Source organism: Thalassovita taeanensis (assembly GCF_900110775.1).
Taxonomy (GTDB): Bacteria; Pseudomonadota; Alphaproteobacteria; order Rhodobacterales; family Rhodobacteraceae; genus Litorimicrobium; species Litorimicrobium taeanense.
In genome coordinates this window covers 1-115,343 of the sequence record NZ_FOEP01000005.1, presented here as the reverse complement: position 1 = coordinate 115,343, position 115,343 = coordinate 1, and the positions used below count along the sequence as shown (strand labels likewise).

At 61.0% G+C, this 115,343-nt stretch carries 102 protein-coding genes (1 of these 102 running past the window's edge); 40 read left to right on the top strand and 62 right to left on the bottom strand.

Annotation, left to right across the window (positions count from 1 at the left end; all coding sequences use genetic code 11):
- On the top strand, window positions 1-855 hold the 3' portion of the coding sequence (locus BSF79_RS09035; protein WP_090269572.1) for a methionine adenosyltransferase domain-containing protein. The gene continues 273 nt to the left of window position 1, outside the view; only the last 855 of its 1,128 coding nucleotides appear in the window; its start codon lies beyond the left edge, outside the window; it ends in the stop codon at window positions 853-855.
- Between the two features lie 24 nt (window positions 856-879).
- Here BSF79_RS09035 and BSF79_RS09030 read toward each other — a convergent pair whose 3' ends face one another.
- The 10 genes from BSF79_RS09030 to glpD form a co-directional block, all read right to left on the bottom strand.
- Complete coding sequence (locus BSF79_RS09030) at window positions 880-1,347, bottom strand: hypothetical protein (RefSeq protein WP_090269571.1); 468 nt, start codon at window positions 1,345-1,347, stop codon at window positions 880-882.
- Complete coding sequence (locus BSF79_RS09025) at window positions 1,337-1,612, bottom strand: DUF5132 domain-containing protein (protein WP_175545293.1); 276 nt, start codon at window positions 1,610-1,612, stop codon at window positions 1,337-1,339. Before BSF79_RS09025 ends, BSF79_RS09030 begins: the two co-directional genes overlap by 11 nt.
- A 421-nt stretch (window positions 1,613-2,033) precedes the next feature.
- Window positions 2,034-2,543 carry an alkylphosphonate utilization protein gene (locus BSF79_RS09020; RefSeq protein WP_245776366.1) on the bottom strand — a complete coding sequence of 170 codons (510 nt, stop codon included), beginning with the start codon at window positions 2,541-2,543 and terminating at the stop codon, window positions 2,034-2,036.
- Window positions 2,544-2,666: 123 nt separating this feature from the next.
- The gene (locus BSF79_RS09015) at window positions 2,667-3,503 is read right to left on the bottom strand and encodes an alkaline phosphatase family protein (RefSeq protein ID WP_090269568.1); all 837 of its coding nucleotides are present in this window, start codon (window positions 3,501-3,503) and stop codon (window positions 2,667-2,669) included.
- A 103-nt stretch (window positions 3,504-3,606) separates the two neighbouring features.
- On the bottom strand, window positions 3,607-5,244 hold the full coding sequence (locus tag BSF79_RS09010; protein WP_090269567.1) for an ABC transporter ATP-binding protein: 1,638 nt from the start codon (window positions 5,242-5,244) through the stop codon (window positions 3,607-3,609).
- On the bottom strand, window positions 5,237-6,055 hold the full coding sequence (locus BSF79_RS09005; protein ID WP_090269566.1) for an ABC transporter permease: 819 nt from the start codon (window positions 6,053-6,055) through the stop codon (window positions 5,237-5,239). The genes BSF79_RS09010 and BSF79_RS09005 overlap by 8 nt, the downstream gene beginning before the upstream one ends.
- Window positions 6,052-7,008, bottom strand: coding sequence for an ABC transporter permease (locus tag BSF79_RS09000; protein WP_090269565.1), 957 nt, complete (start codon window positions 7,006-7,008; stop codon window positions 6,052-6,054). Before BSF79_RS09000 ends, BSF79_RS09005 begins: the two co-directional genes overlap by 4 nt.
- 13 nt (window positions 7,009-7,021) lie before the next feature.
- Window positions 7,022-8,608 (bottom strand): ABC transporter substrate-binding protein, encoded by a 1,587-nt coding sequence (locus tag BSF79_RS08995; RefSeq protein ID WP_090269564.1) that lies wholly within the window; start codon window positions 8,606-8,608, stop codon window positions 7,022-7,024.
- 492 nt (window positions 8,609-9,100) lie between these two features.
- Window positions 9,101-10,591, bottom strand: coding sequence for a glycerol kinase GlpK (gene glpK / locus BSF79_RS08985; protein ID WP_090269562.1), 1,491 nt, complete (start codon window positions 10,589-10,591; stop codon window positions 9,101-9,103).
- A 48-nt stretch (window positions 10,592-10,639) separates the two neighbouring features.
- Window positions 10,640-12,196, bottom strand: a complete 1,557-nt coding sequence (gene glpD / locus BSF79_RS08980; RefSeq protein ID WP_090269561.1) for a glycerol-3-phosphate dehydrogenase — start codon at window positions 12,194-12,196, stop codon at window positions 10,640-10,642.
- 222 nt (window positions 12,197-12,418) lie between these two features.
- On the opposite strand from glpD, the gene BSF79_RS08975 reads away from it, so the two are divergent.
- Genes BSF79_RS08975 through BSF79_RS08960 form a run of 4 tightly spaced genes read left to right on the top strand, consistent with a single transcriptional unit; the run spans window position 12,419 to window position 16,396 of the window.
- Window positions 12,419-13,849 (top strand): circularly permuted type 2 ATP-grasp protein, encoded by a 1,431-nt coding sequence (locus BSF79_RS08975; protein WP_090269560.1) that lies wholly within the window; start codon window positions 12,419-12,421, stop codon window positions 13,847-13,849.
- A gap of 6 nt (window positions 13,850-13,855) precedes the next feature.
- A complete protein-coding gene (locus BSF79_RS08970; RefSeq protein ID WP_090269559.1) occupies window positions 13,856-14,797 on the top strand; it encodes an alpha-E domain-containing protein in 942 nt (313 codons plus the stop codon).
- 5 nt (window positions 14,798-14,802) lie between these two features.
- Window positions 14,803-15,618 carry a transglutaminase family protein gene (locus BSF79_RS08965; protein ID WP_090269558.1) on the top strand — a complete coding sequence of 272 codons (816 nt, stop codon included), beginning with the start codon at window positions 14,803-14,805 and terminating at the stop codon, window positions 15,616-15,618.
- Window positions 15,619-15,649: 31 nt separating this feature from the next.
- Window positions 15,650-16,396: a proteasome-type protease gene (locus BSF79_RS08960; protein ID WP_090269557.1), complete on the top strand. Its 747-nt coding sequence runs from the start codon at window positions 15,650-15,652 to the stop codon at window positions 16,394-16,396.
- Between the two features lie 23 nt (window positions 16,397-16,419).
- On the opposite strand, the gene BSF79_RS08955 is transcribed toward BSF79_RS08960, so the two are convergent.
- The 5 genes from BSF79_RS08955 to BSF79_RS08935 all read right to left on the bottom strand — a co-directional run bounded on the left by BSF79_RS08955 (window position 16,420) and on the right by BSF79_RS08935 (window position 20,952).
- On the bottom strand, window positions 16,420-17,109 hold the full coding sequence (locus BSF79_RS08955; protein WP_090269556.1) for an ABC transporter ATP-binding protein: 690 nt from the start codon (window positions 17,107-17,109) through the stop codon (window positions 16,420-16,422).
- Window positions 17,106-17,861 (bottom strand): ABC transporter ATP-binding protein, encoded by a 756-nt coding sequence (locus tag BSF79_RS08950; RefSeq protein WP_090269555.1) that lies wholly within the window; start codon window positions 17,859-17,861, stop codon window positions 17,106-17,108. The genes BSF79_RS08955 and BSF79_RS08950 overlap by 4 nt, the downstream gene beginning before the upstream one ends.
- Window positions 17,854-18,837, bottom strand: a complete 984-nt coding sequence (locus BSF79_RS08945) for a branched-chain amino acid ABC transporter permease (protein WP_090269554.1) — start codon at window positions 18,835-18,837, stop codon at window positions 17,854-17,856. The genes BSF79_RS08950 and BSF79_RS08945 overlap by 8 nt, the downstream gene beginning before the upstream one ends.
- Entirely contained in the window at window positions 18,834-19,754 is a 921-nt protein-coding gene (locus tag BSF79_RS08940) for a branched-chain amino acid ABC transporter permease (protein ID WP_090269553.1), read from the bottom strand. The genes BSF79_RS08945 and BSF79_RS08940 overlap by 4 nt, the downstream gene beginning before the upstream one ends.
- A 64-nt stretch (window positions 19,755-19,818) precedes the next feature.
- The gene (locus tag BSF79_RS08935; RefSeq protein ID WP_217650054.1) at window positions 19,819-20,952 is read right to left on the bottom strand and encodes an ABC transporter substrate-binding protein; all 1,134 of its coding nucleotides are present in this window, start codon (window positions 20,950-20,952) and stop codon (window positions 19,819-19,821) included.
- A 397-nt stretch (window positions 20,953-21,349) separates the two neighbouring features.
- Here BSF79_RS08935 and BSF79_RS08930 point away from each other — a divergent pair, with 397 nt between their 5' ends.
- The 6 genes from BSF79_RS08930 (at window position 21,350) to BSF79_RS08905 (ending at window position 29,002) form a co-directional block, all read left to right on the top strand.
- Window positions 21,350-22,348 carry an efflux RND transporter periplasmic adaptor subunit gene (locus BSF79_RS08930; protein ID WP_090269551.1) on the top strand — a complete coding sequence of 333 codons (999 nt, stop codon included), beginning with the start codon at window positions 21,350-21,352 and terminating at the stop codon, window positions 22,346-22,348.
- Complete coding sequence (locus BSF79_RS08925) at window positions 22,341-25,547, top strand: efflux RND transporter permease subunit (protein ID WP_090269550.1); 3,207 nt, start codon at window positions 22,341-22,343, stop codon at window positions 25,545-25,547. The genes BSF79_RS08930 and BSF79_RS08925 overlap by 8 nt, the downstream gene beginning before the upstream one ends.
- 379 nt (window positions 25,548-25,926) lie before the next feature.
- Window positions 25,927-26,889: an Acg family FMN-binding oxidoreductase gene (locus BSF79_RS08920; protein WP_245776362.1), complete on the top strand. Its 963-nt coding sequence runs from the start codon at window positions 25,927-25,929 to the stop codon at window positions 26,887-26,889.
- A gap of 211 nt (window positions 26,890-27,100) precedes the next feature.
- Window positions 27,101-27,745 carry a DUF4386 domain-containing protein gene (locus tag BSF79_RS08915; RefSeq protein ID WP_090269549.1) on the top strand — a complete coding sequence of 215 codons (645 nt, stop codon included), beginning with the start codon at window positions 27,101-27,103 and terminating at the stop codon, window positions 27,743-27,745.
- Window positions 27,746-27,869: 124 nt separating this feature from the next.
- The gene (locus tag BSF79_RS08910; protein WP_090269548.1) at window positions 27,870-28,298 is read left to right on the top strand and encodes a VOC family protein; all 429 of its coding nucleotides are present in this window, start codon (window positions 27,870-27,872) and stop codon (window positions 28,296-28,298) included.
- A complete protein-coding gene (locus tag BSF79_RS08905; RefSeq protein WP_090269547.1) occupies window positions 28,292-29,002 on the top strand; it encodes a DUF1194 domain-containing protein in 711 nt (236 codons plus the stop codon). Before BSF79_RS08910 ends, BSF79_RS08905 begins: the two co-directional genes overlap by 7 nt.
- Before the next feature lie 3 nt (window positions 29,003-29,005).
- On the opposite strand, the gene BSF79_RS08900 is transcribed toward BSF79_RS08905, so the two are convergent.
- From BSF79_RS08900 to BSF79_RS08890, 3 genes are all read right to left on the bottom strand, one after another.
- The gene (locus BSF79_RS08900) at window positions 29,006-29,503 is read right to left on the bottom strand and encodes a MarR family winged helix-turn-helix transcriptional regulator (protein WP_090269546.1); all 498 of its coding nucleotides are present in this window, start codon (window positions 29,501-29,503) and stop codon (window positions 29,006-29,008) included.
- Between the two features lie 94 nt (window positions 29,504-29,597).
- Window positions 29,598-29,858 carry a succinate dehydrogenase assembly factor 2 gene (locus BSF79_RS08895; RefSeq protein WP_090269545.1) on the bottom strand — a complete coding sequence of 87 codons (261 nt, stop codon included), beginning with the start codon at window positions 29,856-29,858 and terminating at the stop codon, window positions 29,598-29,600.
- 5 nt (window positions 29,859-29,863) lie between these two features.
- Window positions 29,864-30,259, bottom strand: a complete 396-nt coding sequence (locus BSF79_RS08890) for a helix-turn-helix domain-containing protein (protein WP_090269544.1) — start codon at window positions 30,257-30,259, stop codon at window positions 29,864-29,866.
- Window positions 30,260-30,347: 88 nt separating this feature from the next.
- Between BSF79_RS08890 and BSF79_RS08885 the strand changes: the two genes are divergently transcribed.
- Both BSF79_RS08885 and BSF79_RS08880 read left to right on the top strand, forming a co-directional pair.
- The gene (locus BSF79_RS08885) at window positions 30,348-31,550 is read left to right on the top strand and encodes a pyridoxal phosphate-dependent aminotransferase (protein ID WP_090269543.1); all 1,203 of its coding nucleotides are present in this window, start codon (window positions 30,348-30,350) and stop codon (window positions 31,548-31,550) included.
- Between the two features lie 25 nt (window positions 31,551-31,575).
- A complete protein-coding gene (locus BSF79_RS08880) occupies window positions 31,576-32,007 on the top strand; it encodes a hypothetical protein (RefSeq protein ID WP_090269542.1) in 432 nt (143 codons plus the stop codon).
- Window positions 32,008-32,017: 10 nt separating this feature from the next.
- Here the strand turns inward: BSF79_RS08880 and BSF79_RS08875 are convergent, their stop codons facing one another.
- Together BSF79_RS08875 and ppk2 are read right to left on the bottom strand one after the other, a co-directional pair.
- Entirely contained in the window at window positions 32,018-33,391 is a 1,374-nt protein-coding gene (locus tag BSF79_RS08875) for an MATE family efflux transporter (RefSeq protein WP_090269541.1), read from the bottom strand.
- A gap of 193 nt (window positions 33,392-33,584) precedes the next feature.
- Window positions 33,585-34,613 carry a polyphosphate kinase 2 gene (gene ppk2 / locus BSF79_RS08870; RefSeq protein WP_090269540.1) on the bottom strand — a complete coding sequence of 343 codons (1,029 nt, stop codon included), beginning with the start codon at window positions 34,611-34,613 and terminating at the stop codon, window positions 33,585-33,587.
- A 186-nt stretch (window positions 34,614-34,799) separates the two neighbouring features.
- On the opposite strand from ppk2, the gene BSF79_RS08865 reads away from it, so the two are divergent.
- On the top strand, window positions 34,800-35,675 hold the full coding sequence (locus tag BSF79_RS08865; protein ID WP_090269539.1) for an alpha/beta fold hydrolase: 876 nt from the start codon (window positions 34,800-34,802) through the stop codon (window positions 35,673-35,675).
- 12 nt (window positions 35,676-35,687) lie between these two features.
- Here BSF79_RS08865 and BSF79_RS08860 read toward each other — a convergent pair whose 3' ends face one another.
- The gene (locus BSF79_RS08860) at window positions 35,688-36,371 is read right to left on the bottom strand and encodes a dimethylsulfonioproprionate lyase family protein (protein WP_090269538.1); all 684 of its coding nucleotides are present in this window, start codon (window positions 36,369-36,371) and stop codon (window positions 35,688-35,690) included.
- 179 nt (window positions 36,372-36,550) lie between these two features.
- Between BSF79_RS08860 and parE the strand changes: the two genes are divergently transcribed.
- From parE to BSF79_RS08845, 3 genes are all read left to right on the top strand, one after another.
- Window positions 36,551-38,509 carry a DNA topoisomerase IV subunit B gene (gene parE / locus BSF79_RS08855; protein ID WP_090269700.1) on the top strand — a complete coding sequence of 653 codons (1,959 nt, stop codon included), beginning with the start codon at window positions 36,551-36,553 and terminating at the stop codon, window positions 38,507-38,509.
- Window positions 38,506-39,318 (top strand): HEPN domain-containing protein, encoded by an 813-nt coding sequence (locus BSF79_RS08850; protein WP_139246409.1) that lies wholly within the window; start codon window positions 38,506-38,508, stop codon window positions 39,316-39,318. The genes parE and BSF79_RS08850 overlap by 4 nt, the downstream gene beginning before the upstream one ends.
- A 306-nt stretch (window positions 39,319-39,624) precedes the next feature.
- Window positions 39,625-40,308: a hypothetical protein gene (locus tag BSF79_RS08845; protein ID WP_245776361.1), complete on the top strand. Its 684-nt coding sequence runs from the start codon at window positions 39,625-39,627 to the stop codon at window positions 40,306-40,308.
- A gap of 4 nt (window positions 40,309-40,312) precedes the next feature.
- Here BSF79_RS08845 and BSF79_RS08840 read toward each other — a convergent pair whose 3' ends face one another.
- Window positions 40,313-40,717 (bottom strand): c-type cytochrome, encoded by a 405-nt coding sequence (locus BSF79_RS08840; RefSeq protein WP_090269536.1) that lies wholly within the window; start codon window positions 40,715-40,717, stop codon window positions 40,313-40,315.
- 35 nt (window positions 40,718-40,752) lie between these two features.
- Window positions 40,753-41,169, bottom strand: a complete 417-nt coding sequence (locus BSF79_RS08835) for a c-type cytochrome (RefSeq protein WP_090269698.1) — start codon at window positions 41,167-41,169, stop codon at window positions 40,753-40,755.
- A 229-nt stretch (window positions 41,170-41,398) separates the two neighbouring features.
- Between BSF79_RS08835 and BSF79_RS08830 the strand changes: the two genes are divergently transcribed.
- Window positions 41,399-41,842 (top strand): DMT family transporter, encoded by a 444-nt coding sequence (locus tag BSF79_RS08830; RefSeq protein WP_090269697.1) that lies wholly within the window; start codon window positions 41,399-41,401, stop codon window positions 41,840-41,842.
- On the opposite strand, the gene BSF79_RS08825 is transcribed toward BSF79_RS08830, so the two are convergent.
- The 4 genes from BSF79_RS08825 to proS all read right to left on the bottom strand — a co-directional run bounded on the left by BSF79_RS08825 (window position 41,843) and on the right by proS (window position 46,000).
- Window positions 41,843-42,526 carry an ABC transporter ATP-binding protein gene (locus tag BSF79_RS08825; RefSeq protein ID WP_090269535.1) on the bottom strand — a complete coding sequence of 228 codons (684 nt, stop codon included), beginning with the start codon at window positions 42,524-42,526 and terminating at the stop codon, window positions 41,843-41,845. It abuts the gene before it with no gap.
- A complete protein-coding gene (locus tag BSF79_RS08820) occupies window positions 42,519-43,808 on the bottom strand; it encodes a lipoprotein-releasing ABC transporter permease subunit (protein WP_090269534.1) in 1,290 nt (429 codons plus the stop codon). The genes BSF79_RS08825 and BSF79_RS08820 overlap by 8 nt, the downstream gene beginning before the upstream one ends.
- A 53-nt stretch (window positions 43,809-43,861) precedes the next feature.
- Window positions 43,862-44,362 (bottom strand): DUF2937 family protein, encoded by a 501-nt coding sequence (locus tag BSF79_RS08815; protein ID WP_090269533.1) that lies wholly within the window; start codon window positions 44,360-44,362, stop codon window positions 43,862-43,864.
- A 300-nt stretch (window positions 44,363-44,662) separates the two neighbouring features.
- Complete coding sequence (proS, locus tag BSF79_RS08810; RefSeq protein WP_090269532.1) at window positions 44,663-46,000, bottom strand: proline--tRNA ligase; 1,338 nt, start codon at window positions 45,998-46,000, stop codon at window positions 44,663-44,665.
- A 173-nt stretch (window positions 46,001-46,173) separates the two neighbouring features.
- Here proS and BSF79_RS08805 point away from each other — a divergent pair, with 173 nt between their 5' ends.
- From BSF79_RS08805 to BSF79_RS08790, 4 genes are read left to right on the top strand one after another with little or no spacing between them, the layout of a single operon-like run.
- Window positions 46,174-47,241: an AI-2E family transporter gene (locus BSF79_RS08805; protein WP_090269531.1), complete on the top strand. Its 1,068-nt coding sequence runs from the start codon at window positions 46,174-46,176 to the stop codon at window positions 47,239-47,241.
- The gene (locus BSF79_RS08800) at window positions 47,241-47,942 is read left to right on the top strand and encodes an HdaA/DnaA family protein (RefSeq protein ID WP_090269696.1); all 702 of its coding nucleotides are present in this window, start codon (window positions 47,241-47,243) and stop codon (window positions 47,940-47,942) included. The genes BSF79_RS08805 and BSF79_RS08800 overlap by 1 nt, the downstream gene beginning before the upstream one ends.
- Window positions 47,943-47,991: 49 nt before the next feature.
- Window positions 47,992-50,166 (top strand): RNA degradosome polyphosphate kinase, encoded by a 2,175-nt coding sequence (locus tag BSF79_RS08795; protein ID WP_090269530.1) that lies wholly within the window; start codon window positions 47,992-47,994, stop codon window positions 50,164-50,166.
- Window positions 50,167-50,218: 52 nt separating this feature from the next.
- Window positions 50,219-51,763, top strand: coding sequence for a Ppx/GppA family phosphatase (locus tag BSF79_RS08790; RefSeq protein WP_090269529.1), 1,545 nt, complete (start codon window positions 50,219-50,221; stop codon window positions 51,761-51,763).
- Here the strand turns inward: BSF79_RS08790 and BSF79_RS08785 are convergent, their stop codons facing one another.
- The 5 genes from BSF79_RS08785 to BSF79_RS08765 all read right to left on the bottom strand — a co-directional run bounded on the left by BSF79_RS08785 (window position 51,764) and on the right by BSF79_RS08765 (window position 55,078).
- The gene (locus tag BSF79_RS08785) at window positions 51,764-52,138 is read right to left on the bottom strand and encodes a hypothetical protein (RefSeq protein WP_090269528.1); all 375 of its coding nucleotides are present in this window, start codon (window positions 52,136-52,138) and stop codon (window positions 51,764-51,766) included.
- Window positions 52,139-52,200: 62 nt separating this feature from the next.
- Complete coding sequence (locus BSF79_RS08780) at window positions 52,201-53,229, bottom strand: endonuclease/exonuclease/phosphatase family protein (RefSeq protein ID WP_090269527.1); 1,029 nt, start codon at window positions 53,227-53,229, stop codon at window positions 52,201-52,203.
- Window positions 53,229-53,912 (bottom strand): molecular chaperone DjiA, encoded by a 684-nt coding sequence (locus BSF79_RS08775; protein ID WP_139246408.1) that lies wholly within the window; start codon window positions 53,910-53,912, stop codon window positions 53,229-53,231. Before BSF79_RS08775 ends, BSF79_RS08780 begins: the two co-directional genes overlap by 1 nt.
- A gap of 63 nt (window positions 53,913-53,975) precedes the next feature.
- Window positions 53,976-54,464, bottom strand: coding sequence for a GNAT family N-acetyltransferase (locus BSF79_RS08770; RefSeq protein ID WP_090269526.1), 489 nt, complete (start codon window positions 54,462-54,464; stop codon window positions 53,976-53,978).
- Window positions 54,461-55,078 carry a VOC family protein gene (locus tag BSF79_RS08765; protein ID WP_090269525.1) on the bottom strand — a complete coding sequence of 206 codons (618 nt, stop codon included), beginning with the start codon at window positions 55,076-55,078 and terminating at the stop codon, window positions 54,461-54,463. Before BSF79_RS08765 ends, BSF79_RS08770 begins: the two co-directional genes overlap by 4 nt.
- 91 nt (window positions 55,079-55,169) lie before the next feature.
- Between BSF79_RS08765 and nhaA the strand changes: the two genes are divergently transcribed.
- On the top strand, window positions 55,170-56,354 hold the full coding sequence (gene nhaA / locus BSF79_RS08760) for a Na+/H+ antiporter NhaA (RefSeq protein WP_090269524.1): 1,185 nt from the start codon (window positions 55,170-55,172) through the stop codon (window positions 56,352-56,354).
- On the opposite strand, the gene BSF79_RS08755 is transcribed toward nhaA, so the two are convergent.
- The 3 genes from BSF79_RS08755 to BSF79_RS08745 all read right to left on the bottom strand — a co-directional run bounded on the left by BSF79_RS08755 (window position 56,291) and on the right by BSF79_RS08745 (window position 59,966).
- Window positions 56,291-56,788 (bottom strand): MAPEG family protein, encoded by a 498-nt coding sequence (locus BSF79_RS08755; RefSeq protein ID WP_245776360.1) that lies wholly within the window; start codon window positions 56,786-56,788, stop codon window positions 56,291-56,293. The genes nhaA and BSF79_RS08755 overlap by 64 nt on opposite strands.
- A gap of 81 nt (window positions 56,789-56,869) precedes the next feature.
- A complete protein-coding gene (scpA, locus tag BSF79_RS08750) occupies window positions 56,870-58,999 on the bottom strand; it encodes a methylmalonyl-CoA mutase (RefSeq protein WP_090269522.1) in 2,130 nt (709 codons plus the stop codon).
- On the bottom strand, window positions 58,971-59,966 hold the full coding sequence (locus BSF79_RS08745; protein ID WP_425443236.1) for a hypothetical protein: 996 nt from the start codon (window positions 59,964-59,966) through the stop codon (window positions 58,971-58,973). The genes scpA and BSF79_RS08745 overlap by 29 nt, the downstream gene beginning before the upstream one ends.
- Window positions 59,967-60,068: 102 nt before the next feature.
- Here BSF79_RS08745 and BSF79_RS08740 point away from each other — a divergent pair, with 102 nt between their 5' ends.
- Complete coding sequence (locus BSF79_RS08740) at window positions 60,069-60,515, top strand: DUF4174 domain-containing protein (protein WP_090269521.1); 447 nt, start codon at window positions 60,069-60,071, stop codon at window positions 60,513-60,515.
- Between the two features lie 78 nt (window positions 60,516-60,593).
- Here BSF79_RS08740 and BSF79_RS08735 read toward each other — a convergent pair whose 3' ends face one another.
- The 8 genes from BSF79_RS08735 to BSF79_RS08705 all read right to left on the bottom strand — a co-directional run bounded on the left by BSF79_RS08735 (window position 60,594) and on the right by BSF79_RS08705 (window position 66,997).
- Window positions 60,594-62,597, bottom strand: a complete 2,004-nt coding sequence (locus tag BSF79_RS08735) for an acetyl-CoA carboxylase biotin carboxylase subunit (RefSeq protein ID WP_090269694.1) — start codon at window positions 62,595-62,597, stop codon at window positions 60,594-60,596.
- Between the two features lie 125 nt (window positions 62,598-62,722).
- Entirely contained in the window at window positions 62,723-62,929 is a 207-nt protein-coding gene (locus BSF79_RS08730; protein ID WP_090269520.1) for a hypothetical protein, read from the bottom strand.
- A gap of 352 nt (window positions 62,930-63,281) precedes the next feature.
- Complete coding sequence (locus BSF79_RS08725) at window positions 63,282-63,629, bottom strand: hypothetical protein (RefSeq protein WP_090269519.1); 348 nt, start codon at window positions 63,627-63,629, stop codon at window positions 63,282-63,284.
- A gap of 81 nt (window positions 63,630-63,710) precedes the next feature.
- Entirely contained in the window at window positions 63,711-64,049 is a 339-nt protein-coding gene (locus BSF79_RS08720) for a hypothetical protein (protein ID WP_090269518.1), read from the bottom strand.
- Window positions 64,050-64,238: 189 nt separating this feature from the next.
- Window positions 64,239-64,382, bottom strand: a complete 144-nt coding sequence (locus BSF79_RS19745; RefSeq protein ID WP_175545291.1) for a hypothetical protein — start codon at window positions 64,380-64,382, stop codon at window positions 64,239-64,241.
- A gap of 214 nt (window positions 64,383-64,596) precedes the next feature.
- Window positions 64,597-65,004: a DUF6497 family protein gene (locus tag BSF79_RS08715; RefSeq protein ID WP_281248634.1), complete on the bottom strand. Its 408-nt coding sequence runs from the start codon at window positions 65,002-65,004 to the stop codon at window positions 64,597-64,599.
- Window positions 64,997-65,389, bottom strand: coding sequence for a hypothetical protein (locus BSF79_RS08710; protein WP_245776358.1), 393 nt, complete (start codon window positions 65,387-65,389; stop codon window positions 64,997-64,999). The genes BSF79_RS08715 and BSF79_RS08710 overlap by 8 nt, the downstream gene beginning before the upstream one ends.
- Before the next feature lie 75 nt (window positions 65,390-65,464).
- Window positions 65,465-66,997, bottom strand: coding sequence for an acyl-CoA carboxylase subunit beta (locus BSF79_RS08705; protein WP_090269516.1), 1,533 nt, complete (start codon window positions 66,995-66,997; stop codon window positions 65,465-65,467).
- A gap of 190 nt (window positions 66,998-67,187) precedes the next feature.
- Between BSF79_RS08705 and BSF79_RS08700 the strand changes: the two genes are divergently transcribed.
- The 3 genes from BSF79_RS08700 (at window position 67,188) to BSF79_RS08690 (ending at window position 70,684) form a co-directional block, all read left to right on the top strand.
- Window positions 67,188-68,402, top strand: coding sequence for a multidrug effflux MFS transporter (locus tag BSF79_RS08700; RefSeq protein WP_090269515.1), 1,215 nt, complete (start codon window positions 67,188-67,190; stop codon window positions 68,400-68,402).
- 72 nt (window positions 68,403-68,474) lie between these two features.
- Window positions 68,475-69,872, top strand: coding sequence for a helix-turn-helix domain-containing protein (locus BSF79_RS08695; protein WP_090269514.1), 1,398 nt, complete (start codon window positions 68,475-68,477; stop codon window positions 69,870-69,872).
- 2 nt (window positions 69,873-69,874) lie between these two features.
- Window positions 69,875-70,684 carry an alpha/beta hydrolase gene (locus BSF79_RS08690; protein ID WP_090269513.1) on the top strand — a complete coding sequence of 270 codons (810 nt, stop codon included), beginning with the start codon at window positions 69,875-69,877 and terminating at the stop codon, window positions 70,682-70,684.
- Here the strand turns inward: BSF79_RS08690 and BSF79_RS08685 are convergent.
- From BSF79_RS08685 to betI, 6 genes are all read right to left on the bottom strand, one after another.
- Window positions 70,669-70,905: an HP1242/YdcH family protein gene (locus tag BSF79_RS08685; protein WP_090269512.1), complete on the bottom strand. Its 237-nt coding sequence runs from the start codon at window positions 70,903-70,905 to the stop codon at window positions 70,669-70,671. The two genes, BSF79_RS08690 and BSF79_RS08685, sit on opposite strands and share 16 nt — an antisense overlap.
- 96 nt (window positions 70,906-71,001) lie before the next feature.
- Window positions 71,002-71,565, bottom strand: a complete 564-nt coding sequence (locus BSF79_RS08680) for a hemerythrin domain-containing protein (protein WP_090269511.1) — start codon at window positions 71,563-71,565, stop codon at window positions 71,002-71,004.
- Window positions 71,566-71,800: 235 nt separating this feature from the next.
- Entirely contained in the window at window positions 71,801-73,459 is a 1,659-nt protein-coding gene (gene betA, locus BSF79_RS08675; protein WP_090269510.1) for a choline dehydrogenase, read from the bottom strand.
- A gap of 110 nt (window positions 73,460-73,569) precedes the next feature.
- Window positions 73,570-75,030, bottom strand: a complete 1,461-nt coding sequence (gene betB, locus BSF79_RS08670; RefSeq protein WP_090269509.1) for a betaine-aldehyde dehydrogenase — start codon at window positions 75,028-75,030, stop codon at window positions 73,570-73,572.
- A gap of 37 nt (window positions 75,031-75,067) precedes the next feature.
- Window positions 75,068-76,576 carry a choline-sulfatase gene (gene betC, locus BSF79_RS08665; protein ID WP_090269508.1) on the bottom strand — a complete coding sequence of 503 codons (1,509 nt, stop codon included), beginning with the start codon at window positions 76,574-76,576 and terminating at the stop codon, window positions 75,068-75,070.
- On the bottom strand, window positions 76,573-77,157 hold the full coding sequence (gene betI / locus BSF79_RS08660) for a choline-binding transcriptional repressor BetI (RefSeq protein WP_090269507.1): 585 nt from the start codon (window positions 77,155-77,157) through the stop codon (window positions 76,573-76,575). Before betI ends, betC begins: the two co-directional genes overlap by 4 nt.
- Window positions 77,158-77,233: 76 nt before the next feature.
- Between betI and BSF79_RS08655 the strand changes: the two genes are divergently transcribed.
- From BSF79_RS08655 to choV, 4 genes are all read left to right on the top strand, one after another.
- The gene (locus BSF79_RS08655) at window positions 77,234-78,160 is read left to right on the top strand and encodes a choline ABC transporter substrate-binding protein (protein ID WP_090269506.1); all 927 of its coding nucleotides are present in this window, start codon (window positions 77,234-77,236) and stop codon (window positions 78,158-78,160) included.
- Window positions 78,161-78,267: 107 nt separating this feature from the next.
- Window positions 78,268-78,885 (top strand): LysE family translocator, encoded by a 618-nt coding sequence (locus BSF79_RS08650; RefSeq protein WP_090269505.1) that lies wholly within the window; start codon window positions 78,268-78,270, stop codon window positions 78,883-78,885.
- A gap of 7 nt (window positions 78,886-78,892) precedes the next feature.
- Window positions 78,893-79,726, top strand: coding sequence for a choline ABC transporter permease subunit (gene choW, locus BSF79_RS08645; RefSeq protein ID WP_090269504.1), 834 nt, complete (start codon window positions 78,893-78,895; stop codon window positions 79,724-79,726).
- The gene (gene choV, locus BSF79_RS08640; protein ID WP_090269503.1) at window positions 79,723-80,751 is read left to right on the top strand and encodes a choline ABC transporter ATP-binding protein; all 1,029 of its coding nucleotides are present in this window, start codon (window positions 79,723-79,725) and stop codon (window positions 80,749-80,751) included. The genes choW and choV overlap by 4 nt, the downstream gene beginning before the upstream one ends.
- Before the next feature lie 120 nt (window positions 80,752-80,871).
- On the opposite strand, the gene BSF79_RS08635 is transcribed toward choV, so the two are convergent.
- Window positions 80,872-81,777, bottom strand: coding sequence for a DMT family transporter (locus BSF79_RS08635; RefSeq protein WP_090269502.1), 906 nt, complete (start codon window positions 81,775-81,777; stop codon window positions 80,872-80,874).
- Window positions 81,778-81,820: 43 nt separating this feature from the next.
- Window positions 81,821-82,411: a LysE/ArgO family amino acid transporter gene (locus BSF79_RS08630; RefSeq protein ID WP_090269692.1), complete on the bottom strand. Its 591-nt coding sequence runs from the start codon at window positions 82,409-82,411 to the stop codon at window positions 81,821-81,823.
- An 88-nt stretch (window positions 82,412-82,499) separates the two neighbouring features.
- Here BSF79_RS08630 and BSF79_RS08625 point away from each other — a divergent pair, with 88 nt between their 5' ends.
- Window positions 82,500-83,381, top strand: coding sequence for a LysR family transcriptional regulator ArgP (locus BSF79_RS08625; protein ID WP_090269501.1), 882 nt, complete (start codon window positions 82,500-82,502; stop codon window positions 83,379-83,381).
- A 304-nt stretch (window positions 83,382-83,685) separates the two neighbouring features.
- Here the strand turns inward: BSF79_RS08625 and BSF79_RS08620 are convergent, their stop codons facing one another.
- The 11 genes from BSF79_RS08620 to BSF79_RS08570 form a co-directional block, all read right to left on the bottom strand.
- On the bottom strand, window positions 83,686-84,426 hold the full coding sequence (locus BSF79_RS08620) for a YebC/PmpR family DNA-binding transcriptional regulator (protein WP_090269500.1): 741 nt from the start codon (window positions 84,424-84,426) through the stop codon (window positions 83,686-83,688).
- An 89-nt stretch (window positions 84,427-84,515) separates the two neighbouring features.
- Complete coding sequence (locus BSF79_RS08615; protein WP_090269499.1) at window positions 84,516-86,294, bottom strand: SLC13 family permease; 1,779 nt, start codon at window positions 86,292-86,294, stop codon at window positions 84,516-84,518.
- A gap of 18 nt (window positions 86,295-86,312) precedes the next feature.
- Window positions 86,313-87,242 carry a DMT family transporter gene (locus BSF79_RS08610; RefSeq protein ID WP_090269498.1) on the bottom strand — a complete coding sequence of 310 codons (930 nt, stop codon included), beginning with the start codon at window positions 87,240-87,242 and terminating at the stop codon, window positions 86,313-86,315.
- Window positions 87,242-88,054: a TIGR00282 family metallophosphoesterase gene (locus BSF79_RS08605; RefSeq protein WP_090269497.1), complete on the bottom strand. Its 813-nt coding sequence runs from the start codon at window positions 88,052-88,054 to the stop codon at window positions 87,242-87,244. Before BSF79_RS08605 ends, BSF79_RS08610 begins: the two co-directional genes overlap by 1 nt.
- Before the next feature lie 125 nt (window positions 88,055-88,179).
- Window positions 88,180-88,656, bottom strand: coding sequence for an OsmC family protein (locus tag BSF79_RS08600; protein WP_090269691.1), 477 nt, complete (start codon window positions 88,654-88,656; stop codon window positions 88,180-88,182).
- Between the two features lie 532 nt (window positions 88,657-89,188).
- Entirely contained in the window at window positions 89,189-94,924 is a 5,736-nt protein-coding gene (locus BSF79_RS08595) for a carboxypeptidase regulatory-like domain-containing protein (RefSeq protein ID WP_139246406.1), read from the bottom strand.
- A 104-nt stretch (window positions 94,925-95,028) separates the two neighbouring features.
- A complete protein-coding gene (locus tag BSF79_RS08590; protein ID WP_245776357.1) occupies window positions 95,029-97,653 on the bottom strand; it encodes an NEW3 domain-containing protein in 2,625 nt (874 codons plus the stop codon).
- Window positions 97,654-97,718: 65 nt separating this feature from the next.
- Complete coding sequence (locus BSF79_RS08585; protein WP_090269494.1) at window positions 97,719-98,231, bottom strand: hypothetical protein; 513 nt, start codon at window positions 98,229-98,231, stop codon at window positions 97,719-97,721.
- An 879-nt stretch (window positions 98,232-99,110) separates the two neighbouring features.
- Window positions 99,111-104,276, bottom strand: a complete 5,166-nt coding sequence (locus BSF79_RS08580) for a GEVED domain-containing protein (RefSeq protein ID WP_175545290.1) — start codon at window positions 104,274-104,276, stop codon at window positions 99,111-99,113.
- 71 nt (window positions 104,277-104,347) lie between these two features.
- A complete protein-coding gene (locus BSF79_RS08575) occupies window positions 104,348-105,058 on the bottom strand; it encodes a lysozyme family protein (protein ID WP_139246405.1) in 711 nt (236 codons plus the stop codon).
- Window positions 105,059-105,386: 328 nt separating this feature from the next.
- The gene (locus BSF79_RS08570; protein ID WP_090269690.1) at window positions 105,387-105,992 is read right to left on the bottom strand and encodes a response regulator transcription factor; all 606 of its coding nucleotides are present in this window, start codon (window positions 105,990-105,992) and stop codon (window positions 105,387-105,389) included.
- Between the two features lie 325 nt (window positions 105,993-106,317).
- On the opposite strand from BSF79_RS08570, the gene BSF79_RS08565 reads away from it, so the two are divergent.
- From BSF79_RS08565 to BSF79_RS20060, 8 genes are all read left to right on the top strand, one after another.
- Entirely contained in the window at window positions 106,318-106,842 is a 525-nt protein-coding gene (locus BSF79_RS08565) for a putative pterin-binding protein (protein ID WP_245776356.1), read from the top strand.
- Between the two features lie 30 nt (window positions 106,843-106,872).
- Window positions 106,873-109,452: a hybrid sensor histidine kinase/response regulator gene (locus BSF79_RS08560; protein WP_139246404.1), complete on the top strand. Its 2,580-nt coding sequence runs from the start codon at window positions 106,873-106,875 to the stop codon at window positions 109,450-109,452.
- A 354-nt stretch (window positions 109,453-109,806) separates the two neighbouring features.
- Window positions 109,807-110,958 (top strand): acyl-CoA dehydrogenase family protein, encoded by a 1,152-nt coding sequence (locus tag BSF79_RS08555; protein ID WP_090269489.1) that lies wholly within the window; start codon window positions 109,807-109,809, stop codon window positions 110,956-110,958.
- A 54-nt stretch (window positions 110,959-111,012) separates the two neighbouring features.
- Window positions 111,013-112,173, top strand: coding sequence for an acyl-CoA dehydrogenase family protein (locus BSF79_RS08550; RefSeq protein WP_090269488.1), 1,161 nt, complete (start codon window positions 111,013-111,015; stop codon window positions 112,171-112,173).
- Window positions 112,174-112,184: 11 nt separating this feature from the next.
- Entirely contained in the window at window positions 112,185-112,994 is an 810-nt protein-coding gene (locus BSF79_RS08545; RefSeq protein WP_090269487.1) for a crotonase/enoyl-CoA hydratase family protein, read from the top strand.
- Between the two features lie 2 nt (window positions 112,995-112,996).
- Complete coding sequence (locus BSF79_RS08540) at window positions 112,997-114,157, top strand: acyl-CoA dehydrogenase family protein (protein WP_090269486.1); 1,161 nt, start codon at window positions 112,997-112,999, stop codon at window positions 114,155-114,157.
- Window positions 114,158-114,174: 17 nt separating this feature from the next.
- A complete protein-coding gene (locus BSF79_RS08535; RefSeq protein ID WP_139246403.1) occupies window positions 114,175-114,867 on the top strand; it encodes a TetR/AcrR family transcriptional regulator in 693 nt (230 codons plus the stop codon).
- A 174-nt stretch (window positions 114,868-115,041) separates the two neighbouring features.
- Window positions 115,042-115,343, top strand: a 302-nt coding sequence (locus tag BSF79_RS20060; RefSeq protein WP_245776355.1) for a transposase, incomplete at its 3' end; no start/stop codon positions are given.

The following is a 115,343-nucleotide window of genomic DNA, read 5'->3' as shown; positions in this document are numbered from 1 at the left end:
CTTGACCTCGCGACCGATGGCGGGGCCGCCGATGCGCGGCGCGGCCAGATGACCACGGCCTTCGGCTTTGCCTGCGACCACACCGAACAAGCGATACCCCTGCCGATCTGGGCTGCACACCGGCTGACCCGTGCGCTGGATGCCGCCCGGCAGGAACAGCGGCTCACATGGCTCTCGCCCGATGCGCAGGCGCAGGTCGCAGTGTCATTTCGCAACCGCATCCCCGTCGGCCTGCCCGGCCTCGCCTTCGCCTTCGGCACGACCGAAACGGTCAACCCCGCCACCATCGAAGCCGCCCTGCACAAAGAGGTCATCACCCCCGCCTTCGCAGGCGGGCCCATTGCCCCCGACCCCGCGACGCGGCTGGTCTGGCACGCCATCCCCGGTGTCGCCGGCCCCGAGGCGCACTCCGGCCAGACCGGGCGCAAAACCGCCGATGATACCTATGGCGGCTATTCCCGCCAAAGCTCTGCCGCCCTCAGCGGCAAAGGCCCCGCCCGGATCGACCGAACCGCGCAATACGCGGCCCGCCAGGCCGCCCGCCTTGTGTTGGCGGCAGGCCTCGCACGCGAATGCGAAGTGCAACTGTCCTACATTCTGGGCGACGAAGCCCCCGCCTCGATCGAGGTCGACACCTTCGGCACCGGCGCAGCCGCCGACGAACAGATTTCTCGCCGACTGGCCAGCGTGCTTGATTTCCGGGTCGGGGCAATTGCCGAACGCATGGGGCTGTGGACACGCCCCGCCGCGCAGGGCGGGCGCTTCTACCGCGATCTGGCAACCTACGGTCATATGGCCCGCGATGACATCGCCGCCCCGTGGGAAGACGTCACCTTGGCCTCTGCGCTGGCCTGACCAAAACGGGCCTGAAACCTGGCCCTATTTGCCGTTCTGCCGGTCCAGCATCGCCAGCGCCGCCATCACAAGGGTCGTCGCCGGGCCCGCAATCTGACCGCGCGCCACCTGTACCGCTGCCCCCATGAACAACAGCAGCGCAACGGTCGAATTCAGGTCCAGCGTGCCGTCGGTTGCGTTTTTCAGGTTCATATCCGCGCGCATCAGCCCAAACCGCGCCACCTGAGTGATCGGCGGCGGGGCGGGCTGCGGGCGGATCCGCGCAATCTCCTGCGCTCCGATCTCCTCAAAGACCGGTGCCGCAGGCCCGTCGAACTCAACGATCAAACTGCCCGTGGCCGGACGCGCCAGCACCCGGCGCACGGCGGGCACCGCGGCAATGCGATCCGCCAGCGCCTTCAGCGCGTCAGGCTCCAACGACATCGCAGGCCGCAGCCGCGCGCGCCCGTCGATGACATGCAATTCCTCAAGCGCAACCGGCTTAGTCGGCATCGGGCCTGGGCTCTGGCCCGGTCGCAGTGGCCGCCTCTTCGGTCTGCCGCGCGGCAACCTCGGACTGGAACTCGGCGGCAAGGTCTTCCATGTGCTCAAAGGCTTCAGCACCGGCCTTGCGGAACTCGTCCCAAGCCACCGCGCCGCTCTTGACCGCCGCGCGTGTCAACGGTCGCCCCGCCCGCGTCAGCGCCGCCGCCAATCCCGGCACCAGCACCAACGCGCCGACCGCGACAGCCGCACCAATCACATATTTCTTATCCATCTTCGTGTCCGCCGCCCTGTTTTCTGCGCCATTCATCATGACTCGTCAGCCTGTCAAACAGTGGCACGGATCGCCCTGCAGGTCGAGATACCGATCATTCCCCGGTATCCGCTGGCCCCTAACAGCCCGCGATCCGTCTCACCTGACGCCAGTATGATCCATCCCGCGCTCAGATCAACGCGGCATTGTTACACAAAGCCGCCGCCGCGAGGCGCCGAAAACGTTCAGGCCCGAACCATCCCCCGCCGCCCTCTGCTTGTCTTGCGCGTTGTCTTGCGCGGTGCGTACTTCAGATCGGTGACCGTCAGCCTGCCTTTGACACGACCCGTCGCTCCAAAAACGCAAAACGCCGCCGGAAACCATACGGCGGCGTATATGCATGTATTGTGCATAGGATGTGCACCCGGTGTGCAGCCCGTTGTCAGTTCTTTTTGACGTATTGCGTCAAAATCACGATCCGCTGACCCTCGACCCGGCCCTCGATATGCTCGGCGTTGTCATGCACCAGTGAAATATTGCGCACCGCCGTGCCGCGCTTGGCGGTAAAGCCCGCCCCTTTGACCGGCAAGTCCTTGATAAGCGTCACAGAATCTCCGGCCTCCAAGACTGCACCATTGGTGTCGCGGTGGATAACCTGCGGCTCATCGCGGATCCCTGCCTCGGCCCACTCCAGCGTCTCCGGCTCCAAATAAGCGATATCCAACAGGTCCTTAGCCCATGATGCATCCAATTTATGCAGCATCCGCCAAGCCAGCACCTGCACCCCGGCCTCCGGGCTCCAGATCGCATCGTTAAGACACTTCCAATGCGGCGCATCCTCGGCCCCGCCTTCCACGCCCGCCCGGCAGGTGTCGCACAGGTTTACCGTTTCATCACGGGGGGTTACGGCCAATGGCTGCGCCTCAGCAGCCCCACAGAACGCACAGGTCACAGACATTCAAGATCCCTCTCTCTTTGCCCTCGCTTATCGACCCCCAGCGCGCCCAAGTCCAGCCATTCCGCCCTGCGCCCCGCCCCGGCGCCAACCGCACCGTCAAGCCCATCAAACTATTGATCAGGAAAGGAAAACCTCACCCTTCATCGTCTCGGCAATCGGCGCCCCAAGCCGCGACAAAATCGTCGGCGCTAGTTGCAACTGATGCAAAACCTCCTCCGGCCCCGGCCCCTTGGCCTCGCCAAAATAATACAGCGCAAATTCCTGCTGCAACGCGCTACGTCCCCCATGGTGCCCGCGCTCGTCCTGCCCGTGATCCGCCGTCACAATAATCTCATACCCCATCGCCCGCCATTTATGGATGAACGGCGACAGCATCTCATCCATCATCGCGCAAGCGTGATCCATCTCCTGACTCTCGTGGTAAAACCGGTGCCCCATACTGTCCAAAGTGCAAGTATGCAGGATTCCGTAATCCAGATTATTCTTGACGCAAAGCCTTGTCAGCGTTGCAAAAAGATCCACATCCGAAGGCGTCATCTGATTGATCAACCCATAGCCGGTCATCGTATGAAACCGACCATGGTTGATGGTCTCGCTCTGCGGCTCATCATACTCGATATCCCGCACCAGATCGAACGGCGCACGGTTGAAAAACTCGGACCAGAAAGAATGCGTGACCGCTCCGGTCACCCCACCCGCCTTGCGCACTTGGCTGAAAATATCCGGCTGGCTCAGCCGAAACACATTCCCATTGCCGGTGCAGCCATGCTCTTGCGGCGTCACCCCAGTGTGGATCGAGGCATAGCAACTGGCCGATATCGAAGGCAAAACCGCCCGCATGGTCCAGGTCTGCGCCTCGCCACTGTCCACCCAGCCTTCCAAATTCCCGAACAACCGCCGCCAGTTGCGCAGCGGCACGCCGTCCAGAATAATCAGCAGAAGTTTACGCTTCATTTCGATCCACTCTCCGCATGGTCCAAACCGGTCAATATCCCCGCCAAACCATTCACATTTCCCAAATATCCCCGCCGGAGGCTCCCGCGCTCCACGCGCCCGATCAGTTCCCGGCGCTCTCCATTTTGCGCGTGGCGATCACCTTTTCCAACCACCCCAACTGCATCTCGGGGACCGAAGACAACAAAAGGTCAGTATAGTCGTCGAACGGTGGCGCCAGCACTTCGGATTTCGGCCCATAGCGCACCACTTCGCCGCGATACATCACCGCGATACTGTCCGCGATCGCACGCACCGTCGCCAGATCATGGGTGATGAACAGATACGCCACATCCTCGACCTTTTGCAGGTTCAGCAACAGCTTCAGGATGCCATCCGCCACCAGCGGATCCAGCGCCGAGGTCACCTCGTCGCAAATGATCAGCTTCGGTTTGGCGGCCAGTGCTCGGGCGATGCAAACACGCTGCTTCTGTCCGCCAGACAGCTCGGCAGGATAGCGGTCGATGAACGCTTCTCCCATCTCGATCTCATCCAGCAATTCAATGATTCTGCGTCGTTTTTCCGCCCCCCGCAGCCCGAAATAGAACTCCAGCGGTCGCCCGATAATCGTGCCCACCGTCTGACGCGGGTTCATCGCCACATCAGCCATCTGATAAATCATCTGCAACTCGCGCAGGTCCTCGCGCGGGCGATTCTTCTGGTCGGACGCCAGCGTGCGCCCGGCAAATTCAATCGTCCCGTCACGCGGCGGCAACAGCCCGGTGATCACCCGCGCCAGCGTTGATTTCCCCGATCCACTTTCGCCCACAACCGCGAGGGTCTGCCCCGGTGACAGATCAACCGAAATTCCCTTCAGCACATCAAACTGCGTGCCGCTATATCGGGCAGTGATATTCTTGACCCGCAGCACCGGCGCGTCGGTTGGCAGCTTTTCCTTGTGCTCGATCGAACGGACCGAAACCAACGCGCGGGTATACTCTTCCTGCGGATGGTTGATGATCTGATCGGTGCTGCCATATTCGACAGTCCGCCCACTTTGCAGCACCATGATGTCATCGCTGACCTGCGCGACCACGGCCAGATCGTGGGTGATATACAAAGCGGCCACCCCGGTATCGCGGATCGCCTCTTTGATGGCGGCCAGCACGTCAATCTGCGTGGTCACATCCAGCGCGGTGGTCGGCTCGTCAAAGATCACCAGATCCGGTTGCGGACACAGCGCCAGCGCGGTCATCGCGCGCTGCAACTGCCCGCCCGACACCTGATGCGGATACCGGTTGCCAAAGGTTTCAGGCTCCGGCAGGCCCAGCTTGGCAAACAGCGCAATCGCCCGTTCTTCGGCCTCGCGCTTGCTGGCGCGGCCATGGACCAGCGTCGCTTCGATCACTTGCTCCAACAGCTTTTTCGCCGGATTGAACGCGGCCGCAGCAGATTGCGCCACATAAGTGACCTCGGCCCCACGCAAGGCGCGCAGCCCGCGCGTGCCCAGCGGCAGGATATCGCGGCCATTGACCAACACCTCGCCCCCGGTGATCCGCACGCCACCCCGGCCATAGGCCATGGCGCTTAGCCCGATGGTCGATTTCCCGGCCCCGCTTTCGCCGATCAGACCCAAGACACGGCCCTTCTCAAGCGACAGCGATACACCGTCGACAATGGTGATATCCTGTGGCGGCTCGCCCGGTGGGAATACCGTCGCTTCGATCTTCAACCCATTGATCTGCAAAAGTGTATCAGCCACCCCGGCCCCCTTTCAGGCTTGTGGTGCGGTTCAGCACCCAGTCGGCCACCAAATTGACCGAAATTGCCAGCGTGGCGATGGCAAAGGCAGGCCACAGCGCAGCGGCAATGCCATAGACGATCCCGTCCTTGTTTTCCTTCACGATGCCGCCCCAATCGGCGGCGGGTGGCTGCACCCCCAACCCAAGGAACGACAGGGTCGACACGAACAGCACCATAAAGATGAAGCGCAGCCCCATTTCCGCCACCAGCGGGCTCAGCGCATTTGGCAGGATCTCGCGGAAAATGATCCAAATCCGCCCTTCTCCGCGCAGCTGGGCCGCCTCGACATAATCCATCACTGTGATGTCGACCGCCACGGCCCGAGCCAAGCGGAAGACCCGCGTGGAATCCAGCAGCCCCATCACCAGAATAAGCACCGGGATTGTGACCGGCATGACCGACAGCACCACCAGTGCAAAGATCAACGACGGGATCGCCATCATCAGATCGACAAACCGCGACAGCGCCTGATCAACCCAGCCGCCCACCGTGGCCGCCAGAAACCCCAGCACCGCACCGGTGGTAAAGCTCAGCATTGTTGCCGCCGTGGCGATGAAGATCGTCGTGCGCCCGCCATAGATCATCCGCGTCAGCAGGTCGCGCCCGATGCTGTCTGTCCCCAACAGGTGCACAGACGAGGACGGCTCCCACACATCGCCGACAATCTCGGCCAGCCCATAGGGCGCGATCAACGGCGCAAAAATCGCCATCAGGAAATACACGCCGGTGAAAACAAGCCCGATCAGGGCTGAGATTGGTATGTTTCTCATTTCGGATGCCTCAGCCGCGGATTGGCCAGGATCGAGACAATGTCCGCAATCATGTTCAGTCCGATATAAACTCCGGCGAACACCAGCCCACAGGCCTGCACCACCGGCACATCGCGCTTGGCCACGTGATCCACCAGATACTGCCCCATGCCCGGATAGACGAAGACCACCTCGACCACGACAACACCAACCACCAGATAGGCCAGGTTCAGCATCACCACGTTGACGATGGGGGAAATCGCGTTGGGAAAGGCATGGCGAAATATCACGTTGAACGAAGAAAGCCCTTTGAGTTCGGCCGTTTCGATATAGGCCGACTGCATCACGTTCAAAATTGCCGCCCGCGTCATCCGCATCATATGCGCCAGAACCACCAGCACCAGAACGAACACCGGCAGGGCGATCGCGTTCAGCTTTTCCAACAGCGACATGCCGTCATTGATCATCGCAACCGAGGAAAACCACCCCAGTTTCACCGCCACGAAATAGACCACCAGATACCCAATCAGGAATTCCGGGATCGAGATCGAGGCCAGCGTTACACCGGAAATCAGCTTGTCGGGCCAGCGGTCGCGATACCGCACCGCCAGAAGCCCCAGAAAAATCGCAAGCGGCACCGAAATCACCGCCGCCCAGAAGGCCAGAAACAGCGTATTGCCCAAACGCCGCCCCATCGAGGTGGCAATATCCTGACCATTGGTCAGCGCCGTGCCCAGATCGCCATGCAGCGCCGCGTACAGCCAGTTGAAATACCGCGTCATCGGCGGGTCATTCAGCCCCAGCTCGGCGCGCAGATTGGCCAATGCCTCGGGTGTGGCGGATTGGCCCAGAATGGATTGCGCCACATCCCCCGGCAGAATTTGCGTGCCCACAAAGATCAGCACCGACGCCGAAAACAGCAGCAGGATTCCCAGCGCCAAGCGCTGGGAAACCAATTTTAAAACCGGGTGCATCAAATCGCTCCGATCACGCCAACCAGACTTTCTGCGAGACTTTGCCGCTCATCAGGTCACCGGTCGGATCCTTGATCCAGCCCTGTACCTTGTCGCTGACGCCATCGACATAGTCGTTGAACATCGGACAGATCAGCCCGCCTTCATCGCGCACCATCATGCCCAACTCAGAGTACATCGCCTTGCGCTTGGTGGTATCCAATTCGGCCCGCGCCGCCAACAGCTTGGCATCGAAATCAGCGTTCTTGAAGCGGGTGTCATTCCAGTCCGCGGTCGACAGATAGGCGGTCGAATACATCTGGTCCTGCACCGGACGCCCACCCCAGTAAGAGGCACAGAACGGCTGCTTGTTCCACACTTCCGACCAATAGCCGTCATTCGGCTCGCGCTTGATTTCCAGCGGAATACCGGCCGCCTTGGCCGATTGCTGGAACAGCGCCGCCGCATCGACCGCACCGGGAAAGGCACCATCAGCGACGCGCAGCACGATCGGGCTGCCATCATGGCCGGACGCCTTGTAATGCGCTGCGGCTTTTTCCGGGTCATATTCGCGCTGCGGGATCGTTTCATCGAACAGCGGATAAGAAGCGTTGATTGGCATGTCGTTGCCCACCGAGCCATAGCCGCGAAGGATCTTGTCCACCATTTCCTGACGGTTGATCGCATATTTCAGCGCCATACGCAGGTCGTTGTTGTCAAACGGCGCGGTATCCACATGCATGATGAACACATAGTGACCGGGGCCACCGACGTTTTTCACCGAAATCCCCGGCGCACGGCCAAGCAGGCCCGCAACCTTGGGATCCACGCGGTTGACCACATGCACCTGACCCGATTGCAGCGCCGCCATCCGGGCGGTGGAATCGTTGATCGCAAGGATCTCGACCTCGTCAACGTGGCCAAGGCTGCTGTCCCAATAGTTGGGGTTCTTCTTCCACAGATGGCGCACGCCGGGCTCATCGACCTCCAGCATATAGGCACCTGTACCGACCCCGGCTGCGGGGTTCTCGAAACCGCCATCGGGCTGGATCATCAGGTGATAGTCCGCCATCAGATACGGCAGGTCGGCGTTGGGCGTCGCCAGCGTCAACGAAAACGTATCGCCCTCGGCCTTCATCGACTCAATACCGCGCAGAATGCCAAGCGCGCCGGATTTGGACTCTTCGTTCGAATGACGCTCCATCGTGCGCAGAACGTCCTGTGCCGTCAGTGCCTTGCCGTTGTGAAAATCAACGCCCGAGCGGATCTTGAACGTCCAGGTCTTGGCATCGGCGGTCGACTCGACCACCTCGGCCAGACGGTTCTGCAGCGACCCATCAGCTTCGACGTTCACCAGAGTTTCGCCAAACTGATACAGGTTGTGGAATGGCACCTGGCTGGCGGCCAGTGCGGGGTCAAGCGAGTTGGTGCTTTCGCCGCCAACCGACCCGATCTTGAGCGTGCCGCCCTTGACCGGACCTGCCGCCTGAACCGCGCTTGCCAGCATCGTGTTCGCGGCCGCCGCCGTCACACCAAGTGCGCCCACCCGGCCGACGAACTCGCGCCGTGTCATCTTGCCCGCGCCGACGCGCGCCTTAAGAAATTCAATCTGGTCGTTCATGGCCGTCTCCCGTTGGTCATAGTTGTGATGTCTGGCCGGTAGGTCCGGCTTATATTGACTGATGAGTCAACAATGCCGATTGAAACCCACCGATCAAGGATTTTCTTGATGCGCGCCGCTACCTTTCGTGTTGCGGCCTCACATCTGATCGCGTGCAGTTTATATCGATCATGTCACGCTGAAGGATAACTGTGTCGTTTTCATACGCGTCCAGCCGGGCCGTCAGATGAAAATGCCTCGCATCCGGCCACATCCTGGACTTTGTTTCGCAGTAAAGATGCCGCTGCCCGCCCCGCCCGTCCAGACAAGCATATGCCATCGGCCAAGGTGATCTCGGTGTGATCTCCGGTTTGGGCATCTCGTGGATCGGGCTCAGCGCAACTGCGGGCATATCCTGCTTCATGCGCGCATCCTCTGCCCCCGCGGGCCAGACGTCAACCCGTGGATATTACGGTATTGTTACAATTACTTACCCGGAGATCTTCACAAAAGTCACACACTCATCGTCGCCGCGACCGCCGCGCGCCAACGGGCATAGCGCGCCTCACGCGCGGGCTCTGCCATCGTTGGGGTAAACCGCGCCTCGGCGGCCCAGGTGGCGGCAAATTCCGCCTGATCCGGGTAAACCCCCGCCCGCATTCCAGCCAGCCACGCCACGCCCAACGCCGTTGTCTCCAACACCTTTGGCCGGTCCACCGGCGCCCCCAGAATATCCGCCAGAAACTGCATCGTCCAATCCGAGGCGGCCATGCCCCCATCCACCCGCAACGTTGTCTGATCTGCCCCGCGCGCCGCAACCGGCCAATCGGCCTGCATCGCCTCCAGCAGATCGCGGGTCTGAAACCCCACGCTTTCCAGCGCCGCCCGCGACAGTTCGGGCGGGCCGGAATTGCGCGTCAGCCCGTAAATCGCCCCGCGGCAGTCCGGGCGCCAATACGGCGCGCCCAAGCCCGTGAAGGCCGGCACAAGCGTCACGTCCTGCGCCGGATCGGCCCGCATCGCCAATCCCTGCACTTCCGCTGCGTCCGCAATGATCCCCAACCCGTCACGCAGCCATTGCACCACCGCGCCCGCGATGAAAATCGACCCCTCCAAAGCATAGCTAACCTGCCCGTCCAGCTGACAGGCAATTGTGCTCAGCAACCGGTTTTGCGAGGCCACCATCGTGCCCCCCGTGTTAAGCAGCGCAAAGCATCCGGTGCCATAGGTCGATTTCATCATGCCGGGGCGAAAACACGCCTGCCCCATCGCCGCCGCCTGCTGATCGCCGGCCACACCCAAAATCGGCACAGGCGCCCCCAACAGATCGGTCACCCCAAAGTCCGAGGCGCAATCGCGCACCTCGGGCAGCATCTCCACCGGGATATCCAGCAGATCACAGATCGTCTGGCTCCACCGCCCCTTGCGAATGTCATAAAGCAGCGTGCGCGCCGCATTGGTCGCATCGGTCAGATGGCTGCGCCCGCCGGTCAGCTTCCAGATCAGATAACTGTCAACCGTCCCAAACCGCAGCTTGCCTGCTTTGGCCCGCGCCCGCGCGCCCGCCACATGATCCAAAATCCATTTCAGCTTGGTTCCTGAAAAATACGGGTCCAGCAACAGCCCCGTCCGTGCGGTGATCATCGGCTCGTGCCCGGCCGTGCGCAACGCGGCGCAGACATCGGCGGTGCGGCGATCCTGCCACACAATCGCGTTGTGGATCGGCTGGCCGGTCTCGACATCCCAAACCAGCGTCGTCTCGCGCTGATTGGTGATCCCGATCGCAGCCACATCGCGCGCGCCGAGCCCCGCCTGCGTCAAAACCGCATGCGCAGATTCCAGCGTGCTTTGCCACAGATCATCGGGCACATGCTCTACCCAGCCCGAGGCCGGGAAATGCTGCGCAAACTCTTGCTGCGCCACGGCCACCACCTGCATCTGCCCATCAAACAGGATCGCACGGCTTGATGTCGTGCCCTGATCCAGCGCCAGAATATGCGTCATCTCTCCTCCTCCCGGCCTTGGCCCCGCTGCTCCCGTCAGCCTAGCGCGTCACGCCTGCGCGCGCATCCAATCCTCAACCGCCCGCACCTGCGCCGGGTCCAGCCCCAGCCCCAGCTTGCTGCGCCGCCACAGCGCATCCTGTGCGGTTCGGGCATATTCCCGCGCCACCATCCAGCGCAGTTCAGCCTCGGTCAGGGTCGCGCCGAAATCCTGCCCCAGATCGGCAGCGCTGTTGGCATCGCCCAACACCTCCCAGGTCTCGGTGCCATAGGCCCGGAACAGCCGCAACGCCCAAGCCGCCGTCAAAAAAGGAAAATCAGCCTGCAAGGCGGCGATCCTGTCCTGCACCTCGGCCACAGGAAAATCCCCGCCCGGCAAAGCGGCCCCCGCCGTCCATGCCTCTCCCATGCCAGAAACCAGCGGTGCCAGTTTTTGCAACGCATGCTCGGCCAGCCGCCTATAGGTGGTGATCTTGCCGCCAAACACCGACAGCAACGGCGCGCCGTGGTCGTCCAGCTTCAGCACATAATCCCGCGTCGCCGACTGCGCGCTGCCCGCCCCGTCATCATACAAAGGCCGCACACCGGAATAGGTCCAGACAATATCATCCCGGCTCAGCCGCTGCTTGAAATAGCCATTGGCGAAATTCAGCAAATAATCGGTCTCAGCCTCGGTGATCGCGGGGGGCGTGTTGGGGTCAGTGTGATCGGCATCCGTCGTCCCGATCAGCGTAAACTCCTGCTCATAGGGGATCGCAAAAATGATCCGCCCATCAGTGCCCTGAAAGAAATAGCATTTGTCGTGATCAAACAGCCGCCGCGTCACGATGTGGCTGCCGCGCACCAACCGCACGCTGGCCGGGCTGTTCACATGTGCCACCTGCCCCAGCACCTGCTGCACCCAAGGTCCCGCGGCATTCACCAACGCCCGCGCCCGGATCACCTGCGTCTGCCCGCCGACCTCAACCGTGATCCGCCAGCCATCGGCGTCGCGCTCTGTCCCCGTCACGCGGGTCCGGGTCAGGATCGTGGCGCCCTTGGCCGCCGCATCGCGGGCGTTCAGAACCACCAGCCGCGAATCCTGCACCCAACAATCGGAATACTCAAACGCACGCGCGTATTTTTCCTGCAACGCAGCGCCTGCCGGATCGCTGCGCAGGTTCAACGCCCGCGTCGCGGGCAAAATCTTCCGCCCGCCCAGATGGTCATACAAAAACAACCCCGCCCGGATCATCCAGGCCGGCCTGCGCCCGCGCATCCACGGCATGAAGACCGACAACACCCGCGAGGCCGGGGTTTCCGCCTCGAACCGCATATCGCGGTGCAACGGCAGCACGAACCGCATCGGCCAGCTGATATGCGGCATCGCACGCAGCAGAACCTCGCGTTCAATCAGCGCCTCGCGCACCAGCCGCAGCTCGAAATATTCCAGATACCGCAACCCGCCATGAAACAGCTTGGTCGACGCGGACGAGGTCGCCCCCGCCAAATCGCCCATCTCGGCCAGACAGACCGACATGCCCCGCCCCGCCGCGTCGCGGGCAATGCCGCAGCCATTGATGCCGCCGCCAATCACGAACAGGTCATAGAATGGGGTGTCGGGCATGGGACAGGTCCGTATTGAGGCGCTCTGGCAACTCTATGCGCCGACGCGAAGACTCGGGTCAAGCCAAGCTCGGGCAAAGCGCACTCCCCGCATCCCGCTCAGTTTTCAGGCGATTGCTTACGTTTTAGTCATACGCCCTAGTAAAGATCGCCCTCCCACTTGCATCGCCACCTTTTTCAGCGTCTTCTCAATTGAAACTCAACCCTTCTCAACAGCGGGCTCATGGATACGAAACCAAGTTTTTTTGACGAAATGTTCGAAGGGACCGAGCTGCCGCGACAGCCCTATTCCCGCTACAATGATTGGTTCGTTGGCGAGGATGCTAAAGAGCTGCGCAAGAAATCAGCAGAGGCAGAAGCCTTTTTCCGGCGCATAGGCATCACTTTCAACGTCTATGGGCAGCAAGACGCCGACGAGCGTCTGATCCCCTTTGACATCGTGCCCCGTATCATCGCCGCCCGCGAATGGCAGCGGCTTGAACAAGGCATCGAACAGCGCGTCCGCGCAATCAACGCCTTTCTGCACGACATCTATCACCGTCAGGAAATCCTGCGCGCCGGGCGCTTGCCGCGCGAAATCATCGCTCGCAATGAAGCCTTCCTGCCACAGATGATCGGGCTCAACCCGCCCGGCGGCGTCTATACCCATGTCGTCGGCACCGATCTGGTGCGCACCGGCGAAAATGAATTCTACGTGCTCGAAGACAACGCCCGCACCCCGTCAGGCGTGTCCTACATGCTGGAAAATCGCGAAACGATGCTCCAGATGTTCCCCGAGCTGTTCACCCAGCTAAAAGTCCGCCCCGTCAGCAGCTATCCGCAGAACCTGCGCCGCTCGCTGTCCGATTGCGCCCCGCCCGCCTTCAACGGCGACCGGCCGGTCGTGGCGGTCCTGACGCCCGGCATCCATAACTCGGCCTATTTCGAACATGCGTTTCTGGCCGATCAGATGGGCGCCGAACTGGTCGAATCCCACGATCTGCGCATCGTTGACGGGCGCGTGGCCATGCGCACCACCCTTGGATATCAGGCGATCGACGTGATTTATCGCCGGATCGACGATGAATATCTTGATCCGCTGAACTTCAACCCCAACAGCCTGTTGGGCGTGCCCGGCATCATGGATGTCTACCGTGCGGGCGGCATCACCATTGCCAACGCCCCCGGCACCGGCATTGCTGACGACAAGGCGCTCTATTCCTATATGCCCGATATCGTCGAATTCTATACCGGCGAAAAGTCGATCCTGCAAAATGTGCCGACCTGGCGTTGCTCGGAGCCTGACAGCCTGAAATACGTGCTCGAGAACCTCAAGGATCTGGTCGTCAAAGAGGTGCACGGCTCGGGCGGCTACGGCATGCTGGTCGGCCCCGCCGCCAGCAAACGCGAACTGGCCCGGTTCGAAAAGAAACTGCGCGCGCGCCCCTCGAACTATATCGCACAGCCAACGCTGGCCCTGTCCACCGTGCCGATCATGACCAAAAAGGGCCTTGCCCCGCGCCACGTCGATCTGCGCCCCTTCGTGCTGGTTTCGCCCAACCGGGTGCAGATCACGCCCGGCGGGCTGACGCGTGTCGCGCTGAAAGAGGGGTCGCTGGTGGTGAACTCATCACAGGGCGGCGGCACCAAAGATACATGGGTTTTGGGGGACTAACAGGCGATGCTGGGAAAAACCGCAGGCGGGCTGTTCTGGATGTTCCGCTATCTTGAACGCTGTGAAAACACCTCGCGACTGGTCGAGGCGGGCTGGCGCATCGCGCTGACCCGGACAGGCGATACCGAAAGTGAATGGGAATCGGTGATCAACACCGCCGGCATCCGTCCACTGTATGACGAGAAATACGATGATTTCGAAGCGAGCCATGTGATCAACTTCCTGCTGCGCGACGCCGACAACCCATCGTCGGTGCTGTCGTCGATCAACGTCGCACGCTCGAACGCGCGCCTTGTGCGCACCGCCCTTTCTGCCGAGGTTTGGGAGGCGGTCAACGAATACTGGATGGCGATGAAAACCGTCCTTGCCCGCCCGGTCAGCGAACGCAACCTTGCCCCGATCCTGGCAGAAATCCGCAATAAAACCGCCGTGGTGCGCGGCATGTTGCACGGCACGATGCTGCGCAATGACATCTATAACTTCTGCCGGATGGGCACCTTTGTGGAACGCGCCGACAATACCGCGCGCATTCTGGACGTTAAATATTACGTCCTGCTGCCCTCGGCCTCGTTTGTCGGCTCGTCGATGGACAATACCCAATGGGAAAACATCCTGCGCTCGGTGTCGGCCCAACGCGCCTTCAGCTGGCTGCACGGCGGTGAAATCACCCCCGCCGCAATCGCCGACTTCCTGATCATGGATCGTCGGATGCCCTGCTCTCTGGCCTTCTGCTATGACAAAATCCGCGAGAACCTGTACCATCTGGAGGGGGATTACGGCATTCGGCAAAGCAGTCAGGATCTGGCTGATACGCTGTGTGCCAAGTTCAACGGGCGCGAAGTGGCCGCGATTTTCGAGGACGGCCTGCACGAATTTCTGGAAACCTCGATCCGTGACACGGCCCATCTGGCCAGTCTGATCGAACAGGATTTCCGCTTTTACGGATAGGGCATATGCGGCTGAAAATCACTCACACCACCACCTACAGCTATGACAGCCCCGATGCTTATGCGTTGCAGCAGCTGCGGCTGATCCCGCGCTCGGGCCACGGTCAGCAGGTGCTGAAGTGGACCTCGACCATCACCGGCGGCACCCGGCAGCTTGGATATGACGATCAGTTCGATAACCATGTCGAGCTGATCCTGATCGACCCTGATGCCATGAAAGTGGAAATCATCAGTGAAGGCGTGGTCGAGATTGAAAATCGCAACGGTGTGATCGGCCAACACAAGGGCTGCGCTCCGGTCTGGCTGTTCGAAGCGGCAACCGACACAACCGCCCCCGGCAAGGCCCTGCGCAAACTGGTGCAGCAGCTGAAACCTCTGCCCGACGAAAACGATCTGGGCCGGATGCACCGGCTGTCACGTGTCATCGGCGAACAGGTCGCCTATCGCCCCGGACAGACCAATGCCGCCACCACCGCCGAAGACGCGCTCGAGGCCGGGCATGGCGTTTGCCAGGATCACGCCCACATCATGATCGCCTCCGCCCGCATGATGGGCTTCGCCGCGCGCTATGTCAGCGGCTATCTGCTGATGGATGACACCGAAGATCAGGACGCCAGCCACGCGTGGTGCGAAATCTGGGTCGAGCCGCTGGGCTGGGTCGGGTTTGACATCTCCAACGCCGTCTGCCCCGATGACAGATATGTGCGTGTGGCCGTGGGTCGCGATTACCGCGATGCCGCCCCCGTACACGGTATTCGTCAGGGATCGGGCACCGAAGATCTGCATGTGGCCTTGAAAGTTCAGCAGCAGACTGATCAATAGGCAGCATGATCCTGAATCAGGCGACCCTATCATGACCTATTGCGTTGGCCTCTGCCTTGACCGTGGCATGGTCTTCATGTCCGACACCCGCACCAATGCCGGGGTCGACAACATTTCGACCTTCCGCAAGATGACCAACTGGGATGTGCCCGGCGAACGCTCGATCACCTTGATGAGCGCGGGCAATCTGGCCACCACACAGGCCGTCGTCAGCCTGATCGAGGAACGCTCGAAAGAGGTCGCCGACCGCGACCCCGATATCATGTCCGCCAAAAGCATGTTCCAGGTCGCCACTCTGGTCGGCAGGACCCTCAAGGAAGTGATCGCCGCCAATGCCGTGATGGTCGGCCAGCGCGCCGATTCTGCCTTCAACGCCACGCTTCTGGTCGGCGGTCAGGTCGGAGACGGCGAAATGCGCCTGTTCCTGATCTATCCCGAAGGCAACTTCATCGAGGCCAGCGCCGACACCCCGTTCTTTCAGATTGGCGAAACCAAATACGGCCGCCCGATCATCCTGCGCGCCTATGACCCGACCATGAGCTTTGAAGAGGCGATCAAGCTTCTGCTGGTGTCGTTCGACAGCACGATCAAGGCCAACCTCTCGGTCAGCCCGCCGCTGGACGTGCACATATACGAGCGCGACAGCCTGCAACTCGGGCGCACCTTCCGCATTGATGGCGATGATCCCTATTTCCTCGAAATCTCGAATGGCTGGGGCGCCGCCCTGCGCGAGGCGTTCACCCGCCTGCCCCCCTTCAGCTTCGACAAATACGACTAAGCGCGGCGCTCGGCTAAGCCCACTCAGACGCCCAGGTACCGATCTGTCAGATCGGCATCCAGCGCGCCCATCGCCCCGGTCCAAACCGTCCTGCCCCGCTCGACAACAACCGCGCGATCCGCCACGCCGGACAATTCGCGCAGCGATTTGTCCACCACCAAAATCGCCAGCCCGGTCTCGGCCTTCAGCCGCGCAATCGCGGTCCAGATTTCCTGCCGCACCACCGGGGCCAATCCTTCGGTCGCCTCATCCAGTATCAGCAGCCGCGGGTTGGTCATCAGCGCCCGGCCGATCGCCAGCATCTGCTGCTCGCCCCCCGACAACGACGCCGCGACCTGATCCGCCCGCTCGTCCAGTCGCGGAAACAACTGCGCCACCCGCGCCAGATCCCAATCCCCCGCCTGCGCGCTGGCGATCAAGTTTTCCCGCACCGTCAGGGGCGCAAAGCAGCGCCGCCCCTCAGGCACCAGACCAATCCCCAGCCGCGCCGCGCGAAATGATGGTAACCGCCGCAGGTCCTGCCCGGCAAACCCGATCTCGCCGTCACTGGCCGCAATCATCCGGCAAATCGCCTTGATCGTGGTGGTCTTGCCCATACCGTTGCGCCCCATCAGCGCCACGACCTCGCCCTCGGCCACCTCCAGATCGACCCCGAACAACGCCTGCGACGCGCCGTATTTCACGCACAGCCCTTTGACTGACAACAGGCTCATGCCGCGTCCTCCGCGCCCAGATATGCCTGCCGCACCTCGGCGTTGGCGCGAATTTCAGGCCCGGTGCCGGTGGCAATCACCCGGCCATAGACCAGCACCGAAATCCGATCGGCCAGCGCAAACACCGCGTCCATGTCGTGCTCCACCAACAGGATCGGCGCCTCGGCCCGCAACCCGTCCAGCAACCCGGTCAGATGCTTCGATCCCTCCGCCCCCAGCCCCGCCATCGGCTCGTCCATCAAGAACGCCCGTGGCCCCAGCGTCAGCGCCACCGCCACCTCAAGCTGGCGCCGCTGGCCATGGCTCAGCTCGGCCGTGCGGGTCGCGGCCTGATCCTGCAACCCAACCCGCTCCAGCGCCTGCATCGCCACCTCGGTCAGTTCACGATTCCGCATCACATCCCGGAAAAACCGAAACACCCCGCCGCGCGCACCCAACGCCCCCAGCACCGCATTTTGCAGCACCGTGTGCTCCATCGCCAAGGCCGATATCTGAAACGTTCGCCCCAGCCCCATCCTTGCCCGCGCCACCGTGCCCAACCCGGTCACGTCGCGGCCCAGAAACTGCACCGTGCCGCTGTCAGGCGCCAGATTGCCCGCGATCTGTTTGATCAGCGTCGATTTCCCGGCCCCGTTCGGCCCAATCAGCGCATGAATTTCCCCCGCCCGCAAATCCAGAGAAATCTCAGTGCTGGCCTGAACCGCACCAAACGCCTTGCTGATGCCGCGCGTTTGCAAAACCACCTCAGTCATGCGCCACCTCGCGCCCCGCCAGCGTGCCGATCAACCCGCCGCGCGCAAACAGCACCACCGCCAACAGCAACAGGCCCAGCCAGATCTGCCAATAATCGCTGACCCCGCCCAACAGATGCTCCAGCAGAATATACAGCGCCGCCCCCGCCACCGGCCCAAACAGCCGCGCCACCCCGCCAAGGATCACAAACACCATGATCTCGCCACTGGTGTGCCAGCTGAACATTGTCGGGCTGACAAAGCGGTTCAGATCGGCATAAAGCGCGCCCGCCAACCCCGTCACCGCGCCCGAGATCGCAAACGCCACCAACCGCACCCGATAGGGCGCAATCCCCACCGTTTCCACCCGCGCCGCACTCTGCCGTGCCGCGCTCAGCGCCAGCCCAAAGGGCGACCGCGCCAGCCGCGCCGCGCCGAACAGCACCACCCCCAGCACCGCATAGCACAGCAGCAGAAACTGCACCGGATCCAGCGTATTCAGCCCCGGAAACCCGTTGCGCACATAGATCGACAACCCATCTTCGCCGCCATAAGCCGACCAAGAGATGGCGAAATAATACAGCATTTGACCAAAGGCCAACGTGATCATGATGAAATACACCCCCGAGGTCCGCAGCGACAACGCCCCGATCACCAGCGCCGCCAGACCGCTCGCCATCATCGCTACCACCCAGATCACCGGCATGGATTTGCTGCCCTCGATCAGCAGCGGCCACTCCATCAGCGGCGTGTAACTCTGCACATGGCTGGCCAGTATCCCCATCGCATAGCCGCCGATGCCGAAAAACGCCGCATGCCCAAAACTGACCAACCCGCCCAGCCCCAGCGCGATGTTCAACCCCACCCCAGCCAGCGCCAGAATCGCCACTTTGGTGGCCAGCGTCAGAATGAACGGCTCGTCCGCCATCCACGCCCACAGCGGCACCACCAGCATCGCCAGCACCACCGCCGCATTGATCGCCCGCTCACGCTTCATGCCGCCGCTCCGAACAACCCCGAGGGGCGCACCACCAGAACCGCCGCCATCAGGATATAAATCGACATCGACGACAAAGACGCCCCCAGTGCCGCCGCCTCGCTTGGCGCCATCACCAGGCCAAACACCTGCGGCAGCAGAACCCCGCCCAGCGTATCGGTCATCCCCACCAGCAGCGCGCCCACGAACGCGCCCTTGATCGACCCAATCCCGCCGATCACCACCACCACAAACGCCAGAATAAGCACTGGCTCGCCCATGCCCACCTGCACCGACTGGATCGCGCCCACCAGCGCGCCCGCCAACCCGGCCAGCGCTGCCCCCAGCGCAAAAACCGCCGTGTAAAGCTTTGAGATATCAACCCCAAGTGCTGCAATCATCTCGCGGTCCGCCTCGCCCGCGCGGATCTGAATACCCAGCCGCGTCTTCGCGATCAGCGCAAACAGCGCCGCCGCCACCGCCAGCCCCACCGCGATGATGGCCAGACGGTACAGCGGATACTGAATGCCTCCCGGCAGCGTCACCGGCCCCGACAGATACACCGGCACATCCAGATACAGCGGAAACGAGCCGAACACCCACCGCGTCCCCTCGGACAGGATCAGGATCAAGGCAAAGGTCGCCAGCACCTGATCCAGGTGATCACGCGCATACAGTCGCCGGATCACCACCAGCTCGATCAGCGCGCCCGCCGCCGCCGCCGCCGCCAGCGCCGCAATCAACGCCAACCCGAATGACCCGGTCCACCCGGCCACCGCCGCCGCCGCAAACGCGCCCACCATATACAGCGAGCCATGCGCCAGATTGATCAGCCCCATGACGCCAAACACCAAGGTCAGCCCCGCCGCCATCAAAAACAGCATCACCCCGAACTGAAGCCCGTTCAGGACCTGTTCGACAAAAAGCAAAATTGTCATGCTGTGCCTGTTTCCTGCCTTGCAACGCAGGCCCCGACCACCGCCGGGGCCTGCTGATTTTCTCTTACATCTTGCACTCGGCGGCGTAAGCGTCAGCCCGATCTTCCAGTGCGACGCCGATGATCTTGTTGGTGATCACGTCACCCTCCTTGATCACCTCACGGACATAGATGTCCTGAATCGGATGATGGTTCGGCCCGAATTTGAAATCGCCCCGAACGCTGGCAAAATCCGCGGCCTCCAGCGCCGCACGGAACGCATCGGCGTCCTTCACATCTGCTTTGTCCATGGCCGAAATCAGCAGGTTCGCCGTGTCAAACCCCTGCGCCGCATACAGCGACGGCAACCGGCCATACTCTGCACTGAAGGTCTCGACAAACGCCTTGTTCGCGGCGTTATCCAGATCCTTACCCCACTGCGAGGTGTTCTTGACCCCCAAAGCAGCCTCGCCCACAGCGCCCAGAATGCCCTGATCAAAGCTGAACGCCGGGCCCACCACTGGCAACCCAACGCCGCTGTCGGCATATTGCTTCATAAAGGAAATCCCCATGCCGCCGGGCAGAAAGAAGAACACGCTGTCTGCCCCGCTGGCCCGGATCTGCGCGATCTCAGCCGCATAATCGGTCTGCCCCAGCTTGGTATAGATCTCGCCCGCCAGCTCACCGGTATAAAACCGCTTGAACCCGGTCAGGCTGTCTTTGCCCGCAGGATAGTTCGGCGCCAGAATGAACGGCTTTTTATACCCCGCCCCGGTCACATACGCCCCCGCACCCTCGTGCAGGTTGTCGTTCTGATACGAGACCGCAAAGTAATTCTTGTGGCACCCCTTGCCCGCCAACACCGCCGGGGCCGCGTTGACCGATAGGTAAAACTTGCCCTGCGCCGTCGCCGCAGGCACCACCGCCATTGCCAGATTGGACCAGATGATCCCGGTCAGCACATCCACCTTGTCCGACTGGATCATCTTGTCGGCCAGTTGAACCGCGATCTCGGGCTTGCGCTGATCATCCTCGATCACCACCTCCAGATCGCTGCGCCCGGCCTGTTTCACCGCCAGCATGAAGCCGTCGCGCGCATCCAGCCCAAGTCCCGCCCCGCCGCCGGACAACGTGGTAATCATCCCCACCTTCACACCTTCGGCCAGACCCGGCGCCGCACTCAGCCCCGCCGCAATGGCCAAAGCGGCCAGTTTCACCATCTTCATTTCGTCGTCCTCCTATTGGAACGGTCCCTGTTATCGCCGCAGAATGCCCCGAAGCCTCGCCAAGTTAAACCATCACAATGCCCGCTAACCGACCATTTTTGCACATCTCCCCTGCCCACCCTGCAGATTTCAACACTTCGCCTACCGATCGCGCATCCCCCTGGTCCTCACATTTCCCAAATATCCCCGCCGGAGGCTCCCCGCGCGCCCCAAGCGCCCCGCTATTTGATCCAGCGCAGAGCGCGCCCCCGACCATTTGTGCAAAACATGACCTCATGAAGCTTCAATTTCCCTATGCTGCGCACAGCACAGGGGGGTTGAAACCCCGGAACCAAAGTCATATTCCGTTTAACGAATATTAATAGGCCCTGCCGCGCGAAAGGACCCTCCGATGACACCCAGACTTGCCGCACTCGCCCTGTGCCTACTGCCGCTGGCCGCCATGCCCGCTGCCGCAGAAATCGCCACCCCGCTCGCTCCGACCCAAGTGACCGAATGGAAGGCCGTCTATGGCCGGATCGAAGCACGCGATCAGCTGCCCGCCCGCGCCCGCATCGGCGGCACATTGGTCAGCCTCAGCGTGGCCGAGGGCGATCTGGTCGAAGCCGGTCAACCGCTGGCTACCATCACCGATGAAAAACTGGTGTTTCAACTGGGTGCCATCGACGCACAGCTGCAATCCCTGGCCTCGCAGCAAACCAATGCCGAATCCGAACTGAAACGCGGCGAGGAACTTCTGGCGCGCGGCGTCACCACGGTGCAGCGCCTGGACGCCCTGCGCACGCAGGTCGAGGTTCTGACCGGCCAGATCGAGGCCACCCGCGCCCAGCGCCACGTGATCGAACAACAAGCCGCCGAGGGCACGGTGCTGGCCCCCACCACCGGCCGGGTGCTTGATGTGCCCGTGGCCGCCGGTGCGGTCCTGATGCCCGGCGAAACTGTCGCCACCATCGGCGGCGGCGGGTTTTTCCTGCGCGTCGCCGTGCCTGAGCGCCATGCAACCCGGCTTACCCAGGGTGCTGAAATCGCAATCGAAACCGGCACGACCTCGACCACCGGCACGCTGGCGCGGATCTATCCGCAGATTCAGAATGGCCGCGTCATCGCCGACGTCGAAGTGCCCGAACTGTCAGATGCCTTTGTCGACGCCCGCGTTCTGGTCCGCCTGCCCATCGGCACCCGCAGCGCGCTGATCGTGCCGCAGGCCGCACTTATCACCCGCTCCGGTCTGGATTTCGTCGCCGTACAGGACGGCGGCACCACATCCCTGCGCGCCGTCGTACCGGGCATTCCAGAAGATGGCTGGGTTGAAATCCTGTCCGGTCTGACCGCAGGCGACATCGTTGTGACCGACGCGGCCACAAACACCACCGGTGCCGACCATGAGTGATCGCCCCCAAAGCCCCGCCAAACTGGGCATCGCCGGCGCGCTGACCCGCGCCTTCATCACCTCTCCGCTGACGCCGCTGATCATCCTCGCCGCGCTGGCCGTGGGCCTTGTCGCCCTGATCAGCCTGCCGCGCGAAGAAGAGCCGCAAATCTCGGTCCCGATGGTGGACATCCACATTCAGGCACCGGGCCTGAAAGCCGAAGACGCGGTCAAACTGGTGACCGAACCGATGGAAACCATCGTCAAAGGCATCAACGGCGTCGAACATGTCTACTCCCAGACCAGTGATGACTACGCCATGGTCATGGCCCGTTTTGTCGTCGGCACCTCCGCCGATTCCGCCATCCTGCGGGTGCATGACAAGATCCGCGCCAACCTTGACCGCATGCCCATCGGCATCGCCGAGCCCCTGATCGTCGGGCGCGGCATTGATGACGTGGCAATTGTCTCGCTCACGCTCAGCCCCAAACCCGGTGCCGAGGTCAGCGCCAACGACCTGACCCGCATCGCCCGCGAGTTGCGCGCCGAGCTGGCCAAGATCAGCGATGTCGGCCTGTCCTACCTCGTCGGCGAAGCCCCCGAAGCGATCCGCATCGCCCCCGATCCCGACCGGCTGGCGCTCTATGGCATCACGCTGCAACAACTGGCAGGCAAGGTGCAGGGCGCCAACCGCACGCTCAACACCGGCACCCTGCGCGATCAGGGCCAGATGATCGACCTTGTCGCCGGTGAAACCCTGACTGCCCCGGCCGAAATCGCAGGCCTGCTGCTGACCGCTCGCGATGGCCGCCCGGTTTATGTCGCCGACGTGGCCGATGTCAGCTTTATCTCCGATACCTCCGACATGATCGTGTCCAACATCACGCGTGACGGCGACACCATCCGCCGCACCCCGGCGGTCACGCTGGCCGTGGCCAAACGCGCCGGGGCAAATGCCGTGGTCGTGGCCGAGGAAATCCTGCACCGTGTGCATCTGGCCGAAGGCCGGATCATCCCCGAAACCGTCGCCGTGGAGATCACCCGCGACTACGGCGAAACCGCCAATGAAAAAGCCAACGAGCTGCTGTACCACCTTGGCCTCGCCACCGTTTCGATCATCGTGCTGGTGCTGCTGGCCATCGGCTGGCGCGAAAGCATCGTCGTGGCCATCGTCATTCCCGTCACCATCCTGCTGACGCTGTTTGCTGCCTGGATCATGGGATATACCCTCAACCGCGTCTCGCTGTTCGCGCTGATCTTCTCGATCGGCATCCTTGTCGATGACGCCATCGTGGTGATCGAAAACATCGCGCGGCACTGGGGAATGGGCGGCACTCGCACCCGCCAGCAGGCCGCGATTGATGCCGTGGCCGAGGTCGGAAACCCCACCATCGTCGCCACCCTGACCGTGGTCGCCGCCCTGCTGCCGATGTTGTTCGTGTCCGGCCTGATGGGGCCGTATATGTCGCCGATCCCTGCCAATGCCTCGGCTGCGATGATCTTTTCCTTCTTCATCGCGGTCATGGTCACGCCTTGGCTGATGCTGAAAATCGCAGGCCGCGCCCCGCTGCATGGCCACGGCGATGGCAGCGCAGACACCGGCGGGCCGCTGGGCCGCCTCTACAGCGTCGTCGCACGGCCCTTGCTGAAGACCAAAACCCGCAGCGCCAGCTTTCTGCTGATCATCGCCGCGCTGTCCTTTGGCTCGCTGGGGTTGCTCTATACCAAGGACGTGACCGTCAAACTGCTGCCGTTCGACAATAAATCCGAACTCTCGGTGATGATCGACATGCCCGAGGGCACCTCGACCGAGGCCACAGATACCGTGGCCCAAGCTGTCGCGCGCACGGTCCTGACCCTCCCCGAGGTGATCTCGGCCCAAACCCACGCCGCCGCCGCCTCACCCTTCAACTTCAACGGACTGGTACGGCACTACTACCTGCGTGAACGCCCGAATCTGGGCGATGTGCAGATCAACCTGACCCCCAAGGGCGACCGCGACCGCTCAAGCCACGAACTTGCTCTGGTGATCCGCGACATGCTGGCCGATCTTGATGTGCCTCAGGGCACCAGCCTGAAAACCGTCGAACCGCCCCCCGGCCCGCCGGTCATGGCCACCCTTCTGGCCGAGGTCTACGGCCCCGATGCCGACACCCGCCGCGCCGCCGCCGCCAAGATCCGCACCGCGTTTGAAAGCGTGCCCTTCGTGGTCGATGTCGATGACAGTTTTGGCACGCGGCCCCGTCGCCTGCGCGCGACGATCTCTCCCGATGACCTCGAATTCTTCTCGGTGCAGGAAAGCGACGTGTTCGACACCATCGCCATTCTCAATGGGGGCTCCACCGTCGGCTACTCGCACCGCGGCGATGGCCGCCACCCGATCCCGATCATGGTCCAGCGCCCCAAAGCTGAACGCGTGATGGATGAGGCCTTCCTGACCACACCCATCCCCGCCAACACCCTGCCCGGCGCGCGCGGCGTGGTCGAACTCGGCGATGTGATCCGCGTGACCGAAGAACAGGCCAGCTTCCCGATCTTCCGCCACAACGGCCGCTTTGCCGAAATGGTCACCGCCGAACTGGCCGGCACGTTCGAGGCCCCACTTTATGGCATGATCGAGGTTGCCCGCGTGCTCGACAACATGACATGGGAGGACGGCACCAAACCCGTGATCTCGATGTATGGCCAACCCGAGGATGAAAGCCACACCACCCTGCTGTGGGATGGCGAATGGGAGGTCACCTATGTCACCTTCCGCGACATGGGCGCGGCCTTCGGCGTGGCGCTGCTGGCGATTTATATCCTCGTCGTGGCGCAATTCGGGTCGTTCCGCCTGCCGCTGGTGATCCTGACCCCGATCCCGCTGACCTTTCTGGGGATCATGTTCGGCCATTGGCTGTTCGGCGCACCGTTCTCGGCCACCTCGATGATCGGCTTCATCGCGCTGGCGGGCATCATCGTGCGCAACTCGATCCTGCTGGTCGATTTCATCCGCCACGCAGATGAAAGCCTAGGCAAGATCGAAGTGCTGATCGCCGCCGGTGCCATCCGCTTCAAACCGATCCTTCTGACGGCAATTGCCGCCATGATCGGCGCCGTGGTGATTCTGGCCGATCCGATCTTTCAGGGGCTGGCGATCTCGCTGCTCTTCGGCCTGCTCACCTCGACCCTGCTAACGGTACTGGTGATCCCGGCCATCTATCGGCTGTTCAAGACCTGATCCCCAAAGGCGCGGCTCATCCCCAAGATGAGTTGCGCCGCCCCCTAAGTCCCTGTTTGGGCTGGATCAAGACAGCACTCCCCCCTCGCGGACATCTGCGAGGCGGCTAAAGGCCCGAATAACCACTGTGCGGACGAAGCAGCCATTCAATTTGGCCTCTCTCCGGTTGCTTGTGGGTCTTTGACAGAAATCAAGGAATGGCTCCCCAAAATGGCTCATCATTACAAACAGTGGGTCAAACAAATGGGCATTCGGTATGATTTCACGTCGAGCTTTAGTTGTTTCCGGGCTGTCGGTCGCCGCTGTCGGGGCATGTGGATATGGTCTCTGGCCCCGTCTCGGTGGCTACAACGACGCAATCAAACGTCAACGTCGCCCCATGTCAGCGGACCCGGATTTGGTTGAATTGGCGCGTTTCGCAACGCTGGCCGCCAACGGGCACAACACACAGCCATGGAAATTCCATCTGGACCCGGCGACCGTGTCCATCTTTCCCGACTTTGCGCGGCGAACACAGGTCGTTGATCCCGATGACCACCATCTCTACGTCAGCTTGGGATGCGCTGCGGAAAACCTGTCAATCGCGGCACATTCGACGGGCCGGTCCACGGACCTCATCTTCGAAAGCGGGCCCCAGACAAGGATCGACATTGCGCTTGCAAACGGAACCGTGCGTGATGAAGCGCTTCATCAGGCCATCCCGTTGCGCCAATCGACGCGATCAGACTATGACGGCCAACCGATTTCCGCCTCTGACATCACCCTTTTGAAAGCGGCAGCCCGACAGGAGGGTGTGTCGGTTCTGATCTTCACCGAAGCATCCGACCGTGAAGCCATTCTTGACCTCGTTGTCGAAGCCAACAGCGCACAGATGGACGATCCTGCCTTTGTGGCCGAGTTGCGCGATTGGATCAGGATGTCACCGAAACAGGCGCTTGAGACGCAGGATGGGCTGTTTGCCGCTTGCACGGGCAATCCGATCGCGCCAGCTTGGATCGCTAGCCCGCTGTTTGACATGTTCTTTCAAAAGGACAGCGAAAATGACAAGTATCGGACCCAAATTCGCTCATCTTCCGGGATCGCGGTCTTCGTTGGTGACGCCGAGGACCCAGAGCATTGGGTCAAAGTTGGACGCAGCTTTCAGAGATTTGCGCTCCAATCCACGGCGCTTGGCATTCGCAACGCGCATATCAATCAACCAATCGAAGTTGCGAAGGTTCGTCCAGAATTCGCGCGTTGGCTGGGAATGCCAGATGCGCGCCCGGACTTGGTGGTGCGTTTCGGCCGCGCGCCAGCTTTACCCATGTCGCTAAGGCGCCCGATTGCCGAGATCATGATCTGATTTGACCTCCAGCAGGTCTGCAATGGGCTCGGAGCGGCCTGTGACTGGGTAATTGCATCGAACGATCAACGCTATCATCAAGGCATCTGCCAAGGGGCTTGGCTCACCCCGCGCCTTTTTGTGCTATCCTGCTCCCGCTTCCAATTTCAAAAGATCCGCCTTACACACGCCCCGTTTTTCAACCCGCATTCCACACAACCCGGATTTCCCAATGACGACCCTCAGCCTCACCCGCCTGACCGGCCTGTTCTACCTGCTCATCATCATCCTCGGCATGACGACCGAGCTGGCCATCCGCGCCCCCCTGATCGACCCCGACAGCGCCGCCACAACCGCCGCCAACATCAAAGCCCACGCCACGCTCTACCGCTTCGGCATCCTCGGCGACGCCGGTATGATCCTCGCCGATATCGCCGTGGCCGTGCTGTTCTATGTCCTGCTGAAACCCGTCAGCCAACCGCTGGCTCTGACCGCTATGGCCCTGCGTCTGGTGCAGGCGGCCACGCTTGCCGCCAACCTGGTCACCGCCTATGCGCCGCTGCTGCTGATCGGCGCCGACGACATACTCGCCCACCGCTTTGCCCTGCTGCACGCCACAGGCTATGACCTCGGGCTGATCTTCTTCGGCGTCAATTGCCTTGTGATGGGCCTGCTGATCCACCGCGCGCCGTTCCTGCCCGCGCCGCTCGGCTGGCTCATCGGCGCATCCGGCCTTGTCTATCTGACTGGCAGCACGGTGGCGATCCTCGCCCCGCCCCTCGCCTCGACGCTGGAACCCGCCTATCTTCTGCCGCTGATGTCTGAGACCGCGTTCTGCCTGTGGCTGCTGCTCAGCCCGAAACCGCAAGTCCGCTGACCGATCCGCACCGCATCTCGCAGAGCAAAATTCCTAAACTTCAGCAATTTACGCCGCAACAACTCGACAGACCGGCAAATGCTTCTATTCTCTGCCCAAACCGATACTGGCACAGGAGGACAGAATGAAACTGCGCTATCTGCACACAATGGTTCGGGTCAAGGACCTTGAAAAAAGCATGGCTTTCTATGCGCTTCTAGGGCTGAAACAGACCCGGCGCATGGACAGCGAAGAGGGGCGATTTTCGCTGATCTTCATGGCCCCCGAAGGTCAGGAAGACTGCCCCGTCGAACTGACGTGGAACTGGGACGGCGACGATGCTCTGCCCTCGGACGGCCGCCATTTCGGCCACCTCGCCTACGGCGTCGAAAATATCTATGACATGTGTCAGCACTTGCAGGACAATGGCGTGGTGATCAACCGCCCGCCGCGCGATGGGCGCATGGCCTTTGTGCGCAGCCCCGACAATATCTCGGTCGAGCTGTTGCAGATCGGCGATGCCCTGCCCCCGGCCGAACCCTGGTCCAGCATGGGCAATACCGGTCATTGGTAAGGGCGCTTGGCCTTATCGCCCTTCTGGCTGCGGGCCCTGCGGCGGCAGAGTGCCGACAAGCACTCGCGCTCGGGCTGGACGTCTCCGGTTCGGTCGATGCGGCTGAATACCGGTTGCAGCTGGATGGGCTGGCCGCCGCACTTCTTGACCCCGAGGTGCAAGCAGCCCTGTTGACCACGCCCTCGGCCCCGGTGTCGCTGATGGTCTATGAATGGAGCGGCCCGGCCGACCAGCACGTGATCCTGGACTGGACCGCGATCACCAGCGCCGCAACGATTGACACCGTTGCCCTGCGCCTGCACGGCTCCGACCGCAAAGCAGCCGATCCCTCCACCGCTATCGGCTCGGCCCTTCTGGCCGGTGCCGCCGCCCTGCGCCGGGTGCCGCAGTGCTGGCGCCACGTGCTGGATATCTCCGGCGACGGTCTGTCCAATACCGGCCCCGCCCCGCAGCAGATCCGCGACAGCTCGGCGTTGCAGGGCATCACCGTGAACGCACTTGCCATTGCCCCTGAGGTTCCCGTTGCGGGTGACAGGCGCTTGGGCGAGGCGGGCGCGCTTGCGGCCTATTTCAAGGCCTATGTGATCCGCGGTCCCGGTGCCTTTGTCGAATCCGCCGACGGGTTTGATGCCTATCAGGCTGCGATGATCCGCAAGCTCAAGCGCGAGCTGCAGGGCCTGAACCTGGCCGATCTTCACCCCTGACCCTCAATAGATATAGCGAATCTGATCGGTCCAGTACCGCTCCACCCGGCGCAACGAGACCGTGATCTCGTCGATCCCATCCGGTCCCAGCACGCCCTTGGCTTCCAACCCATCCGCATGGCGCGCGAACAACTCTTGGATCACGTCGCGAATCTCGCGGCCCTTCAGCGTCAGCTTGACCCGCACCGAACGCCGGTCGATCTCACAGCGCTGATGGTGCATATACCCCATTTCAACCAGTTTTTTCAGGTTATAGCTGACATTGCTGCCCTGATAATAACCGCGGGTTTTCAGTTCCCCCGCCGTCACCTCATTGTCGCCGATGTTGAACAGCAAAAGCGCCTGAACCGCGTTGATCTCCAACACGCCCACCCGCTCAAACTCATCCTTGATCACATCAAGCAACAGCCGATGCAACCGCTCAACCAGGGCCAGCGCATCAAGATAGCTCCCCATGAAGGCGGCGCGTTCGCTCGTGCCGACGGCGTTATGTATGCTCATTTCAGTCTCCGTCCGATGCTGTGCGCAGAGGAAACTGAACCAGAAAAACCAATAATCCGTTAAATCGACAGGGGTATCGCTAAAATGCGAACTATTACGCTGTGCCGATCATGACACGGATGTCGCCCACCAGCCCCGAAAACCGGTCCGGCGCGGGCACTTGGCCGGTCACCCACTGATACAAATCCTGATCATTTTCTGACAACAACGCATCATAAAGCAGCAGATCATCCTCTGCCATGCCCGCCAGATTCTCTCCGGCATAGCGCATAAGGATGATATCCATTTCCTTGATCCCGCGCCGCATCGAACGCATCGACAGCCGTTTCAGCCGGTTCTCATGGGTCTCGTGCATCGCGCTCAGTCGCCTTTCAGTTTCAGCCGCAGTTGTTTTTCCAACCGCCCCAGCCGGTCCGCCGCCCCGGTGATCTGCGCTTTCAGGTCGCGAATCTCGGTCAGCAACTCGTTGATATCGGGCGACAATTGCGTGTCGTCAATCGGTGCATCCACCCCGTCGCCCTGCCCGTTCAGCAACCACATGATCGATACGTTCAGCAATCCGGCCATCATGCTCAGCTTGTTGGCGCGCGGCTCTGACAGATCCTGCTCCCACTCCTCAAGCGTTTTCAGCTTGATGCCCAGCCGTTTGGACAGCTGCTTCTGGCTCATCCCCGACTGGTCGCGCGCGGCGGCTACTCGGTCACCAAAGGTTGCGGTTTCGGGGCCATACCAGCCTTCTGTGTCCTGCGGTTCCATATCTCTCCATTTCCTCCGATCACGCTTGATCGGCCTGCGCGCGCAACCTAAAACAGCAGGATAAAGATTACAAACCCGGAGGCCCCCGATGTCGTTCCTGTCGCAGACCCTTGCCCGCGTGAAACCTTCCCCCACCATCGCCGTCTCCAACCTCGCGATGGAGCTCAAGGCCGCAGGGCGCGACGTGATCAGCCTGGGCGCCGGCGAGCCGGATTTCGACACGCCGGAAAACATCCGCGCCGCCGGGGTCCGCGCCATCAACGAAGGCAAGACCCGCTATACCGCCGTCGATGGCATCCCCGAACTGAAAGCCGCCATTGTTGCGAAATTCAAACGCGACAACGGCCTGACCTATACGCCCAAGCAGGTCACTGTCGGGACCGGTGGCAAGCAGGTGCTGTATAACGCGCTGATGGCCACCCTGAACCATGATGACGAGGTGATCATCCCGGCCCCCTATTGGGTCAGCTATCCCGATATGGTCCTGCTCGCAGGGGGCACGCCCGTGTTCATCGAAGCCGAGCTGGAGCAGAACTTCAAAATCACCCCCGAGCAGCTGGAACAGGCGATCACCCGCAACACCAAATGGTTCCTGTTCAACTCGCCCTCCAACCCCACCGGCGCTGGTTACAGCTGGGACGAGCTGAAAGCCCTCACTGACGTGCTGCTGCGCCACCCGCATGTCTGGGTGCTGACCGACGACATGTATGAACACCTTGCCTATGACGACTTCAAATTCTGCACGCCCGCACAGGTGGAACCGGCGCTGTATGACCGCACCCTGACCGTCAACGGCGTGTCCAAAGCCTATGCCATGACCGGCTGGCGCATCGGCTATGCCGCCGGGCCGGAACCGCTGATCGCCGCGATCCGCAAGGTTCAATCGCAAAGCACCTCGAACCCCTGCTCGATCAGCCAATGGGCTGCGGTCGAGGCCCTGAACGGCCCGCAGGATTTCATCGCCCCGCATAACGCCATGTTCACCCGCCGCCGCGACCTTGTGGTGTCGATGCTCAATGCTGTGCCCGGCATCACCTGCCCCACGCCCGACGGCGCGTTCTATGTCTATCCCTCGATCGCGGGGCTGATCGGCAAAACCACCCCCAAAGGCACCCTGCTCAGCAATGACGAGGTGTTCGCCACCGCTCTGCTGGAAGAAACCGGAGTTGCCGTGGTCTTCGGCTCGGCCTTCGGGCTTTCACCCAATTTCCGCATAAGCTACGCTACGTCCGATGCCGCGCTGACCGAGGCCTGCACCAGAATTCAGACGTTTTGCGCCAAATTGGCGTGATGAGTGATCGGGTAGGGAAAATATCATGACAGGCGATTTGCCGGACTATTACTTCCGGGTGCGGGACAATGGCGCTTTTGTATTTCGGGTCGACACCGAAAACCGCCAGCGGCGTATCGAAATGGATCAGATCGCCGCCGTCAACATCCGCAACGGCGAGATCAAGCCCCACGGCGACCGCGCCCTGTCCAAAAACGATCTGGCTGTGATCCGCGACTGGATGGCCGAACGCACCGCCATCCTGGCCGAGCGTGACATCGACGATATCCACCGCGCCGTCGACTACATGAACCTGACCACGCAATGGGCGCAATCCAAAGCCAGCGATGAGCAGTTGGAACATGTCACAGATGCGCTGCTGCTGGCCATGCACGACCTGCGCAGCGTGCTTGTGCGCAAGAAAGCTGACCGGCTGGTCAAGGGCGCGGCACAAGACGGCAACGAAGACGAAGACTGACCGCGGCGCCTCAGCCGAGAGGCGGCGCGCCCCGCTCAATCCGGGGCAACGTCACTCGCCAGAACCGCAGCGTCATCAGCAGCCCCGCACAGGCCAGCCCCATCGCAAGCCCGGCCCAGATACCAAACCCGCCCCATCCCAGACCAAACCCAAGCCCATAGCTGACCGGCATCCCGATCCCCCAATAGGACACAGCCGCGATCACCATCGGCACTTTGGTATCGCGCACCCCGCGCAGCAGGCCCAGCGCCATCACCTGCGCACTATCCGCCAGCTGGAACAGCCCCGCCGCCGCCAGCAGCGGCACGCCCACGGCGATCACCGCCAGCCGCTCCGGCTCTGTTGGTGACAAGAACGCCCCCAGCAACAGCTCGGGAAAGCCCAGAAATCCGATCAGCGTCAGAAGCGACATCCCCAGCGACATCCCCACAACCACCTGCGCCCCGCGCTTCAGCTCGGCGGCATCGCCGCGCCCCATGGCGCGCCCGGCCCGCACCGTGGCGGCATTGCTCAGCCCCAGATGCACCATAAAGGTCAGTGACGCGATCTGAAGCGCGATCCCATGCGCGGCCAAAGACAGCGTGCCCAGCCAGCCCATCATCAACGAAGCCGCCGCAAACAATGCCACCTCGGCCAGACTGGTGATGCCAATCGGCCAGCCCAACCGGAACACCTGCCCCAGCGCCTCCCAATCCGGGCGCCAGAACCGCACGAACAGCTCGTGCTCGGGCGTGGCGCGGATCACATAGACCACCAGCAGCAGCACCGACACCAGCTGCACCAACATGGATGCGACCGCCGCGCCGCGAATGCCCATCTCGGGTGCGCCCCAATGGCCAAAGATCAGCGCATAGTTGGCCACCACATTCACCACCACCGCGCCGATCGTTACCCACAGCACCACCTTGGTGCGCTCCAGCGCCGCCAGATAAGACTTCAGCACCATCACCAGCAACGCCGGCACAATCCCCCAGCCCGCAACGCCCAGATACTGCCCCGCCAGATCCGCCGTGCCCGGTTCCTGCCCCAGCCCGCGCAGCACCGGCGCCGCGAACAGCAGCAGCGGCAGCACCAGAACCGCGAACAAAAGCGAGGCCCACATGCCCATCCGCGTCACCCGGCGCACCTGCACGGTGGCGCCCGCCGCCTCGGCCTCGGCCACCATCGGCATCACCGCCTGGGCAAAGCCCGACCCCATGATGAACAGCACGAAAAACATCGTGCCGCCCAGAACTTCGGCCGCCAGCGCCTCCACATCATACCACCCCAGCATGACCGCATCAGTCAGCGTGATGGCAAACTGCGCGACATTGCTGCCGATCAACGGCAGGCCCAGCGCCAAAATCGCGCGGGCATGTTTGGTCAGGGTCATAGAGGTACTCATGGCCAAATCCCTATCCGCACGAGCAACGCTCTGGCAAGCCCTCTCAGCCATGCCGCCACGCCCCACAGACCCGATTCCGCCGCGGAATCACGTGTTTGCCAGCCCGCCCCCTCAGACCCGGCCCAACGCTTCCACTACCCGCGCGCGCCCCAAGGCCGCCCTGCATGCAGGCTTTGCCCGCTTCAGAATAGCCTCACGCCGCCGGGCCAGCCTCCTCGCCGCGCGGCTTGCGCATTTCAGGATGCAGCGCCGTGCCAAGGATATGATCCGCCCGGTGGATCACATGCCCCGCCCCGCCCACAATCATCGGATCCGGCGCACGCGCGATATGCGGGTCCTTGTCCGGGTAATCAATCGTGCTCAGGAAATGCAGCATGCAGTTCAGCCGCGCCCGCTTCTTGTCATTGGATTTGACCACTATCCAAGGCGCATCCGCCGTGTCCGTATAGAAGAACATCGCCTCTTTCGCCTCGGTATAATCCTCCCACTTGTCCAGACTGGCCTTGTCGATCGGGCTCAGCTTCCACATCTTCAACGGATCGGTCTCGCGGCTCTTGAACCGCGCCCGCTGCTCCTCCTGCGTGACCGAGAACCAGTATTTGTGCAGCCGGATCCCAGACCGCACCAGCATCCGCTCCAAATCCGGGGTCTGGCGCATGAACTCCAGATAATCGTTCGGCTCGCAAAACCCCATGACCCGCTCAACCCCGGCCCGGTTGTACCAACTGCGATCATACAGAACGATTTCGCCCGCCGTTGGCAGATGCTCGATATAGCGCTGGAAATACCACTGACCGCGCTCCTCGTTCGTGGGCTTGTTCAGCGCCACAACGCGCGCGGTGCGCGGGTTCAAATGCTCGGTGAACCGCTTGATGGTGCCACCCTTGCCCGCCGCATCGCGGCCCTCAAACAGCAGCACAAATTTCTGCCCGGTCTCCTGCGCCCACAACTGAACCTTCAAAAGCTCGGCCTGCAATCTGGCTTTCTGCGCCTCATAGGCCCGCCGCGACAACCGATCTGTGTAAGGATACTCGCCACTCTCGAACGCATGCCGCACCTCATCAGGCGTCGGGCGCGGATGACGCGCACCGCGCGCCCGACCCGACACCGCCCCTGTTGCCGAAGCACCGACACCGACCGCCGCAACCGGCGCCTGAGCGGGCATTTCTTCGGACGTTGCGGTATCAACAGAACTTACCTGCGCGGCTTTCGTCACGGACATGAAACTCTCCTTTTTTTGAACAGCCAAAGATTAGCACCCCTGCCAAAACCTCGCCTTGATGGATGTCAAAAAACTGTCACACTGTGGTCGTGCTTGTGTGGTTTTCATAATTCTGCAGGCACGAGCCCGCCTGCTGATCGCCTCAACCACCACCCACCCCCTGATCACAACCCAAAAGAGGCCCCCATGCTCAGTCACCATATCCAGCTGAACGGACAGCCCTTCCACTACCTCGGCTGGGGCAAGACCGGTGCCCCGACCCTGCTGTTCCTGCACGGCTTCCCGGAATATTCCGCCGCTTGGGCGCCCCTTGCGACCCGGCTGGCCGACCAATACCACTGCATCGCCCCCGATCAGCGCGGCTATGGCCAAAGCTGGTCCCCCGAGGCGGTCGAGCACTATAAAACCCACCTGCTGGTCAGCGACATGACTGCACTGATCGACCACCTTGGCGGTGGGCCGGTCACGGTCATCGGCCATGACTGGGGCGCCGCCGTGGCCTATGGTCTGGCCTTCCGGCACCCCGAGTTGGTGAACCGCCTGATCATCCTCAACGGCGTCCACCCCGCCCCGTTTCAGCGCGCCATGGCTGCGGGCGGTGCGCAAACCGCCGCCTCGCAATACTTCCACACCCTGCGCCGCGACGGGGCCGAAACTTGGCTGGCGGAAAATGACTTCGCCCGCCTGCTCACGCTGTTTTCCGCCAAAATGGACACCAGCTGGCTCAGCGGGGATACCCTCGCCGCCTATAAAACCGAATGGGCCCGCCCCGGCCGACTGCGCGGCATGATCAACTGGTATCGCGCCGCGCCGGTCCGCCTCGGTGCGCCCGGCGAAGCCCTGACGGACCTGCCGCCGATCCCCGCCGACAAGTTCAAGGTCGCCATGCCGCACTTGCTGATCTGGGGCCAGAACGACACCGCCCTGCTGCCGGTCTCGACCGAGGGCCTCGAGGATTACTGCGCCGATCTCACCCGGATCGACATTGCCGATGCCGACCACTGGCTGGTGCACCAGCAACCTGACCGGATCGCCGCCGAAATCCGCAGTTGGCTGGCCTGACAGGCCAGCCGCCTATCCCTTCGGCTTGGGCGTCGGGGCCTTGCGCCCCAGCGTCATCACATTGCCCGCCAGAACCTCCGGCGCCCCGATCCACGCATAGGCCAACAGCGCCGGTTCACGCTCCGACACGGTGATCCGGTGCTCGTGCCCCGGCGGGTTGTAAATCGACGACCCCGGCGCATACACGCCATAGTCATTCTCCGACACCGACCCTGACACACAGATATAGCTTTCAGTGATCCCCTGATGCGCATGCGCCGGATAGGTACAGCCGGGCGCAAACAGCACCACGCCCAAAATGACCTCGGCACTGGCCACCGGCCCGCTGGGTCCCGCAATCTCGGCATAACCGTATTTGCGCGCTAGGCCCTTGGGCAACTTGTCATAACCATATTGCCAGCGCAGCGCCGGGCGCACCGCATCCAGCGCCCGCGACACCGGCGCCAGCGGCATCGTGCGCCCCTCGTCCAGTGCCCGCCGCAGATGTGCCGTCACCGGCAACTGCGTGCCCGCATGCAGCCGGATATCCGGGTTCGCCTTGATCAACCGGCTGATCGCCTCGCGCACCTGCCGCTGATGGCTGCTGATCGCGCGGCTTCCCCCGGCCGGCAAGAACCGGTACATCTCGTAAAATTCGCGCAGCAGATACAGCCAATCCGGCTGATCCGTCAGTCGCACAGGCTCGACCACATCCATTCTTCGCGCTCCCTTGCCGCCAGTCTTTCGGACAGATTGCAGACCACCCCGCCCCTGTCCGGCCTGAAACAGACATCCCATGTCGTGGAATCGGCGCGCCCCTACAGACAGCCGTTGCCCCCGTTGCCCCATTCGATATGATGCCCGGCAATCAACAACAAATCCGAATGAGCAGCAGCATGGCCGACGATCTCCTTTCAGGAACCGCTCCCGACGACTATAACGCCTCCTCGATCGAGGTGCTCGAAGGGCTGGAACCCGTCCGCAAACGCCCCGGCATGTATATCGGCGGCACCGATGAACGCGCCCTGCACCACCTCGTCGCCGAAGTACTCGACAACTCCATGGACGAAGCCGTCGCAGGCCACGCCAACCGGATCGAGGTCGAACTGCACGACGACTACTCCGTCACCATCCGCGACAACGGCCGCGGCATCCCCGTCGACCCACACCCGAAATTCCCCGACAAATCCGCCCTCGAAGTCATCCTGTGCACCCTGCACGCGGGTGGCAAATTCTCCGGCAAGGCCTACCAGACCTCCGGCGGCCTGCACGGCGTCGGCGCCTCTGTGGTCAACGCCCTGTCCGACAGCATGGTCGTCCAAGTCGCCCGCAACAAGGAACTGTTCGAGCAACGCTTCTCGCGCGGCATCCCCCAGGGCCCGATCGCCAAAATCGGCGCCGCCCCCAACCGCCGCGGCACCACCGTCACCTTCCACGCTGATGAACAGATCTTCGGCGCCCACCGCTTCAAACCGGCCCGCCTGTTCAAATCCATCCGCTCCAAGGCCTACCTGTTCTCCGGCGTCGAAATCCGCTGGAAATCCGCGATCAACGACGGCGAAACCCCGCTCGAGGCCACATTCCACTTCCCCGGCGGCCTCGCCGACTACCTGCGCGAAACCCTCGGCACTGCCACGACCTATGCCGAAAACCCCTTCGCCGGCACCGTCGACTTCACCGAGAAATTCAACACCCCCGGCAAGGTCGAATGGGCCATCAACTGGACCCCGGCCCGCGACGGCTTTATCCAATCCTACTGTAACACCGTCCCCACCCCCGAAGGCGGCACCCACGAGGCTGGCTTCTGGGCCGCCATCCTCAAAGGCATCCGTGCCTATGGCGAGCTGATCAACAACAAGAAAGCCACCCAGATCACCCGCGATGACCTGATCACCGGCGGCTGCGCCTTGGTATCCTGCTTCATCGCCGAACCCGAATTCGTCGGCCAGACCAAAGACCGCCTCGCCACGGTCGAGGCCCAGCGCCTGGTCGAAAACGCAGTCCGCGACCACTTCGACAACTGGCTCGCCTCCGATACCAAATCCGCTGGTGCCATCCTCGATTTCCTCGTCCTGCGCGCCGAAGAACGCCTGCGCCGCCGTCAGGAAAAGGAAACCCAGCGCAAGACCGCCACCAAGAAGCTCCGCCTGCCCGGCAAACTCACCGACTGCACCAGCAAATCCCGCGAGGGCACCGAGCTGTTCATCGTCGAGGGTGACAGCGCCGGCGGCTCCGCCAAAGGTGCGCGCAACCGCAACAATCAAGCCCTCCTGCCGCTCAAGGGCAAAATCCTAAACGTGCTGGGCGCCGCTTCTTCGAAACTCACCACCAACGCCGAAATCAGTGACCTGTGCGAGGCCCTCGGCGTCAGCATGGGCACCCGTTTCAACGTCGAGGACCTGCGCTACGACAAGATCATCATCATGACCGACGCCGACGTGGACGGTGCCCATATCGCCGCCCTGCTGATGACCTTTTTCTTCACCCAGATGCGCCCGCTGATTGATCAGGGCCACCTCTACCTCGCCTGCCCGCCGCTCTACCGCCTCACCCAAGGGCCCAAACGCGTCTATGTCTCCGACGACGCCGAAAAAGAGCGCGTTCTGGCCAAGGGCCTTGGTGGCAAAGGCAAGATCGACGTCCAGCGCTTCAAAGGCTTGGGCGAAATGGATGCCAAAGACCTGAAAGAAACCACGATGGACCCGTCCACCCGCAAACTCATCCGCGTCACCATAGACGAGGACGAACCCGGCGAAACCGGCGACCTCGTGGAACGCCTGATGGGCAAGAAGCCGGAACTCCGCTATCAGTATATTCAGGAGAACGCCCGGTTTGTAGAGGAGCTGGATGTTTGAACTCACCTGAAAGCAATGTCCTTATTAGAAGCCTTGCCTGGCGACTATTTAGAGATGCCGCAGATGAGGACTACTTTTTTGCAAGGACCGCGATGAGATATAGACTGCACCACCAGTTTTTCTGGAGTGCACAACAAGCACTAGAAAAATACCTAAAGTGCGCTCATCTTCTCAATCTGGGTCCAGTTAGTGAATTTAGCCATGGATTGCTTGATATTTTCGAAAAGGTTCAACGATTTTCTGGGAAACTTATCCCTGATCTTTTCATTCCGCCCAGCTATTTTCCCAAAATACCGGTAAGAAATGACTTTGAGGAATACTCGAAATTCGTAGAAAGAATAAGCGACTATGGCTCACCTGACATTCGCTATCGACACTACAGCATAGCGCCCTTGGGTTTTGATTTACATAAACTTGACGAGTTATGCTTTCTCCTGCGCCGTGTCTGTATGCCGCTCGAGATTGTCCAGAAGGTTAGCGGCAAGTCCTACAGAACCCTATTGCTTGAGAGTCCGAATTGGCAACCGCACCCTACTATGAAGTGCCTAAAGCCGTACAGCTCAAAACCATCACTTGAAGTTCTCTATAACTTCAAGTGGAGAAATTTTTCTTTTCACGAAGACTTTGCTCTCGAAGAACGTGAAATTCACACCGGTCAGTCGGCTCAGAATTCTGAGATATACCTCACAATAGAACAGCTACCAAACTCTGAAGCACAAGCAGCCTTGGAATGGCTACTCAGCAGCGTTCGCCTGCACAAGGAAGACCGGAAAGTGATCCGCCAAGCTCTCTCTTCCCAAAAACAGTAGTGTTTCAAAATAGAGATCGTTTTTCAGATCACCCCGCGCCCGAACCGAGGGGCGAGGCGTGAAACGCCGGGGCGCAAAGCGCCCGCCCCGTGGGGGCGGTTCGGGCGCTGCCAAATCTCTGATTTGACATTGTGAACCAAAACCAACCACACCCCCAAAATCCCCACCGGACCAGCAGGCTAAACCCCGCCCTACGCCCATCTGCATCCGCAAAAACCATACGCCCCCGTATATGCATGTCTTGTGCATAGGATGTGCATGCCCTGTGCGTCGCCCAAAATTCCGCTTGCCCGCGCCCTCGGCGCCATGCCTAATCCGCGCATGACGCGTGCCATATTTCTCGTATTCCTGCTGCTTTCCGCCTGTGGCCGCCCCCTGACCGAGGCGGAAAAGTCTTTTGCCTCAAGCCTTTATGGACCCGACCTTGATCCGGCACGCATCCGTCTGGTTGATGGTCATTTTGCCAGCAACTACACCTTCCGCTATCCCGCCCGTCCCCGTGTCACCTGTTCCGAGCGGATCTTCCCCCCGCCCCCCTCAGACACCATCACCACCTCCCCCGGCGCGATCACTTTATTCCACAAGGTTTTCGTCCGAGAGGACCTCTATGTCGCTGATTTTACGTCACAAAATAACCTCTATGACCTGATGCTTTTTGCCCATGAAATGGCTCATATCTGGCAGTGGCAGAACCGCAAACGCACCCACTACCACCCCCTGAAAGCCGCCTCCGAACACCAAACCACCACTGATCCCTACCTCTTCGACCTCACCACAAGCACCAACTTTCTCGACTACACATACGAGCAACAGGCTGCAATCATTGAAGAATTCACCTGCTGCCGTGCTCTGGCCCCCAAGGCCTCCCGCACCGCGCGCCTGCATAAAATGCTGTCCAAAGCCCTGCCTGTCGTCCGACTGCAATCCAAAATCGACGCCCACGCCAAAGTCCCTTGGCGCGGCGCAAAGTTGGCCGGAATCTGCGACTAAGCCCTTATTCTTGAATGCTTTCCAGATAAAACATCAACGCCGCCAACGGCCGTGGCACTGGCGAAAACTGCCCGTCGCCCACATCCACCGGCACGGTTTCCCCCTCCAGCAGCAAGCCAAATTCCGGCATTTCCTGATCCGAGCTTTCCATCCGGGTATACCCATCAATCACAGACAAAACATGCGCCCGAGGAAACACACCCTTGTTCCGCTGCGTCAGCCCCGTCAGATCAGCGGGGGCAGGCTTCAAGCCCGGCGCGATCTCTCCGTTGCCTTTTCCCGTAACACCATGGCAAAGCGCGCAATTTTCGGAAAACAGCAAAGCCCCTTCAGGGGCTTCAGGCATGCCCACGCTTGCACATCCCGCCACGCCAATGGCCACTGTCGCCGCGATCCAAGTCAGTTTCATTCCGTGGTCCCTTTCATTCCCGCTGCTCAAGATACTCAGCGCTGAATTGATATCAGATAGGTGATCAGATCGGCAATCGGGCGGCTGGTCAACAAAGGCTGACCACTGGGCGTTTTGAGCGCCGTATCATTGCCCTCAAAAAAACCACCATAGACCGGCATCGCACTGCCGTGACTGACCAAAGGGTCGCGCCCATCAATCCGCGCCACCGCCCGCGCGATTGGGAACACTCCGCCATTTCCTGCCTCTAGCCGGGACAACGCCGTCGGTTGCACCAACAAAACCGGAGCCATCGGCCCATTCCCCTCAGCCTCCAACCCATGGCAGGTGGCGCAGCGCTGCATATATACCCTGCGTCCTGCGTCAACAACGTCTGCGGTCTCGATCTGCTGCGCGGCCACCGGTATGGCCAATATCGAACAAAGCGCCGCACTGAATACCGTTCTTACCATTGTGCCATCTCCCATTCCGCTGATCCTCGAATGCAGCCTTGCACGAATAGTTCAACATGGCTTTGATCCGTGTCAGTTCGATCGCCTGGCCGTTTCAGCGACCCCACCATACCCAACGCAGTCCAGCGCCGCATAACTGAGCAGCGTGACAAAGCCGGAACAAAACGCCATGGTGCAGCGCAAACCACCTGGCGGCACCAAATGCCGCATTGATGAAGGACTGTCTGCCATGCCGTCGACCACCGCCTATGCCCTGACCATGCTGGCAGCGGGGATCGGCATTCCGATTCTGGCCGCCTTGAATGCCGCTTTGGGCACAAAGATCGGCTCCCCCGTGGCGGCGGCCACGATCTTGTTCACGGTGGCGCTTTCGATCAGCGTTGTGGCCGTTCTGATCCACGGCGCGGCACCGCTTGCCAAGGCCGTGCACGCCCCCAAACACCTGCTTCTGGGCGGGGCGTTTATTGCCTTTTATGTTTTGGCGGTCACCTTCGTGGCGCCAAGCTTCGGGGTCGGAAACGCAATTTTCTTTGTGCTGTTGGGGCAGCTGATCAGCGCCGCAATAATTGATCACTACGGACTGTTTGGCGCGCGCCTGAACCCGCTCAGCCTGAACCGTAGCATTGGAATTGCGCTGATGGCTGCGGGAGTTTTCATGGCTCAGAAAGCCTGATCATCCGGCGCTCAGCCCGCCTTTATCCAACCGCAGAACCCGGTCCATCCGCGCGGCCAATTCCATGTTGTGGGTCGCAATCAACGCCGACATCCCGGTCGAGCGGACCAGCTCCATCAGGGTGCCAAACACCTGCTCGGATGTGCCCGGATCAAGGTTTCCAGTAGGTTCATCCGCCAGCAACAGGCGCGGCTCGTTTGCCAGCGCCCGGCAGAACGCGACGCGCTGCTGTTCCCCACCCGAGAGGGCCGCGGGGCGGTGATCGGCGCGCGGCCCCACGCCCACCCGCACCAGCAGGTCACAAGCGCGCGTTTGCGCTTCTGCCCGTGCAATACCATTTGCCAGCTGCGGTAGCATGACGTTTTCCAGTGCTGTGAACTCGGGCAGAAGGTGGTGAAACTGATAAATGAATCCCACATCCTGCCGCCGCACGGCCGTGCGCTTGCGGTCACTCAGCCCGACCATTTCGGAACCGCAAATACGCACCTTGCCTGCGTCAGGCGTGTCCAGCAGCCCCGCAATATGCAGCAGCGTCGACTTGCCCGCCCCCGACGGCGCGACCAGTGCCACGACCTCGCCGCGCGCCACACTCAGGCTGATGCCGTCGAGTACCTGAACCGCATTGGGTTTGCCTTGATTATAGGTCTTCTTGATGCCCTCAAGCACCAGCACCGGATCACTCATAGCGCAACGCCTCCACCGGGTTCATCCGTGCCGCGCGCCGGGCCGGAAAGATCGTCACGATCAGGCTCAGCCCCAGCGACAACGCCACAGCCGAGGCCACATCGCCAAATTGCAGTTTGGCAGGCAGGTTATAGATGCCACGCACCGACGGATCCCAGACCCCACCACCCGCGACATAGTTCACGAAGGAAAAAATCGGATCGATGTAGATCGCGAACAGACAGCCCAACACCACCCCCGCAATCGTGCCGATCAGCCCTGTGAAAGCACCACAGATGAAAAACACCCGCAGAACCGACCCTTCGGTCAGGCCCATCGTGCGCAGAATGCCAATGTCACGGCCCTTGTTCTTGACCAACATGATCAAGCCGCTGACGATATTCATCGCCGCGATCAGAACGAGGATCGATAGGATCACGAACATCACGTTGTCCTCGATATCCAGCGCCCGCAGGAACCCGCCACTGGCATCGCGCCACGTCCAAAGCTGCGCCTGATCGCCGCCCGCCTGCAACAAGGCCAGCGTCATGTCGTCGACGTGCTCGGGCTCGGTCACCATGACCTCCAGCTCATCCGCCACGCCCTCGCGGTTGAAATACAGCTGCGCCTCGGTGAAGGGCATGTAAATCCGTGTCCGATCAATATCATAGCGCCCGGCGCTAAACACATACACCACCTCATAGGCCTTCACCCGTGGGCTGGTTCCGAAGGCGGTTTTCACGCCGTTGGGGCTGATCAGCTTGATCCGGTCGCCGATCGAAACCCCCAGTTCGCGCGCCACGCCAGAGCCGATGGCAATGCCTTCGTTCAGGCGGTCAATATCACCATAGCTGTCTTCGCCACCTGCGATCCGGGGGATGGTTTTCATATCCTCCAGCGCGATGCCAAACACCTCGATTCCGGCATTGCGGCCCGCAGCGCTGGCCATGACCTGCCCCTTGACCAAAGGCGCCACCCGCGTGACGCCGGACACGTGCCGCAAACGCTCGGCCATCTGGGCGTATTCCGGCAGCGTCCGGTCGATTTTACCCGTCACCGGATCCACCACGCCAATATTATAGACCGTCACATGGGCATTCGCCCCTAGGATTGTATCGACGAATTCCGCCCGAAACCCCGAGCGCACGGCGAGCGTCGCAATCAGCGCAAATACCGCCAGCGTGATGCCGATCAGGCTGATCCATGTCATCACCGACACACCGCCTTCGGCCCGGCGTGCGCGCAGGTATCGCCACGCGATCATCCATTCAAACCGTGCGAAAGGTGCCGTGCTGCCCGCCATCCCAAATCCCTTTATTTCGTTTGGCTCAGCAGTGCCCTGCCCCCTTGCCAAGGTCAAGCCGCCGCCGGTTTACGCCAACGGAACGGCCAGCGCAAAACCGCCAGAACCGCCCCAAGCACCGCCAGTCCGGCAAGAAAGCCGACACCGCCGAACACGGCCCCCTCGAATGTCACCGGCAGCGCCGGACGATAGGCCGCCCAGGCGCGCGCGGCGATCTCTGGGTCGCGCAACCTCCCGGCGTGGTAGGCCCTTGTGAAAGGCCCTGCGTTATCAAGGACTTCCAGATCCTCAGACAGGAATTTGTGGCGGGCGAAGAGGTTTTGCATATCGGTGCGGCGGCGCTGGACGAATGCTGTGCCGACCATCTGCTCCAGCGCGTCCTCGCGGGTGAGGCCTTCGGCGGTGGCGGAGGCATCGAAGTCCTGCACCACGCGGCTTAGTTCATCGACGGCGCCGCCAAGACGTTGGGTATACTGCTGAGAATACTCGGGAAACTGCGAAAACGCCCCCGCGCCCGCGATCCCGCCTGCCAAAGTCACTGCCCGTAGAAACATGCTCTGAATGCCCCAAGTTTTACCCGACGCTAGCAGAAATCAACCGTGCGCGACAGAAGCCAGACGGCGGTTTTGCGCGATGTGATTGGCATACTCAAACCATGCACAAGGCATGCTTATAATTTTCCGCACAGAAATCAGCGCTCCACGATGATCTCCGACAAAAATGCACATAGGCGAAGCCCATTGCGCAACGCATATCCGAAAAAGCGGGCGTGAAACGGCCAGCCGATGAGCCTGAATTGGCTCGTTGCGGCCAGCATCCTCTGGCCGGGGCGAACCCGGCCAGAGGAGGAGGCATTATCGCTTGGCGTAGATCTGTGCCACTTTTTCGATGGCCTGTTCTGGCGGCAGCTCTTCGCTTTCGCCGGTGCGGCGGCTGGTGAGTTCGACCACGCCGTTTTTCAACCCGCGCGGGCCGACCGTGATGCGCCAAGGCAGGCCGATCAGGTCCATGGTGGCGAATTTGCCGCCCGCACGTTCGTTGCGATCGTCATAGAGCGGTTCCAGCCCCAATGCCGTGAGCGAGGCATAAAGCGCCTCGCAGGCCGCGTCGGCCTCGGCGTCGCCCTGCTTCAGGTTGACGATGCCGCAGTGATAGGGCGTGACACCTTCGGGCCAGATGATGCCCTTGTCGTCATGGCTGGCCTCGATGATCGCGCCCAGCAGACGGCTGACGCCGATGCCATGGCTGCCCATGTGGACCGGCACTTTCTGGCCTTCGGAGTTCTGCACCGTGGCGCCCATCGGTTCGGAATACTTGGTGCCGAAATAGAAGATCTGACCGACTTCGATGCCCCGGCTGGTGCGGCGGCGTTCTTCGGGGATGGCGTTGAATGCGGCCTCGTCGTGGGTTTCATCCGTGCGGGCATAGGGGGTTGTCCACTCTTTGCAGATCGCGGCGCAATCGTCCCAGTTGTCGAAATCCACCACCCGGTCGCCGATTTTCAGATCCAGAATGGCGCTGTCATAGAAGACTTCGCTTTCGCCAGTATCGGCCAGAACCAGAAATTCATGCGTATCCTCGCCGCCAATCGGGCCGGAATCGGCGCGCATCGGGATCGCCTGCAAGCCCATGCGTTCATAGCTGCGCAGATAGCTGACCATATGGCGGTTATAGGCGTGCATCGCGTTTTCATAGTCGATGTCGAAGTTATAGCCGTCTTTCATCAAGAACTCGCGGCCCCGCATCACGCCAAAGCGCGGGCGGATCTCGTCGCGGAATTTCCACTGGATATGATAGAGGGTCAGCGGCAGGTCCTTGTAGCTGCCGACATGGCTGCGGAAGATGTCGGTGATCAGCTCTTCGTTGGTGGGACCATAGAGCATGTCGCGACCATGCCGGTCGGTGATGCGCAGCATTTCCTCGCCGTAATCATCGTAACGGCCGCTTTCGCGCCACAGGTCGGCCGATTGCAGGGTCGGCATCAGCATCGGGATGTGACCAGCGCGCACCTGTTCTTCGTGCACGATGTTTTCGATGTTTTTCAGCACCTTGAAGCCAAGCGGCAACCAGGAATAGATCCCGGCGCTGGATTGCTTGATCATCCCGGCCCGCAGCATCAGCCGATGGCTGACGATCTGCGCCTCGGACGGGTTTTCTTTGAGAACGGGCAGGAAATAGCGCGACAAACGCATGGGCGGACCCCTTGGGACAATGGAATTGGTTGCACAGGGGTTTAGAAGGTGTCGCGCGGTCAGACAAGCCACACTGTGGGCGATCCCGCCGGATCACCGTGCCAGAGCGATAATACGGGGTTGATCTGAACGCGCCGAGCGACGACATATAACGTGAAACGCGAGGAGCACGCATGGCACTGCCCGTCAAGGAACAGGCGAAATACTGGGGCATCGCGGCGGCGGTGTTCATGGTCATCATGTGGTATCTGGGCGACGTGATCCTGCCTTTTGTTCTGGGCGGGGCCGTGGCCTATTTTCTGGATCCTGTTGCGGACCGGCTTGAGCGTATGGGGGCCTCGCGCGCGGTGGCGACCGCGATCATCACCATTCTGGCGCTGCTGCTTTTTATCATTCTGGCGCTGTTGGTCATTCCGACCTTGGTCGAGCAGGCGATTTCCCTGTTCGATATTGCCCCCAAGCTGTTTGACGATCTGCGCACGTTTCTGACCGTGCGCTTCCCCGACCTGCTGGACACCTCAACGACGCTGCACCAGTCGCTTGCCTCTGTGGGCGAGACCATTCAGGCCAAGGGCGGCGAGCTGCTGCAAACCGTGTTCAGTTCGGCGATGTCGATCATCAATATCGTGATGCTGTTGGTGATCGTGCCGGTTGTGGCGTTCTATCTGCTGTATGACTGGGACAATATGGTTGCCAAGGTCGATGGTCTGCTGCCGCGCGATCACGCGCCGGTGGTCCGTCATCTGGCCCGCGAGATTGACCGGACATTGGCCAGTTTCATCCGAGGCATGGGCACGGTCTGCCTGATTTTGGGCACGTATTATGCCGTGGCGCTGATGCTGATTGGTCTGCAATTCGGGCTGATCGTTGGCTTTGTCGCCGGCGCGCTGACGTTTATCCCCTATGTGGGGGCTTTCGTCGGCGGTGCGCTGGCCATCGGGCTGGGCTTGTTTCAGTTCTGGGGCGAATGGCTGTCGCTGGGGTTGGTCGCGGGGATTTTTGTTCTGGGTCAGGTGATTGAGGGCAATGTTCTGACCCCCAAGCTTGTCGGCAGTTCTGTCGGGCTGCATCCGGTTTGGCTGATCTTCGCGTTGTCGGTATTCGGCACGATGTTCGGCTTTGTCGGCATGCTGATCGCCGTGCCCGTTGCCGCAGCGTTGGGCGTTGTGACCCGGTTCATGATCCAGCACTATAAAGACAGCCGCCTGTATCGCGGCGTGTCGGAGACGCAGGACCAGTGATTTCACGACAGTTAAGTTTCGACTTGCCAGTGCGCGCCGCACTGGGGCGCGAGGATTTCTTTGTCTCGCCCGCCAATGCCATGTCCGTTGTCTTGATCGAAAGCTGGGCGAACTGGGCCGGGAACAAATTGGCGCTGATCGGTCCGCGCGGTGCGGGCAAGACGCATCTTGCCCATGTCTGGGCCGCCACCTCGGGGGCGCGGATCATGCCCGCTTGCGATCTGGAAGGCGCCGACATTCCCGCGTTGGCGCAAGGCCCGATCGCCATCGAAGACGTTCCCGGCATCGCCCGCAACCGCGCCGCCGAAGAGGCGCTGTTTCACCTGCACAACCTTGTGCTGGCCGAGGGGCATTCGCTGCTGCTGACCGCAGATCGGCCTGCAATGCTGTGGGGGCTTGGTCTGCCGGACCTGAGCAGCCGGATGCAAGGCACGCAGGCGGTGACGCTGGATCAGCCCGATGACCGGTTGCTGGCGGCGGTGGTGATGAAGCTTTTCGCGGATCGGCAGCTGTCGCCCAGCCCGGAAACGATCACCTATCTGGTGACGCGCATGGACCGTTCGTTTGCCGCCGCGCATGATCTGGTTGCGGCGCTGGATCGCGAATCACTGGCGCAGAAGCGCCCCGTCACCCGCGCACTGGCCGCCGAGGTCATGGGCCAGCGCGAGCTGCCCGACTTGCTGGACAATTCAGGCCAGTAAGCGCAAACTTTGTCACCATAGCGTTACAGGTTACACACATAAGCATCTCATGACACAAGCAGATTTCCTCAAGGCCCCGTTTGCCGACCCGATCGAGCTGCCCGAGTTGGACCTGACAGGCCCCGGGCGTTTCTATAACCGTGAACTCAGCTGGCTGGGCTTCAACTGGCGCGTGCTGGAAGAGGCCAAGAACATGCGCGTTCCGTTGCTGGAACGGGTGCGGTTTCTGTCGATCTCGGCCGCCAATCTGGACGAGTTTTACACCGTGCGTGTGGCGGGCCTGCGCGAGCTGGCACATGCCGGCAACTCCACGCCGGCGCAGGACGGGCTAACGCCCGCAGAGCAGTTGGTGCTGATCAACGAAGATGCGCGCGACCTGATGCAATCGCAGCAGGCGGTCTTTGACAGCCTGCGTCAGGAAATGTCGAACGAAAACATTCATTTGCTGGATCACAGCAATGTCCCCGAGGCAGACAAACCGTTCCTGCTGGATGTGTTCCTGAACAAGGTGTTTCCGGTCTTGTCGCCGCTGGCCGTGGACCCGGCGCACCCCTTCCCGTTCATCCCCAACACCGGCTTTTCGCTGGCGCTGCAACTGGAACGCCGCCGCGGAAAACGCAGCCTGATGGCGCTGCTGCCAATCCCGCAGCAGATCGACCGGTTCGTGGCCCTGCCCTCGGTGAATGGAACCCACCGCTTCCTGCCGCTGGAAGAGCTGCTGTTGCTGCATCTGGATCAGATGTTCCCCGGCTATACCGCCACCGGGCACTGTGCCTTCCGTGTTCTGCGCGACAGCGATCTGGAGGTCGAGGAAGAGGCCGAGGATCTGGTGCGCGAATTCGAGGTCGCGCTGAAACGCCGCCGCCGTGGCGAAGTCGTGCGCATGAAAATTTCGGCCAATGCCCCCAAGGCGCTGATCAGCGTGATCATGCGCGAGCTGCATGTGACCAGCGATGAGGTGGTCGAGGTCAACGGCATGATCGGCATCGCCGACGTCAAGGAGTTGGTGATCGACGCCCGTCCCGATCTGCTGTGGCCCAATTTCACCCCGCGTGTGCCCGAACGGGTTCAGGACCATGACGGCGACATGTTTGCCGCGATTCAGCAAAAAGACATGCTGCTGCATCACCCGTACGAGACCTTTGACATGGTGGTGCGGTTTCTGAAACAGGCGGCCGCCGACCCCGATGTGGTCGCGATCAAACAGACGCTGTACCGCACCTCGAAAAACTCGCCGATTGTCGAAGCCCTGTGCGAGGCGGCCGAAGAGGGCAAATCCGTCACCGCGCTGGTCGAGCTGAAAGCCCGCTTTGACGAAGCCGCCAATATCCGCCAGTCCCGCCGTCTGGAACGTGCCGGCGCGCATGTGGTTTACGGTTTTGTCGACTGGAAAACCCACGCCAAGATTTCCACCGTGGTACGGCGCGAGGGCGACCAGCTGGTCACCTATACCCATTACGGCACGGGCAACTATCACCCGATCACGGCGCGGATTTACACCGATCTGTCTTTCTTCACCTGTGACGCCGCGCTTGGGCGCGATGCGACGAAAGTGTTCAACTTTCTGTCGGGCTATATCGAACCCGAGGGGCTGGAAAATCTTGCCATCTCGCCCAGCGGGTTGAAGCAGCGCCTGCTGGACAGCTTCGAGGCCGAGGCCGAACACGCGCGCGCGGGTCGCCCGGCCGAGATCTGGGCCAAGATGAATTCGCTGATCGACCCCGAAATCATCGACGGGCTTTATAAGGCCAGTCAGGGCGGCGTGAAGATCAGCCTGATCATCCGCGGCATCTGTGGCCTGCGGCCCGGCATCAAAGGGCTGAGCGACAATATCCGCGTGAAATCCATCGTTGGCCGGTTTCTGGAACACTCGCGTATCGTCTGTTTCGGCAATGGTCACGGGTTGCCGCACAAGAAATCGCGGGTTTATATTTCCTCGGCCGACTGGATGGGGCGCAACCTGAACCGCCGCATCGAAACTCTGGTTGAAATCAAGAACGATACGGTCAAGGCCCAGATCACCAGTCAGATCATGGCCGCGAACCTGGCTGACGTTGCGCAAAGCTGGGTGATGAAACCCGATGGCCATTTCGATCGCGCGACCTGGGTCGATGGCGAATTTGCGTTTAATTGCCACAGGTTCTTTATGGAGAACCCTTCGCTGTCTGGGCGCGGCTCGGCCGGGGCTAAGGATGTTCCGCAACTGACCCACACGGATGATTGACCTTTACCCCCAGCTTGGCGCATTTTGACCGGGGAGCAGAAGGAAAACCGAAATGGACGACACAAGCGCCCCTGCGCCACAGGACTGGGGCCCATTCGGACGCCCTTTGTTCAACGACCCGTCAGCGCGGGCATTGTCGCGCGTTGGCGTGATTGATGTCGGATCGAACTCGGTCCGGCTGGTGGTGTTTGATGGCGCGGCGCGCAGCCCGGCCTATTTCTATAACGAAAAGATCATGTGTGCGTTGGGGGCGGGACTGTCGGAAACCGGGCGGCTGAACCCTGAAGGGCGCAAACGCGCGCTGGCGGCGCTGCGCCGGTTTCAGCATCTGGCCGCAGGCATGGGTGTTCCGCCGCTGACAGCTGTCGCCACCGCCGCCGTGCGCGAAGCCGATGACGGGCAAGAGTTTTGCGACGAGGTGATGCGCGAGACCGGGCTGAAAATCTGGGTCATTGATGGCGAAGAAGAGGCCCGCCTGTCGGCGCAGGGCGTTTTGCTGGGCTGGCCGGGGTCGTATGGGTTGGTCTGCGATATTGGTGGCTCGTCGATGGAGCTGGCCGAGATCGCGGGCGGGCATGTCGGGCGGCGGATGACGTCGGATCTGGGGCCTTTGAAACTGCGCTCGGTTTCTGGCGGCAAAAAAGGCCGCAAGGAGTATATCCGCAATGTGATGGCCCGGATGGAAAAGACCATGGGCACGCAGCGAAACCGGCTGTTTCTGGTGGGCGGTTCGTGGCGCGCCATTGCCCGCATCGACATGGAGCGACGGCGGTATCCGCTGCATGTGCTGCATGAATACCGCATGACGATAAAATCCATCAACGCCACGGTGAAATACATCGGCGAAAATGACCCCGACCAGTTGCGCGCGCGCTGTGGTGTGTCCTCGGCGCGGATGGCGCTGGTGCCGTTGGCCGCGGAAGTGCTGAAGGAAGTGGTCAGGACCATCCACCCGCACGATATTGCGATCTCCAGCTATGGCATCCGCGAAGGGCTGCTTTATGAGCAAATGCCGCAAAAATTGCGCGACCGTGACCCGCTGATCGAAGCGGCCTATTTCGCCGAGGCCAAGGACGCCCGCCTGCCCGGCTTTGGCCTGATGCTGTACAACTTCATTTTGCCGCTGTTCAATGCCGCGCCGCTGGACCGCAAGCGCCTGATCAAGGCGGCCTGCCTGCTGCATGATGTCAGCTGGCGCGCGCATCCCGATTACCGCGCCGAGGTTTGTTTCGACAATGCCACGCGGTCCAATCTGGGCGGGCTGAAGCATTCAGAACGAGTGTTTCTGGGGCTGGCGCTGATGCACCGCTATAAGAATTCGCGCGAAGGCACACGGTTTGAACCGATGTTCAGCCTGCTGGACGACAAATCGTTGAAGCAAGCGGCGGTGCTGGGAAAAGCGATGCGGTTTGGCGCCATGCTGTGGCCGCAAAAAGAGCAGCCGATGGGCGAAATGCGTTGGTTCCCGAAGAAAAAGCAGCTGCACCTGCTGCTGACCCCGCAATCAGAGCCGCTGTTTGGCGAGGTTGCACAAGCCCGGTTCCAGTCGCTTGCATCATCGCTTGACGCGCAAACCGAGATCAGGGTGAAACGCTAGTTAAAGCTCCACCTCGCCGGGGGCGCTTTCGGCGGGGGGCTCGGGCGGCGGCAGGGGGTCGTCTTTGCGGCGCAGGATGATGTCGCCATTGGGCAGCATCTCGGGGGGGTGATACATGTTGATATCGCCCACCTTTTCCATCAGCTCTTTCAGCGCGGGGCCCATCGTCTGGGCGAACTCGCGCAATGCGGGTTCCATCTGTTCTGAAAGGTCGCGCAGATCCTCGATCGCGGGTTCGATTTCTTCGCTCAACCCGCGAAAAAACAGCCGCGCGCCCTGCTCCATCAGCGACATCCCATCCTCTGCCTCTTCGGCCCGTAGGGGCGAAGCAACAACACAAGCAGCAATCACTGAGGCAAGCATAATCTGTTTCATGGCTTCAATATAATTCGGGTTTACGACATTTTTAGAGGCTGACCAGAATTCTGCCCGGAGCCCTAGGCCAAATCAATATCCAGCGTCACCGGAAAATGATCCGAGGCCATCAGCAGCGCCTCGCGCAATTCCGGCACCGCAAAGCATCTCGCATCGTCAAACGGATGCCAGATACGCCAGGCCGGTTTTTTAGCGCGAAGGTCGGGCGAGATCATGATGTAGTCCAGCAATGCCTGAAGATAGCGGTTTTCCTGAGCCATGAAAAACCGCGCGGTGCTGGGCAGGGCCGCCAATCGGCTTTGCACGGCGCGCCGGGCATGCGGGTCGAACAGGCACAGCTCGCCTTCTTCGCCCATCACGATCTCGACCGACGAGCGCCCGAACAGATATTCATATTCATCCAGACCGGGACCGTCGTTCAGATCCCCCAGAACAATCAGCGGGTCGCCTGCCTCCAGATGCCCCTCGACCCGGCGGCGCAGCCAGATCGCCTGTGCCAACTGCTTGCGCCGGTTGGCGATCGCGGCCCGCATGATAGCGTCACGCGTGCGCGCACCATGCGGTGCCTTGGATTTCAGATGCGCACCGATCATGCGAAATTCGCTCCCGTGCATCGTGCGCAGCGCGACCTCGAGCGGCGGTTTGGAAAAGCTCACCAGATCCTCGGTCGCGTCCACGTCCAGGTCGATCCGAAACACACTGTCAAATCGCGGCGCGTCGACCGAGCCCTTCTTGCCGGTCGGGTCGCCCACCGGATCATGCCGCGCGTCCAGAACATAGGGGTCATACATCAGCGCAATTTCCTGCTGGGTATGATTCTGAAACCCGACCAGAGCCTTTTTGACCCGCAGATCGAACATACGCGCGAAATTTTCCAATGCGGGCACGGTGGCGCGTTTGCCGTTGTGATCCGGCGCTTCGATCACCATCACCGCATCCGCATTCAATGCCGAAAACACGATCCCCAGCGCTGTCAGCTGCTGATTGCGGGTCACATCCTGCCGCCCGGACCATCCGCTATCGTCTTGCGGCAGCCCCGCGTCATCGAACAGATTGTTGAACCATTCGACGTTATAGGTGGCGATCCGCATCAGTCGCTTCGGCCTGCGCTGATGTCTTCCCACGCGCGGTTGATGTCGATCATCCGCCGTTCGGCCAGCTTCACCGCCTCTTGCGGGACGCCGCGCGCCAGCATCGCATCGGGGTGCGTATCGCGCACCATACGTTTCCAGGCCTTGCGCACCTCGTGTAGTTCGGCATCCGCAGACACCCCCAACACCGAGTAAGGGTCCGGCACGGCATCGGGGACAAATCGGCTGCGCAGGCCGCGAAATTCGGCCTCGGGGACACCAAAGATCTCGGCTACCCGATGCAGGAACGCGTCCTCGGCCGGATGGTATGTGCCATCGGCCATCGCGACATGGAACAGCCCCTCCATCAGGTCGCACAGGCATTCCTGTTCGCCACGAAACATCGCCCGGATGCGGCGGGCGTAATCCTCGAACCCGGCGACGTCCTGCCGGGCCAGATTGAACACCCGTGCAGCCCCCGCTTCATCCTCGCGCGCGATCTGAAACACCTCGCGGATCGCCGTCACCTCGTCACGCGTGACCAGACCATCGGCCTTGGCCATCTTCGCGCTCAGCGCGATCACGGCAATGGTAAAGGCCACGCTGCGCTCGGGCGGCGTACGCAACCGATCAAACAGGCTGCTCAGCGCCTCGCCCGAGGTCAGCGCCGCCAAAACTTCTGATATGCGGATCCAGATCGACATACGCGCACCCTACCGCGCCGGGCATCGCCTGTCATTGCGACAAACCGGGATATCACCAGAAATTCAGAGCATTTTCTGCATCAGCACCAGATCCATCCAGCGCCCGAATTTGAACCCCACCTCGGACAGTCGCGCCACCTCGGCATAGCCAACCGCCGCGTGAAAGGCCACGCCCGCCTCGTTCTCGGCGCTGACACCGGCGAAAATCGAATGCGCCCCGCCCGCGCGGGCGTGCTCCTCGATCCCGGCCATCAAAGCCCGGCCCAAACCGCGACCGTGCGCGCGAGGGGCCAGAATGACCGTGTGCTCCATTGTCTTGGCATAGCCGGGGCCACCGCGAAACTGGAAGTAGGTGGCGAAGCCAACGACTTGCCCGTCGATTTCGGCGACAAGAAACGTCTTTCCATCCGCCGCCTTGTCGGCAAAGTCCTGCGCCAGCCCCTCTGGTGTTTTTTCCAGATTGCTGAAGGTCGCGGCGCTTGTGCGGATCACATGGTTCCAGATTTCCGCGATGCGAGGGGCATCGGCAGGTGTTGCGGCACGTATGCTCATGTCAGACTCCTTGGGCCGTTGGGGGTCAGAAAATCGGCGCGCAGGCCCGGCAATTCGGACGGCTCAAAAACCAGACGCGGGTCGCGCAGCAGCCCCGACAGGGCCGCCTCCAGCGCCGGGGCGTCAGGGTGGGAGATCACCAGCCTGTCCAACCGCAGGCCCGACGGGGTCAGCCGTGCCGCCGGATGCGCAGCCCCCTGCCATTCGATCAGCGCCGGGCACATCTCATCGTAGGGGAGCTGCCCATTCTCCGGCACGGCCATCTGCCAGCGCAGATCCCCCCGGCTGAGCGCCACCGGGCGCCCCGCCCTTGCGGGCATCTGCGCCAGCGCGCGCGTCATATCGTCGGTGCGGCAAATCCAGTTGTGCAGGCGCGGCGCGCCTTCGAACCGATCCAGATCGAACCAGCGGGCATCCTCAGGCGCAGGGGCGTCGGGGTCGATCGCGATCACCTCGAGGTACAGGCCGTCTTCCAGCCCGAGTAAGGCGTTATGTGTGGCAAAACGCGGATGCTGCCCGCCCGGCTGCACAGTCACGCCAAGCGTGCGCTCGACAAAGGCACAGCCCTGTTCCAGCGTTCCAGCCGCAACTGCAATGTGATCAAGAAACAACATTCCGCACACGCCTCCCCAGTTTCCGGTATTGAACGCCCGACAACCCAAACCATTTCTAGTATGTGATACGGGTGAGAATAAGGAAGATACAATGCTGCTGCGCGCCATCGACAATTTTTTCAAACACGAAGCGGCCGGTGGCATTCTTTTGATGCTCTCGGCGGCGGCAGCGCTGATGGTGGCCAACTCCTCGCTCTCGCAGGGCTACGACTCGGTGCTCGGCAGTATCTTGTCGGTCACGTTCAATGGCGAGGGCCTTAGCAAACCGCTTGTCCTGTGGATCAATGACGGGCTGATGGCGGTGTTTTTCTTTCTCATCGGTCTGGAGCTGAAACGTGAATTGCTTGAGGGGAAGCTGAAAAATCCCTCCGACGTGGTTCTGCCCGGCATGGCGGCGGTGGGGGGCATGGCCGTGCCTGCGCTGATCTATGCCGCGCTCAACTGGGGCACGCCGACGCTGGATGGCTGGGCGATCCCGGCTGCGACGGACATCGCCTTCGCGCTTGGGATTCTGGCTCTGGTTGGGCGGCGCGCGCCTACCTCGCTCAAAGTCTTCTTGCTGACGCTGGCGATTCTGGATGACCTTGGCGCGATCATCGTGATCGCTTTGTTTTATACTGCCGAGCTGAAGCTAGATTACCTTTATCTGGCCACGCTGCCTTTGGCCGGTCTGATCTGGCTGAATATGCGCGGCGCACACCGGGTGGCCCCGGCCCTGCTTCTGGGCGTTATCATGTGGGTCTTTGTGCTGAAATCCGGCGTTCATGCCACGCTGGCCGGCGTCATCACCGCCTTTTGTATCCCGATCAAGGATAAATGGGGGAAATCGCCACTGCATGCGCTGGAACACGGGCTGTCGCCCTATGTGCTGTACCTGATCATACCGATTTTTGCCTTTGCCAATGCGGGCGTCGTGCTGTCCGGGCTGACCCTGCCCGACCTGCTGTCCCCGGTGCCGCTGGGCGTGGCCGCAGGCCTGATTGTCGGCAAACAGATTGGCGTGTTCGGCGTGACCTTTGTGATGGTAAAAGCCGGGTTGGCCCGTATGCCGTCAGGCGCAGGCTGGCTGCATATCTATGGTGTTGCCTGCCTCGCTGGGGTTGGTTTTACCATGTCACTGTTCATCGGGTCCCTCAGCTTTGGCGACCCGGCGTTGATGAATCAGGTGCGGCTGGGGGTGCTCTGCGGCTCGATCGTTTCGGGGCTGATGGGTTATGGCGCGCTGATGCTGGCCAGCCGCAACACCGCCCAGATCGCCACCAGAACCGTGGGGTAAAAGCTGGCCGCAAAGCCAAACCCGCGCAGGGGCGGCGACAGATGATACCCCAGCCAGAAAAGCAGCCGCGCCACGGCAAAGCCCAGTCCAAGCGCAATGATCACCCCCGGCCCGTCGCCCTGTAAAATCACCGCAGCAGCGGGCCAGATGCACAGCGCCAGCACCAGCTGCTCGGCCGTATTGGCCAGGACCCGCTGGTCAATTTCAGCGGCACTGCCGGGCGTGAACGCCGCGCCATCAATGATCGTATCGTCAAAGAACCGCCGCTGCGCCAGCCGCCCCACCATCAGCGCCATCACAACTCCCGGGGCCATAAACGCGCTCATCACCGTGGGGATCAGCGCGAAAACCGGCACTTCGATCAGCCGCGCACCGACCCAAAGCACCGCGATGCCCCAGATCAGCCCTGCTGCCATGCCGATGGCGATCTTCACCCGCTTGTGCATTTTATCTTGCCCAGAACCCTGTGCGAGAGGCCAGAAAGCGGACGAGGGCCACAGCCCCCGCCCAACATCTTATGCCCGCGCTTCGCGGATCAGCTTGAGGATATCCTGCGCGGCCTCGGGAATATTCGTCCCTGGCCCAAAGATCGCCTTTACCCCGGCCTTTTTCAGGAAATCATAGTCCTGCTGCGGAATGACACCGCCACAGATCACCAGAATTTCGCCAGCGTCCTTGGCTTTCAACGCCTCGATCAACTGCGGTGCCAGCGTCTTGTGGCCAGCGGCCTGCGACGAGATCCCGACCACATGCACGTCGTTGTCGACCGCGTCCTGCGCCGCTTCGTCGGGCGTCTGGAACAGCGGGCCCACGTCGACGTCAAAACCGATGTCGGCAAAGGCGGTAGCGATCACCTTGGCGCCGCGGTCATGACCATCCTGGCCCATTTTCACCACCAGCATCCGTGGGCGGCGGCCTTCGGCCTCGGCGAATTCTTCAACCGATTTCTGAATGGCGGCAAAGCCTGCGTCGCCTTCATAGGCCGCGCCGTATACCCCGGCCAGTGTCTTGACCTCGGCACGGTGGCGGCCGAATTCATCTTCCATGCTCATGCTGATTTCCCCGACAGATGCCCGAGCGCGCGCAGCCTCTACCGCCGCCTCCAGCAGGTTACCACCCTCTTTCGCGCGGCGCGCCAGTTCGGCCAAAGCCGCCTGACAGGCTGCCTCGTCCCGCTCGGCGCGCATTTTTTCCAGACGCGCCACCTGATTGACCCGCACGGCGGCGTTGTCGATATCCAGAATGTCGATCGGGTCTTGCTTGGCCAACTTGTATTTATTGACGCCGACGATCACCTCGGTGCCCTTGTCGATCGCGGCCTGCCGCATCGCTGCTGACTCCTCGATCCGCAGCTTGGGCATGCCGCTGGCGACGGCCTTGGTCATACCGCCCATCTCCTCGACTTCCGTGATCAGTTCCCAGGCTTTTTCTGCCAGCTCGGCGGTCAGGCTTTCGACGTAATAGGAGCCTGCCAGAGGATCGACCACATTGGCCACGCCGGTTTCTTCCTGCAAAATCAACTGGGTATTGCGCGCGATCCGGGCACTGAATTCAGTCGGCAGGGCAATCGCCTCGTCCAGCGCGTTGGTGTGCAGCGACTGGGTGCCACCAAGTGCCGCGCTCATCGCCTCGTAGGCGGTGCGGATCACGTTGTTATAGGGGTCTTGTTCCTGCAACGAGACGCCCGACGTCTGGCAGTGGGTGCGCAGCATTTTCGAGCGATCGTCCTTGGCGCCGAACTCGGTCATGATGCGGTGCCACAGCAGACGCGCGGCACGCAGCTTGGCCGCTTCCATGAAGAAATTCATCCCGATGGCAAAGAAGAACGACAGGCGGCCCGCGAATTTATCCACGTCCATCCCGGCGTCGATCGCGGCGCGCACGTATTCGCGCCCGTCCGCCAGCGTATAGGCCAGCTCCTGCACCAGGTTCGCGCCGGCCTCTTGCATGTGATAGCCGGAGATCGAGATCGAGTTGAATTTCGGCATCTCGTTCGAGGTATATTCGATGATGTCCGAGATGATCCGCATCGAGGGTTCGGGCGGATAGATATAGGTGTTACGGACCATGAATTCCTTCAGAATGTCGTTCTGAATGGTCCCGGCCAGAACGGCCTTGTCATGGCCCTGCTCCTCGCCGGTGACGATGAAGTTCGCCAGGATCGGAATGACCGCGCCGTTCATCGTCATCGAGACTGACACTTTGTCCAGCGGGATGCCGTCGAACAGAATCTTCATGTCCTCGACGCTGTCGATCGCCACGCCGGCCTTGCCGACATCGCCGACAACGCGCGGGTGGTCGCTGTCGTATCCGCGGTGCGTCGCCAGATCGAAGGCAACCGAAACGCCCTGCTGCCCGGCGGCCAGCGCCTTGCGGTAAAAGGCGTTCGATTCCTCAGCGGTCGAAAACCCCGCATATTGCCGGATCGTCCAAGGGCGGCCCGCGTACATCGTCGCCTTCACCCCACGGGTGAACGGCGCAAATCCAGGCAGCGTGCCCAGATGCTCCAGCCCCGCCACGTCTTCTTCGGTATAAAGCGGCTGAACCTCGATCCCCTCAAGGGTTTTCCAGGTCAGATCCTCTAGAGCGCGGCCGCGCAGTTCTTTTGCGGCCAGATTACGCCACTCGTCCTTTTTGCCGGTCATGGTCTTGTCCTCTTGTCATCGCGCTGTCGTGCGGGGTCATCCCCATCTTTTCCGGCGCAGTCTCGGTTATCAGATTGGCCAGACCATCCGCCCCGGCACGCAGCCAGGTCAGATCATCGGCATAAGCGGATCGCAGGTCCGCAACCTGTGCCGCATCGAACGGGTGCCAGTGCCCGTTGCCGTCTTGCAGGGCGGCGGGGTTTTCACCGCGCAGGCGCAGGGCCTCGCGCAGATGCGGTAAGTCGGGCGCGCGGTTCAGCCACAGCCGCGCGTGGGTGCGCGGCGTGGGGATTGCCCCATTCAGCATACGCGACAGCCGCCGTTCGGGCAGCCCGGCATAGGTTTCGTGCGGCATGATCTCTAACGGTACGTCCGGCATGGCGCAGGCCAGATCGGTGATCACCTCGCGCCAGCGACGCGGGTTTTGCGCGATCTTCTCGAGCTTGGCGCGGCGCGGCAAGGCATGGCCCCGCGCCACGGACATCGCCAGAATCGACGCCCAATAGCTTTCCTGCGAGCGGACCGACAGCACCACACGCGACACGCGCCCGCCAAATGCCACGCCGAAGCGAGCCATCCGTTCGCCCATCGCCGGGTACAGCCCACCAGAGCCGATATTCCCTTGCGGGGTGCCCGGCATATTTTCGTCGCTGATCAGCAGTTGGCGCACGCCCGCGTCAGCGGCCTGCGTACACCGCAAATGCAGCCGCCCGACGGCGCGGCGCTTTTGCGCGGCGCTCTGCCCCGGTTCGGGCTGTATCCCGGTCAGCACGCCGCGCCGCGTGCGCAGCGGCCCCCAGTATCCCACGCCCTGCCCGAGCAGCCGGCCGGCATTTTCACGCAGATAGGCCTGAAAACTGGTCGAGGCGGTCCGATGCGCCCCAATATGCAGAATAATATCCAAAACGCTGCGCACCTTGCCGCCGGGGGCCGCGAAGGACGGCCGTGTTGCTGTCACGGCCCCCATCATCGCATACGCCCCGTCACCAGAGCCTTAATGCCGCCCGCGTCGAAATAGCCGTTCGCATTCGCGCCCATAGCCCCTATATCTGTCAGGACAGGAGGCCCCATGAAAACGGCACTAGCCCTTGGAATCGCGTTATTTCTGGCCCTTCCCGCCACGGCGGAAGAGGCCACACCGCCGCCACCCGAATTGCCGATGGCAAACGGAGCAGAGGTGGAATTAAGCCAATTTTTATGGATTAAACGGCCCATCGTCGTCTTTGCCGACAGCCCCGCCGACCCGCGGTTTGTCGAGCAGATGAAGTTCCTTGCCGCCGATGTGCCGGGGCTGATCCTGCGCGACGTGGTTGTTCTGACCGACACGCAGCCCGCCGAAAAATCCGCCCTGCGCGAAAAACTGCGCCCGCGCGGCTTCATGCTGGTGCTGATCGACAAGGATGGGCAGGTCAAACTGCGCAAACCGCTGCCTTGGGACGTGCGCGAAATCTCTCGCAGCATCGACAAATGGCCGACACGACAGCAGGAAATCCGCGAACGTCTGGGCAAGGAATAACCGCGCCGCCACGACAGGATCGCCCCCCGCAAGGGGGCCTCCCGTCTCAAGCTGTGTGGCGCGGCCATGCTCATTGGATCATTCGAATTCCATGATCACTTCGTCCACCGCAAGGCTGTCGCCCGGCGCGGCGTTGATCTTGGCAACGATGCCCTTACGCTCGGCGCGCAGGATGTTTTCCATCTTCATCGCCTCGACCGTGCACAACGCCTGACCGTCCTGCACCTCGTCGCCGACCTCGACATTGACCTTCACGATCAGGCCGGGCATCGGGCACAGCAGCAGTTTCGAGGTGTCGGGCGGTAGTTTCTCCGGCATCAGCCGGGCCAGTTCGGCCTGACGGGGCGTGCGCACATGCACCTTCAGATCCGCACCACGGCTGCGGATACGGAACCCGCCGCTGATCTTGCCGACCTTCAGAACCAGCCCCTCTTCGCCCTCGATGTCGATAACGGCCAGCTGATCGCCCGGTGTCCAGTCGCTTGACACCCGCAGCGTGCTGCCGTCGCCGAACTGCACGGTCGATCCGGTCTGATCCGCCTTGATCGTCACGTCAAAGCTCATGCCCCGAACCGCTACGTTCCAGTCGCGGCCGACTTTGCGCTCGTGGTTGTCCATCCGGCCCGAAACGCGGGCGCGGCGGATTTCACCCACCCGGTGCATCGCTGCGGTCGCGGCCGCGATCTTGCGCAGCACGTCGCCGGGCAGTTCAACCCCTTCGAACCCTTCGGGATATTCCTCGGCAATGAAGGCCGTAGTGATGTCGCCCGACACGAATTTCGGATGGTCCATCACCGCGCTCAGGAACGGCAGGTTGTGCCCGATCCCTTCGACTTCGAACCCGTCCAGCGCGTTGCGCATGGCTTCGATCGCATCCAGACGCGTCGGCGCCCATGTGCACAGCTTGGCGATCATCGGATCGTAGTACATGCTGATCTCGCCGCCCTCAAAGACGCCGGTATCGTTGCGCACCACGCGGTTGTCCTCGACCACCTCGGCGGGCGGGCGATAGCGCGACAGACGCCCGATCGAGGGCAGGAACCCGCGATACGGATCCTCGGCGTACAGGCGGCTTTCCATCGCCCAGCCGTTCAGCTTCACATCGGACTGCTTGATGCTGAGCGGTTCGCCATTGGCGATGCGGATCATCTGCTCCACAAGGTCGACGCCGGTGATCAGCTCGGTCACCGGATGTTCCACCTGCAAGCGGGTGTTCATCTCAAGGAAATAGAAGTTGCGTGCGCCATCGACGATGAATTCCACCGTCCCGGCAGAAGTATACCCCACCGCCTGCGCCAGCGACACCGCCTGCTCGCCCATCGCCTTGCGGGTTGCCTCGTCCAGGAACGGGCTGGGGGCCTCTTCGATCACCTTCTGGTTCCGGCGCTGGATCGAGCATTCACGCTCGCCCAGATAAATCCCGTTGCCATGCGCGTCGCACAGAACCTGAATTTCGATGTGGCGCGGTTGGGTCACGAATTTCTCGATGAAGATCCGGTCGTCGCCAAAGCTGCTGGCGGCCTCGTTCTTCGACGACTGGAAGCCTTCGCGCGCTTCTTCGTCGTTCCACGCGATCCGCATCCCTTTGCCACCGCCGCCGGCGCTGGCCTTGATCATCACCGGATATCCGACCTCATTGGAGATCTTCACCGCGTCGTCGGCATCCTCGATCAGCCCCATGTAGCCGGGAACGGTCGACACGCCTGCTTCCTGCGCGATCTTCTTGGAGGTGATCTTGTCACCCATCGCCTCGATCGCTTTCACCGGGGGGCCAACAAAGGCCACGCCCTCGGCGGCCAGCGCCTCGGCGAATTTGCTGTTCTCGGACAGGAAGCCATAGCCGGGATGAACCGCCTGCGCGCCGGTCTGACGGATTGCGTCCATCACCTTGTCGATCACGATATAGGACTGGTTCGCAGGGGGCGGGCCGATATGCACGGCCTCGTCGGCCATCTTCACATGCAGCGCCTGCTTGTCCGCATCAGAATAGATGGCAACGGTCTTGATACCCATCTTCTGCGCGGTCTTGATCACCCGACAGGCAATTTCGCCCCGGTTCGCAATCAGGATCTTATTGAACATTTCTCGTCCCTTCCGGTCTTGGCCGCGGGTATCCACCTGCGGCAATGGCAATAAAAAACCCACCGCAGCCGGGGGCCACGATGGGGTTTGCATTCTGATCCGGCCGACCGGCCGGGGTCGCGCGCTTAGTTGCAGCGCGACGGATATTGCTGACAATAGGCGACGTTTGCCGCAGCCCCGACAAGCGCGCCTGTCGCGACGTTGCCGTCAAGCACTGCCGCCCCTGCCGCGCCTGATCCGGCGCCGAACAGCGCCTGCTCGCCAAAGGTGTCGCCACAGGCCGACAGGCCCGCACAGGCCGCCATTGCCAAAATCCAGATTTTCGTTTGCATTTTTCTGCGCCTTTTTGTTTGCCATCGCTCGATGACCAAACTCTGGGCCGCACAGAAAGTTCCGCCAAGTCTGAAATTTTACCGGGCGCAAATTCGGCAACCCTTTGCCGACGCAACGTTTTTTCAATGGGATACGCAAAAAAAGCGGGCGGTCGGCCAAGGGACAGGCCGATCCGCCCGACAGGGGAAGGGTAACGGTTCTGAACATCAGTTCCGGCGCGCTCATCTCGCGCCGCCACTACGAAATTCAGGCTGACGCAGTTCACCCGACCTGCCAAGCCGCACCTGCGCTCTGCACGGATTTGAGCCGCTTCCCGCTCAAGTTGACTGACAATGCGCAGGTTCATGCCGATCATCCCTCGAACACCTCGGGGAAAGACGCCTGCGCGATCGGCATGTTGATCACCAGCAACGCTTCATAGCTTTCAGCGTCGAACGGGTCTTCGACCGCGATCACCTCGCGCCCGAACAACCAGCTGAGCCGCCCGGCGTCCAGATTGCCACGCTCGAAGGGTTGATCGCCGAAATGCTCCCACAGCGCGCGCAGGAACATGGTGTCCGCGCGTTTGTCCACGGCCTTGCGGTCGCGAAACCGCTCTAGCCGCTTCAGCGGGGTTGCCCCCTTGGGATTGGGACGACGAATAGTGAATTGAAAATCAGAACCGGGCATCCGCCCAGGAAAACCGCGATGTTTCAGCATGCTGCACCTTTTGAATTAAGGTACATGCCGCGCATGACCTTCACGCCGACATATGCCGGACGTGAAAGCCAAAAGCCAGACTCAGCCAGTTGTGCCCTGAGCCTGATTGGCGTTCTGGTTTTCGTTCTGATTCTGGTTCTGATTTTCGTTCTGGTTTTGGTTTCCGGTCGATGTATCGACGGATGGCGCTGACACGTCTGCGGCAGGAGCGATGGCATCAGGCGCGGGGGCAACACCAGGCGCGGCAGCAAGCACGCAAGTGGCATCGTCCGTAAGCAGATAGCCTTCGGGGCAGACCAAGGCCTCGAGGCCAAATTTGTTGTACACGGGCTCGGGTACGACGACGGTCGGCTCAGGCGCGCAGGCAGACAGACCAGCGAGCAGAACGCCCCCGGCAAAGAGTTTGGACCCAACAGACATGACTTTCCCCTTATATTTTGTGCAGTTACCTGCCTAAAATAACATGGGAACGGGGAGCCGGATTTGATCTGGATTAATGTCCGAACAAATATCGCGCCGCCGGAAAAGACCGAACCAAGCGCGTCTTTCTGGGCCAGATCCGGGTCAGGCCCGAAGGCCTGCCCCGCTGTCGTAAGGCCGAAGCCCTGATTACTTGTACTTGCCGGTGTAAACCGGTTCGGACGAAATCGGCTCGGGCTCGACCACGACGAATTCTTCCTGGGCCTGTTGTGCACAGCCTGCGACGAAGGCAATGGCGCACACGGCCAGCATGCTCTTGATGCTGCTCGACATCTGCTTCTCCTGTTACTCTGAAACGACAAGCCAAGGCTGTTGCGCCCGACCCGCCCCTCACTAGAGGTTGTGGTGATCACATGATCACCCATGCCGAGCATATCCGAGAATCGCGCCGAAATATATTGTATCGCGGCAAGAGCCTGCGCCTGTGGCGGCAAAGCCTCAATTCCAGTCACGCATGAGGAACGTTCCGCAAGATATTGTGGTTGCATCAAAAACCCTCCCAGATACAGAGATCGTTTTCGACGCGGAACGCCTCAAAATACTGTGTCACATCGGGGTCGGTTGCCCCGAAATCCAACGCGGCCTGCGAAATCGAGATCACCACCTGTTGCACGGTATTACCCGACGCCGCCAACCGCGGCAGGGCGAATGCGGAACACAGATAGGGGAAATCCTGCTCGACCCGATCAAAGCCCAAGCTGGGTGACAGTTCGGGCGCCACGAAACGGAACCGCGCCCAAAGGCTGCCATCGGGCTGCGGCTCGACGAACTGCTCGATCAATGTCACATGAAGACCGGAGGGCACGGCGGGGGCCTCCTCTTGCCCCACTGCCGTGGCTGCACTGGCCCATAGGGCGCCTCCGAGTGCAGCGAAAACAATCCATACTTTAAACATAGCGCGCACCACCGCCCGCATAGCGCACCCAGCGGTCGCGATGCGCCGGATCCGCCAACAACGCCGCCAACCGGGCTTGGGTCGCGGCGCGCGGAAACCGCCCGTCAATCTGCCCCCCGGCGCGCACATGCAGAACGTCATCTGCCTGCTCGACCCGCACCATCGGGGAAAACCCGCGCAAATCCCGCAGCAAACGCCACATATCCTGCCGCACCTGCTGCGCCAGCCGCAACTTGCCACACAGCGGCAAGATCGCATCAGCGCTCAGGTCAAACCGCAGCCCCGGACGGCGCGCCACGATCACCACACGCTCCTGGCGCTGGATATGCCAGCGGTTCCGCCCCTTGGCGGTTCCTGTGCCGGATATCTCTCTTATGGCTCGCATGCGCCGCTTCTTCCTGACGTCCGATTGTCCCCGAAAGGGGCAGACCGCCAATGGCACCTGCCCCGCACCATTCGCTTACAGCGGAATGTTGTCGTGCTTTTTCCATGGGTTTTGCAGCTTTTTACCCCGCAACGAGGCAAACGCCCGGCTGACCCGGCGACGGGTCGAATGCGGCATGATCACCTCGTCGATGAAGCCACGCTCGGCCGCGACAAACGGATTGGCAAAGCGGTTCTCATAGTCCTTGGCGTGCTGCGCGATCTTTTCCGGATCGTTCAGGTCGGCGCGGTGGATGATCTCGGTCGCGCCCTTGGCGCCCATCACGGCGATCTCGGCCGTCGGCCAAGCATAGTTGAAATCGCCACGCAGATGCTTGGAGGCCATCACGTCATACGCCCCGCCATAGGCTTTGCGGGTGATCACCGTCACTTTGGGCACCGTCGCCTCGCCATAAGCGAACAACAGCTTCGCGCCATGCTTGATCACACCGCCAAATTCCTGCGACGTCCCCGGCAGAAAGCCCGGCACGTCAACCAGCGTCAGGATCGGAATTTCAAACGCATCGCAGAAGCGCACGAACCGTGCGGCCTTGCGACTGCTGTCGATGTCCAGACACCCGGCCAGAACCATTGGCTGGTTGGCAACCACGCCAACGGACTGCCCTTCCAGGCGGATAAAGCCGGTGATGATGTTCTTGGCGTAATCTTCCTGAATCTCGTAAAAATCCGCCTCGTCCGCGATCTTCAGGATCAGTTCCTTCATATCATAGGGCGTATTGGCGCTTTCGGGGATCAGCGTATCAAGGCTGGCCTCGACACGGCCCGGCTCGTCAAAGAACGGGCGGACGGGGGGCTTTTCGCGGTTGTTCAGCGGCAGGAAGTCGACCAGACGGCGGACCTCGGCCATCGCTTCGACATCGTTTTCAAACGCACCGTCAGCGACGCTGGATTTCTTGGTATGGGTGCTTGCCCCGCCCAACTCCTCTGCGGTCACGACCTCGTTCGTTACCGTTTTCACCACATCGGGCCCGGTCACGAACATGTAAGAGCTGTCTTTCACCATGAAGATGAAATCGGTCATCGCCGGGCTGTAAACCGCGCCGCCGGCACATGGCCCCATGATCACGCTGATCTGCGGCACCACACCCGAGGCCATGATATTGCGCTGAAACACCTCGGCATAGCCTGCCAGGCTGTCCACACCCTCTTGGATCCGCGCGCCGCCAGAATCGTTGAGGCCGATCACCGGCGCGCCATTCTGGATCGCCATATCCATGATCTTGCAGATCTTCTCGGCGTGTGTCGCGGACAACGACCCGCCGAACACCGTGAAATCCTGACTGAAGACATAGACCATGCGCCCGTTGATCGTGCCCCAACCGGTAACAACGCCGTCCCCTGCGGGCTTTTGCTCCTCCATACCGAAATCGGTGCAGCGATGCGCGACAAACATGTCAAACTCTTCGAAACTGCCCTCATCCAGCAACAGCTCGACCCGCTCGCGGGCGGTCAGCTTGCCCTTGGCGTGCTGGCTGGCAATACGCTTTTCACCGCCTCCAAGGCGGGCGGCATCGCGGCGGTCTTCCAGTTCCTGGAGGATATCTTTCATGGCGGTCCCCTTGTGTTTGCACTAGGTATAAAAGGAGATGCCGCCTCAGCAAAGGGAATTTGCGCAAATTTGCAAACTCTTGGCAATCGCCTTTCTGCTAATTGAAAAGCAGCAAAGTTCCGTTACGTCACCCACCTTCCCCAACATCTCCGAGTAGACATCCCCAGCACTGCGCCCTACCCATTTGTTCATGACAAGCAAGCCTTTGGTCCGGTATTTAGACAGGACCACCCCACCGCATATTTCAACGCTGATTTTACTGGCTGGCATGTCCGCCTTGGCGATGAATATCTTCCTGCCCTCGCTGCCCGGCATGGCGCTGTATTTTGACGTCGATTATGCCTTTATGCAGCTTTCGGTGGCGCTGTTTCTGTGCGTGAATGCGACCCTGCAAATCTTCGTCGGGCCGCTGTCAGACAAATATGGCCGCCGCCCGCTGGTGCTTTGGGGCATTGCGCTGTTCTGCGTGGCAACGCTTGGGTGCCTGCTGTCCACCAGTGGCCAGATGTTCATGATGTTTCGCATGATGCAGGCCGCAATCGCCGTGGCAATCGTGTTGTCACGCGCCGTGGTGCGCGACATGGTTCCGCAGGATCAGGCTGCCTCGATGATGGGGTATGTCACCATGGGCATGTCGCTGGTGCCAATGCTCGGCCCGGCCTTGGGCGGCTATCTTGACCTTTATTTTGGCTGGAAATCCAACTTTGTGCTGCTGCTGATTGCCGGTATCGTGCTCTTTGCCCTGTGCTGGCGCGACCTGGGCGAAACCGCCGCCAAAAGCAGCAACACAATTGGTCAGCAATTCCGTGAGTACCCCGAGCTTCTGAAAGCGCCGCGCTTCTGGGGATATTGCCTGGCGCTGGCGCTGTCCTCGGGTGCGTTCTTTGCCTATCTGGGCGGCGCGCCCTATGTCGGCACCCGGATCTTTGGACTTAGCCCCAACCATCTGGGCATCTATTTCGCCACGCCGGGCATCGGATATTTCATCGGTAACTTCATTTCAGGCAAGTTTTCAGCCCGGTTCGGGGTCAACCGCATGGTCACCTGGGGCACGGTCGTCGTCACCAGCGGGTTAGCGCTGGCGCTGATGCTCAGCTATGCCGGCATCCGCAACCCCGAGGTTTTCTTCGGCTCGATGGTCTTCGTTGGCCTTGGAAACGGCATCGCCATTCCCAACGCCACCGCCGGGATGCTGTCCGTTCGCCCGCATCTGGCCGGCACGGCATCGGGCCTTGGCGGCGCGATCATGATCGGCGGCGGCGCGGCGCTGTCCGCCCTTGCGGGGGCACTTTTGAAGCCCGGATCGACCGAATTCACGCTGCTGTGGATCATGCTGATCACGTCGGCCCTGTCGATTGTCATAATTTTGCTTGTCGTCCTGCGCCAGCGCCGCACCGGCATCTGACTCCTTGCAAGTCTGGCTTTGCAAACCTACGATCCACCAATCGCAAACTTGTAAACTCGGACCCCTAGACGCATGGCCACGCAGAAACTCTATGCCGGCGCAAAGCTGCGCGAAACCCGGCTGCGGCTGAGCCTGACGCAAAAGGAATTCGCCGCCAAACTCGGTGTATCGCTGCCCTATCTGAACCAGATGGAGAACAATAACCGCCCCGTCTCGACCACGGTGGTGCTGGCACTGGCGCAGGAGTTCGGCTTTGACGTGACCGAGCTTTCGACCGGCGACAGTGAACGGTTGGTCAGTGATATGCGCGAGGCGATGGCCGACCCGGTCTTTGCCGACAACATCCCGCCGCTGGCGGACCTGCGCCTGACCGCCTCGAATGCGCCCGCGCTGGCGCGCGCGTTTCTTGACCTGCACCGCGCCTATCGCCAGACCCACGAACGCCTTGCGTCGCTGGACGAAGCCCTTGGCCGCGAGGACAGCCGCACGCAACCCTCCCCCTGGGACGAGGTGCGCGATTTCTTCCACTATTGCGACAACTATATCGACGCGGTCGACCGCGCCGCCGAGTATTTTGCCGCCGGTGCCGGGCCTGACGGCATCCGCCCCCATGCCATCGCCACGCTGCAATCGGCGGGCATCACTGTGCTGTTTTCCGACAAGGCGCAAATGCGCCGCTTTGACAGTGCGACCGGCACGCTAACGCTGTCCTCGCGTGCGGCCCCGGAAACCCAAAGCTTCCAACTGCTGCTGCAAATCGCGCTTCTGAAGCAGAACAAGCTGCTGGAGGCCACGCTTGACCTTGCCCGTTTTCAATCGGACGAGGCCCGCGCCATCGCCAAGATCGGGCTGGCCAATTACTTCGCCGGGGCCGCGCTGATGCCCTATGCCACCTTCCTTGCGGCTGCGCAGGAAACCCGCCACGACCTCGAGCTGCTGGCTCACCGTTTCGGGGCCTCGATCGAACAGGCCGCGCACCGGCTTTCGACGCTGCAACGGCCCGGTGCCAAGGGCATTCCGTTCTTCTTTGTCCGCGTTGACCAGGCCGGCACCATCACCAAACGCCACTCGGCCACCCGGCTGCAATTCGCCCGATTCGGCGGCGCCTGCCCGCTGTGGAACGTGCACCGCGCGTTCGAAACACCGGGCAGTTTCCTGCGCCAGCTGGCCGAAACGCCGGACGGCGTGCGTTATATCAGCCTAGCCCGCGACGTGTCGAAATCCGGCGGCTCGTTCGGCGCCCCGGTCCGCCGTTTTGCGATTTCGCTGGGCTGCGAGGTGCGCCATGCGGCCGATCTGGTCTATGCCGATGACCTCGACCCGACCAACCCGCGCGCGTATGAACCCATCGGGATTTCGTGCCGCATCTGCGAGCGTACCGAGTGCCACCAACGTTCGGTCCCGCCGCTGGAACGCCGCCTGACCATCGACGCCAACGAGCGCGATGTCCTGCCTTATAAGGTCGGTTGAGCATGCGCCGTGTTTTCGTGATCCTCACGTTGATGACGCTTGGCTTTGTCGCGCTCTTCGGTCCGGTCGAGCGGATGGTCGTTTATCCCTTCAGTGCTACCCGCACCGCGCCTGAGGACGCGCGCCTGCGCGAGGTCAGCTTTGAAACCGGCGACGCCCGCCTGATCCTTTGGGTTGCCGATCCCGCGCCGGGCAAGCCGACGGTCCTGTATTTCCACGGCAATGCGGGTAATCTGAGCGACCGCGCCGGGCGATTTCGCCGCTTTCTGGATCGCGGCTATGGGTTGATCGCCCCTGCCTATCGCGGCTCGTCAGGCAGCAGCGGCAAGCCGTCTGAACAGGCAATAGCGACCGACATGGCCGCAGTTTACGCCGCCCGGTCGCAGCTGATCCCCGGCCTGACCGCGGACCATCTGGTGCTCTATGGCGAAAGCCTTGGTACCGGCGTCGCCATTGCTGTCGCCGTGTCCAGTCGGCTTGACCACCCCGCCGCCCTCCTGCTTGAGGCTCCATATACCTCGTTGCCCGATGTTGCTGCGAATGCCTATCCGCCGCTTGCGCCCTTGACCCGAAGGATGGCGAATCAGTGGAACAGCCTCGGCCGCGCCGGAGCCCTGAATTTACCGCTGCTGATTATCCACGGCGCCAAGGACACCTTGATTCCAATAGAACAAGGGCGACAGATCTACTCTGCCGCCCCCTCCTTGAAAAAACGTTTTCTGGCGATCGCAGACGCGGGTCATGCCGACCTCTGGCGCAGCGATACCCTGCCGGATTTCTGGCGCTTTATCGACCGTTACGCCGACAAATAGCCCCAGATCTGATCCTTCAGCACCGCGCGCCGCTTGCGCAGATCGGTCTCGGCCAATTGGTCCATCGGCTCGACGTTGGTCTCGGCCCGGTGCACCGCGCGGTTCACCTCGTGATAGTCTTCCGCCAGCTTGGCGAAATGCGCGTCGGCCTGTTTCAGATCGTGGATCTTCTCCTGATATTCAGGGAATTCCTCATGCAATTCATGGGGGGTATTGGACATCGCGCAGTCTCCTTCTTCTTGCGTCACCAAGACCTTAGAGATGCCGCCACGCCGCAGCTTTGACACGGATCAAACCGTGTGACGCAATCGCGCGCCTCAGTCCATCTGCGCGCCATATTCCAGAACAACCGGAACGATCACCTCTTCCTCATCCGACAAATGGCGATGCAAAAAGCCACGAAAGCCTTCCTGCACCTCCAGCAACTGCGCCGCGTGGTCGATCGCGCGCTGATTTGCCTGCAAGCCGCGCAGCACGTCGTTGGTGCTTTCCGCCAGCCGGTTCATATGAAAGTCCAGCGCGTGATGATCACGGTCCAACAGCTCGAACGCTTCAACCATGCGCGGGTCAAACCGTTGAAACTGCGGAAAGTAATGATCATCCTCGATCGTGTGATGCCCGTGCAGTTGATCGAGAAAAAAGCCGGTATAGCGCGACAGATCCGCGCCGTACCGGGGGGCTTTGCCATCCAGATGCGCCTGAGTATCCCCGATGATCCGGTCTATCACCTGACGGAACATCAGATGCCGATCCAGCCAGAACGCCGTCAGTTCATTGAAATTGCCATGCCCGCGCCAGATATCGCGCGGGTACTTCTCTGCCAGAACGCGCAGATGTTCGGGCAAGCCTTCGCGGCTTTCAAGCGGATATGTCTCTGTCATGGCGCCACTTTACAGCCCCCAGCCCATTCCGTCGCTGACAAAATCCGCACAGTGACTGTGCAGCGTTCGACCGTGATTGTGCCGCTATCGTGTCACCGTCGATCACCCGAATCCTAGCCACAGGCCCGCCAACAGACCCGTCGGTAAATCATAGGCGCAAAAGAGCACAAACCCTTAGCATCCCCGATACGTCAGCGCGTCGCCGCTGACGTTCAAGAGGGGCAGTCAAGGAAGGTTAACGCTGCGCCTCGCGCCAGCGCGGGCTGATCCAGGGTTCAGCATTCTCGGGCGCCAGCCCCTCATGCCCCAGCAGATGATCGCTTACTTTCTCGCCGACCATGATCGAGGGCGCATTCAGATTACCATTTGTAATCCTTGGGAAAATACTGCTGTCAGCCACGCGAAGCCCGTCGACCCCGATCACCCGCGCCTGCGCATCCACCACTGCCATCGCATCATCCGCACGCCCCATCCGGCATGTCCCGCACGGATGATAGGCGCTCTCGGCATGCTCGCGAATGAACCCGTCCAGTTCGTCATCGCTTTGCACATCCGCCCCCGGCTGAATTTCGCTTTTCACAAACGGCGCAAACGCCGCCTGCTCGAAAATCTCGCGCGTCAGCCGGATACAGCGCCGGAAATCGTCCCAATCGCTGGCCTCGCTCATGTAATTGAACCGGATCACCGGCGCGTCGCCCGGATCGGCGCTGCGCAGGCTCACAGTCCCGCGCGACTCGCTGCGCATTGGCCCGACATGCGCCTGAAATCCGTGCCCCTCGGCCGCCGCCTTGCCATCATAGCGCACAGCGATCGGCAGGAAATGATACTGAATATCGGGATACTCCACACCGGGTTTCGACCGAACGAACGCCGCACTTTCAAACTGGTTGCTCGCACCCAACCCGGTGCCGGTAAACAGCCATTGCGCCCCGATCAGCGCCTTCCCCCACAGGTTCCAGTATTTGAACAGGCTGACCGGCTGACTGGCCGCCATCTGGATATAGAGCTCCAGATGATCCTGCAAATTTGCCCCCACGCCGGGCCGATCCGCCACCAGATCAATTCCATGCTCGGCCAGATGCGCCGCAGGCCCGATCCCCGACAGCATCAACAACTTGGGCGAGTTCAACGAGGATGCCGCCAGCACCACCTCGCGCCGCGCCCGGATCACCTCGATCTTACCGCCGCGCTCGACCTCGACCCCCACGGCGCGGCCCTCTTTGATCACAACCCGCCGGGCAAAGGCCCGCACCAGCGTGCAATTCTTCCGCTTCAACGCGGGCCGCAGGTAAGCGTTGGCCGCCGACCAACGCCGCCCGCGCCAGACGGTCTGCTCCATCGGGCCAAAGCCTTCCTGCTTCTCGCCGTTGTAATCCCCGGTCAGCTCGTACCCCGCCTGGCTCCCCGCCTCGACAAAGGCCTGAAACAGTGGGTTGCGCCGGGGGCCACGCGTCACATGCAACGGACCGGACCGACCGCGCCACGCCGCATCGCCGCCATGGCCGCCGTCGTGCCAATGCTCCATCCGCTTGAAATACGGCAGCACATCGGCATAGCCCCAGCCCTCGGCGCCCATATCGCGCCAATGATCGAAATCGCGCGCATGGCCGCGCACGTAAACCATGCCGTTGATGCTGGACGAGCCGCCGATCACCTTGCCCCGCGGCGTCGCCAAACGCCGCCCGCCCAGATGCGGTTCGGGCTCGGACTGATAGCCCCAGTCATACAGCCCCATATTCATCGGATAGCTCAGCGCCGCCGGCATCTGAATGAACGGTCCCGCGTCCGAGCCGCCGTGCTCGATCACCAGCACGCTCACCCCGGCCTCGGCCAAGCGATACGCCATGGCGCAGCCCGCGCTGCCCGCACCGACAATCACATAATCCGCTTCCATCGTTTTTCCTTTTCGGCTTGACCAAACGGTCAGTCCCGCCGCTTCGGCGCGCCGGGGAGGGTGGGTGGGAGGCGTGCCGAAGCGGCGGCCTCATACTTGCAAAACAGCGCTCAGAACGGCGCTTCGACCGCGCCCATCCGTACAAAAACCGACTTCACCTGACTGTAATGCTCGATTGCCGCCTTGGAATTTTCACGCCCCACACCCGATTGCTTGACCCCGCCAAAGGGCATTTCCACCGGCGCATCGTTGTACGAGTTGATGAAGCATGTTCCCGCCTCGAACCCTGCCACCATCCGGTGTGCGCGCGCCAGATCGCGGGTAAACACCCCCGCCGCCAACCCAAACTCGGTCTCATTCGCCCGCGCCAGAACCTCGGCCTCGTCGTCGAAATCCAGCACGCACATCACCGGGCCGAAAATCTCTTCGCGGGCAATCACCATGTCGTCATGCACATCGGCAAAGACCGTGGGTTCCAGATAATACCCCTCGCCCGGCACGCGCTTGCCGCCACAGATCAGCCGCGCGCCCTCTTCCACACCCTTGGCGATATAGCGCTCAACAATCCCCAATTGGCCTTCGCTGACCATCGGACCAAAGTTCACCGTCTCGTCCATCGGATCGCCAATCACCGCGCCGCCCAGACGCTCGGCCAGACGCGCCAGAAAAGCCTCCTTGATGCCGCGCTGCACGAACACCCGCGTGCCGTTGCTGCAAACCTGCCCCGAGGAATAGAAGTTGCCCAGAATGGCCCCGCCCACCGCGTCGTCCAGATCGGCATCGTCGAAAATCACCAAGGGCGATTTGCCGCCCAGCTCCATCGTGACATGCTTCATGCCCGCGGCTGCTGCCGCATAGACCTTGCGCCCGGTCGGGACCGATCCGGTCAACGAAACCTTGTCCACCAGCGGATGCGTAACCAAGGCCGCGCCCACTTCGCCCATGCCCTGCACCACGTTGTACAGCCCCGCAGGCAAGCCCGCTTCGTGCAGGATCTCGGCCACTTTCAGCGCCGACAGCGGCGTGGTTTCCGACGGTTTGAAAATCATCGCGTTGCCGCACGCCAGCGCTGGTGCGCCTTTCCAGCATGCAATCTGCGTCGGATAATTCCACGCGCCAATGCCCACACAAACCCCCAACGCCTCGCGGATCGTATAGGCCCAGTTGCCATCCCCCAGCGGAATTTGCTCGCCGGTCAGGCTGCCCGCCAACCCACCGAAATATTCCAACGCATCCGCGCCGCTGCTGGCATCCGCCACCAGGGTTTCCTGCAAGGGCTTGCCGGTGTCATAGGTTTCCAACACCGACAGGTCATGGTTGCGGTCGCGGATCATATCCGCCGCCCGGCGCAAAATGCGCCCGCGCTCGGTGCCCGACATCGCTGCCCACGCGCCCTGCGCCGCACGCGCGCTGGTGATCGCCTGTTCGATCACCGCCGGGGTGGCGGCGTGAACACGCGCAATCACCGCGCCGGTGGCGGGATAGATCACATCAATCGGCGCCCCTGCGGTGTCTTCGACATAAGCGCCATTGATGAAATGGCTGGCGGTGGGTTGGGTTGGATAGGTCATGATTTGAGTATTTTTCTCAGAAAGAAACAGGAAGGGCTTAGTCGCCGCGCGGGAAACGTTGATTTTCTTCGACCGTATTAAGGTCCATATGGTTGCGCATGTAGCGTTCACTGGCTTTTTGCAGCGGCTGGTAGTCCCACGGGTAGTAGTCGCCATTGCGCAGCGCCTCGTAGACCACCCAGCGCCGGGCCTGACTGATCCGCACCTCGGCGTCAAAGCGCGCCAGATCCCAGCGCGCTTCGGACTTGGCCCGTAGCGACGCCAGCGTGCCCGCTTGCGCCGGATCACCCGCCAGATTGGTCAGTTCATGCGGATCGGCCTCGAGATCAAACAGCTGATCCGGGTCCAGCGCGCAGCGGTTATATTTCCAGCGGCCATACCGCAGCGACACCATCGGCGCATACGACGCCTCGGCCGCATATTCCATCGCCACCGGGCTGGTGCGTTCCTGCCCCTGCCCCAACGGTACAAGGCTTTCGCCCGTGGTCCAGGGCATGACCTCGTCCATGCTGACCCCGGCCAGATCACAGAGCGTCGGGCAGATGTCGATGTTGCTGACCGGCGCTGTGACCAGACCCGGTGCCATTTGCGGCGCACTGACCATGATCGGCACCCGCGCCGAGCCCTCGTAGAAGCACATCTTGTACCACAATCCCCGCTCGCCCAGCATATCGCCGTGATCGCTGACAAACAGGATCGTCGCCTCCTGCTGCGTTGCCTCCAACGCGGTCAGCACCTCGCCGATCTTGTCATCGAGATATGAAATATTCGCGAAATAGGCCCGCCGCGCCCGCTGCACCATCGCATCCGTCAGGTCGAACGAACGCCAGTCATTGGCGTCGAAAATCCGTTGCGAATGAGGGTCCTGCTCCTCGTAGGGGATCGGCCCGACCTCTGGCATCAGGTGGGCGCAGTCCTCGTACAGGTCCCAGTACTTCTGTCGCGCCACATAGGGGTCATGCGGATGGGTGAACGACACCGTCAGGCACCAAGGCCGCGCATCATGCCCGCGCGCCAGATCGTATACCTTGCGCGTTGCATTATATGCGACCTCGTCGTCATATTCCATCTGGTTGCTGATCTCGGCCACGCCCGCGCCGGTCACCGAGCCCATGTTATGATACCACCAATCGATCCGCTCGCCGGGTTTGCGGTAATCCGGCGTCCAGCCGAAATCAGCGGGGTAAATATCGGTGGTCAGCCGTTCCTCGAAGCCATGCATCTGATCCGGCCCGACGAAATGCATCTTGCCCGACAGGCAGGTTTGATACCCCGCCCGGCGCAAATGATGCGCATAGGTCGGCACGCTCGACGTAAATTCCGCCGCGTTGTCATACACCTGCGTGGCACTCGGCAGTTGACCCGACATGAAACTGGCCCGCCCGGGCGCGCACAGTGGGCTGGCGGTATAGCCATTGGCAAACCGCGTTGAACGTGCCGCCAGCTTGCGCAGATTGGGCACATGCAGCCAGTCAACCGGGCCATCGGGGAACAGCGTGCCATTCAGCTGATCCACCATGAAAATCAATATGTTCGGTCGGCTCATTCCATTCCCCTGTCAATCTCCAGCGCCAACCCGTCCAGAACCTGCGCCACCGCCGCTGTCCCGTCTGGCACGCCAAGCCCCAGCGTCTGCCGCAAATAGCCCCCGTCGATCATAGCCGCGATCCGGTCGGCCACCACCTCGGCCCGCGCGCCAACCAAGGGGCGCAACCCGTAACACAGGTTCGACCGCATCCGCGCCTGATAGACCGATAACAACCGCCGCGCTTCGTCCGAGACCTGCGCCAGCACGTAGAAATTCAACCAGGCCGCCACCACCTCGCGGCGGAAATTGGTGCTGCTGAAGCTGGCGCGTACAATCGCCTCGACCCGCGCCTGCGGACTGTCCGCCATCGCCAGCGCCCCGCGCACTTCGGCGGCGTAAACCGTCAACGTGTGGCGCATCGCCGCCAGAAAAATCTGTTCCTTGCCACCGAAGTAATGATGCGCCAGCGCGCTGGACATGCCCGCACGTTTCGCAATCTGGCTGACGGTCACGTCCAACGTGCCCGCCTCGCCGATTTCGGCAATTGTCGCTTTTACCAGCGCCGCGCGCCGTATAGGCTCCATTCCGAGCTTTGGCATTTACAAACTCCTTGCCAAGCCAAGCTAGTTGCCTTTTTATTGACTCGTCAATCAAGAAAAAACCGGGAGGTCCACAATGACCCTGAAAACGACACTGTCCGCGCTCGCCCTGCTTGCCGCGACCCCCGCCCTGGCCGCTGATTGTGGCAAAATCACTTTTTCCGATGTTGGCTGGACCGACATCACCGCCACCACTGCCGCCACCACCGTCGTTCTGGACGCGCTGGGATACGAGACCGACATCAAAGTGCTTTCCGTCCCGGTCACCTATACCTCGATGGCCGCTGGCGACATCGACGTATTCTTGGGCAACTGGATGCCCACGATGGAGGCCGACATCGCCCCCTACCGCGAGGCCAAAACCGTCGATACCGTCCGTGCAAACCTGTACGGCGCCAAATACACATTGGCCGTCAACAAGGCAGCAGCCGATCTGGGGATCTCTGATTTCTCCGATATCGCCGCGCATACAGACCTGCTTGAAGGCAAGATTTACGGCATCGAGGCCGGCAATGACGGCAACCGCCTGATCATGGATATGATCGCCGCCGACGCCTTCGGCCTGGCCGGGTTCGAGGTCGTCGAAAGCTCGGAACAGGGCATGCTGGCCCAGGTTACCCGCGCCGACCGCAAAGGCGAGCCGATCGTCTTCCTCGGCTGGGAACCGCACCCGATGAACGCCAACTTCGACATGTCCTACCTGACCGGAGGCGACGACTATTTCGGCCCCGATCTGGGCGGTGCCACGATCTATACCAACACCCGCGCGGGATATGTCGCCGAATGCCCGAACGTGGGCAAACTGCTGTCGAACCTCGAATTCACCCTCGCGCTGGAAAACGAAGTCATGGGCGCGATCCTGAATGACGGCACCGACCCTGACAAAGCCGCCAGTGCCTGGCTCAAGGCCCACCCTGACACTTTGTCTGGCTGGCTTGACGGCGTGACGACCAAAGACGGCGGCGACGCCATGGCCGCCACCAAAGCCGCCCTAGGCCTCTGACCCCACCGCTCTCCACGCGGTACCTCCCCCCGGATCGGGGGGAGGACAGGTGGGGGGCTGCTGCGCAGTGCCAGGGCCGCGCCCTGACCGATGGATCACACACCGCCATGACGCTCACCTTTCTTGCTCTGTTCTTGCCCGCCTGCTTCGTGCTTAACGCGGCGCCCGGCCCGAACAACCTGCTGGCCTTTTCCAATGCCTCGCGGCTGGGCGTCTGGCCCGCGCTGATCGGCGGCACCGGCCGCCTGCCCGCCTTTGCCACGATGATCGCGCTGGTGGCCCTTGGCCTCGGCGCGCTTCTGGCCGCGTCCGAGACCGCCTTCTCCCTCGTCAAATACGCCGGAGCCGCCTATCTCGCGTATGTCGGCCTGAAACTCTGGCGCGCGCCCGCGCCGACCGGCGATGCCCCCGTCGTGACCGACAACCGTATGGGAACGCTTATCAAACACGACTTCCTGATCGCGGTCGGCAACCCCAAAGCCATTGCCATCTTCACCGCCTTCTTCCCGCAATTTGTCGATTTCACCGCCCCGGTCGGGCCACAGTTCGCCACCCTTGGCGCGCTGTTTCTGGCGCTCGAACTGCTGGCGATGGCGCTTTACGCAGGCCTCGGTCGCGCGATGGCCTCGGTGCTTACGCCGCTGCGGCTGCACCGGCTGAACAAGGGCGTTGGCGGATTTCTAATTTTTTCCGGCCTTGCCATGGCCCTTAACCCAAGGCACTGACAAACTTATGAACTGGCTCACCGAGACCAAAATCCCCGTCGGCAAACTCGCCGCCCGTATCTTTGACTGGCTGCAATCCAACGGCGCGTGGTTCTTCGATGGCCTCTCGGATGCGCTTGAGGCGATGATCGAGGCGATCCTGTGGGTCCTGCAATCGCCACCGCCGCTGCTGATCATCGCGATCTTCGCCGCCTTCACCTATGCGCTGCACCGCAGTTGGAAACCCGCCGCGCTGGTGGTCTTCGGCTTCCTCTTCATCCTGAATCAGGGCTATTGGGAGGAAACGACCGAATCCCTCACCCTCGTGCTGTCGGCCTGCGTCGTGTGCATGGGGCTGGGCGTGCCGATCGGCATCGCCATGGCCCACCGCCCACGGCTCTATAGCTGGGCGCGCCCGGTGCTGGACCTGATGCAAACCCTGCCGACGTTTGTATACCTGATCCCCGCCATTGTGTTCTTCGGCATCGGCATGGTGCCCGGCCTGATCGCCACGGTGATCTTCGTGCTGCCTGCGCCGATCCGCCTGACCCACCTTGGCGTCACCTCCACCCCCGAACCGTTGCTGGAAGCCGCTCAGGCCTTCGGCGCCACGCCCCGCCAAACCCTGACTAAGGTCGAGCTGCCCTATGCCCTGCCGCAGATCATGACCGGCCTGAACCAGACCATCATGCTGTCGCTGTCGATGGTCGTGATCGCCGCCCTTGTCGGTGCCGACGGGCTGGGCGTGCCGGTCGTGCGCGCCCTCAATCAGGTGAATACCGCGCTCGGCTTTGAATCCGGCTTCGTCATCGTCGTGCTGGCGATCCTGCTGGACCGTATGCTCAGGATAGACCGCAAATGACCACCGCCGTTTCCTTCAACAACGTCTCGATCGTCTTTGGCGACGAACCGCAACAGGCCCTGCCGCTGATGGACGAAGGCCAAAGCCGCGCCGACATCCAGAACTCCACCGGGCAGGTGCTGGGCGTGCACGATTGCTCGCTCGACGTCGAGGCGGGCGAGATCCTTGTGCTGATGGGCCTCTCGGGCTCGGGCAAATCCACCCTGCTGCGTGCGGTGAATGCCCTGAACCCCGTGGTCCGCGGCCATGTCGAGGTCGCCACCGCGAGCGGCCTGATCGATGTTACCCATGCCGACGCCAAAACCCTGCGCGATATCCGGCAAAACAACGTCGCCATGGTGTTTCAGCAATTCGGCCTGCTGCCATGGCGCAGCGTGCGCGAAAACGTCTGGCTGGGGCTGGAACTGGCTGGCGTGCCCAAACCCGAACGCGCCGCGCGCACCGACGAACAACTGGCCCTCGTCGGCCTGTCCGACTGGGCCGACCGCAAGGTTTCCGACCTCTCTGGCGGCATGCAGCAGCGTGTCGGCCTTGCCCGCGCCTTCGCCACCAACGCCCCGATCCTGCTGATGGACGAGCCGTTTTCCGCCCTTGATCCGCTGATCCGCAGCAAGCTGCAAGACGAGTTGCTGGACCTTCAGACCAAGCTGCACCGCACCATCATCTTCGTGTCGCATGATCTGGACGAAGCCTTTAAACTTGGCAACCGCATCGCGATAATGGAGGGCGGCCGGATCGTGCAATGCGGCACCCCGCAGGATATCTTCACCAATCCCGCCACCGATTATGTCGCCGAATTCGTCAACCATATGAACCCCTTGGGCGTGCTCTGCGCCCGCGACGTGATGACCCCGGCCACAGGAACCCCCATTGCCACCGTCGCGCCTGACGCCACAATCCGCGCCGTCATGGAAGCGGCTCAGGGCAATGACGCGCCTGTGGCAGTAATTGATCGGGGCAAAACTCTGGGCCACATCACCCGCAACAGCATCCTCGCCAAACTGCTCGACCCGCGCAGCTCCTGACTGAGACGTTCAGCGGCTGAGAATGCTCGCCGGGGGACTCCGCACAACCCCCAGCCCGCGCTTTGCTGGCGGTACATTTTGAGTATTTTCATCAGAAAGAAACAGGGCGCGAGGCCCGCCTCAGACCTTGGTGGCGACCGCAGGCGGGGTTCGCATCCGACGCTTTGTCATGGCTTCGCGCCAGGTAATGAAACTGACCGAACCAAGGATCACAGCGCCGCCAAGCACCACCCAGATGTCCACACTTTCGCCAAAGACCACAGCGCCAAGTGTAACCGCCCAGACCAGTTGCACAAAGGTGACCGGCTGCGTAACTGTCAACGGGGCGGCGGCAAAGGCGATTGTCATTGCGTAATGCCCCGCCGTCGCAACACAGGCCACACAGAACAGCACGCCCAGCACATGCCAGCTTGGCGTTACCCAGACCGCCGCCGCCATCGGGGCCAGCCCGATGGTCACGAAAACCGACAGCATGCCGACCACAACCAATGGGCTTGTCTCGTCGCTCATCAGCTTGGCCATCAGGTAGGACATGCCAAATACAGGCGCCGCGATCAGCATGGCAACATGCCCCGGTCCGACCTCGCGGAACCCCGGTCGCAGGATGATCACCGCGCCGATCAGCGCCACCGCCACCGCCAGAATGCGCCGCAACGCCAGCTTTTCCCCCAGAAACACTGCCGCCCCCAAGGTGACATAGATCGGAGAGAGGTAATTCAGCGCTGTCAGCTCGGCGATCGGCATACGTGCCATCCCATAGAACCACAGCGCCACACCCACTGCATGCAGTGCACCACGCAGGGCAAACATCCCCCATTGCCGCCGTGTCAGATTGGCCTTCACGATGGTCCTCAGCATTGGCACGACGAAAATCAGCCCCATCGCATAGCGTAGGAACGCCGCCTCGGGCGCCGGAATTCCCAGCCCCAGGGACTTCACCAATGCGGTGACACAGACAAAAAGCAGGCCCGACAGCAACATCCACAAGATGCCGGCAACCGGGCGCGAAGAAAGGGAGGTGCTCATGGCAGCATAAATTCACGAACCGGGCGGCTCTGCAAGAGGGGGCTTAGAAAACCAGCCCCGCCGCGATGACCCACATCACCGCACCGACGAACATATCCAGCGCCCGCCACGCCCCCGGCCGCGCGAACACCGGCACCAACAGCCGCGCGCCATATCCCAGCGTGAAGAAGAACACGAAGCTGGCGCTCATCGCCCCCAACGCAAACCCCAGCGCGTCATACTGTGCCGACACCGATCCGAGCAGCACCACAGTATCCAGATAGACATGCGGATTGGCCCAAGTTAGCGCCAGACACGTCAGCAATGCCGCCTTCAGGCTACCGCCGCGCCCCTTGCTCGCCTCCAGCGCCTCGTCCCCGCGCCAAGCCGACCAGAACGCCCGCGCGCCATACACCAGCAGAAACACCGCTCCACCCCAGCGCATCACCGGTTCCAGCCAGGGCAGCGCCTGCACCAGCCCGCCGAACCCGGCCACCCCGGCGGCGATCAGCGCCGCATCGCTCAGGGCGCAAGTCAGGCAGATGGCAAAGACATGCGCCCGCAAAATCCCCTGCCGCAGCACAAAAGCATTCTGCGCCCCGATTGCGATGATCAGCGATAGCCCAAGCCCAAATCCTGCAAATACCGCTTCCATCGTATGCTCCTGTGTTGTGCGGGCTTTGACTATGGCTGGGGTGTGCATTAAGCAAATTAAACTATCAGCCAAGTCATTAGGGATTCTTATGCTCGACTATACCCATCTCGAAACCCTTGCCGCCGTCCTGCGCAGCGGCAGTTTTGAGGTTGCCGCCGCGCAGCTTGGCCTGACACAATCCGCCGTGTCGCAGCGAATCCGCCATCTGGAAGAGCGGATCGGTACAGCCCTCGTCAACCGCGCGCAGCCTTGTACCGGCACTGCGGCGGGCCTGCGCCTGGCCCACCATGCCGAGGATGTCGCCCTACTCGAATCGCGCCTGACCGACACGCTGCCCCGCCCCGCCGCGCGGTTGCGCATGGCGCTGAACGCCGACAGTCTGGCCACTTGGGTTCTGCCCGCGCTCGCGCCGCACCGCGATCTTCTGTTCGACCTAGTGCTGGATGATCAGGACCATTCCGCCGACTGGCTGAAACGCGGCGAGGTCAGCGGCGCCATCACCGGCACCGCGCAGCCGCCACAAGGCTGCAACAGCGTGGCGCTTGGCGCGTTGCGCTATGTCGCCACCGCCAGCCCGGCGTTTCTTGCGCGGCACTTTGCCCATGGCGTCACGCCACAGGCGCTGGCGCAAGCGCCAATGCTGACCTTCAACCGCAAGGACCGGCTGCAACTCAACTGGCTCCACACGCGTTTCGGCCCCATGCCAATGCCGCCCACGCACTTGCTGCCCTCTACACAAGGTTTTGCCGAGGCCGCGCTGCTTGGCCTTGGCTGGGGCATGAACCCCGAACCGCTGGTCCGTCCGCATCTGGCGCGCGGCACCTTGGTGCCGCTCTGCCCGCAGGCCACACTTGACACGCCACTCTTCTGGCAGACCAGCCGCATGATGGCCCCGGCACTGGCCCCTGTTACCCGCTCGATCCGCGACGCCGCTGCCACCGCCCTTATCGCGCCTGAACAATCGACATGAGGAAATAGGCCCAAGGCCTTGCAAAACAGTAAATAAATCCAAAAATCTAATGCCACGGCGAAATTGTCATCGTCCATCACCCGCTGGCGGAAACAGCCACAGCCGGACGGCTTATTGAAAAAACGCAAAATAGTCTTAAAAAGACAATATATAACGATTAATTCGCAACCGCAGCCCGCCAAAAAAGACTATTCAGACAACCCTCGCGCCCAAATCAGAACTGTCCCAGCCCACCAATCAGCACCCAACGACAAAAAAAAGACGCCCAAACGGGCGTCTTTCAAATCAACCGAAACCAGAAGGCTCAGAGCTGTTCCATAACCTCGTCGGATGCCTCGAAGTTGGTGGTCACGCTTTGCACGTCATCATCATCTTCCAACGCATCCACCAGCTTCATCAGCTTCTGCATGCCTTCCAGATCCATCTCGGTCGTCGTGGTCGGGCGCCACACCAGCTTGGTCGAGTCCGACTCGCCCAGCTCGGCTTCAAGCGCCGTCGCCACCTCGTTCAGGTCGGTAAACGCGCACCAAATCACATGGCCCTCATCGGTGCTTTCGACGTCCTCGGCACCGGCTTCGATCGCAGCCATCATCACCGTATCCGCATCGCCCACCGTCGCCGGATAAGTGACCTCGCCCTTGCGATCAAACATGAACCCGACCGATCCGGTCTCGCCCAGATTTCCGCCGTTCTTGGTAAACGTAGACCGCACGTTCGACGCCGTGCGATTGCGATTGTCGGTCATCGCTTCGACAATCACCGCCACACCGTTGGGGCCATACCCCTCATAGCGGATCTCTTCATAGTCGTCGCCCTCGCCCTGCACAGACTTCTTGATCGCGCGATCAATTACGTCCTTCGGGCAAGAGGCCGACTTGGCTTCCTTCACCGCCAGCCGCAGTCGGGGGTTCTTTTCGGGGTCCGGATCGCCCATCTTAGCGGCGACGGTGATTTCCTTCGACAGCTTGGAAAAGAGCTTGGCACGCACTGCGTCCTGCCGCCCTTTGCGGTGCTGAATATTTGCCCATTTTGAGTGGCCGGCCATGGGTGCCTCCCTCTTCGTTAATTTGCGTCGCGCCTCTATATGTCACCAGCCCTACGGGCCGCAAGGCGCAACCAACCGCCCGCGCGCTGCTATAGCGGCCAGATGATCGGGATCAGCACCGAGGCCAGAACCCCCATGCTGAGGTTCAGCGGAATGCCCACCCGCAGGAAATCGGTAAACTTGTACCCGCCCGGACCGTAAACCAGCATGTTGGTCTGATACCCGATCGGCGTGGCAAAGCTGCACGAAGCCGCAACCATCACCGCCACAACCAAGGGCCGCGGATCCACCCCCATCGCATCGCCCAACCCGATGGCGATCGGCGTGACCACCACCGCCACCGCGTTGTTCGAAACCATCTCGGTCAAAACGCTGGTCAGCAGATAGATCGCCCAGACAATCAGCACAGGCGGCAAATTCGACAGGAATGGCGCCACCGCATCCACCACCAGCGCCACCGCGCCAGTGTGATCCAATGCCGCGCCGATCGCCAACATCGCAAAGATCAGAGCCAGCAAGCGGCCATCGACAAAGGAAAACGCCTCGTCCGAATCGATACAGCGGGTCAGCAGAACCACACCCACCGACAGCGTTGCCACCAACAAGATCGGCGCCACGCCCAGTCCGGCCAAAACCACCACCGCCAACAGCGCCGCAATCGCCACGGGCGCATGGCCTCGGCGAAACGCCCGCGCCGAGGGTTGCGAAACATCCACCATGTCCATCTCACTTGCCAGTCGCTGAATGTCGCCCGGCGCCCCCTCCAGCAACAGCGTGTCACCGACCCGCACCACCAGTTCTTCCAACTGACGGCCGATATTCTGGTTCCGCCGATGCACCGCCAGCGGATACACCCCAAACCGCCGCCGCAACCGCATTGATCCAAGGCTCCGCCCAACCATCTTGCAACCCGGCGTGATCAGCACCTCCACGGTCGAGGTCTCGACCGCCGAAACCTGATCCACCCGTTTCAGGCTTTTGTCGCGCTGCAGGCTCAACAGCTCAGTCATTTGCGTGCGCAGAACCACCCGGTCGCCGACCTGAAGCGTCACATCCTTCAGATCGCGCCGCAACGACTGATCCCCCCGGATCACGTCGATCAATCGCACACCCTCGCGCTTGAACAGCTGAACCCCAAGAACCTCACGCCCGATCAGGTTGCTTTCGGGTGGAATCACCGCCTCGGTGAAAAACTTCATCCGGCTCTTGTCCGACAGCATGTTCGCCATGCTGTCTCGCTCCGGCAGCAACCGCTTGCCAAAAACCGCGAGGTACACCATCCCCCAAGCCACCAGCGCCAGCGCCAGCGGCGTTACCTCGAAGATCGAAAACCCTTCCATTCCCTGCGCCCGCGCCACCCCATCGACCAATAGGTTGGTCGAGGTCCCGATCAGCGTCAGCGTCCCGCCCACGATTGCGGCATAGCTCAGCGGGATCAGCAGCTTGCTGGCGGAAACGCCCATCGTGCGCGACAGCTGCACAAACACCGGCAGCATCACCACCACCACCGGCGTGTTGTTCATGATCGCCGAGGCGAGCACCACGAACACCAGCAACAGCACGATCGCCAACTTCGGATTGCTCCGCGCCTGCCGGTCCGCCAGCCCCGTGAACGCATCCAGCGCGCCCGTGCGTACCAGCGCCCCCATCACGATGAACATCGTCGCAATGGTCCATGGCGCCGGGTTCGCCAGAACCTCCAGTGCCGCAGCATAGGGCAACAGCCCCAGCACCAATAGCACCGCAACCCCGCCGATGGCCACGACCTCGGTCGGGTAGGTCTCTTTGACAAATAGAATAAACATGCCCAAAACAACCAACAGCGCCAATACCGCCTGGCTGGTCTGAGACAATTCAATCAGCCCCATGATGTCCGTCCATAGTGTTCAAGTCGAAGCAGTGTCGCTCAGCCCGCCCGCTTCAACAAGCGCTTCTTTGCGTCGCGGCTGCACTAGGAAAACCCCCGCCAGCATCACCGCCATCGCCGCCCAGAAATACGTCGAATAGGCCTCGCCCAACAGCACCATCGCCCAGAAAATCCCAAACCCCGTCACCACATAGCCAATCTGCGCCGCATAAACCGACCCGGCCCGCCCCACCAACCAGACATAGCCGGCATACACCAACGCATGGATCACCGAAGCCGCCAGCAACGCAACATCCGCAGCACCATAAGGCGGCAGCGGGCTGATCCACTCCCCGCTCAAAACCACCAGCGGCCCCACCAGGATCACCCCCAGCAATGAGGCGCCAAACAGGATCTGCACCGAATCCAACCCACCCAGATCCCAACGCGCCACCAGGTTCCCCTCCAGCGCATAGGACAGCGGTGCAATCATCGCCAAAGGCACGAAAATCAGCATCGCCGCCTGCGGCAGGTCCGTGCCCGGCAACACCAGCAAACTCACTCCCACCAAGCCCAGGCACAGCCCCAACAGCTTGACCCAACTGAACCGGTCATTGCCCATGGCCAAGGCGATCGGAAAGGAAAACAACACCCCAAGCGAGGCCAGAACCGACAAAATCCCCGACGGCAAGTGCACTGCAGCCCGGTAATTCGCCATATCCGGCAGGACCGTGCCCACAATCGCCACCACCAGATAAATCCGCAGCGACGCCCGGCCCCACGGCAACCCGCGCCCGCGCCACAGGCAAATCCCGCCCAAAAGCAGCACCGCGATCACCAATTGCCAGAAAATCAATCCAAACGGCTGATACCCGCTACTGACCGCGATCTTGGCCAAAGGCCAGGTGATCCCCCAGCCCGCCCCCAGCAGCAGCAAAATGCCAAGCAACAAGGCGCGGTCAGCCGACATTACACGCCAGCCTGCTCCAGCCGACCACCCTGACGGATCATCCGAATGGTCACCGCCTTGCCGGTGCGATCGTCAGTTTCGACAAACACCCCCGACAACGTCGCCTCGCCCAGCGCGGGCGCAAACCGCCCTTTGGCCATACCGGTCACAAACCGCCGCATCGGCTCGGTCTTCTCCATGCCGATCACGCTGTTGTAATCACCGCACATCCCGGCATCGGACAAAAATCCGGTGCCGCCCGGCAAAATCTGCGCATCCGCCGTTGGCACATGGGTATGCGTGCCCACCACCAGACTGGCCTTGCCATCGCAATAATGCCCCATGCCCATCTTTTCGCTGGTGGCTTCGCAATGCATATCCACCATCACCGCCTGCACCGCGCCCCCCAAAGGATGCGCCCGCAACACGGCATCAATCGCCGAAAACGGATCGTCAAACGCCCGCTTCATGAACACATTGCCCAAAACCTGCGCCACCAAAACCTTGCGCCCGCGCCCGTCCTGAAACACCCGGTGCCCACGCCCCGGCGCACCCTTGGCAAAGTTCAGCGGCCGCAATATTCGCGGCTCGCCCTCGATGAATTGCAACATGTCCTTCTGGTCGAACGCATGATCGCCCAGCGTCACACAATCAGCCCCCGCCGCAAGCAAACCCTTGGCATGCTCCCCGCTCAACCCGGCGCCGTTGCTAGCGTTTTCGCCATTTACCACAACGAAGTCCAGCCGCCACTCGGCCTTGAGCCGTGGCAGATTTTCCTCAACCGCGTGCCGACCGGCACGCCCCATCACATCGCCCAGAAATAGAAGTCTCATATCCCCTGCCTAGGCCCCGCGCCGCGCACAGGCAAGAGCCAACATGTCCCACCCGCCCACGTAACCCCATGGCACCACGGCCAAACCCCTTCACATTTTCCAAATATCCCCGCCGAAAGCAGCGCTCACCCCGTCGCCACCACATACTCCGCCACATAGCCAACCGGAAACGCCACCGAACGCGCGATGAAGCATACCTCGTGAATTCGTTCGTGAATCGCCTCAGCTGCCGCCACATCACTGCCCGGCGCCAACGTGATCCGCGGCCGCAGCGTCGCGCTCACAAACCGCCCCGCCCCGGATGGCGCAACCTCGCCCTCGCCCCGCGGATCATCCTCATAGGCCAGAACCACAACCCCCGCCACGCTGGCATAATGCAGATACCATAACATGTGACAGGCCGAGAGCGCGGCCAGCAACATGTCCTCGGGGTTGTGCAGCCCCGGATCGCCACCCAACAGCGGATCGTTCGAGCAATGGATCACCGGCTTGCCCGGCGTCGCCACATCCCACGTCCGGTCGTAGGCGCGATACCCCGTTGTGCCCTGCCCCCGATTTCCCGTCCAACGCACCCGCGCCGTATAGCCATGTTCCTTTACCATCGCGCCTTTTCCAACATTGTCTGCAAACAAATGAACGCCTTTCAGGTGAACAGGTTTGGCCCTTCGGTCAGATTGGGGCGCGACCTGTTCGCGGGCGAAATGCTCCACTGAAACGCTTCTTGTTCGAGTTATCTACCAAAAGAAGGGCAACGCCAATTGGGTACCGTCCATAGGCTCAGGACCCTTTGATTGATTTGAGCGGAGTTCTTTCCATTAATCACAATGGGGCGCGTTGGCGTGATGCCATCTCCCCCTCAAGACACTCTACCATCGCTGGGAGCGCCCCTCTCGGCAGCACGCTTTGCGTGCGCCTGTCGGTCGATGGCAACGGCATGGGGGGTATTTGCTCGGGCTATGACGCGGCTGGCTGCGCAGAGCCGACCCGGCGCAAAATCGCTATTGGCTGACAGGGAATATGACGCCGATTTGTATCGTGAGGCGTTGCTCGCAAACCACAGCCTTGCCGAATCAGAAGCGGGTGATCGCTCAAAGAAAGCGGCGCGGATGCGCCGCTTTCTTCAGAAAACCAAGTTCAGTCGGACCCGAAGCCCTGCAACCGGCCCCACAGGGAGTCATCCAGCAGCAGACGGATCCGCAGGAAGACGCCTTCCTGATAGAGCGTGGTGTCACTTGGGCGGCGGCCACTGGATTTGTTGTAGCCGATCGACAGCAGCGAGCCTTTGTTCAGAACAAGTCCCAGTTCGGCCCCGATGGCGTTCGTTGCGGTGCCGCGGTCGTCCCAAAACCGCATGGCATTCAGGCCCAGCCGTGCGCGATTGTCGGCGAAATCATACGTTAGGCCGCCCTGCAAAAGCTGCGTGAGAGTGGCGTCGGTTGTGCCGCCCGCCAGGCCGGTACGCTGATAATGACCCGCGTATTTGGCATTGAGGCTGAGCCGCTCGCTGGCCTGATAGCTACCATCGACCGACCACATATGGCTGACGCTGCGGGCCGCGCCCTTGTCCAGCCGATGCTCGTACCATGCCAGCACAGCCATGCGCGGATCATCCGAGGGACGGTAGGACAGGCCGAGCCGCGCACGATGACGCACCCGCACGTCGCCATCACCACGGGCATCCCGTGCATAACGGTTGCGCGCCAGGAACGTCACGTCGGGCGAAATGCGGCCTGCAACGCCAAGGTTCGCATACAGCGTGTCTCCGGTTTTCTCGAACGTCTGATCAAGATCCGCCTGCCCGATCCAGCTTTCATCCTTGGAGTTCCACTTTGCGCCCATGCTGAGGCTGGTCAGGCTGTCATGATCGCTGTCGAGCGCCTGTGAATGCTCCAGCCCCATATTTAGGGACAGTTGCTCATTGACCTCCCAGTCGGCGCGGACCCCTTGGATGAGGCGCGCGTCGTCATCCGTGATAAATTCTGAGCGCCCCTCCAGCCACTCAGCGATTTGGTAGTCCAGGCCAACACGCAGCCGCTTGAGCTCGTCAGTACCATCGCCGATCGAGAATTCAGCCTCGCCACTCAGAGCGACGCGGGGTGAAATCTGATGATCCATGCCCAATGTCAGGCTGCTTTCGCCGCTACCGGACACGACTTGGCGAGTCTCAAGATGGAAGGTGAGGTTCGGCGCCGAGGCGGTGGTCCAGTCCACGCCCTGACGGGCCCGAACCACGATGTTGTCAGGATCGTTAAGGTCATGGTCAATCTCGAGCCCGACCTGCGTGCGGGCATGGTCACCAAGCTGTTTTTCAAGCGCCACCCCAGCGTGCAGAATTTCGCTGCCCGCGATGCGGTCGGCAATGTAATCTGCCTCGGCTGTCAGACGGGTGCCGTTTTTCATATCCAGACGGTAGTCGAGCGAAATCCGGTCGGTTCCGGGCCGGGTCGGGCTGCCGGTGGGGGCAAAATAGCGGCCGGTATGCACGGCCTCGATCGACAGGCGCGATTTTTTGCCTTCATGGATCATCAGCAGACGGATCGCAGATCCGGTTTGACCTTCGCCGTTTTCGGCCTGCGCGGCTTCGACTTCGAGCGTCGTCCGCGCATTCAGGCGGGCCTGAACATAGGCGGCGTGGACGCGCTCGCGCTCATCACTCATCTTTTGGGCGTCGGCGTGAACCGCGCGCACACCGATCCGAGTGTTGTCATTCACCTGAACATTCACCTCACCGCCATAGAGCCAGTAGCGGTCGCCGCTTTCGGCTGTGGCCTCATAGGTCACGCGGATGCTGATCGGGTTACCGTCACGATCGGCCTGCGGAACTTCTGAATTGAAAATCAGTGCATTACGGAAGTAGTCGAGCACATAGTCGGTCATCCGGCGCTGCGGCTGTTCCGACAAGATGTCACCGGTATCACGATCGCGCACCAAAATTTCCACCCGGTCCGACCCTTCGCGGAAACCAGTCAGGTCCAGATCATAGGGCCCGGACACGCCCCGGCCGGAAATTTCGACCACACGCTGACCATCGGTCGTTTGCGCTGCGAAAATGGTGACGCTGACGCGGTCACTCTGCCACCCTGCCTTGGCGCCGGTGGCGACGCGCGAATATCCACCCAGTTCAAAAACATCCGACTCGGGCTCGATGGCGATATCGCCATAAAGAACATACGAACTGCCCTTTTCGACTTTGACGTACAGGTTGGACGACGATTGCGCATCAAAGCCGCGCTCGGAGTTGTCGCCATAGACAGGGTAGTATTCGTCGCCCCGAATATCGCGGAACAGGCGGTCTTCGGTGTCGCGATCAGAGCTGTAGCGTAGGGTCAGCAGTGCATCGCCTTTGATGCGACCTTTGAGGTAAACTTCGCCGCGCAGACCAGTTGCCGTGTCCTCGAACGGGCTGATCCGGTCGTTTTCGATCAGGTCGCCACGGCCATGCAATGCCACCGCGCCTTCGATCACCCCCACCATGATGCGTTCGTCAAGATCCGCCGTGAAGGCGATGTTGTGGCTGGCGCTGCCGAAAGCGCTTTTGACCTCAATCAGGTCACGCCCGGTGATCTGGGGGGCGATCAGGCCAAACGTTGCCTCGCCGTTGTCGATGAACGCTTGCAGGCCGACCTGATCGGGGCGGATATCGGTCACATCCCACTCGGCGCGGTTCGCGCGCAACGTCACAGTGCCCGAGGCCAGAACCGGTGTGCCGGATCCGTCAAGCACGCGCACGACGACCGGCACAATGGTGCCTGCCGAAGCCGGAGCCGATTTGGGCGCGATGATCTCGATCCGGGCGGGTTCGCCGGGGGCGGCCAGCGTCACCGCGTGGCGGGCGCGTTCGACTCCGAACTGATCTTTGCCGGTTACGATCAGCGTATTTTCACCCGCACGCAGCTTGACCGCGACAAATTCCATCGCCTGTACATTACCCCGCGCCCAGACGGATCTTTCGCCGATACGGCTGGACGACACCTCGGTCCCGTTGAGGCTGAGTGCGAGCTCCAGATCGGCGGGGCCCTTCAGGCGCACCGTCAGGGTGTTGCGACGGATTTTGCCGTTTTCGGGCAGGCCGATGAACCCGATCTGTGGCTTCAGATCGCGGATCAGGTTTTCAAGCGGCTCTGTGGTCTGGCTGTTGGAGCGCGCCTTGCCCTCCAGCCCCGGCGCGGGAGTAGCACCGGCGGCCTTGGCGGCCACAGAACCGGAACGGATCTGGCTCGAGGTTGCGATCCCGGCTTCGCTGCGCACGCTGCGGGTATCGGGGCGGCTGGTCTGGATAGGCAGGTCCGACAGCAAAAGCGAACTGTTGTCATCGCGGCTTTCGAAGATTTCGACACGGGCAGCGATTTCGTCGAAGACCGCCGCGCTACATCCTTCCAGCGCAAAGTGTTCATCGCGCAATTCGCCGCGCTTCAGATCAACCAGCCGCGTGCCGCCAAGCCTCATATCGGTGGTGCGCGTAGCCACTGCGCGGGTGCCTTCGGGCAAGGTCCGCGACGTCAGGCCCAGAACGTGGCTTTTGGGGCGCAGGCCGAACAGTGAATATTTACCGTCGACGTCGGTGACAACGATCAGCCCTTCCTGTGTCGCGATCTTGACGCCGGGCACGCCGGGTTCCTCCGCGCCATCACGCAGGCCGTTACCGTTGCAATCCATGAAGACCGACCCGATGATCGTGCCCTCGCGGGAGAACACGCCGCCGCTGTTATCGAGTTTGACATAGGTGCTGACGGAGTTGGAAACCCGCGGCTGGCCGGTGCCTGCTTGACGACCGCTTAGCACGGCGGTGTTATAGTTGCGCCCTTCGCGGGCGGCCGGGGAATAGCGCAGCACATAGGTCAGAACTTTGGTTTCCAACGGGCGCAGCATCCCAAGATCGAACAGGAAATCACCATCACTGTCACGCGTCGGGTCCGGCCAGCTTTGACCGTCCAACGTCACCGACCCCGCGATCATTTCGGCCCCAAAAGGCGGGCGATCGAGGATCTGGGCCGCCATCAGCGCCTGATCCATGTTGTTATGTGCAGTCAGCGTATAGACGACAGGTTCGCTGGTCATCACGCTGGCTTTGTCAGCGGACTTTTCCAGTGCCACAGGAACGCCATAGGCGGGATCGACGGGAATATCCGTCCGGTAGAACAAGCCACCGGGGTGCGAAAAGGTTTGGCCATAGGCCGAGCCGACCACAACCGAACGATTGTAGGTATCGAACGTCTTGCGCACAGAGGCGAAGGCGAACCCCTCAGGCGGGTCGACATTCAGACGATAATCGCCTGCCGGGACGGACCCCAAGCTGAAGAACCCACGCGCGTCAGTGGTCGCGCTTGCGACGGTCGCCCCGGTTGCACTCAACAGCAAGACGTTTGCATTGCCGACCGGCGCGTTGGTGACGCTGTTGAACACGAAGTTGCCGGGGTTCACGGGAATATCCGCGATCAGGCTGATGCCTGCGCAATCGGCCATCGCCTGCAACGTATCGCCCTCATCTGACGCGATCACGCCATCGCCGGACACTTCAGTGCCCATGCGTGTCAACGGCAGCGGGCCGGATACGAAGATGCCGGTGTTGGGACCGGTTTCCGTCGCCGTCACGACCTCGGTGTCGCCGGTGAACAGGCTCCAGACGGTCACCTGAACGCTGTCAATCGCGTTGCTTGCATTGCAGCCGCCAGCGGTTACCAAAAGGCCGGTATCCGTGCCGAGCTGCCCGAAAGCAGCAGTGGTGCGGTTGCTCGGATCGACAAAGCTCAGCGTGGCTTCGGTGGCTGATGTATAAGCAAGAACGACCTCGTTCGATTCCGCGCGTTCGGTTTCGCCCGCACGCATGAAATAGGCCCACCCGATATTCCGCACGGTGACATCGCCCAAATTTTGGGGCAGCAGAACATCGAACGACAGGTCAGATGACTGCCCCACGGGATAGTCGCCGTCCCAGAAGAAACCGACAGCATCAACCGAGGACAGATCTGCGGGCACGCGCGTAGTGTAGTGCTGCGGTGCAGTGCCGCGCAGGTGATAGACGGCATCAAGCCCACCGGCGTCACGCGGCGCGGCAAAGCGAGTGTTCAGCGGCACCGAGTCCAGCACAAGAATGCCGGTGCTTGCCTGGCCGTCGATCAAAAGCGCATCGCCATTGATGCTGTCATATGCAGCGATATCTGCCTCGGAATTGTTGCGCAGACGCAGGGTGTAGGTCAGTTCCTCGCCCTGCGCGACCTTGCGGCGCGCGACGGATTTGTTGATCTCAAAGCCGCCTTCGACCGTGCGAACAATGCCGCTGGCAGCAAGATTGCCCAGAATGGCCGCACTCGGGTTTGCCAGAACCGGGCTCAGACGCAGCACCGACGTGGCGGTTTTTCCAGCCTGCGCATCGGACACAACCCCGAACCCATAGATAAGCTGCATCGTCTGCCCCATCGCCAGGGTGATCATCTGATCGGCAACCAGTTCCGGCTCGCCTGCGTCTTCCAGCCCGTTGCCGTTGGCATCTTGGATCAGGCGGGGGCGGCGCAGCAGCCCGTCTTCGCCTGCGGCGTCGATCGCAACGCGGGCCTGAATGGGTATGTTGCCGATATTCTCGATGGAAAAGTAGTGCTGATCCTGCGCGCCGCGTGACAGCCAAAGTTCGGAGTAGCCTGTCACCTCGATCCCGGGGACTGCGACCACTGTCGCCTCGACCTGGTTGGATTGCACGGTTTCCGTGATCCCCAGCGCTTCGTTGAAATAGGTTGTGATCGCGATGTTGACGATCCTTGTCCCAGAGGCGACCGGCGCTGCGGCTGCAAGTGTCGCGAAAAAGATCAGAAGAATGATTTCAACAAGGAAAAGCCGGGAGGTCAGGGCTGCAAAGCTGCGGAACATACGAAACATCGGGCTTTCCTTTAACTAATACTTTTTTTTTGGGGGGGGGGTTGGGTGGCATCCCCCGGTGATTGGGAGATGCCGATTGTTTTGGTGGTCGAGAAAGCCGTGGCTTAGTTGTCGACCCGCACGGTGAATTCGAGCTGAGCAAAAGAGCCCGGATCGACGGTGCCGTGGGTGCTGGAGATGCTGCCCGGTGTGGCGGCGTTCACAGCGCTTCCGGCAACGGGGGCGACGGTGGGATCACAGGCTGCGCCACATGCTGTTTCCAGCGCGGTGTAGGTAGGGATGAGGTCCTTGATCTCGACGCTGTCCACTGGCGAGGTGCCCGAGTTGCTGGCAACCACGCGATAGCGGATGCACTGGTTCGGCTCGACGTCCTGACGCTCTTTGGTGAAGGTGCCGGGGTTGCCGTTACAGGCAGGGTCGATCGCCTGTGTCTTCACCAAGGTGACATCACCGGACACAATCACGATCTGGTCGGCGACCGCGTTGTTGGCCGTGTCAGCGTCCGATTTGGTCGCACCGTTCAGGCTGTCGCCAAGTGCCAGTGTGCCGATCTCAGACATGCCGGGGGTGGAAGCGACCTGAACACGGTAGATCAGAGTTGCCGTATCGCCTGCCGCAAGGCCACCGATGTCATCGAAGTTGTCAACAACCGGGTCCGAGCTGTCCAACACGCCATCACCGTTCTGATCCCAGTAGATCGTTCCGCTGAATTCGGTCAGACCGGTCTGCAGGATCGCGCCTTCGGTGATGTTGATGTTACCGTTGTTGGTGACCGTGTGGAGGATGTCCACAACGCCGCCGGGGGCTGCCTGAACAGTCTGGCTGGCGACGATCGACACATCGACGATCTCGTTCACGGTTACAGCGTTCACGATCGTATCGCCCTGCTCCGACACCGGAGAAACCAGCGCGATTTCAACCAGTTCAGTCAGGGGCGGTGCGTCTGCCGCCGGTGTCACCACAACGAAGAAGTCCGCAGTGTCACCTGCCCGGATCGTCCCGGTATTGGTCACGACAGTGCCATCAGCCAGTTGGAACTCGTATGTCCAGCCAGTCGGCAGAGGCGTTGCCAGCGAAAGGTTGTAGCTGTCCGAGGTCGGGCCTTGGTTCGTGATGCTCATCGGGAAGGTTACTGCCTGGCCTGGATCGGTCAGTTCGGTCACCCAAGGTGCAGCCACACCGTCGCTATATGGTTCGGCTCCGGTACCTTCGTTGCCGGTATTGACGTTCACGAGGTCGACCGCTGCGGCCAGAACCGCGCCGTCGAACTCGGCTGCCGAGGTGTTAACCGCGCCGCCCTGATCCGACGTTGCAGAAACGCTTGCGGTGTAGTTGGTCGCGCCTGCTGCAGTTGGAGTAGCGTCTGTCGGCAGAGTTGCCAGCAAGGTCACTTTGGTTGCGTCGCCTGCGGCCAGCGGGCCCACGCTTCCCACGATCGGGGTTACGCCATCGGAGCCAACAAAGCGGAAGGTCGTACCTGTCGGAAAGTCGCCGTTCACAACATCCAGCGCATAGCTGTCGGTCTGGTTGCTGTCGTTGCCGATCACGAATTCGAATGCAATCACACCGCCCTGCGAAACGTCGGAGGATTCAGTGACTACATCATCGCCCGCCGCACCGTCATCGGTCAGCGACCGGACGACAGTTGTATCGGTCTGGGTGAAGGTGTCGTCGATCACATGGGCAAATTGCTCGTCCACATACACCGAAGCGGTGTTCGACGGCGGATAGACACCGGTGTTGTCCGATTGCGTGGCGATGTTTTCGATCAGTCCCGCTTCGGCCAAGGCGCCGATGGTCACTTCGAATGTCACGCTGCCGGTACGGCCCGATGCCACGTTGGAAACCGCGAAGTCGATCGTGTTGTTCGCCGAGTTGTACTGATATGCGATGGTTTCGCCCGAACCGTTCGTGGCGTCGATGCCGGTTCCGTTGGTTTCGTCCAGACCACCGGCCACAACACGGTCCGACCACTGGGCCGAAGCAACCGTGTAAGGCAGACGCAGATCCAACACGTCTTCGACCGAATAATCGACCGAGGGTGCGAGACCCGTGTTGGAGTATGTCAGGGTGATTTCAACGGTATCGCCCTGGTCCACGATGTTCGGGTCACCGGCGCTTTTGTCGACGACCATCGACTTGACCAGTTCCATGATCGCACCGTTGGCAACGGTCAGAGTGTCAAGGTTATCAGACGAGATCGTGCCATCCAGCGTGCTGGTGGTGGTGATCGCCAAGGTTTCGATATCGCCAGCAACGGCGGTCGAAGGCGCTGTTGCGTCGATGACGATACCGAACTGCTCGCCCGGTGCCAGGGTTGGGGTTACGGTGATTGGCGTAGCCGAATCTGCAACACCGTTCATGTCGGCGTCAGGATAGAAGGTGACCGAAGCGAAATCGAAATCACCGGCCCCTTCAACCGCTGTCAGCGAGAAGCTGTCTGGTCCGTTGCCGTCGTTGGTGATGATGTGAGGCAAGAAAGCCTTGCCGCCGGGGGCGATCTCTTCTGTGTTGTCGGAGGTCAGAGTGACGCCCGCAACTTGCTGAACGATGGTCTCGACCTTGTTCGAGGTCACTGTGATCGTGTCGCCAGCGCTGTTGGTATATGTCGCGACGGCTTGGTTACCAATCACGGAGCCTGCTTCCGGCGCCGCGTATGCGACGCTGCCGACCAGCGAGATGATCGCCAGTGTGCTGGCCGTGGCCATGAAGTTATGAGAGTGTTTCACTATACTTTACCTTTTGTTGGATTAAAATCTTACCGTCCCGTCGAAACCGAGCGGGTCGGCTCCGCTCAGTTGACGACAACCCTGTAGGTGTTGAGCGCCGTCTCTCCGCTTGTCAGGGCGGATTCGAGGTTCCAGCGGACCGCCGCGATGGCGTCTGCGGGAACAGGCTCCCTGCGCTCGGTGCCGTCGGCATCGACGACGGTCCGGAAGGCAGGCAGGGAAGACCATTCAAGGCCGGGATTTTCCGGCTCCATTTCCGCCTGGATCTCGAAGACCGCGGGCAGAGAGCTTGTTTCGGATCCCAATTCGACCGTGCCGCCCTCAGGAATGGGCGCAGTGATCGCCAGGCCGGACATGTCGGTCTCGGCCTCGTTGGAATGTGTCAGGACGTATTGGATAACTTCGCCGGGGCGCACGGTGTTGCGTTCCGCCAGCGTCTCTTCTCCGGTGGCGGAGATTTCCACGACCTTGAATGCGACAGTGCTTGTCAGACCGTCCGCATATGCCTGACCACCCAGAACCGAGACCGAAGCCAAAGCCAGGACAGAAGAATAATTAAAGAGTTTTCTAAGTGACATTTCTTTCCCTTTTCATTCGATTTCACCGGGTGACCCAAAGGAGGGCACGACCGGTCACAAATGAAGGAATGCCAAAAAGAAGAGAGTAAGGCGGGAGCGAAAAAGGACAGATTCACGTGCTTTCGAGCGCCTGATATTCAAAGGTATAGACTGAGAATCCAATCGGTCAGGTCACGTACCGCATTGTGATTCTGCGGGACAAAAAAAGCCCCGAGTAAACTCGGGGCTTAGTATTGAGGGCATTCAGAGGGCGGCATCAGAAGGAGAGGGACAGGCCGCTGATGCACAGGCCTTGAATGGCAAAACTGGTTGTCTAGACGAGTACCACATAGGCGGAAAAGGCTGCGGTTAGGATCGTTGTGACTAACCCAACTGCAGAATAGATCAACAGTATGCCAAGACCCCCCATGCCACTATGCCAAGCAGCGAGGGCCGCAAAAACTCCGAAAACAATCCCAACCATGAGACACCCAAAAATCGAGCCGACGCGTTGTGCGGCTTCAACTTCGGTGGGGTTGCGAGGGGTATCCGACATTTCCGTTTCTCCTGTTTCTGCGGATCCGAGTGTTCGGTGCGTTTCGACAGGTTCTACTATTCATGATTGAAAATGAAAATACGCCTATTCAAGGGGATATGCCCTGATTATTACGAGACGCGATCGCGCAAAAGGATAGGTATGGCGCGCGGCCTGCACCACAGCGACTTGATCACGCCGAATCGGATTTTGGAATTTCGATTATATAGAAAAGGGAGGCGGGCGAGCTTGGGGCGGCTGAGCGCTGGCACAAACAGCGCGGCCTCCCTTTCAGCGGGGTTCGAAACACGAAAAGGGCCGCCCTCTTGGGCAGCCCCTTTCAAGTGTACCCCTCGTCCCGGCTGTCAGGGTGCGATTTGCACGCGGAAGCTGACTGAACCGGCATCACCAGGCGCATAGGTTCCGGTGCAATCCCAGCGTAGTGGACCAGCGTAGCCCGCGGCATTGCTGGCCGGGACACCGACCGTGCAGGTCAGGCCGGTGCCCAGCACCACAGGGCTTGGAATCGGAGCGGCCAATCGGGTATAGGCCGGGGTTTTGTCATAGACGATGACGTCCGTCGCCATTTGCGCACTAGGGTTGGTCAGGTAGATCCGGTATTCCAGCACATCGCCAACCCCTCCGCCATTCGACGCACCTTCGGGGGTGTTCTGAGTTATATTGCGCACGGTTTTGGCCAATTCCAGACGCCCGCCCGCAAGTGCCGCAGTCACCCGATCGGTGTTGATGGCCGTGCCTGTCACGCTCGTACCATCATATGCGGTACGCGCGACCAATTGATAAGTCAGGCTGCTACCCGGACCGATGCCGGAATTTGCCGTAACGCGCGAGATCAGACAGATCCGGTCGCCCGCAACCACCGCAACGGGGGCTGTAATGGCCGTCTCTGGCGTACCGTCGCAATCGGCGTCGCGATACAGCGTTGCCGCAAAGGCCCCGTCAGGTCTGGAATCTGTCTGTTCGATGGCGAAATCGACCGTACCGGTCGAGAATGCCCGGTAGTCGTGGCGCAGATTGGCAATCTGCCCGGCTGCGATTGTTGCACTCTGATCCTGGCTCAGCTGCGCCCGAAGGATCAGACCGACATCCAACCCAGAATAATCGGTGGCCGTAGCGGGAGAGAATGTGAAGGTACCGTCATGCGGATCGGCATTGGTTAATCCCGGCAGACCCGCTGTCGCCTCGGAAATGGAGCGCAACCCGGTGCCTGGCTGAACCGTCAAGGTCAGCGCACCGCTGTTGTCGTCGGCCAGAGCGTAGCTCCAGGTGCCGTCCGCCGCGATCGCCGGGCTGGCCAGTAGCGCACCATTGGCGTCATAGAGCTCAAGGATCGCGTTCTGGGTGCCGGTTTCTGTACCATTCACTGCCGCATCATGGGCGGTGCCGCCCCCAGCCCCGTTGTCAAGGAACACGCGGCCAGAGATCTTCCGAGTACCAGCATCCAAGGTCACCGTATAGCTGGCCTCATCATCATCGGCGATGCCATCAGACAGGTCATCGGTCCGAATGCCGGTGCTAGGGTCGCTATCGGTATCGCTAAGCGAGCTCGCAACGATCTCGGCAACGTTAGTGGTATTTCCCGACCCCAAAACCGTGGTGCGGATCCTCAGGGTTTCGGTTGCGCCGGACAGGATCTCGTCAACGAACCAGATACCGGTCGCGGAATCGTAGGTGTCGCCGGTCGCCGGGGCGTCGTCGGACACATACTGAAACCCGCTCGGGATTTTCTCGGACACCCGCACGCCAGACGGCGAGCCGGGACCATTGTTGGTCACGCTGATCACCCAGTCGATCACATCGCCCTCGGCCGCGCTGGTCACTGGCAGCCCCGTCGCCACGCTGAGCGCGGTTTTGGTGATCGACAGATCGCTTTCCTGCGGATCAAAGCCGAAATCCTGATCCGTTGTCACGGTACCATCGGCCACAACCACGCCGATCAGCGGGTTCGATGTGCCGATGGCCGAACCAGCGGGCAGATCGGGGTCTGTCGTATCGACCTCAACCCGGTAGGTGCCCGCAGAAAGGTCGGCAAAGGCATAGGTGCCATCGGCCAGCGTATCAGTGGTCGCAATCAGCGTGTCGTCGTTGAGGTCGGTCGGCGTGCCATTGTCGGAATAAACCGTGACGGCGATCCCGGCGCCAAGGTTGGTCTCGCCTCCATCACGCAGATCGTTGGCGTTGGCGTCGATATAAACGTTCCCCGACACGCCGCCCTGCGGTGCGGCCGGGGCGAAAGGCCCGTTGCCGCGACAGGACGCGCCATCGTTGCCCTGATAGGTGATGTTGTTCACCTGGCCCTCGATCTCGATCAGATCCCAGCTTGCCGGGCGGTCGCCATCGACGCCAACATCGAGCGCCCAAACCTGTCGCGACTGGTTATCAAAGGCGTAGAGGTAGCCCTGCGCGTCGAACCAGACCGAGTCGAAGTCCATCGCAAAGATGCCGGTCGGAAGCGGTATGGTGGGCTGAATCAACTGCGTCGTGATCGGGCCGGGTGCTCCACCGTTCGGGTCGAAGGCATAGAGATTGCGAGACGGGTCATAGAAATAGATCAGACCGTCGCGTGGGTTATACGCCATATCGCGGCCATAAGGCGCCCCTGGCCCGGCATCGAGCACGCCAAGCGCCACTGGATTCGAGGGATCGGAAATATCGAGCAGCTGATAGAGGCTGTTTGTGGTGCCGGATTTATAGATCAGGATGCCATTGGGCAGGATATCGGTCGTCGTATCGGGCGATTGCAACGCCAGCCCGGAAATGTCGGCCGCCACTGACAATTCGCCATTGCCGTCGATCCGCCACAAATTGCGCGGCGACTGACCCACACCATAGATATAGTTGTCCAGCTCATTGAACCCCCAGCCGGTGACCAGATAGGTGCCTGGATCGCTGGGCGGGAACGGGGACTGACCAAGATTGTAGTTGGTTCCGTCAAAGCTGGTCGATAGCCGCGTCAGTGCGGGCAGGTTCGTCCCGGTTTCGGTTGCGACCATGTAAAAACCGGCATCGCAAACCAGTGGCGGGTTCGGGTTGACGATGGTTACGAGGTAATCCTCGACCTCGCCATCTAGGCTCAGGCCGGTGAAGGAATCTGCCGCCAGCCCGCTGGTGGTGGACCAGCGCAGGCGGGCAAAGGTCGTCTGATCGGGGGCCGAGGCCGGAACCGCGACGTTGAAGCTAATCGAATTGTTGAACGTACCATCGGTATCACCGTTGCCGCCATCGCGGTAGTCTGCGGCCACCTGTTCAGAGGGGTCGAACGTACCGTCGCCGTTGAAATCGATCCACATCTGTAGGTTGGTGATCCCGGTCAGGCCGAGCGGCGGCAGCGGCAATTCGAGCTGAAGGCTCAGCGTTTCGTGGGTTTGCACGGTGACAGAACTGCTGCTTCCGGCGGTGAAAATCGGCATCGAAGCGATACCATCCTCGTCGTCGATCCCGGCATTGTCATCTCCGTCGGCATTGGTGCCGCCATAGATCGTGGTCTCGGTGTCCGGTTCTCGCGCTCCGAGGTAGATGTCGGGCACGACGACGTGGCGCGGATCGCCGTAGCTGACCGGCGCGTCGCCCCGGTCCACCAGATCGGCAGCGGCAATCACCAGCGAATAATCCTCGACCTCGCCATCGCCCGCGAAGATCTGCGCATCCAGCCCCGCCGTGGTGGAATAGCGGAACCGTGCATAGGTCAGGTTCAGCGTGGCATCGTCGGGCACAGCCACATCCACGTCGATCACACCGTCACCGGCCAGCGTGTCGTCGCCGGTGCCATCGTCTTTCAGATCGGTTGCGATCCGTTCGTTCAGCGCATCCGCGAACAGCCCGTCACCGTCAAAGTCGATCCAGCCCTGAAGAAAACCATCGCCGGTGACGTTGATCGACACCGTGGTCACGACCCCCTGCGTCAGGAGCGGAAAGACCACGCCTTCTTCGTCATCGACATCGGCGATGTCATCGCCCGTGGCGCCGGCATTCGGCTGCTCAAAGGCTTCGGTATCGGGCGGAACCGCGCCGAGATAAACGGTCGGAACCGCGCCGACGTTATGGAACGGGGTCAGATAGGTCAGCGGCGCATCACCAAAATCGAGCCCGATACCGTTGATCACAGAAATGGTGATCGTGGCGGTCGCGCAATTGGTGGGGGCCGCGTCCTCGCAGAGCTCATAGACGATCGTGTAAAGCCCGGCGGGTGTGTTGCCGGGCACCGTCACGATGCCTTCGCTAAATCCCGAAAGCGTCAGTTCCGGCACCGGATCACCGGGCTCGCGCGGGGTGGCGGGGGTCAGTACCGTGGCTGTGACTTCGTTCGCATTAACCTGTGTGCCGTTCAGTGTGTCGCCGGAAAAGGCATTGCCCGCCGCCCCGCCAAGCAACCCGTTGATCGGCGTGGCCGAGAAATCGTCGTCATCCGCCAAGATGATATTGCCCGGAGGGGCGGTGACCACAACCGTGGCAAAGGCCGTGTCAGTGTTGGCGGCGGTGCCATCGACGGGGCGGTCGGTAATTGAGTATTCGATCGTATAAGTCCCGGCGGAGGTCCCCGCGGCCACATCAATCTCGCCGGTATTGGTGTTCAACGTCACCGACCCAACCGCCGGGCTGGCACCATTGACCACCGCCAGAGTGACATTGCCGGTCAGCCCGCTTGATACCGTGGCGGTATTCAGCGCGTCATTGCCCAGCACGCTTGCAGAGCTACCACCCGTCTGGCCATCGATCGGCGTCGCAGTCAGATCGTCGAGCAGCGCCGTGATACAGGAACGGAGGCGTGCCTGAATACCCAAGGTCCCGGTGGGGCCGACGCCAATGCCGACCTGACGAAAGGTAAACGTGTCGATCGTGGTCGAGGTGGTGGAAACCGCGATCGGCGCGCCATAGGCTAGGTCGACCATGCCATAGGCCTGATCTGCCCCGCCATTCCCAAAATCCAGCACCGCATCGTGAATCCAGACCCGCCCGTCCAGCGGCAAGCCATCCGGCCCCGTCCCGCTCAGAGTGGTCGTCGCAAACCCTTGGGTATCTGACAGAAAAGTCTGGAAATATCCTGCATTGTCAAGCGGTGACAGCGAGACGCCCACATTTGAAAGCGCGGCGCCATCCGAGGTTGTGATCCCGAAATCCCCGACGATGCCCGACCCCCGCGCATCGGCAGTTGTCCGCCCTAGATTGCCGAAAAACACGTTGAAATCATGAACAACCGGCGAATTGAACGCAACCGAAAAGGTGCCCTGTCCCTCGGTCAGCTCCTGAAACCGGATGATCGAGGTTTCGGCGACCCCGTTCACGAACTCGGGTCCGCTGATAGTGATACCGGTGCTGGCGGTACCCCAGCGGATATTGGCGCTTTGATCTCCGCCACCGCCGGTGGTTCCCGGCGTCAGCCAATTCACGAAATCCGGCGATACCGAACATGTTTCAGCCGCCAAAGGGGCCGCTGCCAGCGCCAGAGTTGTGCTGATGGCGCCCAGAAAACGGCGCTTGGTGGGGCGGGCAATAGATACACGTAGGGTCATTTTAAACATCTCGGGCCAAGGCCGCAAACGCGGCGGGGAAGGAATGGGAAGCGATGGCAGGCGCCACATCGTCAGCGAAAGATCGCGGCCATTTCCTGATTGTAGGTCGCCCAGCTGATCGTGGCGCGATTTCCCGCATATCCATGATAGGCAGATTTGCCGGAACTGGTCGGCAGTCCGGCCCAAATCAGCGAGAGATTGTTCATGAAGCGTGTGCGGCTGATCCGTCCGGACTGAAAGGCATGCAGCCCCGCATCCTGCAGCAGGATATCAGCGAGCCGGTCCTGAAGCTGCGGAGTGAAGCGGGCCGAAATTGGGATCCCGCCGCGCCGGACCAGATCACGCAGCGTCGCGGGGATGAACTGATACCGTCCAATAGCGTGGTTCTGGCCCGGCGTGCGTTTTATCCAGGTAAAAATCTCGGCCAAAGTCATCTCGGTTGGCCGTGCCCCCGGCTTGCGCGTCGCCGAATACTGCACCGCATCATAGCCGTGTGGGCCGGCCTCGGCCAAGGCGATCAGGCTTTTCAGGCGGCTGATCCGCCCCCCCGAACGGTCCAGTGCTGCAACCTTGCCGACTCTCGTATTCGACGAGGCCTTGATCACCCTGAGGTTAAAGCGCGCACCGTCAGAAAAAAGCCCGACATCGGACGCAGGTGCGAAACGCACGTTGGACTGATACTCAAACCCTTTATACGAAGCCCCATCGGCACTTGCACCGGGCGCCCCAACGGCCGTCAGCGACAGAGCCAACGAAAATACTTTCAGAACAGAATGTGTCACGATTTATCTCCACTACTATTCCAGCGGATGAAACCGCCGGAAATATATCATGAAGAGACCCTGACAGATGCCCAAATGCCATTCATGGGCGGAAAGGGCGAGGTTGCATCGCTGGAGGAATAGGGGCTTCGCCTTTTGGATAGTGCACGCCATTCGTTCGCAGCATATGACACCACGCGTCAGCACAGATCGTATGCACTGAAAAGTTGACACCCCTGCAAAATGGAACCGTCCCGCAACCAAGCCAGAGTCTGGCGGTGTCGGGACGGGAAGGTTGCTGTGAAGTTGTGGGGTTTGCTACCGTCAGGCGTTGACCGAGCGGTGCGGGTCAAATCAGTTGACGGTCACGCCCGATCATCGCGGCATGGGTGCGGTTTCGCGCGCCCAGCTTGCGACACAGGTTCTTTACGTGCAGTTTGATTGTCACTTCCTGCAGGTCGTTGTCTCGCGCGATTTCCTTGTTGGCCTTACCATCGCACAGGCCTTTCAGGACCTGAATTTCGCGTGGGGTAAGATTGCTGGTTGCGTTGATTTCCTCTTCGGCGGTCATGAAATCCAGCGGCGCGTAAATCTCGCCCATCGCCATGAACCTCACCGCGTTGACCATGGATTTCGCCGACATTGTCTTGGGCAGGAACCCCGCAGCGCCAAGTTTCAGCGCCTTTTCGGCGACATCCTTGTTCGCCGTCCCCGAAATCAAGGCAACTGGGTTGCCGCCATTCGCAGCCATAACGCGTTCGAAGCCAGAAAGACCATTCATGCCTGGCATCGTGTAATCCAGCAGCGCCAGATCGAACGTACCCGCTTTGTTGATCTCAGCTAGGGCCTGATCCAGCGTCGCCACTTGAGTGACAATGACCCGCTGTTCCTTCTCAAGAAAGGCCGCGATTGTCTCCCGGACGAGATCGTGATCGTCGGCAACCAATATCCTCATCATTCACCTTCTTCATTCTGCTTCGGTACTTGGCCCCGAAACTTAATAACCCTTACAAATGCTTACCCACGGGTGCCTTTGCGCCATCCAGAGCGAAAATGCCCCTTTTGATTGTCTAGATAAGCTTTCCACTTCGCTTAAGTATACAAACTTTTTGAACATAAGTCCTATGCAAAAGGATAGAGGGCTATACCCCTGCGCAGATGTGGCACCACTCAAAAGGCGATAGAACGCCATCAAGACGGCGCGCAAGCCACATTCAGCGAGAGGTGCGCTCACTATGCATGGACCCACGTCCATCAAACATTTAGAGGAGACAACAAACGTGCGCGAACAGTTTTTTCGGCCAATGGCATCCTGCCTGCTCACCGCAGCCTTGTGCCTTTCATCAACCTTTGCAACCGCCGACAACCTGCCCCTGCCGCAGGGCGAAATTCTGCTGACCATAAGCGGTGCAGTCGAGCATACCAATAACGGCGAGACAACCGTTTTCGACATCGAAATGCTTCAGCAGTTGGGAGCCATGGAATTCACCACCAATACGATCTGGACAGAGGGGCCGCAGAAATTCACCGGCGTTCCGCTGAAAGCCCTGGTGGCATATGTTGATGCACAAGGCGCCACGCTGCGTGCCACCGCGATCAATGACTATGCCGTTGATATTCCAGTGGATAGCCTTGCCGATGACGGCCCGATCGTTGCCTATTTCCTGAATGATGTACCAATGTCTGTGCGTGAAAAAGGCCCGCTATGGGTTGTTTACCCTTACGACTCCAATGATGATTATCGCAACGAGGTGATCTATTCACGAAGCGTGTGGCAATTGGACCGTATCGTGATCAAGGACTAACCAGTCAAATCAGACCAAAGGCCGCGATACGTGAAACAGCCAGCACTCCCCGTCATCCGGCAGATCGGACGCTATAAAGTCATGCTCTTGTCTGCCCTGATGCTGGCAGGGCTGGTCATGCTGGCTGTCTTGGGGAAGCAAGTCGGCACCGAACTGCGCCAACTGCGCACAACATCGCAGGACAACATTCAGTGGAACCTTTCTCAGCTCGAGGTTGATCTGCTTGTCTTCAATCTGGCCCTGTCCGACGCGGCGCATCCGGGCGCATCTAAAGTCGCACTGGGCACCGTTCGCACACGGTTCGATGTGCTTTACAGTCGCCTCAGCGTTCTGACCGATGGTCCGACCTATCGTTCGATTAACGAAACCTCAGGCGCTGCATCAGCGCTGGCCGATATTACGAAGTTTCTCGATGGGATACTGCCCCTTATCGATGGCCCGGATGAGGGGCTGTACGATGCAATCGGGCCGATCCGTGCGCAGATGCCTGTCCTGCGCACGGCGGCACGTGTCGTGGCGATTGACGGGATCGGCATTTTCGCGCGTGTGGCGACCGAACAGCGGGCTTTTCTATCGTCGCTTCTTCTGAAAACCAGCCTGCTATCGGGCGCAATGATCCTTGCTCTTGGCGCAGTGTTGCTGATCCTGTTCCGCCAATTTGGCATTGCGGAGCGCGAAAGTCGCGCCAAGGAACAAAGTAACACGCGGCTCAGATCCATGGTCGGGGCCTCGCTGGACGGGATCGTGGTCGCTGATGATCGGGGCAGGATTCTCGATTTCAACGCGCCCGCCAGCCAGATATTCGGCTATACGCGCGCCGAGGTGCTGGGGCAGCATCTCGTTGATCTACTGACCCCTGCCCATAAGCATACCGAACACAAGGAAGGTATGGAGCGGTTCGCGAACACTGGTGAAAGTGATATCATAGATGCAGGGTTGGTCGAACTAATCGCAATACGGCGCAATGGCGAGGAATTCCCGCTGGAAGTCTCGGTGGCCTCTTCTGACGGCGCGAGCGGAAAGATTATCGTCTCGTTCATGCGCGACATCTCGGCTCGGCTAAAGGCGCAGGCCGACGTAACCCACGCCCGCGACCGCGCATTGGCCGCCGACAAGGCCAAGTCGAACTTTCTAGCGGTCATGAGCCATGAAATGCGCACGCCCCTGAACGGCATTATTGGCACACTGGATCTGTTTGAGACCACGCGGATGACCAAAAAGCAGGAGCGATATCTGGATGTCATGCGGACCTCGGGCACGCTTTTAATGCATCACATCAACAACGTTCTGGATATTTCCAAGGTCGAGGCAGGCCGGATGGAACTGGCTGATCAGCCATTTTCGCCTGTCACCCTTGCCCGCAATGCTGCTGCAGTCAGCCGCCCGATTGCCACCAGTCGAAAAACGCAGATCAGCGTCGAAAGTTCAATTCCCGACAATTTTCTGCTGCGCGGTGACCCCTTCCGTATAGAACAGACCCTGCTGAATCTGATCGGCAATGCGGTAAAATTTACCTCTGGTGGGCAGGTCCGGGTTCTGATCGGGCGGGCTACAGCCGACGACGGCGCGTCACAACTGGAATTTCGCGTGTCTGATACCGGTATTGGCATCGCCGAAGAGAACCTAGCCCGCGTGTTTGAGGACTTTGTCACGATCGACGCGTCGTACAGCCGTGGCGCCGAAGGCACCGGGTTGGGCCTTGGCATCTGCAAACGCATCGCCGAGACAATGCAGGGCAGCATTGGGGTTGAAAGCGCGCTTGGAGAGGGCAGTACGTTCTGGTTGCGCCTTCCATGGCAGGAAGCTGACGCTGTCGCTGCGCCCGATCTGGCGGTCGCGCCTGATGCGATCACAGATGGCGCGCATCAGCAGCGTAAATTGTCGGTTCTGGTGGTCGAAGACAATCGCATCAACCGCTTCGTTGCCCGCGAAATGCTGGAAGGTCTTGGCCATTCCGTCACCGAAGCCCAAGATGGGTTGGAGGGCTTGGCCCGCGCCACTGAAACCCGGTTTGACCTGATCCTGATGGATATTAGCATGCCCAACATGGATGGCGTCACCGCCACTGCAGAAATCCGCAAATCAAATGGGGGCTCGGCTGACAGCCCGATTTTCGGGCTGACAGCCCACGCCATGGCAACCGAACAGCAGAAGTTTAAGGATACTGGAATGCAGCTGTGCCTGATCAAGCCAGTGACCCGCGCGAAAATCGTTGCCGCCTTGTCCAGCCTTGGCCCGGATGGCCCCGGTCCGTTTGGGAAGGACGTCGGCGCGGAAGAGGTCGTGCTTGTTGACGACACAGTATTGAGCGAGTTGAAGGAAATGCTGGGCGACGACAAATACCAAAAAATCCTGCAGCAGTTCACCACTGAGGCCCGCGCTCAGATTGCCGCACTGCAAGTGCCCGTAGACACCGACAGCGCGGATGCGGCTGCGAAAACCGCCCACAATCTGGCTGGCGCCTCCGCAATGTTCGGCGCAACGGCCCTTCAGCAAAGGCTTCAGAACCTCGAAACCTACGGCAAGGCACGCGACTATACTGGCTTCGCAACCAATAGGGCCGGTCTCGAAGCCATCTTGGTGCAGACGCTGGACGCCATCCGGCGCTGATTGGCAGTTGCCGTCGTTGCCAAACAAGGACAGCGCGCTGCACGTGCCCCTCTCTCGCGCGGTGAGTATACGCGCCAGACCAACCTGACGCGCCGCCCCAATCTCGCCTCCGCAGAACAAATGCCTTCTCTCGCACCCCAGTTTAGCAAACACGCCTTGAGCATTCAGTTGCGTACGTGAGGGAGTGCTCACGTACGCATTTTTGTTCGCAGTCGATCGCGGCACTCGGGAACCACATAGTACGCTTGACACTCAGCCCGAGTCGCCACTACAAATAATCTAACAACCGTTTGTATTGTTGTTTTGAGATAGGCGAGCAAAGCGGTTTTGCGCCGCCCGAGGGGGAGTTCCTACATGTTGAATTTGGACAGCGAGTATCTTGCCGAAGAGCATCGGCTTTTTAGAGAGCAGCTCCGCAAATATATTGCGAGCGAAATTGCCCCCGAGGCAAGTGCGTGGGAAGAGGCGGGGATAATCCCCCCGCATGTCTACGAGCGTATGGGGGAGCTTGGGTTTCTGGGCCTTGGCGTTCCGGCAGAATATGGTGGCGCAGAGCTCGACGCTTTGGGAACTGTCGTCTTTGGCGAAGAGTTGGGTCGCTCGGGATTTGGCGGCTTGGCAGCGTCAATCTCGGACCACGCGGATATGGCGCTGCCAGTGATTGTGCGTTCAGGCACGCCTGAGCAAAAAAGCCGGTTTATCCCGGATATCGCCGCAGGCAAGCGCGTCATGGGGTTTGCGGTGACCGAACCGGGCGGTGGATCGGACCTGACAAATTTGAAATCCACGGCCGTACGGGACGGAGATGACTGGATATTGAACGGGCAAAAGACCTTTATCACCAACGCGATTTCAGCCGATGTTTTTATTACCATCGCGCGCACCGATCCGAATGGAAAGGGTGCCAAGGGCTATTCGATCTTTGTTGTTGAGAAGGGAGGCAAAGGCTTTTCGGTGGGGGCCAAGTTTGAAAAAACAGGCTGGTGTTCATCCGACATGAGTGAGTTGTTCTTTGACGATTTCCGGGTGCCCGCAGCAAACCTGATCGGCGAAGAAGGGCGCGGATTTTATGGCCTGATGCGGGGGTTGGAGCGTGAACGCTTGGCCCTGTGCTCGCAATGCATCGGCATGATGGAGCGCTCAATCGAGATCACGCTTGAGCACGTCAAAACCCGCCCCGCCTATGGTAAAACGCTTTGGGATCTGCAGTCCATCCGGCACGAAATAGCCAGCCATGTGAGCGAAATAAGCGCCGCCAAGTTATTGATTTACCATGCTGCAGCCAAGAAAAGTCGCGGTTTTGATGTGCGCATGGAAACCTCGATGATGAAGGCGACCGTCCCTCAAACGATGAAACGTGTCGTGGACAGTTGCGTGCAGATGCACGGAGCATCCGGCTATATGCGCGGAACAGAAATCGAGCGGATATGGCGCGACACTCGCCCGTTCTCTCTGGGTGGCGGCGCAGCGTCGGTCATGCTCGATGAGGTCGCCAAACTTTTGTAGGCGCCCAACGCGTTTCATTTCAAAAACCTTTCGAAGAACACTAGGGGCGTCCCCATGACCACGATCAGCTTTGCAGAACCAATTGGACTGCCAGACGAACTACTGATGATGAGAGAGCAGCTTCGCCGGTTCATCGAACAGACTGTTTTGCCAAACGGTGAGGCCTGGGAAAATGAAGGCATGATCCCACGGAGCGTTTTCAGAAGCCTCGGCGAAATGGGCCTTTTGGGCATGCGTCACCCGGTCGAACACGGCGGCACTGACATGGGGCCTGTGGCTTCGGTGTTGTTCGCCGAAGAACTTGGGCGAAGCACCTACGGCGGCGTGCCTGCCTCGGTTCTCGTGCATACCGATATGTCTGCGACGCATATCAGTCGTCGTGGGACAGAAGAACAAAAGCTCAAATATCTACCTGAATTTATCACAGGTGAAAAAGTTGCTGCCATTGCGGTGACCGAACCCGGCGCCGGGTCAGATGTAGCCCGGCTAAAGACCCGTGCGGTGCGTGATGGCGACGAGTATGTGATTAACGGATCAAAGATATATATCACCAATGGCATTTACGGCGATGTCTATATTATCGCTTGCCGAACGGACCCCGAGGCCAAGGGGAGCCGTGGGATTTCTCTTTTCATCGTTGAAAAGGGAACGCCGGGGCTGATCATTGGTAAAAAGCTGTTGAAGCACGGCGATCTCTGCTCCGACACTGCCGAGCTGTTTTTCGAGGACTTGCGAGTCCCAGCGGACAACCTTCTTGGTGATCTCCATAAGGGCTTCTACGCCATCATGGACAATTTCCAGAACGAACGATTGGTTTTGGCAGGCTACAGCATGGGCGCAAGCATGCGTGCGATCGAGCTCACGATCGATCATGCGCGTCTGCGCGAAGTGTTTGGTGGCACCCTGTGGGATCTTCAGGCGACACGGCAAAAACTTGCTATGCTGGCCACCAAAGTTTCAGCCGCCCGCAGCCTCACCTACCATGCTGCTGCGATGGAGGCTGCGGGAATGGATTGTACTGTCGAGATCTCTCAAGCCAAGGTTTTGGCCTGCGAAGTGCATGTCGAGGTCGTAAACAGCTGCCTGCAATTGCACGGTGGCATGGGATATATGCGCGGCACCCCAATTGAGCGCATGGTCCGTGACGCCCGCCTGCAAACCATCGGCGGCGGAGCGACCGAAGTGATGCTCGAAGAGATCGCCAAGCGGTTCTGAAAGGAAAAACCATGAAAAATCGCGTTACGTATGAAATTGATCAAGGTGTTGCTGATGTCCGCCTTGTGCGAACGGATAAATCGAACGCGCTTGATGGCGCGATGTTTGATGCGTTAATCGACTGCGGCACACAGCTGAAAAACACGGCAGGGCTGCGCGCCGTGGTGATTTCTGGCGAGGGCAGCGGCTTTTGCGCCGGTATTGATATGGACGTGCTGAAAGAGATGGAAGGCGGCGCCATCGCTGGTGCCGCCGATATCGTCACCCGCACCCACGGCGTCTGCAACCGCTTCCAATATGCTGCATGGATTTGGCGTGAAATGCCGGTTCCCGTTATCGCGGCGGTGCATGGTTTTGCTCTGGGCGGCGGATTTCAATTGGCCCTTGGGGCGGACATGCGCTTTGTGGCGCCTGATGCGAAAATGGCGCTGATGGAGGTCAAATGGGGGTTGGTGCCCGACATGGGCGCCACCCATCTGATGTGTCATCTGGTACGTGAAGATTTGGTGCGCGATCTTGGCTTTACGGGGCGCGTGTTCAACGGCACGCAGGCACATGAATATGGTTTAGCCACCCGCCTGTCCAACGCCCCCCACACCGAAGCACTGCAAGCCGCCCGTGACATCGCAGACAAAAGCCCCAGCGCCATGCGTGCGCTCAAGCGGTTGTTTAACGGTGCCTATGATCAGCCCGCACGTGATCGGCTTACCCAAGAAACCATAGAGCAGCAAAAGCTGGTCGGCGGCCCCGATCAGGTTGAAACGGTTGAATCCAGAAGAATGCGGCGCGCACCGGTGTTTGCCGACGCTAGGGAGGGCTGAAAATGCCGACGGAAACGCCTTGGGCAGTATCCTCCTTTGAGGACCCTCAGATATCAGCACTGCGTCAAGAGATCCGCGCTTGTTTAGCCGATGAAATCATGCAGCACGGCGATGACTGGGAGGCCAATGGCACCATACCACATGAGGTCTACCGTCACTTCGGCAAGCATGGCTTACTTGGCCTCAGCCACCCGACCGACGTTGGCGGAACGGCAATGGGTCCAGTGGCAGCGGTGGTTTTTGCCGAAGAACTGGCGCGGACCAGTTATGGCGGCTTGTCCGAGGCGATCGGTATTCACACCGATATGTCCTCGACACATATTTCGCGCTGCGGCACCGATGAACAGCGCCAAAAATTTGTACCCGACTTTGTTGTTGGGAAGACCATTTGCGCCATTGCGGTAACTGAGCCGAACGCTGGGTCAGATGTCGCCGCTATGACAACAACCGCGCGGCGCACAAAAGATGGGTGGGTGCTGAATGGGACAAAAACTTATGCAACTAATGCGCTCCATGGCGACGTGATCATCGTCGCCGCCCTGACTGCGGATGACAGACCCAGCCGTTCAGTTTCCCTGTTCATCGTGGACAGAGATACATCGGGGTTGTCAAAGCTGCCGATGCCACGAAAGCATGGAATGTTGTCGTCAGACATGGCCGAGCTGGTGTTTGAAGATGCCATTTTGCCTTTGGACAGGTTATTGGGCGAAGAAAACCGCGGGTTTTACGCCATCATGCAGAATTTCCAAAACGAGAGGCTGGTACTTGGGGCGATGAGCGTTGGCATGGCACGAGAAGCCATGAAAGTTACGCTCGATCACCTTAAATCTCGGGCGATCTATGGAAAGACGCTGTGGGATTTGCAGGCCAATCGTCATCGCATGGCGATGAATGCAGCTAAGGTGGAAGCAAGTGCCGCTCTGGTCTATCGCACAGCCGAACGGCATGTGCGTGGCGAGGATTGTGTGCGCGATATCTCGATGATCAAGGCGCTATCAGGGGAAATGCTGCAAGATGTCGTCAGGGACTGCCTGCAGCTACATGGTGGCGCGGGGTATCTGCAAAACAGTGCAATCGAACGGTTGGGTCGCGATTCCAGAGTGATGACAATCGGCGGCGGCGCAACAGAAGTGATGTTGGACGAAATCGCAAAGCGGATGTAAGACTTTCTTCTGAAATCGTGGCAGGTAGTGGCGATATAGTCGCCCCGGAAGGGTGCGCCGCCGATATTGCGACCTTGGGCTGTACGGAAAAAGTGAGAGACCAAATGCGAAAGCGGGGTTCCAAGGGGGAACATACCAAATTAGCCCTTCGCCAGAATGCGATCTCGCTGTTGTATAAACACGGGTATGAGGGGATGAGCCTGAGATTGTTAGCCCGTGAAACCGGGCTTCAGGCAGGCTCAATCTACAACTACATAGACAGCAAAGAGGAGTTTGTGGCCCAAATCGTTTGCGACACACTGCGCGAACTGGTCGATGCAATTCTCGAGTCCTTCGAAGACAATGATCAAGTCAAAGAGAAGTTGCGAAAATACGTGTCGACACTTGTGGATTGGAACACACTGCGCAAACATGAAGCGGTCATTTCACAATCGGAAACCAGAATGCTTCCGAAATCATTCCTGAATGAGTTCATGAAGTTACGACGCGAATTCGAAATGATCGGCCTGCGACTGATCGAGGAAGGTGTAGAAGAAGGCGTATTTAGGGTATCCGACCCGATACTAGCATCGATTGCGATGTACAATTTGCTGATGGGAATTGCTGTCTGGTACAAAGACGACGGGCGACTTGGAGCCGACGAATTGAAGATCGAATATTATACCCTGATCGAGAACATGCTTGGGGTGAGGTCAAGTTTGAACGGTTGAAAATGGTCGGCAGCATGTGATGTGCCATACAAATCAACCAACGATCAGAGTTCGTTCCCTGTTTCTAGCAGACTGCTACTCTCAGGCAACAGCGTGAGCTCCCGCCCGAAAATCGGACACTGATGTAAGCTACGATTTGTTGTCTGCTGATCTTCGACGAGAAGGAGATCAGAGATGTCGAAACGGAAGCAGCATGCGCCTGAGTTCAAGGCAAAAGTGACGCTGGAAGCGCTGAAGGGTGAACAGACGGTGGCCGAGCTGGCGAGCCGTTTCGGGGTTCACCCGACGATGATCCACACATGGAAGAAAGCGCTTCTGGAAGGTGCATCCGGCGTGTTCGAGCGTGGTGGCAAGCCCCCCCCCCCGAGATTGACGAGGAGCAGGTCAAGGAGCTGCACGCCAAGATCGGGTAGCTGGCCGTGGCCAGCGATTTTTTGTCCAGAAAGCTCAAGCCGTGGAGCGGAAAGTGAGGCGGG

Excerpts from the sequence above, each read along its gene's own strand:
- BSF79_RS09030 (WP_090269571.1), bottom strand. The coding sequence starts at position 1,347 with ATGCCGACTAAGCCGGTTGCGCTTGAGGAATTGCATGTCATCGACGGG.
- BSF79_RS09025 (WP_175545293.1), bottom strand. The coding sequence starts at position 1,612 with ATGGATAAGAAATATGTGATTGGTGCGGCTGTCGCGGTCGGCGCGTTG.
- BSF79_RS09015 (WP_090269568.1), bottom strand. The coding sequence starts at position 3,503 with ATGAAGCGTAAACTTCTGCTGATTATTCTGGACGGCGTGCCGCTGCGC.
- BSF79_RS09005 (WP_090269566.1), bottom strand. The coding sequence starts at position 6,055 with ATGAGAAACATACCAATCTCAGCCCTGATCGGGCTTGTTTTCACCGGC.
- BSF79_RS09000 (WP_090269565.1), bottom strand. The coding sequence starts at position 7,008 with ATGCACCCGGTTTTAAAATTGGTTTCCCAGCGCTTGGCGCTGGGAATC.
- BSF79_RS08995 (WP_090269564.1), bottom strand. The coding sequence starts at position 8,608 with ATGAACGACCAGATTGAATTTCTTAAGGCGCGCGTCGGCGCGGGCAAG.
- glpK (WP_090269562.1), bottom strand. The coding sequence starts at position 10,591 with ATGACGCATATTCTGGCGCTGGATCAGGGCACGACATCAAGCCGTGCG.
- glpD (WP_090269561.1), bottom strand. The coding sequence starts at position 12,196 with ATGCCCGACACCCCATTCTATGACCTGTTCGTGATTGGCGGCGGCATC.
- BSF79_RS08975 (WP_090269560.1), top strand. The coding sequence starts at position 12,419 with ATGGATACGAAACCAAGTTTTTTTGACGAAATGTTCGAAGGGACCGAG.
- BSF79_RS08970 (WP_090269559.1), top strand. The coding sequence starts at position 13,856 with ATGCTGGGAAAAACCGCAGGCGGGCTGTTCTGGATGTTCCGCTATCTT.
- BSF79_RS08965 (WP_090269558.1), top strand. The coding sequence starts at position 14,803 with ATGCGGCTGAAAATCACTCACACCACCACCTACAGCTATGACAGCCCC.
- BSF79_RS08960 (WP_090269557.1), top strand. The coding sequence starts at position 15,650 with ATGACCTATTGCGTTGGCCTCTGCCTTGACCGTGGCATGGTCTTCATG.
- BSF79_RS08955 (WP_090269556.1), bottom strand. The coding sequence starts at position 17,109 with ATGAGCCTGTTGTCAGTCAAAGGGCTGTGCGTGAAATACGGCGCGTCG.
- BSF79_RS08950 (WP_090269555.1), bottom strand. The coding sequence starts at position 17,861 with ATGACTGAGGTGGTTTTGCAAACGCGCGGCATCAGCAAGGCGTTTGGT.
- BSF79_RS08945 (WP_090269554.1), bottom strand. The coding sequence starts at position 18,837 with ATGAAGCGTGAGCGGGCGATCAATGCGGCGGTGGTGCTGGCGATGCTG.
- BSF79_RS08940 (WP_090269553.1), bottom strand. The coding sequence starts at position 19,754 with ATGACAATTTTGCTTTTTGTCGAACAGGTCCTGAACGGGCTTCAGTTC.
- BSF79_RS08935 (WP_217650054.1), bottom strand. The coding sequence starts at position 20,952 with ATGGTGAAACTGGCCGCTTTGGCCATTGCGGCGGGGCTGAGTGCGGCG.
- BSF79_RS08930 (WP_090269551.1), top strand. The coding sequence starts at position 21,350 with ATGACACCCAGACTTGCCGCACTCGCCCTGTGCCTACTGCCGCTGGCC.
- BSF79_RS08925 (WP_090269550.1), top strand. The coding sequence starts at position 22,341 with ATGAGTGATCGCCCCCAAAGCCCCGCCAAACTGGGCATCGCCGGCGCG.
- BSF79_RS08920 (WP_245776362.1), top strand. The coding sequence starts at position 25,927 with ATGTCAGCGGACCCGGATTTGGTTGAATTGGCGCGTTTCGCAACGCTG.
- BSF79_RS08915 (WP_090269549.1), top strand. The coding sequence starts at position 27,101 with ATGACGACCCTCAGCCTCACCCGCCTGACCGGCCTGTTCTACCTGCTC.
- BSF79_RS08910 (WP_090269548.1), top strand. The coding sequence starts at position 27,870 with ATGAAACTGCGCTATCTGCACACAATGGTTCGGGTCAAGGACCTTGAA.
- BSF79_RS08900 (WP_090269546.1), bottom strand. The coding sequence starts at position 29,503 with ATGAGCATACATAACGCCGTCGGCACGAGCGAACGCGCCGCCTTCATG.
- BSF79_RS08895 (WP_090269545.1), bottom strand. The coding sequence starts at position 29,858 with ATGCACGAGACCCATGAGAACCGGCTGAAACGGCTGTCGATGCGTTCG.
- BSF79_RS08890 (WP_090269544.1), bottom strand. The coding sequence starts at position 30,259 with ATGGAACCGCAGGACACAGAAGGCTGGTATGGCCCCGAAACCGCAACC.
- BSF79_RS08885 (WP_090269543.1), top strand. The coding sequence starts at position 30,348 with ATGTCGTTCCTGTCGCAGACCCTTGCCCGCGTGAAACCTTCCCCCACC.
- BSF79_RS08880 (WP_090269542.1), top strand. The coding sequence starts at position 31,576 with ATGACAGGCGATTTGCCGGACTATTACTTCCGGGTGCGGGACAATGGC.
- BSF79_RS08875 (WP_090269541.1), bottom strand. The coding sequence starts at position 33,391 with ATGAGTACCTCTATGACCCTGACCAAACATGCCCGCGCGATTTTGGCG.
- ppk2 (WP_090269540.1), bottom strand. The coding sequence starts at position 34,613 with ATGTCCGTGACGAAAGCCGCGCAGGTAAGTTCTGTTGATACCGCAACG.
- BSF79_RS08865 (WP_090269539.1), top strand. The coding sequence starts at position 34,800 with ATGCTCAGTCACCATATCCAGCTGAACGGACAGCCCTTCCACTACCTC.
- BSF79_RS08860 (WP_090269538.1), bottom strand. The coding sequence starts at position 36,371 with ATGGATGTGGTCGAGCCTGTGCGACTGACGGATCAGCCGGATTGGCTG.
- parE (WP_090269700.1), top strand. The coding sequence starts at position 36,551 with ATGGCCGACGATCTCCTTTCAGGAACCGCTCCCGACGACTATAACGCC.
- BSF79_RS08845 (WP_245776361.1), top strand. The coding sequence starts at position 39,625 with ATGCCTAATCCGCGCATGACGCGTGCCATATTTCTCGTATTCCTGCTG.
- BSF79_RS08840 (WP_090269536.1), bottom strand. The coding sequence starts at position 40,717 with ATGAAACTGACTTGGATCGCGGCGACAGTGGCCATTGGCGTGGCGGGA.
- BSF79_RS08835 (WP_090269698.1), bottom strand. The coding sequence starts at position 41,169 with ATGGTAAGAACGGTATTCAGTGCGGCGCTTTGTTCGATATTGGCCATA.
- BSF79_RS08830 (WP_090269697.1), top strand. The coding sequence starts at position 41,399 with ATGCCGTCGACCACCGCCTATGCCCTGACCATGCTGGCAGCGGGGATC.
- BSF79_RS08825 (WP_090269535.1), bottom strand. The coding sequence starts at position 42,526 with ATGAGTGATCCGGTGCTGGTGCTTGAGGGCATCAAGAAGACCTATAAT.
- BSF79_RS08820 (WP_090269534.1), bottom strand. The coding sequence starts at position 43,808 with ATGGCGGGCAGCACGGCACCTTTCGCACGGTTTGAATGGATGATCGCG.
- BSF79_RS08815 (WP_090269533.1), bottom strand. The coding sequence starts at position 44,362 with ATGTTTCTACGGGCAGTGACTTTGGCAGGCGGGATCGCGGGCGCGGGG.
- proS (WP_090269532.1), bottom strand. The coding sequence starts at position 46,000 with ATGCGTTTGTCGCGCTATTTCCTGCCCGTTCTCAAAGAAAACCCGTCC.
- BSF79_RS08805 (WP_090269531.1), top strand. The coding sequence starts at position 46,174 with ATGGCACTGCCCGTCAAGGAACAGGCGAAATACTGGGGCATCGCGGCG.
- BSF79_RS08795 (WP_090269530.1), top strand. The coding sequence starts at position 47,992 with ATGACACAAGCAGATTTCCTCAAGGCCCCGTTTGCCGACCCGATCGAG.
- BSF79_RS08790 (WP_090269529.1), top strand. The coding sequence starts at position 50,219 with ATGGACGACACAAGCGCCCCTGCGCCACAGGACTGGGGCCCATTCGGA.
- BSF79_RS08785 (WP_090269528.1), bottom strand. The coding sequence starts at position 52,138 with ATGAAACAGATTATGCTTGCCTCAGTGATTGCTGCTTGTGTTGTTGCT.
- BSF79_RS08780 (WP_090269527.1), bottom strand. The coding sequence starts at position 53,229 with ATGCGGATCGCCACCTATAACGTCGAATGGTTCAACAATCTGTTCGAT.
- BSF79_RS08775 (WP_139246408.1), bottom strand. The coding sequence starts at position 53,912 with ATGTCGATCTGGATCCGCATATCAGAAGTTTTGGCGGCGCTGACCTCG.
- BSF79_RS08770 (WP_090269526.1), bottom strand. The coding sequence starts at position 54,464 with ATGAGCATACGTGCCGCAACACCTGCCGATGCCCCTCGCATCGCGGAA.
- BSF79_RS08765 (WP_090269525.1), bottom strand. The coding sequence starts at position 55,078 with ATGTTGTTTCTTGATCACATTGCAGTTGCGGCTGGAACGCTGGAACAG.
- nhaA (WP_090269524.1), top strand. The coding sequence starts at position 55,170 with ATGCTGCTGCGCGCCATCGACAATTTTTTCAAACACGAAGCGGCCGGT.
- scpA (WP_090269522.1), bottom strand. The coding sequence starts at position 58,999 with ATGACCGGCAAAAAGGACGAGTGGCGTAATCTGGCCGCAAAAGAACTG.
- BSF79_RS08745 (WP_425443236.1), bottom strand. The coding sequence starts at position 59,966 with ATGGGGGCCGTGACAGCAACACGGCCGTCCTTCGCGGCCCCCGGCGGC.
- BSF79_RS08740 (WP_090269521.1), top strand. The coding sequence starts at position 60,069 with ATGAAAACGGCACTAGCCCTTGGAATCGCGTTATTTCTGGCCCTTCCC.
- BSF79_RS08735 (WP_090269694.1), bottom strand. The coding sequence starts at position 62,597 with ATGTTCAATAAGATCCTGATTGCGAACCGGGGCGAAATTGCCTGTCGG.
- BSF79_RS08730 (WP_090269520.1), bottom strand. The coding sequence starts at position 62,929 with ATGCAAACGAAAATCTGGATTTTGGCAATGGCGGCCTGTGCGGGCCTG.
- BSF79_RS08725 (WP_090269519.1), bottom strand. The coding sequence starts at position 63,629 with ATGCTGAAACATCGCGGTTTTCCTGGGCGGATGCCCGGTTCTGATTTT.
- BSF79_RS08720 (WP_090269518.1), bottom strand. The coding sequence starts at position 64,049 with ATGTCTGTTGGGTCCAAACTCTTTGCCGGGGGCGTTCTGCTCGCTGGT.
- BSF79_RS19745 (WP_175545291.1), bottom strand. The coding sequence starts at position 64,382 with ATGTCGAGCAGCATCAAGAGCATGCTGGCCGTGTGCGCCATTGCCTTC.
- BSF79_RS08715 (WP_281248634.1), bottom strand. The coding sequence starts at position 65,004 with ATGTTTAAAGTATGGATTGTTTTCGCTGCACTCGGAGGCGCCCTATGG.
- BSF79_RS08710 (WP_245776358.1), bottom strand. The coding sequence starts at position 65,389 with ATGCGAGCCATAAGAGAGATATCCGGCACAGGAACCGCCAAGGGGCGG.
- BSF79_RS08705 (WP_090269516.1), bottom strand. The coding sequence starts at position 66,997 with ATGAAAGATATCCTCCAGGAACTGGAAGACCGCCGCGATGCCGCCCGC.
- BSF79_RS08700 (WP_090269515.1), top strand. The coding sequence starts at position 67,188 with ATGACAAGCAAGCCTTTGGTCCGGTATTTAGACAGGACCACCCCACCG.
- BSF79_RS08695 (WP_090269514.1), top strand. The coding sequence starts at position 68,475 with ATGGCCACGCAGAAACTCTATGCCGGCGCAAAGCTGCGCGAAACCCGG.
- BSF79_RS08690 (WP_090269513.1), top strand. The coding sequence starts at position 69,875 with ATGCGCCGTGTTTTCGTGATCCTCACGTTGATGACGCTTGGCTTTGTC.
- BSF79_RS08685 (WP_090269512.1), bottom strand. The coding sequence starts at position 70,905 with ATGTCCAATACCCCCCATGAATTGCATGAGGAATTCCCTGAATATCAG.
- BSF79_RS08680 (WP_090269511.1), bottom strand. The coding sequence starts at position 71,565 with ATGACAGAGACATATCCGCTTGAAAGCCGCGAAGGCTTGCCCGAACAT.
- betA (WP_090269510.1), bottom strand. The coding sequence starts at position 73,459 with ATGGAAGCGGATTATGTGATTGTCGGTGCGGGCAGCGCGGGCTGCGCC.
- betB (WP_090269509.1), bottom strand. The coding sequence starts at position 75,030 with ATGACCTATCCAACCCAACCCACCGCCAGCCATTTCATCAATGGCGCT.
- betC (WP_090269508.1), bottom strand. The coding sequence starts at position 76,576 with ATGAGCCGACCGAACATATTGATTTTCATGGTGGATCAGCTGAATGGC.
- betI (WP_090269507.1), bottom strand. The coding sequence starts at position 77,157 with ATGCCAAAGCTCGGAATGGAGCCTATACGGCGCGCGGCGCTGGTAAAA.
- BSF79_RS08655 (WP_090269506.1), top strand. The coding sequence starts at position 77,234 with ATGACCCTGAAAACGACACTGTCCGCGCTCGCCCTGCTTGCCGCGACC.
- BSF79_RS08650 (WP_090269505.1), top strand. The coding sequence starts at position 78,268 with ATGACGCTCACCTTTCTTGCTCTGTTCTTGCCCGCCTGCTTCGTGCTT.
- choW (WP_090269504.1), top strand. The coding sequence starts at position 78,893 with ATGAACTGGCTCACCGAGACCAAAATCCCCGTCGGCAAACTCGCCGCC.
- choV (WP_090269503.1), top strand. The coding sequence starts at position 79,723 with ATGACCACCGCCGTTTCCTTCAACAACGTCTCGATCGTCTTTGGCGAC.
- BSF79_RS08635 (WP_090269502.1), bottom strand. The coding sequence starts at position 81,777 with ATGAGCACCTCCCTTTCTTCGCGCCCGGTTGCCGGCATCTTGTGGATG.
- BSF79_RS08630 (WP_090269692.1), bottom strand. The coding sequence starts at position 82,411 with ATGGAAGCGGTATTTGCAGGATTTGGGCTTGGGCTATCGCTGATCATC.
- BSF79_RS08625 (WP_090269501.1), top strand. The coding sequence starts at position 82,500 with ATGCTCGACTATACCCATCTCGAAACCCTTGCCGCCGTCCTGCGCAGC.
- BSF79_RS08620 (WP_090269500.1), bottom strand. The coding sequence starts at position 84,426 with ATGGCCGGCCACTCAAAATGGGCAAATATTCAGCACCGCAAAGGGCGG.
- BSF79_RS08615 (WP_090269499.1), bottom strand. The coding sequence starts at position 86,294 with ATGGGGCTGATTGAATTGTCTCAGACCAGCCAGGCGGTATTGGCGCTG.
- BSF79_RS08610 (WP_090269498.1), bottom strand. The coding sequence starts at position 87,242 with ATGTCGGCTGACCGCGCCTTGTTGCTTGGCATTTTGCTGCTGCTGGGG.
- BSF79_RS08605 (WP_090269497.1), bottom strand. The coding sequence starts at position 88,054 with ATGAGACTTCTATTTCTGGGCGATGTGATGGGGCGTGCCGGTCGGCAC.
- BSF79_RS08600 (WP_090269691.1), bottom strand. The coding sequence starts at position 88,656 with ATGGTAAAGGAACATGGCTATACGGCGCGGGTGCGTTGGACGGGAAAT.
- BSF79_RS08595 (WP_139246406.1), bottom strand. The coding sequence starts at position 94,924 with ATGTTTCGTATGTTCCGCAGCTTTGCAGCCCTGACCTCCCGGCTTTTC.
- BSF79_RS08585 (WP_090269494.1), bottom strand. The coding sequence starts at position 98,231 with ATGTCACTTAGAAAACTCTTTAATTATTCTTCTGTCCTGGCTTTGGCT.
- BSF79_RS08580 (WP_175545290.1), bottom strand. The coding sequence starts at position 104,276 with ATGACCCTACGTGTATCTATTGCCCGCCCCACCAAGCGCCGTTTTCTG.
- BSF79_RS08570 (WP_090269690.1), bottom strand. The coding sequence starts at position 105,992 with ATGAGGATATTGGTTGCCGACGATCACGATCTCGTCCGGGAGACAATC.
- BSF79_RS08555 (WP_090269489.1), top strand. The coding sequence starts at position 109,807 with ATGTTGAATTTGGACAGCGAGTATCTTGCCGAAGAGCATCGGCTTTTT.
- BSF79_RS08550 (WP_090269488.1), top strand. The coding sequence starts at position 111,013 with ATGACCACGATCAGCTTTGCAGAACCAATTGGACTGCCAGACGAACTA.
- BSF79_RS08545 (WP_090269487.1), top strand. The coding sequence starts at position 112,185 with ATGAAAAATCGCGTTACGTATGAAATTGATCAAGGTGTTGCTGATGTC.
- BSF79_RS08540 (WP_090269486.1), top strand. The coding sequence starts at position 112,997 with ATGCCGACGGAAACGCCTTGGGCAGTATCCTCCTTTGAGGACCCTCAG.